Origin of the sequence: Rhizobium sp. YJ-22, from assembly GCF_029601685.1 — a bacterium.
In the GTDB taxonomy this organism is placed as follows: domain Bacteria; phylum Pseudomonadota; class Alphaproteobacteria; order Rhizobiales; family Rhizobiaceae; genus Metarhizobium.
Genome location: NZ_JARRIR010000011.1, coordinates 1 through 114,483 on the forward strand (window position 1 = coordinate 1; position 114,483 = coordinate 114,483).

At 63.4% G+C, this 114,483-nt stretch carries 103 protein-coding genes (1 of these 103 only partly in view); 32 read left to right on the top strand and 71 right to left on the bottom strand.

Features of this window, described 5'->3' with window-relative positions; genetic code table 11:
- Positions 1–179: 179 nt before the first annotated feature.
- From P7F60_RS22570 to P7F60_RS22605, 8 genes are all read right to left on the bottom strand, one after another.
- Entirely contained in the window at positions 180–872 is a 693-nt protein-coding gene (locus P7F60_RS22570; protein ID WP_277919948.1) for a Crp/Fnr family transcriptional regulator, read from the bottom strand.
- 76 nt (positions 873–948) lie between these two features.
- Entirely contained in the window at positions 949–1,944 is a 996-nt protein-coding gene (locus P7F60_RS22575) for an FAD:protein FMN transferase (RefSeq protein WP_277919949.1), read from the bottom strand.
- A 120-nt stretch (positions 1,945–2,064) separates the two neighbouring features.
- Positions 2,065–2,586 (bottom strand): nitrous oxide reductase accessory protein NosL, encoded by a 522-nt coding sequence (locus P7F60_RS22580; protein WP_277919950.1) that lies wholly within the window; start codon positions 2,584–2,586, stop codon positions 2,065–2,067.
- Positions 2,583–3,413: an ABC transporter permease gene (locus tag P7F60_RS22585; protein ID WP_277919951.1), complete on the bottom strand. Its 831-nt coding sequence runs from the start codon at positions 3,411–3,413 to the stop codon at positions 2,583–2,585. Before P7F60_RS22585 ends, P7F60_RS22580 begins: the two co-directional genes overlap by 4 nt.
- On the bottom strand, positions 3,410–4,318 hold the full coding sequence (locus P7F60_RS22590) for an ABC transporter ATP-binding protein (protein WP_277919952.1): 909 nt from the start codon (positions 4,316–4,318) through the stop codon (positions 3,410–3,412). Before P7F60_RS22590 ends, P7F60_RS22585 begins: the two co-directional genes overlap by 4 nt.
- The gene (locus tag P7F60_RS22595) at positions 4,315–5,805 is read right to left on the bottom strand and encodes a nitrous oxide reductase family maturation protein NosD (protein ID WP_277919953.1); all 1,491 of its coding nucleotides are present in this window, start codon (positions 5,803–5,805) and stop codon (positions 4,315–4,317) included. Before P7F60_RS22595 ends, P7F60_RS22590 begins: the two co-directional genes overlap by 4 nt.
- Positions 5,721–7,637 (bottom strand): TAT-dependent nitrous-oxide reductase, encoded by a 1,917-nt coding sequence (gene nosZ / locus P7F60_RS22600; RefSeq protein WP_277919954.1) that lies wholly within the window; start codon positions 7,635–7,637, stop codon positions 5,721–5,723. Before nosZ ends, P7F60_RS22595 begins: the two co-directional genes overlap by 85 nt.
- Before the next feature lie 25 nt (positions 7,638–7,662).
- Positions 7,663–9,924: a regulatory protein NosR gene (locus P7F60_RS22605; protein WP_277920138.1), complete on the bottom strand. Its 2,262-nt coding sequence runs from the start codon at positions 9,922–9,924 to the stop codon at positions 7,663–7,665.
- A gap of 365 nt (positions 9,925–10,289) precedes the next feature.
- On the opposite strand from P7F60_RS22605, the gene P7F60_RS22610 reads away from it, so the two are divergent.
- Together P7F60_RS22610 and P7F60_RS22615 are read left to right on the top strand one after the other, a co-directional pair.
- On the top strand, positions 10,290–10,511 hold the full coding sequence (locus tag P7F60_RS22610) for a hypothetical protein (protein ID WP_277919955.1): 222 nt from the start codon (positions 10,290–10,292) through the stop codon (positions 10,509–10,511).
- Positions 10,512–10,665: 154 nt separating this feature from the next.
- Positions 10,666–11,007, top strand: a complete 342-nt coding sequence (locus P7F60_RS22615; protein WP_277919956.1) for a DUF6665 family protein — start codon at positions 10,666–10,668, stop codon at positions 11,005–11,007.
- A gap of 173 nt (positions 11,008–11,180) precedes the next feature.
- Here P7F60_RS22615 and P7F60_RS22620 read toward each other — a convergent pair whose 3' ends face one another.
- Complete coding sequence (locus tag P7F60_RS22620; protein ID WP_277919957.1) at positions 11,181–12,071, bottom strand: DUF4214 domain-containing protein; 891 nt, start codon at positions 12,069–12,071, stop codon at positions 11,181–11,183.
- Between the two features lie 359 nt (positions 12,072–12,430).
- Between P7F60_RS22620 and P7F60_RS22625 the strand changes: the two genes are divergently transcribed.
- The 4 genes from P7F60_RS22625 (at position 12,431) to P7F60_RS22640 (ending at position 17,487) form a co-directional block, all read left to right on the top strand.
- On the top strand, positions 12,431–14,662 hold the full coding sequence (locus P7F60_RS22625) for a hypothetical protein (RefSeq protein WP_277919958.1): 2,232 nt from the start codon (positions 12,431–12,433) through the stop codon (positions 14,660–14,662).
- Between the two features lie 2 nt (positions 14,663–14,664).
- Positions 14,665–15,345 (top strand): response regulator transcription factor, encoded by a 681-nt coding sequence (locus tag P7F60_RS22630; RefSeq protein ID WP_277919959.1) that lies wholly within the window; start codon positions 14,665–14,667, stop codon positions 15,343–15,345.
- A gap of 145 nt (positions 15,346–15,490) precedes the next feature.
- Entirely contained in the window at positions 15,491–16,270 is a 780-nt protein-coding gene (locus tag P7F60_RS22635; protein ID WP_277919960.1) for a pyrroline-5-carboxylate reductase, read from the top strand.
- Between the two features lie 122 nt (positions 16,271–16,392).
- Complete coding sequence (locus tag P7F60_RS22640) at positions 16,393–17,487, top strand: acyltransferase (RefSeq protein ID WP_277919962.1); 1,095 nt, start codon at positions 16,393–16,395, stop codon at positions 17,485–17,487.
- An 82-nt stretch (positions 17,488–17,569) separates the two neighbouring features.
- On the opposite strand, the gene P7F60_RS22645 is transcribed toward P7F60_RS22640, so the two are convergent.
- The 14 genes from P7F60_RS22645 to P7F60_RS22710 all read right to left on the bottom strand — a co-directional run bounded on the left by P7F60_RS22645 (position 17,570) and on the right by P7F60_RS22710 (position 31,027).
- Positions 17,570–18,676, bottom strand: coding sequence for an ABC transporter permease (locus P7F60_RS22645; protein ID WP_277919963.1), 1,107 nt, complete (start codon positions 18,674–18,676; stop codon positions 17,570–17,572).
- Positions 18,673–19,590: an ABC transporter ATP-binding protein gene (locus tag P7F60_RS22650; RefSeq protein ID WP_277919964.1), complete on the bottom strand. Its 918-nt coding sequence runs from the start codon at positions 19,588–19,590 to the stop codon at positions 18,673–18,675. The genes P7F60_RS22645 and P7F60_RS22650 overlap by 4 nt, the downstream gene beginning before the upstream one ends.
- A complete protein-coding gene (locus tag P7F60_RS22655) occupies positions 19,587–20,528 on the bottom strand; it encodes an HlyD family efflux transporter periplasmic adaptor subunit (protein WP_277919966.1) in 942 nt (313 codons plus the stop codon). Before P7F60_RS22655 ends, P7F60_RS22650 begins: the two co-directional genes overlap by 4 nt.
- Positions 20,521–21,282: a CerR family C-terminal domain-containing protein gene (locus tag P7F60_RS22660; RefSeq protein WP_277919967.1), complete on the bottom strand. Its 762-nt coding sequence runs from the start codon at positions 21,280–21,282 to the stop codon at positions 20,521–20,523. Before P7F60_RS22660 ends, P7F60_RS22655 begins: the two co-directional genes overlap by 8 nt.
- A 60-nt stretch (positions 21,283–21,342) precedes the next feature.
- Entirely contained in the window at positions 21,343–21,633 is a 291-nt protein-coding gene (locus P7F60_RS22665; RefSeq protein ID WP_277919968.1) for a type II toxin-antitoxin system RelE/ParE family toxin, read from the bottom strand.
- Positions 21,621–21,899: a CopG family ribbon-helix-helix protein gene (locus P7F60_RS22670; protein WP_277919969.1), complete on the bottom strand. Its 279-nt coding sequence runs from the start codon at positions 21,897–21,899 to the stop codon at positions 21,621–21,623. The genes P7F60_RS22665 and P7F60_RS22670 overlap by 13 nt, the downstream gene beginning before the upstream one ends.
- A 78-nt stretch (positions 21,900–21,977) precedes the next feature.
- A complete protein-coding gene (locus P7F60_RS22675) occupies positions 21,978–23,486 on the bottom strand; it encodes an amidohydrolase (RefSeq protein ID WP_277919970.1) in 1,509 nt (502 codons plus the stop codon).
- Between the two features lie 22 nt (positions 23,487–23,508).
- Positions 23,509–24,402, bottom strand: coding sequence for an ABC transporter permease (locus P7F60_RS22680; RefSeq protein ID WP_277919971.1), 894 nt, complete (start codon positions 24,400–24,402; stop codon positions 23,509–23,511).
- Positions 24,399–25,436, bottom strand: a complete 1,038-nt coding sequence (locus tag P7F60_RS22685) for an ABC transporter permease (RefSeq protein WP_277919972.1) — start codon at positions 25,434–25,436, stop codon at positions 24,399–24,401. The genes P7F60_RS22680 and P7F60_RS22685 overlap by 4 nt, the downstream gene beginning before the upstream one ends.
- Entirely contained in the window at positions 25,433–27,013 is a 1,581-nt protein-coding gene (locus P7F60_RS22690; protein ID WP_277919973.1) for an ATP-binding cassette domain-containing protein, read from the bottom strand. The genes P7F60_RS22685 and P7F60_RS22690 overlap by 4 nt, the downstream gene beginning before the upstream one ends.
- Positions 27,014–27,131: 118 nt before the next feature.
- Positions 27,132–28,157, bottom strand: a complete 1,026-nt coding sequence (locus tag P7F60_RS22695) for a BMP family ABC transporter substrate-binding protein (protein WP_347276885.1) — start codon at positions 28,155–28,157, stop codon at positions 27,132–27,134.
- An 82-nt stretch (positions 28,158–28,239) separates the two neighbouring features.
- On the bottom strand, positions 28,240–28,560 hold the full coding sequence (locus P7F60_RS22700) for an NIPSNAP family protein (RefSeq protein WP_277919975.1): 321 nt from the start codon (positions 28,558–28,560) through the stop codon (positions 28,240–28,242).
- Positions 28,561–28,570: 10 nt separating this feature from the next.
- Entirely contained in the window at positions 28,571–30,196 is a 1,626-nt protein-coding gene (locus P7F60_RS22705) for a choline dehydrogenase (RefSeq protein ID WP_277919977.1), read from the bottom strand.
- 3 nt (positions 30,197–30,199) lie between these two features.
- Positions 30,200–31,027 carry a uracil-DNA glycosylase gene (locus P7F60_RS22710; RefSeq protein WP_347276886.1) on the bottom strand — a complete coding sequence of 276 codons (828 nt, stop codon included), beginning with the start codon at positions 31,025–31,027 and terminating at the stop codon, positions 30,200–30,202.
- Between the two features lie 259 nt (positions 31,028–31,286).
- On the opposite strand from P7F60_RS22710, the gene P7F60_RS22715 reads away from it, so the two are divergent.
- Positions 31,287–31,919, top strand: a complete 633-nt coding sequence (locus P7F60_RS22715; RefSeq protein ID WP_277919979.1) for a TetR family transcriptional regulator C-terminal domain-containing protein — start codon at positions 31,287–31,289, stop codon at positions 31,917–31,919.
- Positions 31,920–32,157: 238 nt separating this feature from the next.
- On the opposite strand, the gene P7F60_RS22720 is transcribed toward P7F60_RS22715, so the two are convergent.
- On the bottom strand, positions 32,158–32,688 hold the full coding sequence (locus P7F60_RS22720) for an ATP-binding cassette domain-containing protein (protein ID WP_277919980.1): 531 nt from the start codon (positions 32,686–32,688) through the stop codon (positions 32,158–32,160).
- Positions 32,689–33,403: 715 nt separating this feature from the next.
- On the opposite strand from P7F60_RS22720, the gene P7F60_RS22725 reads away from it, so the two are divergent.
- The gene (locus tag P7F60_RS22725) at positions 33,404–34,492 is read left to right on the top strand and encodes an acyltransferase (protein WP_277919981.1); all 1,089 of its coding nucleotides are present in this window, start codon (positions 33,404–33,406) and stop codon (positions 34,490–34,492) included.
- A 395-nt stretch (positions 34,493–34,887) separates the two neighbouring features.
- On the opposite strand, the gene P7F60_RS22730 is transcribed toward P7F60_RS22725, so the two are convergent.
- The 3 genes from P7F60_RS22730 to P7F60_RS22740 form a co-directional block, all read right to left on the bottom strand.
- Complete coding sequence (locus tag P7F60_RS22730; RefSeq protein WP_277919982.1) at positions 34,888–38,031, bottom strand: DEAD/DEAH box helicase; 3,144 nt, start codon at positions 38,029–38,031, stop codon at positions 34,888–34,890.
- 381 nt (positions 38,032–38,412) lie between these two features.
- On the bottom strand, positions 38,413–39,219 hold the full coding sequence (locus tag P7F60_RS22735) for a LuxR C-terminal-related transcriptional regulator (protein ID WP_277919983.1): 807 nt from the start codon (positions 39,217–39,219) through the stop codon (positions 38,413–38,415).
- Positions 39,220–39,360: 141 nt separating this feature from the next.
- The gene (locus P7F60_RS22740) at positions 39,361–40,587 is read right to left on the bottom strand and encodes an acyl-CoA dehydrogenase family protein (RefSeq protein ID WP_277919984.1); all 1,227 of its coding nucleotides are present in this window, start codon (positions 40,585–40,587) and stop codon (positions 39,361–39,363) included.
- A 225-nt stretch (positions 40,588–40,812) separates the two neighbouring features.
- Here P7F60_RS22740 and msuE point away from each other — a divergent pair, with 225 nt between their 5' ends.
- From msuE to P7F60_RS22760, 3 genes are all read left to right on the top strand, one after another.
- Positions 40,813–41,358, top strand: coding sequence for an FMN reductase (gene msuE / locus P7F60_RS22745; protein WP_277919985.1), 546 nt, complete (start codon positions 40,813–40,815; stop codon positions 41,356–41,358).
- A gap of 10 nt (positions 41,359–41,368) precedes the next feature.
- A complete protein-coding gene (locus P7F60_RS30850; protein WP_347276883.1) occupies positions 41,369–42,649 on the top strand; it encodes an alpha/beta fold hydrolase in 1,281 nt (426 codons plus the stop codon).
- Positions 42,650–42,832: 183 nt separating this feature from the next.
- Positions 42,833–44,056: an MFS transporter gene (locus P7F60_RS22760; protein WP_277919986.1), complete on the top strand. Its 1,224-nt coding sequence runs from the start codon at positions 42,833–42,835 to the stop codon at positions 44,054–44,056.
- Positions 44,057–44,149: 93 nt separating this feature from the next.
- On the opposite strand, the gene P7F60_RS22765 is transcribed toward P7F60_RS22760, so the two are convergent.
- The 5 genes from P7F60_RS22765 to P7F60_RS22790 all read right to left on the bottom strand — a co-directional run bounded on the left by P7F60_RS22765 (position 44,150) and on the right by P7F60_RS22790 (position 52,023).
- Entirely contained in the window at positions 44,150–44,458 is a 309-nt protein-coding gene (locus tag P7F60_RS22765; protein WP_277919987.1) for a DUF2834 domain-containing protein, read from the bottom strand.
- 360 nt (positions 44,459–44,818) lie between these two features.
- Positions 44,819–46,867: a hybrid sensor histidine kinase/response regulator gene (locus P7F60_RS22775; RefSeq protein ID WP_277920141.1), complete on the bottom strand. Its 2,049-nt coding sequence runs from the start codon at positions 46,865–46,867 to the stop codon at positions 44,819–44,821.
- Complete coding sequence (locus tag P7F60_RS22780; RefSeq protein WP_277920142.1) at positions 46,845–48,359, bottom strand: ATPase domain-containing protein; 1,515 nt, start codon at positions 48,357–48,359, stop codon at positions 46,845–46,847. The genes P7F60_RS22775 and P7F60_RS22780 overlap by 23 nt, the downstream gene beginning before the upstream one ends.
- A gap of 476 nt (positions 48,360–48,835) precedes the next feature.
- The gene (locus P7F60_RS22785; RefSeq protein WP_277919988.1) at positions 48,836–50,185 is read right to left on the bottom strand and encodes a sigma-54 dependent transcriptional regulator; all 1,350 of its coding nucleotides are present in this window, start codon (positions 50,183–50,185) and stop codon (positions 48,836–48,838) included.
- Positions 50,182–52,023, bottom strand: coding sequence for an ATP-binding protein (locus P7F60_RS22790; RefSeq protein ID WP_277919989.1), 1,842 nt, complete (start codon positions 52,021–52,023; stop codon positions 50,182–50,184). The genes P7F60_RS22785 and P7F60_RS22790 overlap by 4 nt, the downstream gene beginning before the upstream one ends.
- 223 nt (positions 52,024–52,246) lie before the next feature.
- Between P7F60_RS22790 and P7F60_RS22795 the strand changes: the two genes are divergently transcribed.
- The gene (locus P7F60_RS22795; RefSeq protein WP_277919990.1) at positions 52,247–53,581 is read left to right on the top strand and encodes a dicarboxylate/amino acid:cation symporter; all 1,335 of its coding nucleotides are present in this window, start codon (positions 52,247–52,249) and stop codon (positions 53,579–53,581) included.
- 306 nt (positions 53,582–53,887) lie between these two features.
- On the opposite strand, the gene P7F60_RS22800 is transcribed toward P7F60_RS22795, so the two are convergent.
- Positions 53,888–54,613 (bottom strand): TetR/AcrR family transcriptional regulator C-terminal domain-containing protein, encoded by a 726-nt coding sequence (locus P7F60_RS22800; RefSeq protein WP_277919991.1) that lies wholly within the window; start codon positions 54,611–54,613, stop codon positions 53,888–53,890.
- Between the two features lie 95 nt (positions 54,614–54,708).
- Between P7F60_RS22800 and P7F60_RS22805 the strand changes: the two genes are divergently transcribed.
- Positions 54,709–56,571 (top strand): FAD-dependent monooxygenase, encoded by a 1,863-nt coding sequence (locus P7F60_RS22805; protein WP_277919992.1) that lies wholly within the window; start codon positions 54,709–54,711, stop codon positions 56,569–56,571.
- A gap of 128 nt (positions 56,572–56,699) precedes the next feature.
- On the opposite strand, the gene P7F60_RS22810 is transcribed toward P7F60_RS22805, so the two are convergent.
- The 10 genes from P7F60_RS22810 to P7F60_RS22855 form a co-directional block, all read right to left on the bottom strand.
- Positions 56,700–56,912: a hypothetical protein gene (locus P7F60_RS22810; RefSeq protein ID WP_277919993.1), complete on the bottom strand. Its 213-nt coding sequence runs from the start codon at positions 56,910–56,912 to the stop codon at positions 56,700–56,702.
- A gap of 91 nt (positions 56,913–57,003) precedes the next feature.
- Positions 57,004–59,184, bottom strand: a complete 2,181-nt coding sequence (locus P7F60_RS22815) for an acetate--CoA ligase family protein (protein WP_277919994.1) — start codon at positions 59,182–59,184, stop codon at positions 57,004–57,006.
- A 99-nt stretch (positions 59,185–59,283) separates the two neighbouring features.
- Positions 59,284–59,943: a TetR family transcriptional regulator C-terminal domain-containing protein gene (locus P7F60_RS22820; RefSeq protein ID WP_277919995.1), complete on the bottom strand. Its 660-nt coding sequence runs from the start codon at positions 59,941–59,943 to the stop codon at positions 59,284–59,286.
- 27 nt (positions 59,944–59,970) lie between these two features.
- Entirely contained in the window at positions 59,971–61,128 is a 1,158-nt protein-coding gene (locus tag P7F60_RS22825) for an acyl-CoA dehydrogenase family protein (protein ID WP_277919996.1), read from the bottom strand.
- A gap of 11 nt (positions 61,129–61,139) precedes the next feature.
- Complete coding sequence (locus tag P7F60_RS22830) at positions 61,140–61,928, bottom strand: enoyl-CoA hydratase-related protein (protein WP_277919997.1); 789 nt, start codon at positions 61,926–61,928, stop codon at positions 61,140–61,142.
- A 36-nt stretch (positions 61,929–61,964) separates the two neighbouring features.
- Complete coding sequence (locus tag P7F60_RS22835) at positions 61,965–62,780, bottom strand: enoyl-CoA hydratase-related protein (protein WP_277919998.1); 816 nt, start codon at positions 62,778–62,780, stop codon at positions 61,965–61,967.
- Position 62,781: 1 nt separating this feature from the next.
- Entirely contained in the window at positions 62,782–63,579 is a 798-nt protein-coding gene (locus tag P7F60_RS22840) for an ABC transporter permease (protein WP_277919999.1), read from the bottom strand.
- 9 nt (positions 63,580–63,588) lie between these two features.
- Positions 63,589–64,515, bottom strand: a complete 927-nt coding sequence (locus tag P7F60_RS22845) for an ABC transporter permease (protein ID WP_277920000.1) — start codon at positions 64,513–64,515, stop codon at positions 63,589–63,591.
- A gap of 3 nt (positions 64,516–64,518) precedes the next feature.
- Complete coding sequence (locus tag P7F60_RS22850; protein ID WP_277920001.1) at positions 64,519–65,616, bottom strand: ABC transporter ATP-binding protein; 1,098 nt, start codon at positions 65,614–65,616, stop codon at positions 64,519–64,521.
- A 74-nt stretch (positions 65,617–65,690) separates the two neighbouring features.
- Positions 65,691–66,722 (bottom strand): ABC transporter substrate-binding protein, encoded by a 1,032-nt coding sequence (locus P7F60_RS22855; RefSeq protein WP_277920002.1) that lies wholly within the window; start codon positions 66,720–66,722, stop codon positions 65,691–65,693.
- Between the two features lie 200 nt (positions 66,723–66,922).
- Between P7F60_RS22855 and P7F60_RS22860 the strand changes: the two genes are divergently transcribed.
- Positions 66,923–68,473 carry an acetolactate synthase large subunit gene (locus tag P7F60_RS22860; protein ID WP_277920003.1) on the top strand — a complete coding sequence of 517 codons (1,551 nt, stop codon included), beginning with the start codon at positions 66,923–66,925 and terminating at the stop codon, positions 68,471–68,473.
- 65 nt (positions 68,474–68,538) lie between these two features.
- Here P7F60_RS22860 and pmtA read toward each other — a convergent pair whose 3' ends face one another.
- Complete coding sequence (pmtA, locus tag P7F60_RS22865; protein WP_277920004.1) at positions 68,539–69,132, bottom strand: phospholipid N-methyltransferase PmtA; 594 nt, start codon at positions 69,130–69,132, stop codon at positions 68,539–68,541.
- Positions 69,133–69,376: 244 nt separating this feature from the next.
- On the opposite strand from pmtA, the gene P7F60_RS22870 reads away from it, so the two are divergent.
- Complete coding sequence (locus P7F60_RS22870; protein ID WP_277920005.1) at positions 69,377–70,891, top strand: carboxypeptidase; 1,515 nt, start codon at positions 69,377–69,379, stop codon at positions 70,889–70,891.
- Positions 70,892–70,933: 42 nt separating this feature from the next.
- On the opposite strand, the gene P7F60_RS22875 is transcribed toward P7F60_RS22870, so the two are convergent.
- The 8 genes from P7F60_RS22875 to P7F60_RS22910 form a co-directional block, all read right to left on the bottom strand.
- Positions 70,934–72,178, bottom strand: a complete 1,245-nt coding sequence (locus P7F60_RS22875) for an FAD-binding oxidoreductase (protein ID WP_277920006.1) — start codon at positions 72,176–72,178, stop codon at positions 70,934–70,936.
- A gap of 67 nt (positions 72,179–72,245) precedes the next feature.
- The gene (locus P7F60_RS22880) at positions 72,246–73,037 is read right to left on the bottom strand and encodes a transporter substrate-binding domain-containing protein (protein ID WP_277920007.1); all 792 of its coding nucleotides are present in this window, start codon (positions 73,035–73,037) and stop codon (positions 72,246–72,248) included.
- A gap of 195 nt (positions 73,038–73,232) precedes the next feature.
- A complete protein-coding gene (locus tag P7F60_RS22885) occupies positions 73,233–74,099 on the bottom strand; it encodes a D-amino-acid transaminase (protein WP_277920008.1) in 867 nt (288 codons plus the stop codon).
- A 231-nt stretch (positions 74,100–74,330) separates the two neighbouring features.
- A complete protein-coding gene (locus P7F60_RS22890) occupies positions 74,331–75,395 on the bottom strand; it encodes a DUF2218 domain-containing protein (protein WP_277920009.1) in 1,065 nt (354 codons plus the stop codon).
- Positions 75,392–76,219 carry an ABC transporter ATP-binding protein gene (locus P7F60_RS22895; protein ID WP_277920010.1) on the bottom strand — a complete coding sequence of 276 codons (828 nt, stop codon included), beginning with the start codon at positions 76,217–76,219 and terminating at the stop codon, positions 75,392–75,394. Before P7F60_RS22895 ends, P7F60_RS22890 begins: the two co-directional genes overlap by 4 nt.
- Complete coding sequence (locus P7F60_RS22900) at positions 76,216–77,256, bottom strand: iron ABC transporter permease (protein WP_277920011.1); 1,041 nt, start codon at positions 77,254–77,256, stop codon at positions 76,216–76,218. The genes P7F60_RS22895 and P7F60_RS22900 overlap by 4 nt, the downstream gene beginning before the upstream one ends.
- Positions 77,253–78,296 carry an iron ABC transporter permease gene (locus P7F60_RS22905; RefSeq protein ID WP_277920012.1) on the bottom strand — a complete coding sequence of 348 codons (1,044 nt, stop codon included), beginning with the start codon at positions 78,294–78,296 and terminating at the stop codon, positions 77,253–77,255. Before P7F60_RS22905 ends, P7F60_RS22900 begins: the two co-directional genes overlap by 4 nt.
- Positions 78,293–79,291: an iron-siderophore ABC transporter substrate-binding protein gene (locus P7F60_RS22910; RefSeq protein ID WP_277920013.1), complete on the bottom strand. Its 999-nt coding sequence runs from the start codon at positions 79,289–79,291 to the stop codon at positions 78,293–78,295. Before P7F60_RS22910 ends, P7F60_RS22905 begins: the two co-directional genes overlap by 4 nt.
- A gap of 239 nt (positions 79,292–79,530) precedes the next feature.
- On the opposite strand from P7F60_RS22910, the gene P7F60_RS22915 reads away from it, so the two are divergent.
- Positions 79,531–81,660: a TonB-dependent siderophore receptor gene (locus P7F60_RS22915; RefSeq protein WP_277920014.1), complete on the top strand. Its 2,130-nt coding sequence runs from the start codon at positions 79,531–79,533 to the stop codon at positions 81,658–81,660.
- Between the two features lie 44 nt (positions 81,661–81,704).
- Here P7F60_RS22915 and P7F60_RS22920 read toward each other — a convergent pair whose 3' ends face one another.
- A complete protein-coding gene (locus P7F60_RS22920; protein ID WP_277920015.1) occupies positions 81,705–82,598 on the bottom strand; it encodes an AraC family transcriptional regulator in 894 nt (297 codons plus the stop codon).
- A 434-nt stretch (positions 82,599–83,032) separates the two neighbouring features.
- Here P7F60_RS22920 and P7F60_RS22925 point away from each other — a divergent pair, with 434 nt between their 5' ends.
- The 3 genes from P7F60_RS22925 to P7F60_RS22935 all read left to right on the top strand — a co-directional run bounded on the left by P7F60_RS22925 (position 83,033) and on the right by P7F60_RS22935 (position 85,169).
- Positions 83,033–83,296, top strand: coding sequence for a hypothetical protein (locus P7F60_RS22925; RefSeq protein ID WP_277920017.1), 264 nt, complete (start codon positions 83,033–83,035; stop codon positions 83,294–83,296).
- A gap of 198 nt (positions 83,297–83,494) precedes the next feature.
- Positions 83,495–84,214: an MgtC/SapB family protein gene (locus P7F60_RS22930; protein ID WP_277920018.1), complete on the top strand. Its 720-nt coding sequence runs from the start codon at positions 83,495–83,497 to the stop codon at positions 84,212–84,214.
- Positions 84,215–84,302: 88 nt separating this feature from the next.
- Entirely contained in the window at positions 84,303–85,169 is an 867-nt protein-coding gene (locus P7F60_RS22935; protein WP_277920019.1) for a LysR family transcriptional regulator, read from the top strand.
- 54 nt (positions 85,170–85,223) lie between these two features.
- Here P7F60_RS22935 and P7F60_RS22940 read toward each other — a convergent pair whose 3' ends face one another.
- Positions 85,224–85,901 carry a GntR family transcriptional regulator gene (locus P7F60_RS22940; protein ID WP_277920020.1) on the bottom strand — a complete coding sequence of 226 codons (678 nt, stop codon included), beginning with the start codon at positions 85,899–85,901 and terminating at the stop codon, positions 85,224–85,226.
- Between the two features lie 131 nt (positions 85,902–86,032).
- On the opposite strand from P7F60_RS22940, the gene P7F60_RS22945 reads away from it, so the two are divergent.
- Positions 86,033–86,749: an aspartate/glutamate racemase family protein gene (locus P7F60_RS22945; RefSeq protein WP_277920021.1), complete on the top strand. Its 717-nt coding sequence runs from the start codon at positions 86,033–86,035 to the stop codon at positions 86,747–86,749.
- 33 nt (positions 86,750–86,782) lie between these two features.
- On the opposite strand, the gene P7F60_RS22950 is transcribed toward P7F60_RS22945, so the two are convergent.
- A complete protein-coding gene (locus P7F60_RS22950) occupies positions 86,783–87,217 on the bottom strand; it encodes an Lrp/AsnC family transcriptional regulator (RefSeq protein WP_277920022.1) in 435 nt (144 codons plus the stop codon).
- Positions 87,218–87,344: 127 nt separating this feature from the next.
- Between P7F60_RS22950 and P7F60_RS22955 the strand changes: the two genes are divergently transcribed.
- A complete protein-coding gene (locus P7F60_RS22955) occupies positions 87,345–90,395 on the top strand; it encodes an aminotransferase class III-fold pyridoxal phosphate-dependent enzyme (protein ID WP_277920023.1) in 3,051 nt (1,016 codons plus the stop codon).
- A gap of 161 nt (positions 90,396–90,556) precedes the next feature.
- Here P7F60_RS22955 and P7F60_RS22960 read toward each other — a convergent pair whose 3' ends face one another.
- The 7 genes from P7F60_RS22960 to P7F60_RS22990 all read right to left on the bottom strand — a co-directional run bounded on the left by P7F60_RS22960 (position 90,557) and on the right by P7F60_RS22990 (position 98,291).
- Positions 90,557–91,252 (bottom strand): gamma-glutamyl-gamma-aminobutyrate hydrolase family protein, encoded by a 696-nt coding sequence (locus P7F60_RS22960; RefSeq protein WP_277920024.1) that lies wholly within the window; start codon positions 91,250–91,252, stop codon positions 90,557–90,559.
- Positions 91,253–91,280: 28 nt separating this feature from the next.
- A complete protein-coding gene (locus P7F60_RS22965; RefSeq protein ID WP_277920025.1) occupies positions 91,281–92,243 on the bottom strand; it encodes an ATP-binding cassette domain-containing protein in 963 nt (320 codons plus the stop codon).
- Positions 92,240–93,151 carry an ABC transporter ATP-binding protein gene (locus P7F60_RS22970; protein WP_277920026.1) on the bottom strand — a complete coding sequence of 304 codons (912 nt, stop codon included), beginning with the start codon at positions 93,149–93,151 and terminating at the stop codon, positions 92,240–92,242. Before P7F60_RS22970 ends, P7F60_RS22965 begins: the two co-directional genes overlap by 4 nt.
- Positions 93,148–93,969, bottom strand: a complete 822-nt coding sequence (locus P7F60_RS22975; RefSeq protein ID WP_277920027.1) for an ABC transporter permease — start codon at positions 93,967–93,969, stop codon at positions 93,148–93,150. The genes P7F60_RS22970 and P7F60_RS22975 overlap by 4 nt, the downstream gene beginning before the upstream one ends.
- Positions 93,970–93,974: 5 nt before the next feature.
- On the bottom strand, positions 93,975–94,910 hold the full coding sequence (locus P7F60_RS22980) for an ABC transporter permease (protein ID WP_277920028.1): 936 nt from the start codon (positions 94,908–94,910) through the stop codon (positions 93,975–93,977).
- A gap of 84 nt (positions 94,911–94,994) precedes the next feature.
- Positions 94,995–96,587 (bottom strand): ABC transporter substrate-binding protein, encoded by a 1,593-nt coding sequence (locus P7F60_RS22985; protein ID WP_277920029.1) that lies wholly within the window; start codon positions 96,585–96,587, stop codon positions 94,995–94,997.
- Between the two features lie 78 nt (positions 96,588–96,665).
- A complete protein-coding gene (locus P7F60_RS22990; RefSeq protein ID WP_277920030.1) occupies positions 96,666–98,291 on the bottom strand; it encodes an amidohydrolase in 1,626 nt (541 codons plus the stop codon).
- Positions 98,292–98,474: 183 nt separating this feature from the next.
- On the opposite strand from P7F60_RS22990, the gene P7F60_RS22995 reads away from it, so the two are divergent.
- Positions 98,475–99,416, top strand: coding sequence for a LysR family transcriptional regulator (locus P7F60_RS22995; protein WP_277920031.1), 942 nt, complete (start codon positions 98,475–98,477; stop codon positions 99,414–99,416).
- Here P7F60_RS22995 and P7F60_RS23000 read toward each other — a convergent pair whose 3' ends face one another.
- From P7F60_RS23000 to P7F60_RS23020, 5 genes are all read right to left on the bottom strand, one after another.
- Complete coding sequence (locus P7F60_RS23000) at positions 99,417–100,217, bottom strand: M55 family metallopeptidase (protein WP_277920032.1); 801 nt, start codon at positions 100,215–100,217, stop codon at positions 99,417–99,419.
- Complete coding sequence (locus P7F60_RS23005; protein ID WP_277920033.1) at positions 100,214–101,245, bottom strand: P1 family peptidase; 1,032 nt, start codon at positions 101,243–101,245, stop codon at positions 100,214–100,216. Before P7F60_RS23005 ends, P7F60_RS23000 begins: the two co-directional genes overlap by 4 nt.
- A 28-nt stretch (positions 101,246–101,273) precedes the next feature.
- Positions 101,274–102,125 (bottom strand): D-amino-acid transaminase, encoded by an 852-nt coding sequence (locus P7F60_RS23010; RefSeq protein WP_277920034.1) that lies wholly within the window; start codon positions 102,123–102,125, stop codon positions 101,274–101,276.
- 110 nt (positions 102,126–102,235) lie between these two features.
- Positions 102,236–102,853, bottom strand: coding sequence for a TerC family protein (locus tag P7F60_RS23015; RefSeq protein WP_277920035.1), 618 nt, complete (start codon positions 102,851–102,853; stop codon positions 102,236–102,238).
- A gap of 46 nt (positions 102,854–102,899) precedes the next feature.
- Positions 102,900–103,409: a hypothetical protein gene (locus P7F60_RS23020; protein ID WP_277920036.1), complete on the bottom strand. Its 510-nt coding sequence runs from the start codon at positions 103,407–103,409 to the stop codon at positions 102,900–102,902.
- A gap of 26 nt (positions 103,410–103,435) precedes the next feature.
- Between P7F60_RS23020 and P7F60_RS23025 the strand changes: the two genes are divergently transcribed.
- Both P7F60_RS23025 and P7F60_RS23030 read left to right on the top strand, forming a co-directional pair.
- Positions 103,436–103,699 (top strand): hypothetical protein, encoded by a 264-nt coding sequence (locus P7F60_RS23025; RefSeq protein WP_277920037.1) that lies wholly within the window; start codon positions 103,436–103,438, stop codon positions 103,697–103,699.
- Between the two features lie 16 nt (positions 103,700–103,715).
- On the top strand, positions 103,716–104,348 hold the full coding sequence (locus P7F60_RS23030) for a UdgX family uracil-DNA binding protein (RefSeq protein ID WP_277920038.1): 633 nt from the start codon (positions 103,716–103,718) through the stop codon (positions 104,346–104,348).
- 44 nt (positions 104,349–104,392) lie between these two features.
- Here the strand turns inward: P7F60_RS23030 and P7F60_RS23035 are convergent, their stop codons facing one another.
- A complete protein-coding gene (locus P7F60_RS23035; protein WP_277920039.1) occupies positions 104,393–104,833 on the bottom strand; it encodes a metal-dependent phosphohydrolase in 441 nt (146 codons plus the stop codon).
- Between the two features lie 182 nt (positions 104,834–105,015).
- On the opposite strand from P7F60_RS23035, the gene P7F60_RS23040 reads away from it, so the two are divergent.
- From P7F60_RS23040 to P7F60_RS23070, 7 genes are all read left to right on the top strand, one after another.
- Positions 105,016–105,342, top strand: a complete 327-nt coding sequence (locus tag P7F60_RS23040) for a hypothetical protein (protein WP_277920143.1) — start codon at positions 105,016–105,018, stop codon at positions 105,340–105,342.
- Between the two features lie 360 nt (positions 105,343–105,702).
- Positions 105,703–107,004 (top strand): extracellular solute-binding protein, encoded by a 1,302-nt coding sequence (locus P7F60_RS23045; RefSeq protein ID WP_277920040.1) that lies wholly within the window; start codon positions 105,703–105,705, stop codon positions 107,002–107,004.
- An 81-nt stretch (positions 107,005–107,085) separates the two neighbouring features.
- Complete coding sequence (locus P7F60_RS23050; RefSeq protein WP_277920041.1) at positions 107,086–107,967, top strand: ABC transporter permease subunit; 882 nt, start codon at positions 107,086–107,088, stop codon at positions 107,965–107,967.
- 7 nt (positions 107,968–107,974) lie between these two features.
- Positions 107,975–108,817: a sn-glycerol-3-phosphate ABC transporter permease UgpE gene (ugpE, locus tag P7F60_RS23055; RefSeq protein ID WP_277920042.1), complete on the top strand. Its 843-nt coding sequence runs from the start codon at positions 107,975–107,977 to the stop codon at positions 108,815–108,817.
- Positions 108,818–108,825: 8 nt separating this feature from the next.
- Positions 108,826–109,929, top strand: coding sequence for a sn-glycerol-3-phosphate import ATP-binding protein UgpC (locus tag P7F60_RS23060; protein WP_277920043.1), 1,104 nt, complete (start codon positions 108,826–108,828; stop codon positions 109,927–109,929).
- Complete coding sequence (locus P7F60_RS23065; protein WP_277920044.1) at positions 109,926–110,915, top strand: endonuclease/exonuclease/phosphatase family protein; 990 nt, start codon at positions 109,926–109,928, stop codon at positions 110,913–110,915. The genes P7F60_RS23060 and P7F60_RS23065 overlap by 4 nt, the downstream gene beginning before the upstream one ends.
- Before the next feature lie 95 nt (positions 110,916–111,010).
- Positions 111,011–111,334: an oxidoreductase gene (locus tag P7F60_RS23070; protein WP_277920045.1), complete on the top strand. Its 324-nt coding sequence runs from the start codon at positions 111,011–111,013 to the stop codon at positions 111,332–111,334.
- Between the two features lie 126 nt (positions 111,335–111,460).
- Here P7F60_RS23070 and P7F60_RS23075 read toward each other — a convergent pair whose 3' ends face one another.
- Both P7F60_RS23075 and greA read right to left on the bottom strand, forming a co-directional pair.
- On the bottom strand, positions 111,461–112,399 hold the full coding sequence (locus P7F60_RS23075) for an MYG1 family protein (protein WP_277920046.1): 939 nt from the start codon (positions 112,397–112,399) through the stop codon (positions 111,461–111,463).
- A 122-nt stretch (positions 112,400–112,521) separates the two neighbouring features.
- Positions 112,522–113,004 carry a transcription elongation factor GreA gene (greA, locus tag P7F60_RS23080; protein WP_277920047.1) on the bottom strand — a complete coding sequence of 161 codons (483 nt, stop codon included), beginning with the start codon at positions 113,002–113,004 and terminating at the stop codon, positions 112,522–112,524.
- 127 nt (positions 113,005–113,131) lie between these two features.
- Between greA and P7F60_RS23085 the strand changes: the two genes are divergently transcribed.
- On the top strand, positions 113,132–113,758 hold the full coding sequence (locus tag P7F60_RS23085; protein ID WP_277920048.1) for a LysE family translocator: 627 nt from the start codon (positions 113,132–113,134) through the stop codon (positions 113,756–113,758).
- A gap of 9 nt (positions 113,759–113,767) precedes the next feature.
- Here the strand turns inward: P7F60_RS23085 and P7F60_RS23090 are convergent, their stop codons facing one another.
- Positions 113,768–114,483, bottom strand: the 3' portion of a protein-coding gene (locus P7F60_RS23090; protein WP_277920049.1) for a cellulose synthase. Its footprint extends 1,462 nt past the window's final position; the window shows 716 of its 2,178 coding nt (coding positions 1,463–2,178); its start codon lies off the right edge, out of view; the stop codon is at positions 113,768–113,770.

Consider the following 114,483-nt stretch of genomic DNA (forward strand, 5'->3'; position numbering starts at 1 on the left):
CTTCGATCTCGGCGGAAAGCGCGGGGAAGGCCATCAGGGCCATGAAGCCGGCGGCTACGAGAGTACCGGTTGCGCGAGTAAGCATGTCAGTCTCCATTGGTTCAAGGACTGGCATGGGTGTACGCCCGGTGCGGCGCCCCCTCTTTGCGGGGGAACAAAGAGCGGGAAATATCCGGCGGTCAGTCGTTTTCCTCGCCCGCGAGACGGCGCAGCCCCGGCAGGTCGGTGATCACCAGAAGCTGGCGACCGCCCTTGACCAGCCCCTTCGTTTCCCAATGGCTGAGGATGCGCGAGACGGTATGTAGCGTCGTGCCGGTCATCTCGGCGATGTCCTGGCGCGAAACGGGAAAATCGATGCGGATTTCAGCGCCCGATATCACGCCCGCCTCCCGCGCCAGCCGGATGACGGCATGGGCGACGCGGCCCTCGACGTCATGCGTCGACATTTCCCGCAGTCGTTCGTGGGCGGCATCGAGACGCTGGCCGATCATCTGCATGGTGTTGATGGCGAGTGTCGGGCTGCGCTGCAGGATGTCGTGCATCATCGTCATCGGCCATGCCAGGGCGATGCTGTCCACGGCGGCGACCGGCGTGCCCGGATACTGGGTGCGGCCGATGGCCATCGCGACGCCGAACAGATCGCCCGGATTGACGACGCGCACGATGAATTGCTGGCCGTCGGCGGTGACCTGCAACACCTTCAACCGGCCCCGCAGCAGCAGGAAGAAATGCGTCGCATCCTCCCCTTGCTGGAAAACCGCCGCCCCTTTGGCGTAATTGCGCTGGACCGCATGGGTCAGCAATCTGTCCAGCGCCGGAGCGTCGAGCCCCTGGAAGATCGGCAGGACCTCGACGAGTTCACGATCAATCATGATGCGTCCCTGTTCCTCTCGCGTGAGCCGGGGTTTTAGGACGAGAATGCAGGCGATGCAAACGCTTGGTCGCGCTTCAGGCGGAAAGAACCAGCCTTTTCCCGTCGCGCTGGCGCAGATAGACGGTGATATTGTCCTGCGCCTTCACCACCCGGGCAATTTCGTCCGGCGGCATCAGGCTGAATGCCGTCGCCCAGGCATCGGCCCCAGCCGCATCCGGCGCGACGACGGTGAGATAGGCATAGAGCGAGGCGGAAAGGCCGGTTCTGGGATCGAGCAGATGATTGAAGCGTCCGCTGGCATCGAAACTGAAACCTTCGGCGCTCGATGTCGCCAGCGCCTTGCCGGCAAGATCGACGAATCGGTCGGGCGTTGCATCGCTTTCCAGCGTCGACAGGCCGACCCGCCAGGGGGTGCCGTCCGGCCGGGTGCCGAGCGCGCGATATTCGCCCATATCCACGAGGCTTTGCGTCAGGCCGTTCTCGGCCAGGAGAGCGGTGATGCGGTCGGTGATATAACCCTGAGCCACACCGTTAAGGGTCAACGCCATGCCCCGACGGGTGAAGGCGATGCGGTCGGCATTGGCGCGCAGCGCATCGAAACCCACCAGATCCAGCGCCTGCCGCATCTCCTCGGCAGCCGGCCCGGCCGGATCGGGGTCGCTGGCGGAAAAATGCCGGAAGAGGCATGTCCATAACGGCTGCACCGTCGGGTCGAACAGCCCGCCGCTTTCGCGGTGAATATCGCGGCAGCGGGCAAGCAGGTTCACCATTTCGGCGGACGGAGCGGCAAGGGCCCCGGTGCGGTTGAGCAAGGCGAGTTCGGAATCGGAACGAAACAGGCTGAAGATCGCCTCCAGCCGCTCGGTCTCGGCCTCGATGCGGCCGAAGAGCCGCCTAGCCTCCGCCTTGTCCGGATGGTTGAGGACGATCATTGCCGGCGCGCCCAGCGCAAAGCCGTGCCAGACTTGTGCGCCGTCTTCGGCGCGCACCGCGCGCGGCGGCAGCAGGCTCAGGCCAGCGAGCGCGGCGCTGATACCGATAAAGCGTCTGCGGGACATGCGGTCCACCATGATACATCTCCTTCAGAGCATTTTCAGCAAAACCACAAAACGCGGTCCCGCCTCCGCACATGCGGCAAAACAGGGGTGAGAGCGTTTTCGCCACTCAAGGAAAAGCGGGAACGCTCCAACTCAGGGCTGCTCTCCGGCGCTCGCCGTCTCGGCGCCGAGAATATAGTCCTGCGGCATCTCGCCGAAGGTGACGATGCGGCCGCCCTTCTCCGCCTGGAAGCTTTCCGCCGCCGAACGCTGCGAAAAGGGCACCGCCTCGCGCACGCCCATGCCGCCGACGGCGGCGCTTTCGATGACGTAGAAAGCCTTCCTGGCATCGATCCAGTTCTCGGCGCCGGGCTCTTCCCAGGTCGGGGCCTTGCCCATGTCGGAGACATAGATGGCGGCAATCGTCTTCGGCTCCTCCGGCAGCATGGTGAAGGCCAGCGTGTCGCGGGCGGACGAAAACCAGATCGCTTCGCGCACCGGATCGAGGATCACCTGCCCCTTGGGACCGGGATGCTCCAGCACGTTCATGCCGCAATAGCGGCCCATTGCCGTCTCGGTGAGCGCAAAGGGCGGCGGCACCGCCTTGTTTTCGGGAGAGCAGGCGGCGAGGCCAAGCGCGAAGGCCAGAACGGCAAGGGAAGCCAGGCGATTCATAGTTCCTTCCTCGAAAACAGCAGCATGGAGAGAATGAGCGGCAGCGCTGTCCACAGGACAAGCGCGCCGGCAAGCGTGCCGGGCCCAAGCGTGGCGTTGGCGGCGGCGCCACTCATGCCGGTCAGCGTTCCCGCCCCGCCGGCGCCGAAATTCAACAGGCGATAGGCATCGGTCGGATTGACGAGCAACAGCGCGTTCAGCGCGCCCGCGCCGATGGTGCGCCCCTGATCGACGACGAGAACGCCAAGCAGCGCCATGTCGTAGATCAACACGAACAGTAGCCAGACGCCGATGGCGACGCCCGCAGCTGTGGACCGTTCGCGCACCGTGACGCTGGCGAGAAAACCGATGGCGATGAACACCGCCCCGAGCAGCACCGAGGAGCCGATCAAGGACAGGAAGGCAAGCCAGCTAGCCGCATCGATGCTGGCCCCACTTGCCACCAGCGCCACGGCCGCCGCACCATATCCGGCGACGGTGGCGAAAGCGAGGATGACCAAGTGGCCGAGGAATTTGCCGAGCACCACCTGTCTGCGCCCGACCGGATAGCTCAAAAGCAGCAGCATGGTGCCGCGCTCCATCTCGCCGACGATGGCGTCATGGGAGATCAGCAGCGCGATGAGCGGAATGAGGAAAATCGTCAGGCTCGACAGGCTGACGATGACGACGTCGAGCCGCCCGCTGCCAATGCCAGAACCGGTCGGGGCATTGCCGAGGAAGGTGAGGCTGAGCGCCAAGGCCGCCAGCAGCAGCGTGGTCGCCAGCACCCAGCGATTGCGCAGGCCCTCCTGGATTTCCTTGAGCGCGATGACGCAGAGATTTTTCATTCCGCGGCCTCCTTGCGGGACAGGAAGTGGGCGTATAGCTCGTCCAGGGTCGGGACGATGACGTCGAGATCCGCGAGATTGCCGTTGGCGGCGACGATGCGGCGGATCAGTTCCATCTTGCCCTCCGGCGTCGTCTCGGTCTCGACGCTGCCGCCGCCAAGCGGCCGCCAGCGGATGCCGGCGATATCGGGCGGCGAACCGGCATCACGAAAACCGAGCCGCAGTCGCACCGGCAGCTTGGCGATGGCGCGCAGCGCCTCGATCGAACCGTCGGCGATGACGCGGCCGCGATCGGCGATGATGACGCGGTCCACCTGGCTCTCCAGTTCCGTCAAGGCATGGGAGGACATCAGGATCGTGGCGCCGGCGGCGCGCATGGCCTGCAACAGGTCGTAGAAATGCCGGCGCAGCGCCGGATCGAGACCGGTGGTCGGCTCGTCGAGCAGCAGCAGGGCCGGTTCTCCGAGCAGCGCCTGCGCGAGGCCCAGCCTTTGGCGCATGCCTTTGGAATAGGTGCCGACGCGGCGATGCGCGGCGTCCGCCAGGCCCACATGCTCCAGCAGGCGCGGAATGTCGCTCTTCGGCGCGCCCTTCAGACGGGCGTAGAAGGCGAGCGTTTCCGCCCCCGTCAGCGCCATGTTGAAGGAGACGTGCTCGGGCAGGTAGCCGAGTTTCCGGCGGGCGGCGAAGGCGCCGGCGGCGGGGTTCTCGCCGAGCACGCGCACGGAGCCGGCGGTCGGATGGATGAGGCCGAGCATCAGCTTGATCATCGTCGTCTTGCCGGCGCCGTTATGGCCGACCAGCGCAACGGTCTCGCCCGCCTTGAGGCTGTAGGACGCGTCGCGGATCGCCTCGACGCCGGCATAGGTCTTGGTGACCCCGGTGAGGCACACGGTTTCGCTCATGGTCGTTCCTTTCGCGGCGGCTGCATCAGGGGATGGCTGTCGACCACCCCGCCCGGCAGCAGCGCCGGAAACTGCGTCTGCGCCCAGCGGATGGTCTGGACGGCGGGACTGTTGACGAGGATTTTCGCCTGCGGCGCGGTCCACAACACCACGTCGACGAGATCGTTGGGACGATAGGGGCTGTCGGCGATGCCGTCGCCATCAAGGTCGAAGGCGGGGTTGTCGCTCCAGAAATTGCCGCGCCCGTCCACCGACCAGTCGAGATCGCGCGTGCCGACATATTTGACCTGGGTGCGATTGCCGATGAAGGCGTTGCCGCTCATCGCATTGCCTTCCGAGCCGGCGGTGAAATGAATGCCGATATTGCAGCCTTCGAACCGGTTGTCGGTGAAGCGGTTGCGGTTGGCATTGTAGATGAAGACGCATTTTTCCGGCCCGATCCGGTCGCTGCCGGGATCGGCTGTCTCGACCGTATCGACCGGCGCAGCCATGCCGGGCTCGGCCGCCTGCACGCCGGCATCCATCCAACGGCTGGCGGGCAGCAGGCGCCCGAGCACACGGTTGCCGCTGACGGTGGAATTGTTGGTATAGTTCATCAACAGACCGTGATCGCGGTCACCTTCCGAAAGATTGTCGAGCACCTTCAGGCGCTTGGTGTACATCAGCGCAAAACCGACGGAATTGTCGCGCGAGATGTTGCCGCTGACCTCGCTGTCGTCGGTATACATGTAATGCACGGCAAAGCGGACATGCTCCATCAGGTTGCCATGAAAGACATTGCGCTTGCTGGCATTGGTATAGATGCCGTCGCGACCGTAACGGATGACGTTGTCGAGCACCTTTGCGCCCGGCGCGTTCCAGATGGAAACGCCGCTGCCGGTCTCGGCCATGCGCACGCCACGCTTGCCGGTCACGGTATTGCCGCGCGCCACGGAATCGGCGGCCCCATGCAAGTAGATGCCGAAGAGATTGCCGGTCAGGACGTTGTTCTCGACGAGCGCCCCCGTCGCCGTCTGCGAAACGAAGATTCCGGAATTGAGATCGTAGAGATTGCCGCCGGAGCCGATGACTTCCAGGCCGCGCACCGTGCTGCCCGGTGCATTGACGGTAATCGTGTTTCCCCTGCCCTGGCCGTCGACGACCGCGCCCGGCGCCCCTTCCAGCGTCACACGCCGGTCGAGAACGAGCGGACCCGTGTACCGGCCGGGCGCGAGACTAATCGTATCGCCTTCAGCGGCGCTGGAGAGCGCCGCCTGCAGGTCGTCGCCCGGGCGGACGAGGGTTTCCCCGGCCAGAGCCGGGGAAACCGCGCCGCAGACACCGAGCCCGATGCGCAGGGCCAGCCGCATCCAGCCGCTGCGAAACGTCAGGCGCGATGTCGGGCGAAGACGCGGCATGGATGTCATGCCTCCTTCGGTTCCACGAGCATCCGGCCCTTCATCTCCATATGCATGGCATGGCAGAACCATGAGCAGTAATACCACCACACGCCGGGCTTCGACGCCTTGAAGGTGACCGATGCCGTCGCCTGCGGCGCCACTTCCATGTTGATGCCGTAGTTGATGATGGCGAAGCCGTGGGTCAGATCCTCGATCTCATCGATATTGGTGACGTAGACGGTCACTTCATCGCCCTGCTTGACGGTGAAATCGGTAAGGCCGAAGGCCGGCGCCGACGATGTCATGTAGACGCGCACCTTGTTGCCGTCGCGGACTACCTCGTTGGCTTCCATCAGGTCGAGGCCGTCCTTCTTGGCCTGTGCTACCGCATCGGCGAAGAATGGATCGTTGCGGTCCCAGAAATTCACCGGGTTGATCTTGGAACGGTGGACGATGGTCGCATCATGCGGCTCGGCAAAGCTCGGGCCGTCATGCACCACCACCATCTTGTCGCCGGAGATGTCGATGAGCTGATCGTTCTCCGGCTTCAGCGGCCCGACGTTGAGATAGCGGTCCTTGGAGAACTTGTTCAGCGAAATCAGCCATTTGCCGTCCGCTTCTTTGGTCTGGCCCATGGAGGTGTGGTTATGGCCCGGCTGATACTGCACGTCGAGCTTCTGGCGGATGGGGTTGACCTTCTCGCCCTTGAAGGCGCGCTTGGCGTCCTCGATGTTCCACTTGCAGACCTGGCTATCGATGAACAGGGTCGTATAGGCGTTGCCCTTGCCGTCATAGGCGGTATGCAGCGGCCCGAGTCCGAGTTCCGGCTCGGCGACGACGCAATCGCGCGGCTTGATCTTGTCGTCGAACAGGTCGTCGAACTTGCGCACGTCGAAGACGGTGACGGTCGGCGACAGCTTACCGTTGGCGACCACATGGATGCCGTCGGGCGCGGTGTTCATGCCGTGGGGGCTGTTGGCGACGGGGATGTAGCGGGTAAATTTCGAGCCGTGGCGACCGTCGACGACCGGCACGCCGTTCATCATCTTGATCTCGCCCTTGGCAACGGCCTCCTCGATCCGCTTCAGGTTGAAGATGACGATCCAGTCTTGCTCGCTGGACATCATCTCGGCCAGCGTCGTGCCTTCCTCGGAATTGTAGCAGGTGGCGAAGGCGTATTTGCCCTGATAGTCGGCATCGACATTGTCGAGATTGCCGTCGACCATAACCTGCCAGGCGATCTTCATGGTCTCGCCGTCAACGGCGGTGAAGATGGCGTGGTAGTTCTTGGTGTCGGTCAGGTTCTTGCCGTCATTGGGGATCGGCACGCGGTCCTCGCCGTTGCAGAAGACATAGCCGGTCTTCGGATATTTCTGCACGCGCAACCCGTGGACGGTGTGCTGGTTCGGAAGCTGGATGATCTTGTCGCATTTCATCACGTCGAGGCGAATACGGCAGACGCGGGTATTGGCCTTGTCGTTGGCGAAGAGATAGCGGCCGTCATAGGTACCGTCGGTAAATGACAGATGCGGATGGTGCAGGTCGCCGTTGTGGAAGGTGCCGCCGCGATCCGCCAGCAACTCCCGGTCTTCCGGCAGCAGGTTTTCGGTCAGCACCTTCAGGCTCTCGTTGGTCAGGCCCCAGCCGGTGGCGCTGTCGCGGTTGAATACCGGTATACGCATCAGCTCGCGCATTGACGGCAGGCCGACGATGCGGACCTCGCCGCTCTGCCCGCTGGAGAAGAAGGTGTAGTATTCGTCGAGTTCGCCGGGCTTCACCTCGGCGCTGTTGTGTTGATCCGCCGCCAGCGCCGGGGTCGCCGAGCCCGCCAGCATGGCGCCGCCGCCAATGCCGGTCGCACCGGCTGCGGCTGCCGCAAGCGCCGAGGTGCCGAGCAACTGGCGCCGGCTGAGGCGGTTCTTGGTGTCGTCTTCTGACATGGGTTTTCTCCTTGGTGTTGAATGTTCAGGAGGCCGGATCGGCTTGGCCGATGGGCTTTCCGTTGTGGGTGATGACGGGCATGGCCGGTCCGCGCGGGCTTGCGCCTTCCGGCTTCAGCGGTGCATTGCGGGCTTCGAATTTCTCGCGCTTGACACGCACCTGAATCATGTGCGGGCAGCGCTGGTCGTCGTGATAGAGTTCCTGGCAATGCATGCAGTAGATGCATTCGTTGACATTGATCTGGCCCTCGGGATGGATGGCCTCGACGGGACATTCCTTGGCGCAACGGTGGCAGGGCGAGCCGCATTCCGGCCAGCGCTTCAGCCATTCGAACATGCGGATGCGGCCGGGAATGGCCAGCGCCGCCCCGAGCGGGCAGAGATAGCGGCAATAGAAGCGCTCGATGAACAGCCCGGCCGCCAGCAGCGTCAATCCATAGATCACGAAGGGCCATTCGCGGGCGAATTTCAGGATGATGACCGTCTTGAACGGCTCGACTTCCGAAAACAGCTCCGCCAGCGCGACCGAATAGAGCGACAGGCCGAAAAGACCGAGGAAGATCATGTATTTGATCGGCCAAAGCCTCTCATGCAGGCCCCAGGGCAACTTCACCTGCGGCACCTTCAGCCACTGGGCGAGGTTGTTGCTCAGTTCCTGCAGGGCGCCGAACGGGCAGAGCCAGCCGCAGAATGGACCGCGCCCCCAGAACAGCAGGCCGGCGGCAACCGACCCCCAGAGAATGAAGGTCAATGGCGAGGTGAGGAAGAACTCCCAGTTGAAGCCGGTGATCAGCGAATTGATGAAGGTGAGGACGTTGACCACCGACAATTGCGTATTGGCATACAATCCGAGCCAGACGAGGACGAACAGCAGATAGCCGCGCCGCAGCCATTTGAAGAAACGTGGGCGCTTCACCAGGGTGTTCTGGAAAAAGAAGATGCCGACCAGGGTCACCGTGGCGGTGAGCGTCACCACGATATTGATCGTGTTCATCTGCCACATCTTCACCCAGAGCGGATTGTTCTCCCCCAGGAAATCCGGCAACGGGCCTTCGCCGACCGGCGGGATGGCGCGGGGCGCGTCGGGCAGCGGCGCGGCCGGTTTCGCGGCCGGCGGCGGCGCCACCTTTTCGGTCACGACAAAGCGATCGGGCAGGTTGTAGCCAAGATCATAGGTGACGTTCGCCTTTTCGCGCGCGCCAAAACCGCGCTGCACCAGCAATTGCAGGTCGAAAGGCTTGGTGACGTCGAAGGCAAAGCTGTCGGGGACGCGGAACAGGGCGATTTCGCGCAGTTTCGGCGCGCCGTCGGCCATGAGGTCGCCGATGCGGGTATGGTCCTTGTCGCGAAACCGCACGCCCTGGCCATCCTGCAGCAATTCGATGCGATCGAAGATGCCGCCGCGCACATAACCCGAGCCCTTGAAGGAATAGACGCCGTCGCCAGCCACCAGCAGCGCTTGTTGACCTGGCTTCAGGCGTTTGAGCATCTGGTCGTAAGCCGCCTGCCCCAGCAGGCTGCGGCCGATGGAGGGCACCGAGACGGGGGCAATATAGAGCTCGATGAATTCGTCCTGCGGATTGTCGCTCTCCGGCTGGCCGGCAGCTTCATTATGTCCGGCCGTGCGAAAGGCATCGGTGACCTCGCCGACATTGAGGCGAAGGCTGCGCACGGAACCATCGCCGGTCAGCGTCGCCCAGTCGGCGGTGTCGGTTTTGCTGAGATCGACCTTGCGGATTTCGGTCGGCAGGTTTTCCGCCGCCAGCGGCGTGCCCCCCAACCTGCCGCTGCGGATCAGCCCGACCGCCGAGCGCACGACGCTGTCGCCCATGACCAGCACGGTGACGGTGGCGCCGGAGACGATCTCCACCTGAGGCGGCTTGGTCGTGCCGGCGGCAACCGCTTGGAAATCGCTATTGATCAGCGAATTCAGCGCCGCGACCACCTTGGCCTGCGGGATGCCGATCAGCACGATCGGCTCCTTGTGGTCGAGCAGTTTGATGCCGCGGATGACGCCCTTGGGATCGATGCCGACGGCGATATGGATCGGCTTGCCGGAATAACCGACGGCGCTGGTGAAATCGGTGTTCAGGTAGACATAGCCGAGCCGCTCGCTGCCCTTGAAGACCGGCGCGATCGGCGGCTCACCCTCGGCCGGGCCGATACGGTCTGCACCCTGGAAGAACTCCTGCGGGGTCAGGGACGGCAGGTATTTTTCGAGCTGCGCGGCCCCCGCAGGCAGGTTCCCGCACCACAGCGCCGCGACCAGCACCAGAAACCGCGCCAGGGACCGGATCGTCCGGCCGGCATCGGAAGATTTCTGGCGCGGGGCGGCAATCGAAGATTTCACACATCACCTGCATCGGCCCCGATGGAATCGCGGAGCGCGTCTTTCGACCGGGAAAGTAGATGTTTGCCGGCCCAACTCTTTGCGCTAGCGCAAAGAACTGCCGGCAGAGTGTGGAAGCAAGATGCAAGCCACTGAAAAGAAATATAAATCGCCGATAGAATCCCGCACTCTGCCGGTCACAGGCTCATGAGCGAACAGCGGCCCTTCCGACGTCGGCCGGTTCGATGCGTGGACGGAAGCGGTTCGAATGGGCTACACCAGTCCGATCTTCTGTTTACACTCCAGCTCGAAAGACCACGAAAATGGATGAATCGACCGAGACGATGACGATTTCGAACCGCAGCGATTTTGCCCAATGGGCCATCGAGCGCGCCCGGGCGATCGTGGCCAATCAGGGCGGCGACTTTGCAGTGGCGGCGCGCGATCCCAGCGACGAACGCATCGCCGAGACCGCAAATGCGCTCGGCCAGGCAATCGTGGATGCCCTGCTCGAAGTGTTCGACGGCTTGATTTCGGGCGACTGAAAGTTTGTGCCATCCAAGCGCGACCTGCCGTGAAAATCAGCCGTTGGTCTCGATTTCACATTGAAATTGCCGCGCCTGCGACACACCTTACCGGCAGGAAACGCCGGATCGTTTGAAGAAAACGACGGTCGAGGCAGCCATGCGGAGAACGAGAATGACGGTTCGCCCACCGCGGAATTTTACTTCGTTCAACCTTACTGAAACCGGCCTCGGCATCCTGGAATATGAATTGATGTCCGAGCGGGCCAGCACGCTCGGGCGGCACGGGGTTTCGGTCGAGGCCGCGCTCGCGGCGCTTGCCGCAGGCGAGGCAAAGGAACTGGAAACCATCGAACAGGAGCGGCTCGTCGACAAGGCGGCGCAAGCCGTCTGGGCTTTTTTCATCCACCGGGAGGTATGCGGCCTGCGCAACGGCCGCGATGTCATCCAGCGCTACGGCATTCCGGGCAAGGTGCTGGCGCGCCTCGGCGCCAGCCCGCGCCACGGCAGCGATTAGGGTATCTTGTCTGACGCCGCAGCCGTCCTGCTTCGGCTGGACATGTTCGCTAGCCGGATCTGCCGATACCCGCCAGCGCCTTCCTGCGGCTCGTCTTTCCTAAAAAAAGGATCAGATCAGGATCAATGCCCCGCGGCGCCCGGAGCGCAGAACGCTCCGGGATACTTCCAGTGTCAGACGTACCAGATGCCGTCCTTGACGTCCGCGGAGACGAGGGACTGGATCTCGGCGCTTTCGGTGAAGGCCACGAAAACCTGGTCGCGCTGGGCACCGCTCGCCAGCGCATTGATCCAGTAATTCAGGCCTGGCGCATCCGGGGCGCGGTCGAAGATCTTGGTGTAGAGCGCGGACACGAAATCCGAATTCGAGAGCGTCTGGGCATTGCCGAAAATCGAGGTGAATTCATTCGAGGCAATGAAGTGCTTGGCAATGGTCGGCAGATCCGTCTGGCTGGAATCGAGCGCCTTGATCCAGTAGCCGAGGCCCTGCGCCTCGCCGGCGCGGCCGAAGGCTTCGTAGAGCCGGTAGACTTGTCCGGCATGGCCATCGGTGTCGAAGGCCAGGAAACCGTCCTTGAATTCGAGACGTTCGACGCCGACGCGCTCGAATTCATAGCCGGCGCCGACAACCGTCACCTTATGCGTCACCGGATCGTATTTGACGCTGACATCCGCAAACAGCTTTTCCAGCTTGGCGAAATCGATGTCGCCCGGCGCACCCGTGCCGGTACCGGTGCCCGGACCTGTCGGCGGCGCGGTCGTGCCGCCGTGGAATTCGGGAATATCGGCCAACGGCGTGCTTGCCGGATATTTGGCGAGCAGCGCATCGACGGAGTTCACGAATTCCGCCTTGCCGATGGAGAAAAGTTCCGGATTGGCCTTCAGCTCCTGCCGGGCCAGGTCGAGATTGGCTTCGAGTTCAGGCGTGAGCTGGTTGAAGGCGCGCATCAGCTCCTTGATCTTGTCGAAAAGCGCGTCGAAATCCGTGATGTTCAAGCCGGCCACGCCGGATTTTGCAAGTTGAATGAGTCCCGAGAGATCGCCGATCGTCAGTCCAGTCGTCATGTATTAGCCTCCTGTTTCGGCCGAATAGAAATGGCAGAGCCAGACCTGTCAATTTGGCGGTTAATAGTTTGATAGATAAACAACATTTCCTCACCCGTTCAGGTGAGGGAAATCCCTGCCCGAATGCAATACGCCGCGTTGGCACAGGCGCTGAACACAATTTCGGCACGCGACGATTGCCAAGGGGAAACAGGTCGTTAAACTGTTTCGGGCATGCGGCCGCCAGTGCGGAAAGCGGTTTCGCCGAGTGGGGATTTTGAACTTGACTTGCATCGAACCATGGCATGGCCGACGAACGGCGCCGGGCGCGGACCGGCGACGCAATGTCCTGCCCGTGACCGGGCGATGGCGCTAGCGCCATGGCGGGCTGGTCGCTGTCTCCGGCCTCGCGGCTGTTTCTCTGGCTCGTGTCGATCGCGTTGTCGATCTTTCTCGTCTTCGTCCTGGCCGTGCAGCAGAAGCGGACGGGACTCGACATCCCCATCGGCGCCCGCGCCGGCATCGATGGCGGCTACGTCGGCCGGATCGACGGCACTCCCGCATCGATCTTAGGCCTCTACGGCGTCGGAACGGACGTCGCGGCAATGTCCACGGCCGACGATTTCAGGGCTTTCGCGAGGCAGCGGCCGGATCGCGCCATCGCCTTCGAGGACGAGGATTTCATTGAAGAGCCGGACATGCTTCCCTCTTATACGGCCAGCAACCGGTTCTTCAACCGCCAAGGCTTGATGACGGCGCTGCTAAGCGAGGGTGGTTTCGGCGTCGTCTACGCTCGGCCCGGCGAGGCTGATACTGTCTCGAAGACGATTCTGACCGTCGAGCCCCGGACGCCGGCGGACCTCGATCCCGATTTCTGGCTGCAGATTGGTGCGGCCTTCTGCATTCTGCTCGTCGCTGCCTTTCTGGTGACGTTGCGATCCGGAAACGGGCCCGCCGCCGCCTTTGCGGTTTCGGGACTGGGCGCGGCCGGCGCGGCATTGGCGGCGGCGGTCTACAGCACCCGCGATCTCGCCCTCCCGCCGGATCTGTTTCACATTTTGTCACTGCTGAACCAGAGCAGCACTTTTCTATTCGGCATCGGGGCGATCTATCTGTTCGCTGTCTATCCGGTGCGGCTGCTCGGCTGGAAATATCTCTGGCCCGTTCCGTTGTTCTGCTACCTGCACATGGCGGCCTATCGGCTGGAGCTACTGCCACATGCGCTCGCCACGCCGCATAATAGCGTCGTCATTCTGCTGGTCGGTATCGTCGTGCTGGTCGCATGGCAGTATTGCGCCACACGCGCCAATCCCGCCGACCGGGCGGTGATGCTTTGGCTCGGTGTCTCGGTGCTGCTTGGCGCAGGATCCTTCGTGCTGTTCGTGACCGTGCCGGTCGTGCTCGGCATCGAAGTGGTGATCTCGCAGAGCGCCGCCTTCGTTCCGCTGGCGGCCATCTATGCGGCGACGGCAATCGGCATCATGCGGTATCGGCTGTTCGATCTCGGGCGCTGGGCCTATCGACTGATGTTCTATGTGGCGGTGATCGTCGCCGTTCTGACGGCCGATCTGGCCATCGCCTACCTGCTCAGCCTGTCGCCGACGCATTCGCTGGGACTGGCGGTGCTGGCGGCCGGCATTCTCTATATCGCCGGGCGCGATCTGGCGCTGCGCCGTGTGCTGCAGGAGCGGCCGCCGGAACTGGCGAAACTCTACCACCAGACCAATGCCGTCGCCTTTCAGGCGACCGCCGCAGCCAAGCAGGAAAGCTGGATCGCGGTCATCGAGGACCACTTCGAGCCTTCCCACCGCGAAACGATCGCCAGTACCGAAGGCTCCGCCCCACGACTTCTCGACGAAGGCCTGGGGCTTGAAATCCCGCCCTACTCCTGGTCGACCGGGCTGCGCCTGCGGCTTGCCGGCGGCGGCGGGCGGCTGTTCGACAATCGCGACCTGGCGCTGGTGATGCAGCTCGCTAGCCTGGTTGAATCGGCCGAGCGGGATCGCCTGTCCTATGAGCAGGGCGTGATCGAGGAGCGACGGCGCATCGCCATGGATCTGCATGACGATGTCGGCGCGCATCTGCTTTCAGGCCTGCATGCGCGCAACGAGACGCATCGGCAGGAGGCGATCATCGATGCGCTTTCCGATATCCGCCAGATCGCCAGCGGACTCTCGGGCCGACAGGTCGTGCTGTCAGAATTCATCGGCCATCTGCGTCACGAGACGCGCAACCGGGTGGAGCAGCACGGCTTCACGCTCACCTGGCCGCTGGGAAATGCCGACGATTCCGAACGCATCCTGCCCTATCATACCCATCGCAATTTCAATGCCGTGCATCGTGAGGCGCTGTCGAACGCATTGAAGCATGGGAGTCCCGGCGAAATCCGCATCAGCACGCAGGAGCGTCTCGGCGAGTTGGTCCACGAGATCGTCAATCCCGCCGGCAGACCGGACGAGGCCGATCCGCATCGCGCCGGCACTCGCCTCGGCTCCGGCAATATCCGCCAGCGCATGACACAACTGGACGGCGACTTGGCCGTGCGCTGGGCGGACGGTTTCTACACGTTGCGGGTCACGCTGCCGCTCGAACCGCAAAAGGTGGGAGGCTGATCATGGATGCCACGCCGATGCACACCGTTCTCGTGCTGGAGGACAACCGCGAAACGCGGCAATGGATTTGCGAAACCCTGCGCCTGCATTTCCAGGGAGCCAGGGCGCTTGCTGCCGCCACCTGCGCTGAGGCGGAGGCGCTGCTGGCGAAGGCGCAGGCCAGCGGCCAGTCCATCGATCTCGCCCTGATCGACATCAACCTGCCCGATGGCAACGGCATCGACGTCATCCAGACCATCGCCCGCAATTTCCCGGGCACGATGCCGGTGGTGGTCACCATCTTCGACGACGACCAGACGCTGTTCAACGCGCTGGCGGCGGGGGCGCGCGGCTATGTGCTGAAAGGCGTTCGCACCGAAAACCTCATCGAACAGTTGCGCCGCATCCAGCGCGACGAACCGCCGATCTCGCCGCAGATCGCCCACCGTATCCTCGCCTATTTCCGCGGCAAGCTGCCGAACACGCCGGTCACCGATGAGGAGGAGCGCGCCGACCGCCTGACCAGGCGCGAGGTGGAAATTCTGCGCCTGCTCGGCAAGGGCCTGACGGCTGCGGATATCGGCGTGGCCCTCGGCATCACCCGCAATACCTGTTCCACCCATATCCGGGCGATCTATCGCAAGCTCGGCATCTCGACACGGGCTGAGGCAGCACTCGAGGCGAACCGGCGCGGCCTGGTCTAAAAGGCCTCGCGATCTTTCAGGACAGCCGCTTGCGCTGTAGAGCCTTGATTTTTCGCATGTCGTTGTCGAAAAGCGCTGCATACTTTTGCGCGACATGTTTTAGCATGTCTATTTTTGGCTTCTCGCACAACAAGGCGGATTTCTCATGCTTGCAACTGGACCCATCGGCTTCATCGGCACCGGTGCGATCACGGAGGCGATGGTGCGCGGCCTGCTGGCGCCGATGCCGGTCGTCGAAACCGTGATCGTCTCGCCCCGCAATGCCGCGATCGCCGCACGGCTGGCGGCGGATTTTCCGGGCGTGCGCATCGCCGGCGACAACCAGGCGATTGTCGAAGCCTGCCAGACGCTGGTGCTGGCGGTACGGCCGCAGATCGCCGAGGAAGTAATCCGGCCATTGCAATTCCGGGACGGGCAAAGTGTCATCAGCGTTATCGCCGCCACGGACCGCGACCGGCTGTTGTCATGGATCGGCGCCGATGTGAGGCTGACGCAGGCCATTCCGTTGCCCTTCGTCGCCCGCCGCGCCGGCGTCACCGCCATTTATCCGCCCGATGCGCTGACGGCAGCGCTGTTTACGGCCATGGGGACGACCGTGGAATGCGAAACCCGGCAGGAATACGATCTGCTGGCGGCGGCAAGCGCGGTGATGGCCAGCTATTTCGGCATCATGCACCGCACCAACGAGTGGCTGGCCGACCATGGCCTTGCCGAGCAGAAAGGCCGTGCCTATGTCGCGCCGCTGTTTGCCGAACTCTCCCGCTCCGCCGTCGCCGCCGTCGATACGCCTTTCATCGATCTCAGCCGCGAATACGCCACCAAGGGCGGCCTCAACGAGCAGGTTTTCAACGATTTCGAAACCCATGGCGGCACCGCTGCGCTGCGCACGGCGCTCGACCGGGTGCTGGCGCGCATCACCGGATGAATATCGCGATGCCGATGTCCGAAATCAGGAAGATTTGCATTGCCAGCCGCCCGGCCTGCCGCCCATGATGCGTCAGGTCGGGGCGCTGCTTCGGCCTGTTCCGGTTCGCGTCAGGAAGGGTCATGCAGAGATTCGATGGTTTGGAAGGCGCCCGCGGCTGGCTCGCTTGGACGGTCGTCGTCACGCATATCCTGCAATTGACCCAGATCACCAACGAATATCCGATCCTGCTGCCGTTGCGCGATCTTGGCGATACCGCCGTGCAGGTGTTCATCATCCTCAGCGGTTTCGTGATCTGCCACCTGATCCTCGAAAAGCGCGAACCCTACCGCGCGTATCTGATCCGGCGCTTCATGCGCATCTATCCCGTCTACTTCGTTTGCCTGGCGCTTGGCATCGTCTCCACCTTCTGGTTCTTCGAGGTGCTGACCGCCTCGCCATGGGGGACATCGCTGGCGGCCGGGCCGCATATGCATGCGCAGATCGCCAGCATGAAGGATGGCGGGCTCTACGCACATCTGCTGGCGCATGTCACCCTGCTGCATGGCGCAATCCCGACCAATATCCTCTACGAATCGCAATTCTTCTTCCTGTCGCCGGCCTGGAGCCTGTCGCTGGAGTGGCAGTTCTATCTGGTGGCGCCGCTGGTCATGGCGATGATCGCCAGGCCCGGCTCGCGCCTGCTTCTGGTTGCCATCGCGATTGCAGCGCAGGTCGCCTACGACCAGCGAATGTTCGGCGAATTCCAGTTGCCGAGTTTCCTGCCCGGAGCCGTGACGCTGTTCGCCACCGGCATCGTCAGCCGGCTGGCCACACCTTATCTGTTCGGAAAGGTTCCGTTTCCGGGGGCTGCCCTGCTGCTCTTCGGCGGGTTGCTGCTGGTCGCCGATGTCACGCAGATCCACTACGTGCTGTGGGCGGTGGTGATCGCCTCGGTCTGGGCGGGCGGACCGGAAGGAAAGCCGGCCGGGCTCGGCCGGCTGCTGGATGGCAAGGTGGCGCTGTGGTTCGGAGCACGCTCCTACAGCACCTATCTGGTGCATGTGCCGATCATCCAGGGTCTCATCTGTCTTTGCGCCGTCATCGGCTTTGACTATGCCTTGACCGTCGCCTTCACGGCGATCCTGACGCCGCCTGCGGTTTTGCTCGCTTCCGACCTGCTGCATCGGCTGGTCGAAAAACCGGGCATCGCGCTGGGGCGGCGCCTGGCGCGCTGAAGGCTCTCTCTTTTTGTTTTTACCGCATTGTCCGACGCCGAAGCGATCACACTTCGGCTGGAAATGCTCTGGCATCCGCCGATCAATCAAGGGTGCGGCGGAAGCGCAGCAGCGCCAGAGCGCCGAGCACCGCGACCATCACCAGCAGGGCGGCGAAATCCGCGGCAATATCGGCGGAACCGGCACCTTTCAGCATCACGGCGCGCACCATGCGCAGGAAATGAGTCACCGGCAGCACCTCGCCCAGCGCCTGCGCCCAATCCGGCATGCCGCGAAACGGGAACATGAAGCCGGAGAGCAGGATGGAAGGCAGGAAAATGAAGATAGAAAGCTGCATCGCCTGCATCTGCGTGCGCGCCACCGTCGAGATCAGATAGCCGAGCAAGACCAGCGCCAGCACGAACAGCAGCATGCAGACGAACAGCAGGCCGGCCGACCCCATGAACGGCACATCGAAGATCGCCTTCGCGGCCGCAAGGATGACCAGCGCCTGCACGGCGCCCACACCGATGAAGGGCGTGATCTTTCCGATCATGATCTCCATCGGCGTCGCCGGCATGGCCAGCAGGTTCTCCATGGTGCCGCGCTCGATCTCGCGCGTCAGCGCCATCGCCGCCATCATCACCAGCGTCATCTGCAGAATGACGCCGAGCAGCGCCGGCACGATGTTGTATTGCATGATGGCTTCGGGATTGTAGCGCCGGTGGACGACGATATCCGGGCCGGCGGTCGCGGCCGCTCCCATCTCCCGCTGCGCGAAACTGGCGGCAACGGTCGACAGCGCCGAGACCGCGCCGGAGGAGGCCGCCGGATCGGTCGCATCCGCCTCGACCAGGATCTGCGGCCGGCCGCCGGCCAGCGCCTTGCGCTCGAAATCCGGCGGGATGGTGATGATGAAGGAGACCGCGCCGCTGGTGATCAACCGTTCGGCCTCCTCCCCGGTCGCATTCGGGTGGGTGATGTCGAAATAGCCGGTATTTTTCAGGGCCACCGCCATGCCTTGCGTGAACCGCCCCTGCACCGGCGCGACCAGCGCCGCCGGCAGGTGGCGCGGATCGTCATTGATGGCAAAGCCGAACAGCAGGAGCTGCATGATCGGCACGACCAGCATCATCGCGAAGGTGACACGGTCGCGGCGCATCTGGATAAATTCCTTGCGCAACAACGCATAGAGGCGGGAGGGACTCATCGCATATTGTCCTCGGCCTGGTCCATGAGGCGGATGAACACGTCTTCGAGGCTGGTTTCGGCCGGCCGGGCGGTGACGTTTTCGGCCTCCAGCGCCGCCATCAGTGCCGCTTTGTCGCTGCCGGTGACATGCAGGGTGGCGCCGAAGGGTTCGACCTGCTCGACGCCCGGCCGTTCGCGCAGGCGGGCGGCGAGCGCCCCCGGCCTGTCGGTCTCGACCACAAGCGTCACCAGATGCGCGCCGGCGATCACCTCGGCCACCGTTCCCGAGGCCACCAGCCGGCCATAGGCGATGTAGTTGATGCGGTGGCAGCGCTCGGCCTCGTCCATGTAATGGGTGGAGACCAGCACGGTCATGCCATCGGCGGCGCGGGCATGGATCTCGTCCCAGAACTGGCGGCGCGCCTTGGGATCGACGCCGGCGGTGGGCTCGTCGAGCAGCAGCAGGCGCGGCTTGTGCATGATGCAGGCGGCGAGCGCCAGCCGCTGCTTCCATCCGCCGGACAGGCTGGCGGCAAGCTGCTTCTTGCGTGAGGTCAGGCCGAGATCGGAGAGCGTATCGGCCACAGCCTGCCGCGGCAGACCATAGAGTCCGGCGACGAAGGCGAGGTTTTCCTCGATACTCAGATCCTCGTAGAAGGAAAAGCGCTGCGTCATGTAGCCGACCTCGCGTCGGATGCGGCGCTGATCGCGGCGCACGTCAAGGCCGAGCACCTGTCCCTCCCCAGCATCCGGGGTCAGCAAGCCGCAGATCATGCGGATACAGGTGGTCTTGCCCGAGCCGTTCGGCCCGAGAAAGCCGGCGATTTCGCCCTCCCCCACCGTCAGCGCCACATCGTCCACGACCTTGCGTCCGCTGAAGGATTTGGTGAGCCCGCGCACCGCGATTGCCGGGTTTGCCGCCGGTTCGTTCATGGCAAGGCCCTGATCTCGACGATCTGGCCGGGTTTCAGCGCATCCGCCGGCTCGGGCGCGGCCTCGATGCGATAGACGAGTTTTTGCCGGGCATCGCGGGAATAGATGACGGGCGGCGTGAATTCCGCTTGATCGGCGATGCGGGTAATAGTGGCCGACATCGCCGGGCAACCGTCGCATTCGACCTTGACACGGGCACCGAGCTTCATCGCCGCCAGATCTGCCTCGGCCACGTAGAAGCGCAGATGCAGCCCGTCATCCGGCAGGAAGGAAAGGACCGGCACGGAAGGGCCGGCCATGTCGCCGGGGTGACGGACGAGTTCGGAGACGGTTCCAGATTTCGGCGCGCCGAGACGGCGTTGGTCGAGCCGCCATTGCGCGGCATCGCGATTGGCTTCGGCCTGGGCAACAGCCGCCCGCGCCGCCGCGACCTCTTCCGATCGCGCCGGCAGGCGGGCGACGGCAAGACGCGCCTCCGCCTCCGCCACGGCGGAGGCCGCGACGGTTGCGGCGGCGCGGGCGGCATCCAGCTCGGCCTGGGAGGAAATATGCTGGCGCACCAGTTTTTCCTGGCGATCTTCTTCGGTTGCGGTGCGCTGTGCATTGGCGCGGGCCGAAGCCACATTCGCCTCGATGACCGCAAGTTCCTCGGGCCGGCTGCCCTTGAGCAGATTGGCAAGCTGGCTTTCGGCCTGCCGCAATCCCGCCTCGGCCGCCGCCAGTGCCATCCGGGCGTCCCGGTCCTCGACTGTCGCCAGCAATGCACCGGCCGCCACATGCTCGCCCTCGCGCACCGGGACGGTTGCGATACGGGCGGAAACGACCGGGGCGACGAGCACATAATCGCCCTCGGCGTAACCGGTCGCCAACGGCGCCGGCGGTGCGCAGGCGGAAAACAGGCCGGCGACAAGAGGCAAAGCGCAGAGAAAATCAGCCATGCTCGGCCTCCAGAATCGCATCGAGATTGAAGACCAGCCGCCGTGCAATGGCGCGCGCCGCCTTGGGCGGATAGCCTTGCCAGCCGAGGCGACGCTGCACCACCGGCGCGGCCAGCCGGAAATAGGCGGCCTGGCCGACAATGGAAAACACCGCCAGCCGCACGTCGTCGGACTCCGCCGGCCTGCCGGTCGCTGCCTCCCAGATGCGGCAGAGCGCCCGATGACGACTTTCGATCAACGTGTGAAACAGGCGTTCGGTGACAGGACTGGCAGGCTCGGCCACCTCGCGCAGCAGGAAGGAAACGAACAACTCCGATGCCGGACTGGTGACGAACAGCACGATGCGCCGCAACAGCCGCCGCAACACCGCCCGCGCGGCCTCTGGATCGAGCCGCGCCGGATCGCCCGGCGCCACACGCGCGGCCCTCCCAACCCGCGCCGCGACAAAATCGGCACAGGCCAGCCGCAGGCCTTCCTTGCCGCCGAAATGATAGGCGATGGACGAAATATTCGTCTCCGCCTCCGCCGCAATCGCCCGCGTCGACGCCGCTTCGAAGCCCTCGCGGCCGAATTGGCGCAACGCGGCTTGGATCAAGGCGGTGCGCGTGGGATGGTCATTGTCCTGCATGATAAGCCTGTATAAATCAATCGATTGATTTATACTTCGCCTCGGGGACGGTGTCGAGTCATCCTTCCGGCGCAGCGAAAGCTGCAGATGCGGCGGTCCCGGTCGTCCGGCCAGGACGATCTCCATTGCGCGCTGCGGCAAGGACATGGTGGTGAGCGACGGACCTGATCGAGCCTTCACCTTACCTCACAGACCCGCCTCCTTCTGGTGACGCAGGGCGAGGATGGTCAAGCTTTCCGCATCGATCCGATAACGCACCACATATCCGCTGTCGCCGAAATCGATCAGCCATTCCCGGTAGTGCTCGGGGAGTTCCTCGATCAGGCGCCCCATATGCGGATGTGCGCCCAGCGCACGCACACCTCTGAGAATAGCGTCGCCAGCCCGCCTTGCTGCGGCCGGGCTTTTCGGGCGCAGGAATTCACGCAGCCGTTCGAGGTCTCGAAGGGCGGCCGGGGCAAAGATTATTTGTGGCATTCAGGGACGTCGCGCTCGTCATCGGTTCCCCAGCTCGAGAGCCATGTCTCGACCTCGTCTCCCGTAACATGCATCCCGGTCGCCTGAAATTCATCCCAGGCCGCCACCGTCTCGCGCCGCAGCGCTTCCCGTTTCTCTTCACGCTCGACATATTGCGCGATCGCTTCCCGCATGATCCAGTGGGACGAGCGGCGGCGGATTTCGGCCAGATGCTGGATTCGGCCTTTCAACTCGTCATCGAGCTTCAGCGAAGTCGGGGATGCCATGGCAGCTTCCTGTATAAAGGTAATACCGGACGCTAATATAGGCTCTACCTGCTCGCTTGTCCATCAGCGCCGGTCGGATCAGGCGGCGTCGCCCTGATAACGGTTGAGACCGATATTCATCCGTGTCGCGCGGCGATGGATTTCGGCCATGACGGGTTCGAAAACCGCGTTGCGGCGTTCGAGTTCGGCGTGTTCGGCGAGATAGGCGGGCACGAGGGCGGCGATTTCGTCGAAGATCGCCTGTTCGTCCACGCTCGTCAGGCGGCGGTCCTGCATGACGATGCGTCCGGCGACCATCACCATTTCGATCGAGGAGCCGTTTTCCGAATAGACGAGATGTCTGACGACGTCGTTCAGCGGCATGAAGGAATAGTTGTTCAGGCCGAGGACGAGCAGATCGGCCGCCTTGCCCGGCTCCAGGGAGCCGGTGAGATGCTCCAGCATCGCCGTCCGGGCCCCGCCGATCGTGGCCATTGCGAGGACGTCGTTTGCGCTCAACCATGCCTTGTATTCAGGCCCGGCGGCGCTGTGGACGAGGCCGGCGACGCGCATGACATCGAAGATGCGCCCGGTATCGTTGGAGGAAACGCCATCGGTGCCGAGGCCAATCGTCACGCCGGCATCGAGCAGGCGGCGGACGGGCGCAATACCAGCGCCGAGCTTCAGGTTCGAGATGGCATTGTGGGCGACGGAGACACCTGCCTCACCCATCAGCCGGATATCCTCGTCGCTGACCCAGACGGAATGGGCGATGGTGGTGTTGCGTTTCAGCAGGCCGAGATCGTGCAGATAGGCGATCAGTGATTTGCCGTAGAGCGCCGGGCCGGTCACGCCTTGCGTTTTGGTTTCGAGCACATGGGTATGGAACGGCACCTGTTTTTCGACCGCCAGATCCATGCAGGCCGCCATGAGGTCGGGCGTGCAGCGTTGCGGCGCGGAGGGGGCGAGCATGAAGTTCACGCGGCCCGATGTTCCATGCAGGTGATCAAAGGCCGAGCGGCAGTAGTCTATATAGGCCTGCGCCGTCATCGGCGGACCGAAATCGAGCAGCGCCTGCAAATCTTCGGGCATGACCTCGCGTGCGAAAGGCAAGGCATCCAACGTATGCACGTTCATCACGGCGCTGGAGACGTTGGCGCGGATGCCGGCGTCGTCATAGGCGCGGAAGACGGCCGCCAGCCGGTCGAGATCGTGCCGTGGCGGATCAAAGAAATCGTCGCAAAGCGTGGTGACGCCGTTGCGCAGGGATTCCATCGCCAGGAGCAGGCTTCGCAGGTAAAGAAGGCGCTCGCCGATGGGATCGTTCATCAGCAGCGGATAGGCATAAAGCAACCAGATCTCCAGCGGCATGCACTCATAACGCCCGCGCAAAAAGGTCTCGCTGGAATGGGTGTGGGCGTTGACCAGCCCGGGCATGACCAGCTTGCCGTGCCCGTCGATAACCTGCGCATCGGGCGTGGCGGCGAGGCCCGTGCCGATGGCTTTGATGAGGCCGTCGCCGATCAGGATATCGCCGGTAAATGGCGTCGCGCCATGAGCGGCGTCCATCGCCACGATCGTCGCATTGCGGATGAGGATTTCACGCATGAACAGTGTCCCGGAAATAGGATTATTGATCCCTGAGTTCGGCAAACGAGCTTGCGGCCTTGGCGCCGCCGCGCAGCTTGCCGGACAGCCAGACCCCGAAGATGGTGGCGAGATACGGCAAAGCCTGCAACAGGTCGTGCGGGATTCTGTCGCCGAACATCAGCTGCGCCCGGATGCCGATGGCCCCGACGACAGCGAAGAACAGGGCCGCGAAGGTGGCACCAACCGGATGCGAGGCGCCAAAGATGACGGCGGCGAAAGCCATGAAGCCGCGCCCGGCAGTCATGCCTTGCGCGAAAAATTGCAGGCTGCCGGCCGCCAGTTCCGCCCCGCCGATGGCGCAGAGCACGCCGCCGATGCACAACGCCACCAGCCGCATCCTCGACGGATTGGCGCCGACGCCGCGCGCGGCGAAGGGATGCTCGCCGCAAGCCGCGAGCCGCAAGCCGAAGCGCGTGCGCCGGAGAAGCAGCCATAGGGCGAAGACGACGAAGGGCATCGCCGCGACCGCAACCGACAGCACGCCATAGGCGCCGAAGGCCGGCCCAAGCTTGGGAAGACCGAAGGGCGCGGTAACGGTCGCCTGGCTGCCGAAGATCGATTGCACCGCCAGCGCCGTGCCGCCGACGCCAAGCCCGGTGAGACCGAGGCCGGCGATGATCGGATTGGCCTTCAGCCTGTCGATGACGAACCAGAGAAGGATCGAAGCCAGCACGCAGAGCGCCATCGCGATGAGAAGCGCGGCGGCCACGGATTGCGTGACCATGATGCCGATGATCGTGGCGCAGGCGCCGATGATCATCAGGCCTTCGAGCCCGAGATTCCACACCCCTGCCCGCTGGGCGATGACGCCGGCAAGCGTGACGTAGATCAGCGGCGTTCCCGAGCGCAGGATGGCGATGATGATCTCGTTCATTGCGCAGGCCCTCCCAGACGCAGCACCTTGTCGATGAGCTTCGAGCGTGCGGTGATGAACAGCGCGATCGCCGCATTGATGATGTCGATCGCCGCCGCCGGCAGGCCGGCCATGATCGGCAGGTAAAGTGCCGCAGATGCAAGGCCGCCGAAGAAGACGGATGCGACCGCCGTTCCCACCACCGAGAGATTAGCGACGAGCGCGATCAGGATCGCGGTGAAGCCATGCGCCGGCAGGAAACCGGAGGCGATGCGCCCGTTCGGCCCCATGAATTCGATGGTGCCGGCCAGACCCGCCAGCGCCCCCGAAATCAGGAAACTCGACAGGCCGAGTTTCCACAGACGCGCGCCCTGCCATTCCACCATCGTGCCGTTGCACCCGGCCAGGCTCGCCAACACGCCGAAGGCGGTGCGGTTGACCAGAAGCCACATCGCAATGCCGACGATAACGGCGATGGCGATGATCGTCGGAGAAAGCCCGAGCGAATTCGACAGGCGATAGGCGGCATCGAGCGGGCGGCTGGAGGCTTGCTGGCCGGAACCGGAGGGATCTTTCAACGGCCCGGAGGTGACATAGACCAGCAGCAGCCCGGCAAGAAAATTGCCCATCAGCGTGGTGATCACCTCGTCGGTGCCGGAGCGCAGGCGCAGCAGGCCCGGCCACAGCGCCCAGAGTGCGCCGCCGGCCATGCCGGAGATCAACAGCGCCGGAATGACGAGCAGGGCCGGACCGCCCTTGAAGACCTCGGCGGCGAAGGCCGCGCAAATCGCACCGACATAGAACTGGCCCTGTGCGCCAATGTTGAAAAAGCCGGCGCGGAAGGAAATGCTGACGCCGACGGCGGTGATGAACAGCGGCAGTGCCCAGCGCAGGCTCTGCTCGATTGCGCCGCTGCGCAGGAAAGCGCCATCCAACACGGCCCAGAGCATGACGGGTGCATTATAGCCGGCGAACTGGAACACCACCGCGCAGAGCATCAGCGCGAGGACGACGAAAATCAGGCTGCGGACAACGGTGTTGAGACTGTCTTTCATGCGTGTGCCCTCGCAGCAGCGCCGGTCATGGCCGCGCCCACCGAGGCAATGTCGAAGGGCGCGCGGAACTCCCCGTTGATGCGCCCGGACAGCATCACCACGACGCGGTCGGAGATGTCGAAAAGTTCGTCGAGATCGGAGGAGATCAGCAGGATCGCAGCACCCCGGTCGCGCGCTTGCCTGAGCGCCTGCCAGACGAAAGCCGTGGCGCCGATATCGAGGCCGCGCGTCGGCTGGGCGGCGATGATCAGCTTCGCCTCCGCATCGACCTCGCGCGCGAATATCACCTTCTGGGCATTGCCGCCTGACAGCGAGCCGGCGCGCTGGCCGCAGCTGTGATAGTGGACGCTCCATTGCTTCAGCGAACGGTCGCAGGCCTCGCGGATCGCGGCGGGGCGGATCACCTTGAGCAGGCTGCCTTGCAGCAATTCGCGCGCGCTCCAGTTCTGCCACAGCGAACTTGTCAGGCTCAGGCCCTCGACATTGCGCTCGAAGGGAATGATGCGCAGGCCGACGGCGCGGCGATTGGCGAGCGGTTGCACGGTCACGTCATGACCGGCAAGGCCGATCGTGCCGTCGGAGAGATCGGCAAGCGCCGAAATCGCTCGCACCAGCGTTTTCTGGCCGTTGCCCTCGACACCGGCGATACCGACGATTTCGCCGGGGCGGATCTCCAGGTCGATGCCGTCGAGTGCGATCCCCTCGCCGTCAGGGCGGGTGGAAACGGAACGCATCGACAGGACGGCGGGGCCACCAGCCCTGTCCGGCCGGGCCGCTTCCTCACCGGATGCGGTGCTGGTCCCGACAAGGGCACCGCGATCCTGTGGCCCAAGTGTCTTGGCGACGGCGTCGCCGACGATCAGATTGGCGAGACGCTCGGCGGAGACCTCGGCGATATCAAGCGGCCCCTCGACCTTGCGGCCACCGCGCAGTACCGTCACGCTATCAGCAATGCCGAGAACTTCGCGGATCTTGTGCAGGATGAGGATCACGGTGACACCGCGTTCCTTGAGGCGGCGGACACGCGCAAACAGCATCTCGATCCCGGTGGGCGAGAGCACGGCGGTCGGTTCGTCGAGGATGAGCACGCGCGCATCGGTGACCAGGGCACGTGCGATCTCGATGCCTTGCTGGGTTTCGATCGGCAGGTCGCGGATGCGCCTGTTGAGATCGACCTGCACATCGAGCCCGGCCAGATGCGCCCGCCATTTGGCGGCCAGGCCCTTGCGGCTGTAGATGCCGCCCTTGCCGGTCGCGCCGAATTCCATAGCCTCGGCTACGGTGAAGGAGGGCGGCAGCGCAAAGCTCTGATGCACCAGCTCGACACCCGCCGCCCGGCTTTCGCCGACATGGCCGGTGCGGATTTCCCGGCCCATCACGTCGACTGCGCCCGTCGTCGGCGAGACCAGCCCCGCCGTCACGCGGGCAAAGGTGGTCTTGCCGGCGCCGTTCTGGCCGACGACCGCATGGATCCGACCGGCGGCAAAGGCAACGGAAACACCCGACAGCGCGGTGACGTCGCCGAACTTGACGGTGACATCCCGGCATTCCAGCGCGGATTTCGGAGGGTTGGACATGCTATCGATCCCATCAGAGAGCAGGGGCCGCGACCGTCGACAGCATGACGTTCGCGAACCCGCCGACTTCGTCGCCAAGGCCTGGCACGCCGGTCCCGACGGACCGGCTTGTGAAAGCTCAGAGCGTGGTGTTGAACGGAATCTTGATCGATCCGTCCAGAATGCCGGCGCGCACCTTGTCGACTTCGGCAAGAGCCTCCTTCGCTTTGGCGGTCAGCGCAGGCGGCCCCTGTTCGGCAAAGATCGGCGATGGAATGAAGTCGATGACGCCGGTGCCGAGGCCGGTATGCTCATGCACGCCACCCTTCCATGCTGAACCGACTGCATTGGTAACCTCATTGTAGAGCGAGACGCCGAAATCGAGGCTGACGATCGAGATAACGGATTTCGGGCCGAGCTGGAACTGCGCCGGCGCCAGGCAGCTTACCATGCGACCTTCATGTTCGCTCGCCGCAGCGATGATGCCGCCATCGGTGGCGGCCGCGTCCGTCTGGATGTAGTCGATGCCGCTATTGTACATTTGGGTGGCGATTTCCTGACCCTTCGCCGGATCCTGGAAGGAACCGGCAAAGGCGGCGGTCACCGTCGCATCGGGCTTGACCGACTGCACGCCGGCCTTGAAGGCGTTGAAATCGGCATTGATCGGCGGAATGGAAATGCCGCCGATGAAGCCCATCTTGCCGGTCGTCGACATCCGCGCGGCAAAGACGCCGGAGAGATAGCAGCCGAGATAATAGTCGTAGGAAACAGTCACGACATTGGGGATGGCGGGCTCGAAGGCATCGCCGAACAGCTGGATCCACTTGGTATCCGGATAGGACGGCGCCAGCGCCTTGAACGGCTCTGCCACTTCGTTGAAGGTCGAGACGATGATGGACGCGCCGGCATCGCCGAGCGTGCGGAAGACGGTCTCGTAGGTTGCCGGATCCTGCGCATAGATAGCGCGGTATTCGAAGCCTTTTTCCTCCGAAAGCTGCTTCAGCTTGGCGATCATCTGGTCGACCGGGCCATTGTCGCCGGCGGCCTGGGTGTGAACCAGCGCGACCAGCCCGCCAGCGGCTTTGGCGAAATCCGGAAGGATGGTGGCGGCGAAGCCGAGCGCTGCCGCGCCGGCGCTCGCCTGCAGAAATGCACGGCGGTTCATGGAATGGTGCATCGGCGTCCCAGTCTTGTCTGTCATGTCGGTTCCCTTTTCTTTCTTGAGGTTTATCGTTGGTCAGGCGTTTTCACAGCGGTGGCGAATACGAAGCCGGATTCATGATCATCACCTCCTGCTTCTGGATCGCATCCAGCGCCCAGACCTCGGAGATGAATTTCTGCCAGTCCGGATCGGCATACATGGCCGAACGGCGCGCCTCGCGATCGGCCAGACTGTCATAGGCCCACATCAGAACGGTGGTGTGCAGCGTTCCGATTTCGGAAGCGTAAAGGCCGACGAACTTGTTGAGGTGGCGCTTCTGCACCGGCAGGCCGTCGGCCTCGTATTTCTTCATCCATTTGTCGACCGTGCCGGGCTTGAAGGTATAGGTGCGGTGTTCGAGGATCATCGATCCCTCCTTATGCATTCAGGATGAATTCGGCGCATTTCTCGCCGATCATGATGGCGGGCGCATTGGTGTTGCCGCTGGAAATGACCGGCATGATCGAGGCATCGGCGACACGCAGGCCCGCGATGCCATGGACTTTCAGCCGCGCATCGACCACCGCCATGGGATCGTTGCCCATCTTGGCGGTTCCGACCGGATGGAAGGTGGTCATCGCCGTCGCCCGCAGCCAGCGCGTCAGCGCCGCAGCGTCGAGAGCGGCGGGGCCGGGCGCCAGCTCGTTGCCGCGATAGCGGTCGAAGGCCTGCTGCCCGACGATCTCGCGCGTCAGCCGGATGGCATCGATCATCGTGCGGACGTCGAACTCGTCCTTGAGGTAGTTGGCGAGAATCTTCGGTTTGTCGGTCGGGTTTGCCGAACGCAGCGTGATTTCGCCGCGGCTGACCGGATTGACCGGGCCGACCCGGATCGTGAAGCCGTGATTGGCCTCCACCGCCTGCTTCTTGGCGAAGGGATTGGGGAAATGCAGGTTGGCGGTCTTCTCCAGCGCCGGCATGAAATGCAGCTGGATATCCGGCGCGACCAGATCATCGCGCGAGCGGATGAAGGCGCCGGCCTCATACGGGAAGGTGGTGGTGATACCTTCTCCGAACAACATGCCCTGCGCGACCGCCGGAATAAGCTTGTCGGCGCGCAGATCGCCGAACAGCGTGATCGGCTCGCGGCATTCCCAACTCATCACGCAATCGACGTGATCCTGCAGGTTCTTGCCGACGCCGGGCAGGTCATGCACCGGCGTGATGCCGAGCGCCCTCAACTCGTCGGCCGGTCCGATGCCGGAGAGGAGCAGGGCCTTGGGCGAATTGACGACGCCCGAGGAAAGGATGACTTCGCCGCGTGTAAAAACCTTCTCAAGCTTGCCGTCCCGGAGATATTCGACGCCGCGCGCCCGGCCGTTTTCAATGATGAGGCGCGTGGTTTCCGCACCCGTCAGCACGGTCAGGTTCGGGCGGCCGAGAGCGGGGCGCAGGAAAGCCCATGAGGTCGACCAGCGCTTGCCCTTGCGGATGGTGAAATCGTAGCGGCCAAAGCCTTCCTGGTTTGCGCCGTTGAAGTCGTCATTGGCGGGATAGCCGGCCTGCTGGCCCGCTGCGCAGAACACGTCCATCAGCGGATTGTGTCCCCGCGCCCGGCAGACGGTCAGTTCGCCCTCGGCGCCGTGGAATTCGCCGTTGCGCTGAACATGCGCCTCCGAGCGTCGAAACGCCGGCAGCACCTCGTCATAGGACCAGCCGGGCAGACCGGACTGCGCCCAGCGGTCGTAATCGTGGCGATTGCCGCGCACATAGATCATGCCGTTGATCGTCGAGGTTCCGCCGAGAACCTTGCCACGCGGCCAGTAGAGCGAGCGGCCGTCGAGATAGGGCTCCGGCTCGGTGTGATAATGCCAGTTGTAGATGCCGGAATGGAAGAGTTTGCCCATCAGCATCGGCAGACGAAAAAGTGGATTGCGATCCTTGCCGCCGGCTTCGAGAAGCAGCACGCGATTACCAGGGTCTTTCGACAGGCGGTTTGCGACGACGCAGCCCGCAGAGCCCGCGCCGACGACAATGAAATCATATTCAACAGAAGCGGACATGGTTCACCAAGCGACGGGCTGAGCGCCCATCGTCTCCAGATAGGAATTGCAAAGAAGGAACGGGTTCTCGTGGCCAAGCACCCGATCGGCAAAGGCCGGATGGGCGCGCTGGACATAACCGATCGAACCGGCCAGCCCTTCACGGATGCCCGCCTCCGCCAGAATATCCGCAGCCGCATCGCCAAACCCGAGAAAGACGATCGGCGTTCCCCGCGCCATCTGCCTTTCGACCACGCGCAACATCAGAGGGCGCCAGAAGGGAAGATGCCCGCGCGACTGATGCGGATCGATATCGACGCGGAAACGCGACAGCGTCAGCGAAGCATTCAGGAGCAGCACGCCCTCGCCGACCCAGCGGTCGGCAATCGCGCTTGGTGACTCGAAACCGGCCGTGGGATCGCAGAGCAGATGGCGCACATCGGGCCAGCGGGCGAAATCGCGCGACAGGCTTTCGTCGCCAAGGCGCGCCGCCGCAATGAGCTGCATATAGGCGCGGATGCTTTTGGAAAACATCTTGTCGAGTTCGGCCCAGCCGGCAAGATTGCCCGCCTCGAAGGCGCGCCCCGTGGCGAAGCCGGGCTCGGGATAGGGATCCTGCCCGAGGATCATGCAGCGTACCCCTTCAGGCGCTATCCCGTCGAAGGCGGCGAGAATATGCGCGCCCTTCGGCTGGCCGGGAAAGGTCTTGCCGCGCCGCGCGGGGAAGATCGGCTCCCAGGCTTCGAAATCGAGGCCCGCGTCGATGCGGTCGAAATCGTCGCCGATTGGACCGAGTGCATCGCGCCAGTTCTGCGGCAGGTCCGCTTCCCAGCCGGCGAGCGTCTGCGCCATCGCCTTTTTCAGTCTTGCCGGCACTGCGCTACCTCCTCGCTCTTCCGATGGCTGGAGACTAGTCAAAAGCTGACCAAAGTGTCAACTTTCAAAACAGAAAAAATGATACTCCGGTCAGATTTTTTTGACCAAAGCGTCAGCTTTATGCAATAGAGGCATTGCTCGCATTACCCTCGAAAAGGCGGGAATTGCGAAAGATTCAAGTCGCCACCACGCAGAATTGCTGGCAGAAACGACGGCGGAACGGAGGCAAAGACGCATGGCAAGGGCAGCACGCGATCCGGAAGAGCGCATCCGCGAGCGCAACATCAGGCTGATCATCAAGGCTGGGATCGAGATTTTCGCGCGCAAGGGTTTCGACGGCACGCGCATTGCCGAGATCGCCGAGGCCTCGGGACTGCCCAAAGCCAACGTCTATTATTATTTCTCCTCCAAGGAAGAGATCTATACCGCCATCATCGCCCATCTCCTGGCAAGCTGGGACAATGCGCTGAAATATATCTCGCCCGAGCGCGAGCCTGCGGACGCCTTCCGGCTGTATATCAAGGCGAAGCTGGACTACACACGCAAGAACATGGCCGAGTCCCGGCTTTTCGCCAGCGAGATCATCCAGGGCGCCCGCTTCCTGACGAAGAAGGACCGCGAGCATATCCGCCAGGTGACGGATAGACATGTCACCGTCATCGAAGGCTGGATCGCCGCCGGCAAAATGCTGCCGGTCGATCCCCGCCACCTGTTCATCATGCTCTGGGCCTCGACACAGTTCTATTCCGACTTCGAACCCGTCGCCATCGACGCCCTCAAGACGTCACGCCTAAAAGCCGGCGACTACGACAAGGCCGCCGCCACCATCGCCGAAACGATCCTGAGGGGTATCCTGCCCTGTTCCTGAACAGAGTATTTCAGGCTTGTCGCAAATTCTTGGTCAATGGTTTGCTGATTGCCCCATCTGGGGCTCGTGTTTTTCCAGAGAACATCATCTGGAATGAAAATCGTCGCAATCGACCTCGTAATCAGGTTTAGGCGCAAGCAGAAATAATCAGAACGTGTGATCGCGTGAGTCAAAAAAGCGCTGGTTTCTCATCCAGATGCGGACATCCTGTCGTATTGATTGACTGCGGCTGTATTGTTTAACGATGGTCGTCAGCAATTTGCCACTGCCGCATTTCCACTGACCGTTTCCAGAGGCGCCGATAGGTGGGCGACGATTCAAGCAAGGTTTCGTGGGTGCCGCTAGCTTCAATCTTGCCGTCGTTCAGGAGAACGATCTGGTTCGCCAAAACGATGGACGGCAGGTCATGCGCAATGACAAGGAGGGTGCGGCCGGCGGCGAGCGCCGATATCGCCCGCTGAATCTCCTCCTCCTGTTCCGGATCGAGCGCCGACGTCGCCTCGTCGAGAATAACGATCGGCGTGTCCTTCAGGATCGCCCGGGCGATGCAAATCCGCTGGCGCTCCCCACCGGAAAGCCGAGATCCGAGCGAGCCGATCCTGGTCTGATAGCCATGCTCGAAACCCATGATCGCGTCGTGGATGGCGGCGGCCCTGGCCGCTGCCGCATCTGCGCCCGAGGCGTCGCCAGTGGTGAGAACCGACAAGAAGATCGCGCATGCGGCCGACAAATCGATTGACATGCGAAACAGGACCGCGAATGGCGTCATCCGGCGCACACCGCGCCAGGCGCCATCCCGCAGGCGTAGCAGGCAATCAAAGCTGGTCGCGGGTTTCAGCGTTTCACGTCCTCCAGCCGCGAGATAGCTGCGGTCAGTCGGGCGAAGCGATCCTGTCCGACCTGGAAGGCCCGCACCGTAACGTCAGTGATGGATCGGTTCCGATGAAGCCTATCGTCGACGGCTGGGCATGACTATTTCGCCGCAGCGAGCGGACCGAAAGAGACGAGAGTCGTATAATTCTCGCGCAGGAAGGCGATGAAATTGTCTTGGAATTGGTGGCCTGGGCGTGGGCCAGTTTGTCGGCTTACAAGACATTCTTCTCCCGGATCGCAGGCCACCGCTGAACCATCGGCTAGAAAGCATGCGTTGAAACCGCCGTCTCGATGTCCTTGTTCACCGCCTTCGGCAGACATCGTGATCACCTCGATATGCCGAGTGGTTGGATATGAGCTAGTGTTTCAGCCCGTCTGCGAATGCTGACCGTCCAATCGAAGGGGGCAATTCACATCGTAGATCGGCGTAAATGAGCGCATCGGCGAGCGTGTGTTTTATGCAACATTTCGCTTTAGTAACTCGTGTATCATTGCAACCTAGCCGTTTGCAAGCTATCGAATCGTGTCGGTGATCAGTGGAGTTACGAGCAACTAATAAGCAAGACTTATTATCGTCCACGCCTAGCGAGAAGCTGAAAATCATTCAGGTGATGCGAGCGGTTGCTGCCTTGGGAGTGCTTCTTTGGCACGCGGCCATATTCCTCGGGCCGGCGGGGCAGAGCTTGGGAACGAAGCTTTTCCATGCTCCCTCCGTGATCGGCGTCGATCTGTTCTTCCTGATCTGCGGCTTCGTCATCTTTCTGTCGTCGACGAAAAAGGTTGGCGGCAACACAACCATCGTTTCGCCGATCACATTCCTTGTCAAAAGGTTGGCGCGCATCTGTCCGCTGTACATGCTTTGCACGATCGTGATTTTCGTGATTGAACGAAGCGCGGAAAGGCAAACCGGGCTGCTTCTCCTGCGCAGTCTGTCCTTCCTGCCTGTTCAGAACGCCGATTATCCCAACATCTTCTCACCGACGATGACAGTGGGGTGGTCGATAAATTATGAAGTGTATTTCTACTTGCTTTTCTCCGTGGCGCTGTTTTGCGGATTGAAGTTCTGGAAGCTGCTTTCGATATGGGCTGCGGCAGCGATCCTGCTGCCGCCCTTGCTCGCGCCGGAACTGCTGTCCTCTTTGACGCTGCGATCGGCGATAGCGGCGATCGTCACAAGTCCGCTCAATCTTCTGTTTCTTGCGGGAATAGCGATAGGAATGCTTTATCGCTGCCCTGCCATACGATTTCCGAGCCCGAGGCTGGCTCTCCTGGCCGTTTTCATTGCGCCTCTGCCTGTCCTCTATCAATATCTGGCAAATGCAGGCATTGCGCACGGCCTGTCCGGCGTCGGAACGTCGTTGGCTTTTCTGCTCACGATCGTGGTCATCGCCGATAAGACATTACATATACGCTGCGGCCGCATTTTAGGTTATCTTGGTGATATCTCGTATTCGATCTACCTCACGCATCCCATCGTCATGTGGGGGGTAATGTGGGCAAATGAGCGTTATGCTTGGGGCAGCCCGCTTCAGGGATGGTTTTGCGTTGGCGTTACCGTTCTTGCGACCGTAGCGGTGTCCTCGCTGACGTACCGCTTTATCGAAATGGGCTTGAGCGTTCAAATCAGGGATTGGGCGCTGGCTTACCGGACGCGGCAACCACAAGACGTCCCTCTTCTCATTCCGCGAAAGGCGAGCTAATTCTTCGCCTAAACCGGCAGGCACCGCCCCGATCGCATGGAGCGCTGCCCGAACGGATTGAAGCAGATCGGCGCTTAAAACTCTTCTATCAGAGGCATAGCGGCAAATCGCGCATGCTTCGCTTCAGGCGTGCCGTAGGCCTCCCCCGGCAAAATCCACCAGTCCGGTCCCGGATTTTTAGGTTGCTTCTCGTCGACGAGATCAATCGTGCGCCTTCCAAAACATGCAGCGCGTCCGTCACCGAGGAGTGCCGGACAGCGACCATGATCGAAAGTGGTCGTGGGTCAAATCGAGGGAGACACCCGGTATGCGACCATGCACCATGAACAGCCATCGAGGCAGCCGCAGACGCACATCGAAGGCTCCGTTCGCCAAAAGCTGACGCATAAGGTCGTTTAACACCCGAGAAGCGTTTCAAGGAAAGCAAGCCTTTCAAGCCCATCCTTGCTTGGAAATTCATAGAGCAGGCGGCCACCACGCGACACCGGCGCGTGTGGCTTCGACAACATGGCCACGATCTTGCGCGACGGCGCCCTGGCAAAGCCGATGGCTATCGCGCGCGGACCGCCATCCAGACTGGAGATGCCGTAGGCGGCGGCTTGCATTTTCAGCCGCGCCAACCGCAGCAGAATTTCGACACCTTGCGGACTCTCTCCGAAGCGATCCTCGAACTCATCGGCCAAGTCGTCGATTGCCTTGCGCGTGGTGGCGCGCATCAGCCTGGCGTAAAGGTTCAGCCGCATCGTGACATCGTTGACGTAGTCCGCCGGAATCGAGCCGGCGAGGCCGAGGTTGAGGGATATGGCTTCGCCGACGTCAACCGGTTCCTTGCGAAGAGCCGAAACCGCGCGTGCAAGCAGTCTCTGATAGAGACTGATACCCATGACCTTCATATGGCCGGCCTGGCTTTCGCCGACGATCTCGCCTCCGCCCCTGAGATCGAGATCCTCGAGGCTGATATCGAGGCCGGAACCAAGCCGGTCATATTCTATGAGCGTCGAAAGGCGCATCCGTGTCTGCTCGCAAACATCCTTTCCGGGTTCGAGAAGCAGATAGACACTGCCCTGCGCCTTGCCTCGCCCGACGCGCCCGCGCAACTGGTGAAGCTGTGTCAGGCCGAAACGATCGGCGCGCCATACGAACATTGTGTTGGCGCGAGGCACGTCGAGCCCGCTTTCGATGATGTTCGTCGAGAGAAGAATATCTCCATGCCCTTCGGCAAACCCCACCATGATCTCGTCCATCTCCGCAGCCGGCATTTGACCATGGGCGACTCTCACGGATAGTTCCGGCACGATCTCTGTAATGACCGCCTCAAGTGCGGCGAGATCGTCGATTTGCGGCGCGATGAAGAAGCTTTGTCCGCCGCGACGGTGTTCCCGCAGCAGGGCGACCCGGGCGGAGCCTCGATCGAATGCGGTCAACGAGGTGCGCACTGGGCGCCGCAATGCCGGCGCCGTTGTCAACAGGCTGATCTCGCGCATGCCGACCATCGCCGTCTGCAACGTGCGAGGTATAGGCGTCGCGGACATGATCAATGTATGAAGCGACGGCGCCAAAGCCTGTAGCCTTGTCTTGTCGCGCGCCCCAAATCGTTGCTCCTCGTCAACGATCAGCAATTGGAGCTTCGCGAAGGAAACATCCTTTGCGAGAACGGCTTGCGTGGCCACCACGATGCTGACTTCCCCAGCGGCAAGCGCCGCCTTGACCTGCTTTGCCTCGGCAGCAGGCACGACGCGGGAGAGCATCGCAACCTCAACCCCCGTGCCGGCAAATCGCCGTTGAAAGGTCGAGAAATGCTGGCGGGCCAGCACCGTCGTCGGCGCAACGACAATCACCTGACCGCCGGAGAGAGCAACCGCCGCAGCGGCGCGAAGCGCGACTTCCGTCTTGCCGAAACCGACATCGCCGCAGACGAGCCGGTTCATGACCCGCCCCGAGGCCAGATCGGCCAGCACAGCCTCGATGGCAGCCATCTGATCGGTGGTTTCACTATAGGGAAAATGGGAAACGAAGCGGGCATAGTCTGCGCTCGGCGGAACGACAACCGCTGCTTTCGTCTGCTGCCGCTCCCGCGCCACGCGCATCATATGCCGCGCGACCGCCCGGATATCCTTGGCGACCGTCGCCCTTTTCTTCTGCCACGCTTCGGTATGCAAACGATCGAGGCCCACGACTCCTGCCTGTGAACCGTAACGCCAGAGCTTGCCGAATTCGTGCATCGGTACCATCAGCATGGTGCCGCCATGATATTCGAGCTGTGCGACATCGCATTCGACGCCGTCGGTAACGACGGTCTCGATCCCTCTCAGCACCGCCACGCCGTGATCTTCATGCACGACGACATTCCCGGGGCGAAGCTCCGGCTCGCAAAGCACGGTGCTGTCCACGGCGGTCGTCGCTTCTCTGACCACGTGGGCGGCCGGGATGACTGCCAGGTTCAGAGTGTGGTCGGCAAAGCCGTCGTCAAGATCGCAGCATCGGGCCAGCAGGCTGCCGGGCTCCGCCCCCTCGAGCTCACGCCAGCTTTCGACCAGCCGCATCTTGCGCCCGACGGCGCTTTCCAGACGGCGGCAAAGCCCGCGGAAGCGCGCGCCCTGCCCGGTGATCAGAATGCGCCGTCCCGCAGCAAGCTGCGCCTTGACATAGTCAAGAAAAGCCTCACGCGGATTGGCCTCCCTCCAGAAACGTCCCGGCGCCTCCTGACCACCCTGCGCAAGATGGAAGGCTGACGCAGCGTGCAGCTTTTCTTCCCATTCGGCACGCCCCAGATAGAGGGAACGAGCAATCGCTGCGCCGCCAAATTCCTCACGCGCTTCTCGCGCTTCGTCAATGATGTCGAGATACGTCGTGAGGCGTTCGTCAGCGCCCTGCGCGAGCCCGATGGCGGCGGTGCCGATCGCGTCGAACACGGTGTCGAGCGTGTCGAAAAGCTGAAGGAGCTGGCAATCGACCTTTTCGAGCTCCGGTGCGCGATCCGGAGCCGGTTCGGCAAGCACGGCCTCCGAGGCCGGACCGAAAATCATTTCATCGACCGTAGACTCCGTCCGCTGCGTGCCTGGATTATAGGATCGAAGTTCGGCGACGGAACCGTGATCGTCGAGCACGATGCGCATCGGCACGTCAGCGCCGGCGGGATAGATATCGATCAGGTCTTCGCGGTTCGCCAATTCTCCGGGATCGTCGACGATGCCCTCTTCGATATAGCCGGTGCGCATCGTAAAGGCGCGGAAAGCGGCGTGATCGAACCGGTCTCCGACCGTGAGCCGGTACCAGCTTTCGCGGATGACGGAAACGGGCGGTATCCGCTGCAACACGGCGTCGAGCGAAGTGATGAGCATCCTGGGGCCGCTGGAACGCGCCATCCACACCCGCAAGGCGTCCATTCGTCGGCCCATGCAATGTCTGGACGGAGGAACCCGATCATAGGGCAAACAATCCCAAGGCGGTAGCAGGAGCGGATCTATATCGGGATGAAGGGCGCGCACCGCCTGCGCGATACGGACCGCCGAGGCTTCGCTCAACGCGATGTAGACCATATCGCTTTTCAGGACCATGAAATGCGAAATCAGACGGGCTGCTACGAGCGCAGGGCCGGGTCTTGTAGCCGGAATTGGAAGCGGCGTGGAGTGTTGCCGGATTTCCTCAGGCATGACGTGATGCAATGGATCCCCCTTGGTGCGCCTGCGTCCCGATCGAGCGTGTGGCGGCATGTGCAAGCAGGAACCGCTGACACCGTGTTCGGTTCCAAGGGGCGAAAGAGACTATGCTGGAATTTTTACAATCCTGCCGATGGCAGGTTCGTCCTGCCATGAACACTGGATCTGCCGATGAAATCCCGGCAAAGCCGCCGGCCAGAAGCAACTGCCAGGGATAGCCGCCCCGGACCTGCTAAAGCCCCAAAACAGCCGAGGCCCGCTTCAATGCGCGCGCAGGATACGTTGAACGAGTTCGGTGCGGTTATGCGCTTCGTGGCGCTTGCAAAGCCTGTCGATATGATCCTTGACCGTGTAGGGCGATATGCCGAGCGAACGGGCGATCTCCTTGTTGGAAAGGCCGTCGCACAGCAGTAGCGCCACTTCGCGAGAGCGCAGCGGCAATTGCCTGATCATTTCGTTTTCGCACAACTGACGGCCGGGCCGACCGAGCGCCTGAAAGGTGTTTTTCCCTGTCGATGCGATCGGCAGGTTCGATAGCCGGCCGGTCTCGATCATGTGGGTCAAGGCCAGGGAGCCGGCGCGGCAGAGAAGCTCCATGCCGTTGCGCGCCTCTTGCGGATAGGTTTCCGCCATGCCGCCGGTCGCGGTATAGACGACGCCGACGATGCGGTCTTCGACATGCAGCGGGCCGGCCATGCAATTGGTAAACCCCCAACGCTTGAGCAGCTTGAAATTGCCGCATGCAAGCCAGCCGGAGGCACCCAGGAGTTCAGCCCCATCGATAGGTCGACCCGTATCGACGACATGTTCGAGGATCGGGTCGTTGCGATAGGAGGTATCGCCGTATTCCTCGATGAACCCTCGCGGCGCCTGCTTGCTGTAGAAGAGACAGGGCTTGTGGTCGTCGAGGAAATAGAGCCCGATGGCGCCGGAGGCGATAAAACGGTGGAGGCCTCGCTCGCAGGCGTCGCCAAGCGCCTGCAGCGAACGGCTGGCGGCGATGCTCAAAATCGCATCGCCGATGCCGTGCTTCGGTGGGATGGGCGTCACGTCAGCAGCCGAGGTCATCCGTTTATCCCTCCTGTCGCGGTGAGTGCTTCTTCAAGGGACATTCTTGTCCCTCCCCTCCTGTACTTTTCACCGCAAGCTGGGAGTTTGCGGCAAATTTAACCAAAAGCAAGCACCTCATGACGGAAATGTGAACGGGCCTCAGCCGTTTACGCCGAAGACCTCCCATTTCGCATTCGGGCCGTAGGCGCCGAGATAGACGCGGCCGCATTCCTGGACGATTTCGTCGGCCATCAGGATATGCTGCGTGCCCGAATGGATGTCACGGTAGAACCGCTGCATCACCCCGTCATGCAGCGACGCGCCGCGCGCGGCACGGTGCGCGAAAGTGCTGACCTCGGAAATAACGTCGTGGATATGTCGCAGCGCAAGCTTGATGTCGGCGATCTGTTCGACGGAGGCTTCGCCGCCATGCGCAAACGTATCGGCCAGACCGCCCCAGGACTGATAGATGAAGGCGCGGGCCGAGCGATACTTGGCCTCGGCGCGGGCGAATTCGAACTTGAAGACGCCGCCCTCGTTCATCTTGCCGAAGGCATCGACGCGCTTGGATGCGAGTTTCGCAAGTTCGTCCAGCATGCGGCGCCCGACGCCCAGCGCCCAGCTCGTATGACCCCAGGCCGTATAGCCGACAAGGCCGAGCGTCGATTGCTTGCCGCCGCGCTGTGCTTCGGCAACTGCGAAATCGTAACAGCAGCGATCCGGCACGAACAGTTCCGCACCGTCCTTCAGCGTATAGTCGAAGCTCCCGGTGGCGCGCAGGCCGAGCACGTCCCAGTTGCCCTTGAGCACGATCGTATCGCGTGGATGGTGGGTAACGACAATGCGCGGCGCTCCGTTCGCCAACTTCAGCATATTGCCGTCGTCATCGGTGAGAAAGCAGCCGGAATGGATCCACTTTGCGTGGTGAATGCCGCTGCCATAAGCCCAATGACCCTTGATCAAGTAACCGCCTTCAACCTTGCGGGCGAAGCCGCGCGGCACACCGTTGCCCGCCACCATCGTATCCGGCCCGCCGGCGAAGACCTCGCGTGCCCCGTCATCGGGAAGCAACACGGAAAGGACGCCGCCGACCGCATTGTTGACCACGACGCACCAGCCGGCCGACCCATGTGCCCATGCCACGCGCTCGGCAAGCCGCATCGCATCGACATGCGGCAGTTCCGCGCCACCCAGCTCCTTGGGCATCAACATGCTGTACAAGCCGTTCGCCTTCAGCAGCTCGAAGGTGGTATCCGAGAGACGATTGAGCGCTTCACTCTCTTCGGCCGCTGCTTCGATCGCCGGCAGAATGCTTTCCACCTTGGCCTGCATGGTTTCGAAGTTTGCGGCACGGGCTTCCTTCAACATCGTGACGGAACTGCTCATGGGTTCACCCTCTTCATATTGTTTTCATTGAAGTTGCGGCACGGGCTGCCTGAAGGCGGCAGTGCCAATTCGCCGTCAGTCTTCCCGTCCTGCTCCAGGGGTACAACGCCCCCATTTGGGGGGAATTGCTATTGGTCAAGTCGGACCGAATACTCCCAGCCCAGGGAATTTCACGGGTAGCGGACAGCCAACCAGCGACGCGGACCGACTGGGAGTACGATGACGATGACGGGACCAAAGGTCATAGGCTTCTGCGGCAACACGCAGAGGCCTTCGAAGACGCGCGCGCTCGTGGAGGCGGTAGCCACTCGCCTTGCCGATCACCATGACATCGAGACCGAGATATTCGACCTGGCGGGCCTTGAGCTCGATGCCTTGCAGTACGGGCGGCTGTCGCCTCAGGCGGCGGAGCTGATCGCCGCGATCGAGGCCGCAGACGCCCTGATCGTCGGCACACCGGTCTACAAGGGTTCCTATAGCGGTCTGTTCAAGCATGTGTTCGATCTGGTGCAGCCGGGGGCGCTGACCAACCGCCCGGTGCTGATGACCGCTACAGGCGGCGGCACCCGCCATTGCCTGATGGTCGAGCACCAGCTTCGGCCGCTCTTCGGGTTTTTCGAAGCCTGTAGCGTGCCGACCGCCATCTATGCCAGCGAGGCGGATTTCAGGGATGGCCATCCGGCCAGTCCACTGGTGCTGCAACGGATCGCCGCAGCCAGTGGCCAGCTCGCACGCCTCATCCATCACCATTGCCTTGAAGCTGCAGAATAGGAGAGCCGTCATGCTCCAACCCGCCTTCTTCTTTCCCGCCATGGACGGTTTCGATCGCCACGAAATCGACGTGAACGGCATCCGCACCGTCGTTTACGGCATCGGCCAGGGAAGACCGATCGTCTTTCTGCACGGCGCCGGCACGTTTCCGGGTTTCGAGTTCGCCAGGCGGCTCGCCGCCAATCGTCGTGTTCTCATTCCCTATCACCCAGGTTTCGGCGAATCCGCCGATGACGACGGTGCCACGACGATCGACGATTACGTGCTGCATTACGCGACGCTGTTCGAACAACTCGGCCTTTGCGACATCGATCTTGCCGGTTTTTCGCTCGGTGGCTGGATCGCGGCCGAATATGCGGCACGGTTCGACGGGAAGATTCGCCGCCTGGTCCTTGTCGCCCCGGCCGGACTGGTCGTCGCGGAGCATCCCGTGCCGGATCTCTCCGTGGTCGCGCCGCAGGACCTGCCGGGATACCTGACCCACGATCCGACGGTAGCCGTCCGCTATTTCCCGAAGGTGCCGGACCCGGCTTTCGACCAGGCGCTGGGACGGGAAATGATGGGGCTTGGCCGCCTTCTCGCGCAGGATCCGCAAGGCAATCCGAAGCTGGAACGCTGGCTGCCGCGCATCAGCGCGCCCACCCTGCTGCTCTGGGGCAGCGCCGACCGCATGCGCCCGGCAGGCGCCGCCGATGCCTGGCTGAAGCTCATCTCCAATTCCAGCGCCGAGTTTTTTCCGGAGACCGGCCACCTGCTCTTCGAGGAACGTCCGGAAGCCGCCGACAGCCTGCTCGCCTTCTTTAACGCAGACACCATTTCCAGACATCAGAAAGGACAGACCATGGTTTTCATGCCGGCCGGCGTGACCAAAAGCACGGAGAGTTGCGAGGGTATCGTCTGGAGCATTCTCGGCCAGACCTATACGCTGAAGCAGCATTCGGATGCCTCCATGGCGTGGCATGCGGTGCTGCCGCCCGGCACCTTCGTTCCGCCGCACATCCACCCGACACAGGACGAGTTCATCTATCTTCTGGAAGGCGAACTCGACCTGCTCCTCGACGGAGAAAAGGTCTCCGCCAAGCCCGGCGACACCATCCGCCTGCCGATGGGCCAGTCTCACGGCATCTTCAACAATTCCGCCGATGCCACGGTGAAATGCGTGTTCTGGGTTGCCCCGACCGGCAAGCTGCGTGGCCTGTTCGAACGCATCCACAATGTCGGCGACCCGGCCGAAGTTGTCCGCATCGCCGCCGAGCACGACGTGGATTTTCTACCGCCGCCTGGCGCTTGAGCCTTTTCGGAATGCGGCCGGCGGAAGGGAAACCGCCTTGCCGCTGCATCGACACCGGAAGAACCGCCGCAACAAAAAAGGCAGCTGCGGATGCAGTCGTTTCAAACAAGGGGAACCCGACAAATGAAATGGGAAATGTTATCGGATTTCGACAAATCCAGAATAAAGCGCTGGCAAATCGGCATGCTTACGCTGGCGCTGCTGTGCGAGATGTTCCTGGCGGCGGACTGGTACGCCTTCGCCGCCGTCATTCCGTTCATCTCGGAAACGCTGCAGCTCGATCCGGCGCAGGCCGGCCTTGCCCAAGGCATCTTCGCACTCACCTACGGCCTTGGCATGATCGTCTGGTCTCAGGTAAGCAAGCGCATGACGGCACGCGGCATGCTGCTCGTCGGTCTTGCGGGCACCGGCCTTGGCATGATTGCGCAGGTCTATGTGCAGAGCTACGGGCAGTTGCTCGCCCTTCGTCTTTTCGTCGGGTTTTTCGATGCGGCAATCTTCCTCGGCAACATGAAGCTGATTATCGGCTGGTTTCCGCAGGCCCGCCGCGGTAGCGTCATAGGCCTCATTCTTGCTGCCTACAGCTTGGCGATCACGCTGGATTTTGCCGTTGGCATTCCGCTGACGATCGCATTCGGCTGGCGCACTTTCTTTGGCATCCTGGCTGCAGGCACGCTGATCGTCGCTGTCTGCGTCGTCTTGTTCACCCGCAACGGTCCGGCCCATATCGGCATTTCGGGCTTCCTCTGGGAGCCGGAAAAGGATCGCGCCTCCAATGTATCGCTGGCCAGCATCTTCAAGTCGCGCTGGATCATTGTCGGCGGTCTCGGCATTTCGGCCTGCACCATGGCGATTGCCGGCACGGCGACCTGGGTTATCCCGGCCTACATCACCATTCATGCCATGCCCGTGGAAGATGCGGCGCTGATCGGTACGCTGATGGGCCTTTCGCAGGTCTTCTTCCTGGTTATCGGCGGCTATGTCTCCGACCGCATGGGCAAGGCGGCGATGATAAAGTTCGGGACCGTGCTGGCGCTGCTGGTGGCGGTGATGTTCACCATAGGCACGATGTCGGCGCTGCCGTTTGTCTGGCTGGTCGTCATGGCGCTGCTCAGCGGTATCGCGCTCTTCGGCGGCGGCGCGATCTTTGCGCTGCTCAGCGAGAAATATCCCGACGAACTGGCAACGGCTGCCGTGGGATATGCCGAGATCTTCGGCATTCTCTCGACCTTCATCTCGCCTTGGATGATGGGCGTGGTCATCAAGGTCTCCGGCGGCTCGTTTGCCGGCGCTTTCCTGGCCTTCGCCATTGCCGAAGCCGTGATGCTGGCGATCATCGTGGCGCTTGCCCGTGAAACCGGCCGCGTCCACAATGGTCAAGTCGTCGGATCGACTTCGCGCGGCTGATCTTCGACCCTACAGTGTCCATCCTCGACTGCGGGCGGCGCGGCAGAAGAACGCGTTATCTCACTGCCGCGACCCTGCAGGCGGCGCGGGCACTCACTCCGGCTCGCGCAAATAGAAATACAACGGCAATGCCAGAGACAGGCCAACGAAGAAACTTGCCGGAAGAACCAGCCACCAGCGCTCGACCCTATGCCTCGCAGCATCCCGCCATGACCACACCCAGAAGACCAGGATGGAAATCAGCACATCGGCGGAAAACCCGCCGGCCGCACCGTTCACGAACAGGGATCTTAGAAAGAGCGGAATATCCGGGCCATGCTGCATGAAGAAAGACCCGAACAGCATCCAGGGGACGACAGTTCCGAACACCGCGACTGCCAGATAGAAATTCCTTATCGTCATGCGTTCCTACTGTGTCACAGGCCTCTGAATCAATTCGGTATTTTCGACGTTATCCAAGGGCTACGGTCGACACAAGGCAGGTCGCGGGAACGAACTTGCTCTAAATCCAGCGATCACCGGCAGCCCGGGCTACTATCCGATCGGCTTGGCCGAGGGTGCCGTTCATATGCCCGCGGCCGTGCTGTGTCAGCCGCGCGACTTGCGCGCGAAGTGCGGATCGACGGCGTTCCAGGTACGGCCATCGGCCTTCAGCGAGGAGCCGATAGCGCAGCCGTCGGCGACCATTGCATGCTTGACGCCGGTATTGACGAGAACCGGCGTCGCCGCGCCGCTTGTGATCTCTCTCAGATCGCGCCCGATCTAAACCTTCAAGATGCGATCGATCTCCGTCGCGAGTTGCTGCTGCGTGTAGGGCTTTCCAAGCCTTGCAATGTCGAAGTCGATGCCTGGCTGCAGCTCAGCATATCCCGATGCGATAAGGATCGGCAGCCCGGGGAACAGCGTGCGCGCCGCCTTTGCCAATTCTCCACCCGTCATCTCCGGCATGGAATAGTCCGTAATCATCAGATCGAACCGGCCACTCCCCTTGAGATGCGCAAGCGCCTCCTTTCCGGAATGCGCCATGACCACCTCATGACCGAGATCGGCCAGCATATCGACAGAACTCATCGCGATCAGGAAGTCATCATCGACGAGAAGAACGCGGAGCGATTGCGCCCGTTGTTCCTGCCGGGGCGTGTCCTCTTGCTCCACCGTGGCCAGCCGCTCATGTGAAACGGGAATCCAGAGTTCGGCAGCGGTGCCTTGTCCTGGCGCACTACGAAGTCGCAATGCCCCGTGCAACTGCAGCGCCAAGCCGTGGATCATCGACAGGCCGAGCCCCGTGCCTTTGCCGAGCTCCTTCTTGGAAAAGAACGGTTCGACTGCCTTTTGCAGCGTGTGCTCGTCCATCCCGTAGCCGTCATCGATGACGGAAAGCACACCGTATCGCCCGGGGGCGAGATCCCCCTCTTGCGTGGCAAGCGTCATCTCGGACAGGACGATGCGGATCGTTCCGCCGTCCGGCATGGCATCGCGCGCGTTCACCACGAGATTGAGAAGGGCCAACTCCAACTGGTTGGGGTCGGCGAGCACCGGATCAAAGCTTTCGGAAATCGATGTTTCTATGGCGATACCCGCACCGACCGAGCGCTTCAGAAGCTCGACCATCTCACTCACCAGTCTGCCGAGATCGACCGTGTCGACGCGCAGATCCTGCCGGCGTGCGAAAGCCAGAAGCCGCTGTGTCAGCGACGCGCCGCGTCTGGCGCCCTGAAATGCGCCATCGATCAGCCGCGTCGCCTTTGCATCGCCGTCCGTATGCTTGCGCAAAAGCTCAAGGTTTCCCAGCACCGCCATCAGCAGGTTGTTGAAATCATGGGCGACGCCGCCGGTCAGTTGGCCGATCGCCTCCATTTTCTGGGCCTGCAGAAGTTGTGATTCGGCCCGCTCACGCTGTGCCACCTCCGCCATGACGGCCGCATGGGCCTTGTGGAGTTCTTCCGTGCGCTCTGCGACACGTTCCTCCAGGATTTCGTTCAATTGCCGCTGCTCGACCTCCCATGATATCCGTGCGGTGGCATCGGAGGAAACACCGATCAGCTTGATCGCCTTTCCACTGCGATCCCTATAAAGCTGCGCGCGGACCTCGGCCCAATGAAGCGAGCCATCGGGCCAGATCGTCCGATACTCAATTGCGTAGTCGGCGCCGGACTCGATCGTTGCCCGCACAGCCGCTTGCATCTCCTCCAGATCGTCGGGATGAATGGCGGCGACAAGATCGTCATAAGTGAACGCATCGACGGAACTTCTCCCGAATATGCTCCGGCAGGTGGCCGACGTGACGAGTTCGAGGGTCGAGAGATCGAGTTCCCATGCGCCGAGATGGCCAGCGTCCAAGGCTGTCTGCAGCCGCCGTTCGCCTTCGTCCAGCGCCTCGATGCGTATGCGCGCCTCGTATTGTCGACGCCTGCCCCGCAGCGCCGAGCGCGCTACGCTGAGAAATGTCGTGGCATGAAACGGCCGCTCGATGAAGCTGACATTTCCCAGAATGTCGGACAGACGCCCGGCGGAAGGGTTTTGCTCCGGTCCCCCTCCGCGGTGAGTGAGAATGATGAAAGGAAAATCGGACCAGCTTGGCTGCGACTGGATCCACGCCGATAGAGGGCGCAAATCCGCCGAGCGCACCGCCTCCTCCGTGAGGACCGCGAAGGCGATGTTTTCTTCCATGCAACCGCAGAAAGCGACAAAATCCTTCACGGTCTTCGACGGAATGCCGGCTTCTGATAGCAGCGAACCGGCGATCTGCGCATCCCGTCCCAATGGGGCAAGGATCAGGGCTTTGGCCTCACTGTTTGGAATGGTCCTGATCCTCACTGGAAAGGTTCATAAGGGGCTGCTTCTCCCCAACGAAGGTCGGAACTCCAAGCAGGATGCCCTGGAAATCGGAAAGCGGTTCGCCGAGCGAAAGGCCACCACGGCCGATCGTAAACTCCCGGATCGTGTCTTCGTGCCTGCCTGTTCTTTTCTTGATGACCGAAATGGCGCGACGGACCTTGCCGAGGGCCTCGAAGTAGCGCAAAAGCACGACCGTGTCGGCAAGGTAAGTCATGTCCACAGGCGATTTCATGTCTCCAACCAAGCCCTGCTGCGTCAATGTCACGAAGGTGTTCGCGCCCTGGCGATTCAAATATTGCAGCAGTTCGTGCATGTGGAGTATGAGCGCACTTTCCTCGGGCATCGATGCCTGGTAGCCATTGATGCTGTCGATCAAGACGGTTTTTGCGTCGAAACTGGCGACACGGTCGCACACACGCTGAGCGAACTCACCAGGCGAGAGCTCCGCGGCATCCAGCTGCTCGATGTGGATAAGACCGTCCCGTTGATAGCTTTCCAGATCGAAATCCAAGGCTTTCGTGCGTTCCAAAAGCAAGCCCAATTCTTCATCGAAGATGAAGAAGGCCGCTTTCTCGCCGCGCTTGACGGCGGCATCGAGGAACTGCAGCGCAAACAAGCTCTTGCCTGTGCCGGCCGGGCCAATCAGAAGAGTGCTCGACCCCCGCTCTATGCCGCCGCCGAGCAACGCATCGAGTTCCGCTATGCCGCTCGACAGCGTCGTGCGATCAAACGCGGTGCGGTGCTCGAGCGCCCGCAGGCGCGGGAAAACCGCGACACCGCCCGTCTTGATGATGAAGTCATGGTATCCGCCACGAAAGGCCTGACCGCGGTACTTGGTGACCCGCAGGCGGCGGCGTTCCGCGCCGTAGCTTGGCGCCAGCTGCTCAAGATGAATGACCCCGTGCACGACGCTGTGGACCGTCTTGTCCAGGTTGTCAGAGGTCATGTCATCAAGGAGAAGCACCGTCGCACCAGTCCTCGAGAAGAAGTGCTTCAGCGCAAGGATTTGGCGGCGGTATCGCAGGGAGCTTTGGGCGAGAAGCCTGATTTCCGAAAGGCTGTCGAGCACCACGCGACCCGGTTTCAATCTCTCGAACGCCTCGAAGATCATCTTCGTGGTTTCGCCGAGTTCAAGATCCGATGAATAGAGCAGACTCTGCTGTTGATCCGCATTCAACAGGCTCTCGGGAGGAACGAGTTCGAAGATTTCAATATTGCTGTCGATTTCCATACCGTGGGACTGGGCACAGTCGCGCAGTTCCTCCTCGGTTTCGGAAAGCGTGATGTAGAGGCACTTTTCGCCAAGCGCCGCACCTTCCAGAAGAAACTGCAGGGCAACTGTCGTTTTTCCCGTACCCGGCGAGCCTTCGAGAAGAAAGACATGACGACGCGACAATCCACCTGACAGGATATCGTCGAGACCATCGACGCCTGTTTTTGCCCTCCGCGAAACGCGTCCTTCCATCTGATTCCTCCGTTTGATCACGTGGTAACTAGGGCCCGGTGCAGCGATAGCAACTGGCGCGAAAGCGCGTCCGATGGTGAATTCGGGATCAATTGCGATCATATTGGTCGCCGAGGACGAAGCACGCTTGGCTTGCCATTATCGTGCGGCCGGAACGTCTTCGGATGGGACTGCTCACCATTTCGCCGGACAGAACGGCTAGAGCATTTCCGCTTTTCTCGAAGCGCAAGAATGCTCTATCTCTTTGTTTTTACATGTCCTCGGACGTCGTGTCCGTGATCGGCGCTCAAGACGCTGCACGTGATGCTCGCCTGCACCCGGCATTGTCTCCTGGAGGTTTTCGACAGGCCGAGCGCATGGCCGCCCGAGATAGGGGTCGTAGCCGGGGTCTCTGCCTGGGCGGGAGGCAAGATGATAGAGCAGCATCCCGAACGGACATGGAAGGTCCGGCGCTCGTTCGAATGAGATAGGCGTGCTCACCTGGAACCGCCGATGAACTCACGGCGCACGATGCCGTGGCGCTGGAGCTTGTCGTAAAATGTCTTGCGCGGGATTTGAAGTGCGGCGATCGTTTCCTGCACATTGCCTCCATGGGCCGTGAGCGTCTCGCGGATGATTTCCGCTTCGAGCCGCTCCAGCCGTTCCGGCAACGATCCGGGTTGCGTATCCGTCGCGGACGAGCCCCCAGCTACCGTGCCGGGCGTCATCCCGAGCACGACACGTTCGGTGAAATGCGAGAGTTCGCGAACATTGCCCGGCCAGTCATGCGCACGCAGATGATGAAGGATATCGGCGGAAAGAGGCGGCGCCGGCCGCTGGAAACGCCGCGCTGCCCGCTCGGCGAAATAGCGGAACAGGAGTGGAATATCATCCCGCCGCTCGCGCAGCGGCGGGATGGTCAGCGAGATGACGTTGAGACGGTAGTAGAGGTCTTCCCGGAAGGCCTTGCGCTGTTCGGGATCGGCGAGATCGACTTTTGCCGCGGCCACGATGCGGATATCGACGGGCCGCACCTCGTTGGTTCCCAGTGGCGTCACCTCGCGCAACTCCAGCACGCGCAACATCTGGATCTGTGTCGAGAGCGGCATGCTTTCCAACTCATCGAGAAACAGCGTGCCCCCGCTGGAATGCTCAATGCGGCCGATGCGCTTTTTCTGCGCGCCGGTGAATGCGCCCGGTTCGTGGCCGAACAACTCGCTTTCGATCACCTGCTCCGGCAGGGCGCCGCAGTTAAGCGCCACGAAATTGCCCTTTGCACGTCGGCTCCAGTTATGCAGCAGGCGCGCGACGACTTCCTTGCCGCTGCCCGTTTCGCCGGTTACCAGCACGTCGACATCCGTATCGGCGATCTGGCGCAGTGTCTGGCGCAGCCTATCCATGACGGGAGTCTGGCCGATCAGCGGGAAATCGTCTTCCGCCTGCCGCGCGACGTCGCGAAGACGACGGTTTTCGAGGACAAGGCCGCGTTTTTCTGCTGCGCGATGCACGCATTGAATCAGCCGTTCGGATTGAAACGGCTTGGCGATGAAATCATATACGCCGTCCTGGATGGCTTTGACGGCCATTGCAATATCCCCGTGGCCGGTCACGAGGATGACGGGAATTTCCGGATCAAGCCCAAGGATGCGCTCAAAGAGCTGAAGCCCGTCCATGCCGGGCATGCGGATGTCGGAGACGACGACGCCGGCGAAATCGCGGTCCAACTGCGACAGCGCCTCGGCGGCAGACGCGAACGGCGTGACGGCGAAATCCGCAAGTTCCAGCGTTTGCGCCATCGCGCGCAGCAATTGCCGGTCGTCGTCGACCAGGAAAACGGGTGTGCTCATTCCTCCGCCTTTCTGAGATGGATGTTGAACGTTGCCCCGCTTGCGCCGGTCTCGACCTCCAGGCTGCCGCCATAGTCGGAGACGATGTCCTTCGCGATGACGAGACCAAGGCCAAGTCCTTTGTCCTTGGATGTATTGAAGGGTTGGAAGAGCTGGGCGAGGACCGCTTCCGACAGTCCGGGACCGTTGTCGGCAACGATGACGGTGACTATGGCGCCGTCAACGGATACCCTCACGTCGACCTGTCCCTTGCTGTGCGTCTCCACGGCTTCCAGCGCGTTCTGAAAGAGGTTGATCAATACCTGTTCCAGCCGCAAACGGTTGCCCAGAACCCGGAGATCGGCCGGGAAGGGGGCGACCGCCAGACGGTTCAGCCGGCCGGTAAAACGGCTGCGCAGGAGCATCAGGGCACCGTCGATGACGTCGTGCAGGGCGACCGGCTCCTCCGCCGCGCGCCCCTTGCGCGCAAGCGCCTTGAGATCTTCGGTAATCGTCGCGATGCGATCCGTGAGGTCGGTAATATGGTCGAGGTTTTCGCGCGCGGGCTCCGGTCTGTTGCGGCTTAGAAACACCTTCGCATTGTCGGCATAGGCGCGAATGGTGGCCAGGGGCTGGTTGATCTCATGCGCAACACCGGCGGCGACCTGACCGAGAATGGCAAGGCGGTTCGCCTGCACGAGATCCTGTTGCACCGCCTGCAGTCTGGTCTCGGTTTCCCGGTGATCGGCGATCTCGGCTTCGAGATGGTCGCGTGCACGGCTCAGATCGGAGGTTCGCTCGATCACGCGGCGTTCCAGTTCCTCGCGCGCGGCCTGTTCGCGGGCGGCATTGGCAAGGGCCGCATGGCGCCGGCGAAGCCAGATCGCGGCTGCAATCGCAATCGCGACCAGAAGAAGCAGGGCGAGGAGTCGCGCCTCCCGCATCGCCGCGGCGACCGCGTCGTCTGTCGGCACGAGATATTCAAATTGCCAGGGCGTCGAGGCGACGGGTGTGATGATGCGCAGATAGGATTGCGCACCGCCGCCCGGCAACAACACACGAACGAGATTGCTGTCCACCTTCCGCTCGAAGGGGAGCGGCGCGAGTGGTGCCTCCCCGAATTGCAGGCTCTCACGGATAGCGGAGAGACTGTCGCTGGGCAGCGGCTCCGTCGTCATGAAGCGCCAGGATGGAATGCTGGTGATCAGCACGACATGATCGGCATCGACGACATAGGAGGGGCGCTGGCTCTCGCGCCAATTCGTCTCAAGCTGGTCGAATTCCATCTTGACCACGACGACTCCGAGCGCAGAGTCTGCCGGACCGATGCGATGTGAAATGTAGAGGCCTGGCCGCTTGCTGACCGAACCGAGCGCGAAGTGCTCAGCCGTACCCTCCTTCATGGCGCGCGAGAAATAAGCGCGGAACGAATAATCGTTGCCGACAAAGCTCGTCGGCTCGCGCCAGTTGCTGGCGGAAACCGCGACACCGCTGGCGTTGATGACATAGATCACCGCAGCGCTCGTTTCTTTGACGAGTTCCGCCAATTTCAGATCGAGCAATTGCTGTTTTCCGGTTGCCATATCCGTCAACGCATCCGCGACGTCCCGATCGCGGGACAGCAGGAAGGGCAAAGCGCGCGGACGCTCCAGCACGGCTTGAAGGAGCGCGACTTTAAGGTTTGCGTCGGTCCGCCCCTGTTCCTCGATCGCCGACAGGGCGGCAGCGCTGCCATAGTGCCCGGCCACGGAGAGCCCGCCCAGCGACAGGGCGAGGAAAAGCAAGAAGAAGCCAAGCCATTGCCTCCGTATCAAGCGGGCAAGGTCGGCAGACATGGGATTGACGGACGTTTCATTCATCGGCGAACTTGAGCATGAAGTCGCACTTTACTCAATATGATTTGTGTGAAAAGCCGCACAAATAGAGCCCTACCGGTTTCCACATTATTGAATAGGCAATATAATACAGGCGCTTATCCTCCTGCGCCCGACTTGGCACATCCTTTGCTCAGTTTGTTGGCAGTTACAGCAAGTCACCTCGGGAAGAGCCGGTTTTCCGGTTGGGGTGCATAAGGAGGAAGTCATGCACATTTCGTCTGCCACCGTGGAAACGCGCGAGCCGAAACCATTTTACACCCATCTCTATTTCCAGGTGATCGTCGCTATCTGCGCCGGCATGCTTGTCGGTCATTTCTATCCGGATTTCGCTGCCGGATTGAAGCCGCTCGGCGATGCCTTCATCAAACTGGTCAAGATGATCATTGCTCCCGTAATCTTCCTGACGGTCGCGACCGGCATTGCCGGCATGTCGGACCTGAAGAAGGTCGGCCGCGTCGCCGGCAAGGCGATGCTCTATTTCCTGACATTCTCGACGCTGGCGCTTGCTCTCGGCATGGTCATTGCCAATCTCGTGCAACCGGGCGCCGGTCTGCATATCGACCCGGCATCGCTCGATGCCAATGCGGTGGCGACCTATGCCACCAAGGCGCATGAATCGACCATCACAGGCTTTCTGATGAACATCATCCCGCAGACCATCGTCGGCGCCTTCGCCGAAGGGGATATCCTGCAGGTGCTGTTCTTCTCGGTTCTGTTCGGGATTGCGCTCGGCATGGTTGGCGAACAGGGCAAGCCGGTCGTCGACTTCCTGCAGTCGTTGACCTCGCCGATCTTCCGGCTGGTCGCCATCCTCATGAAGGCCGCTCCTATCGGCGCCTTCGGCGCCATGGCCTTCACGATCGGCAAATACGGCATCGGTTCAGTTGCCAATCTCGCCTTTCTGATCGCGACCTTCTACGTTACATCATTGCTTTTCGTCTTTGTGGTGCTCGGCGCGGTCGCCAGGTACAATGGTTTTTCCATCCTGGCGCTCATCCGCTACATCAAGGAAGAGCTGCTGCTCGTTCTTGGCACATCGTCGTCGGAAGCCGCTTTGCCCGGCCTGATGCAGAAGATGGAAGAGGCGGGCTGCAAACGCTCCGTCGTCGGCCTCGTCATCCCGACGGGATACTCGTTCAATCTCGACGGCACGAACATCTACATGACGCTCGCCGCCCTGTTCATCGCGCAGGCCATGGATATCCCGCTGTCGATCGGCGACCAGATCCTGCTGCTCCTTGTGGCCATGCTGAGCTCAAAGGGTGCAGCCGGCATCACCGGTGCAGGCTTCATCACCCTTGCTGCGACGCTTTCGGTGGTGCCTTCCGTACCCGTGGCCGGGATGGCGCTCATTCTCGGCATAGATCGCTTCATGTCGGAATGCCGCGCGTTGACCAATTTCATCGGCAACGCCGTCGCGACGATCGTCGTCGCCCGGTGGGAAAACGAGCTTGACGTCAGAAAACTCAATGCAGCACTAAGCGGCGATGGCGCTACCGAAACGTTTGGCGATGCGGCAGTGTTGCAGCCTGGCGAATGACGAATTGACGATCGCGGTTAAACGCGTGCAGGAACGAGATAGGCCTGCGGGTTTCGTAAACCGTGAATAAGGTGCGCACCGCTGTTAACGTCCGTACTCAGTTATTTCTGTGCTTGGATTTGGCCTGTGGTTCTCTTTCGATAAAGAAGAGGATCACATGCCCATGCTGAGCGACACCTAAAACGCCGACGGGCTGAGCGGCTGGCTCCGGTCCTTCTGCGATGGCTGAAGGAAGACGTGCCGGCTATGGCCTTCCTTCCGGGGAACTACCGACTTTCGACGGACCACCTGCGCTGATTGGCGACCTCAACGTGAAGTCGAGGTCGTTCCGGCAATGCCGTCAAGGACGCGGTCCAACCCTCGGCCAAAGAGCGTCCCGGGAGCGGGATGCGTCATCTGATGGGCGACCTTGGAGAGCATCGGGAAACGGCCGGTGGCGATCATCCGCTGAATGTAAGGCCAATTTGCATCCTGCCATTGCGCCTTCGTCTGGCCGCTCTCCTGCGTTGCCGCCGCGTCGGCGGCCTCGTCACACACCGCGCCGACCACATAGGCGCCTATGACCTTCGTGGCCAGAAAGACAGTGTCTATGTCGTCGATGCCCGGCGCCTCGGCGACGGCCGACAACATGGCTTCGGTGAAGGCCAGGGCATTGGGACCTTGCTGTGGCCTGCCGCCCAACAACGCGGCGAACCAGGGATGGCGCAGCGCAGCGCTCCGCAGGTGGCCGGCCAGCCGTGCGATTCGCGCGCGCCAGGCGCCTGTCGCATCCTCGCCTTCGAGCATTTCCGCGTAGATCGCATCGACCATGAGCGCGAGCAGCTCTTCCTTCGTGGCGATATAGCCATAAAGCCGCATCGGCCCCGCCCCGAGCACGCCGGCGACCTTGCGCAGCGTCACCGATGAAAGCCCTTCGGCATCGGCAAGGGCGATGGCCGCCTGAACGACGACCTCCCGGCTGAGAGGCACCGGAACAGGTCGTGGCTGGCGCTCGGGACGCTCCCATATCGGGCTTGAGTCATTCTTCAGCATGAGCCCACCCTAGCATCGCCCTCTTGACGGTACAACGCGGATGATCGATACATTGTATCGACCAATACATTGTATCTGCCTTGGAGATGACATGCATGGAAAAGACATCGGTTCTGATGGTTGGCGGCGGGCTGGTCGGACTTTCGGCGGCGGTGTTTCTCGCCACGCGCGGGGTTCCGGCCGTGCTCGTCGAGCGCCACCCTGCGAGTTCGCCGCTGCCGCGCGCAATGGGGTTTACAACGCGGACGATGGAGCTCTATCGCGCCGCGGGCCTCGGTGACGCGATACCGCAGGTGCCGCCCGGCCTGGGACGCCCGCGTCGCATCAAGGTCGAAAGCCTCGCCGGAAAATGGTCGAGCGAGGACGTCGCCTGGACGCCGGGCGAGGCGCCGGACCAGCAGGTGAAGGACGACACGCATTTTTCGATCTGCACCGGCGCGGCGATCGCGCAGGATCGTCTTGAGCCGATCCTGCGCGCTCATGCGATCAAGCTCGGTGTCGACGTGCGGCTTTCCACCGAATTGACCGCCTTCGAGCAGGACCATCGCGGCGTCACCGCCATGCTTCGGGATTCGCAGAGGCGGGAGGACTCGCTGCGCGCGGACTACCTGATCGCCGCGGACGGACATGCCAGCCCTGTCCGCGAGGAGCTGGGCATCGGCCGCTCCGGCCGGGGCATGACGCGGACCGTCCGCAGCATCCTGTTCCGCGCCGCCGCGCTGGATGGCTATCTCAAGCCGGGCATCAGCCAGTTCGAGATCGACCAGCCGGATTTCGAGGCGATGCTGACCGTCTATCGCGATGCCAGCCCGGGCCAGGAGCGCTGGCTGCTGATCGTAGCCGATGACGGGGACCATGATGAAGCCGGGCTGCGCGCAATGGTGCAGCGGGCCGTCGGGCGGCCGGAGATGGATTTCGAGATCATCGCGACGGGCCTTTGGCAACTGAGTGCGCTCATCGCCGACCGCTTCGCCGGCGGCAGGATATTCCTGGCCGGCGACGCGGCGCATACACTACCGCCCGCGCGCGGCGGCTATGGCGCCAATACGGGCATCGAGGATGCGCACAATCTCGCATGGAAGCTTGCTGCCGTCCTGGCTGGCCGGTCGCGCCCCGAACTGCTGGATAGCTATGACGCCGAGCGCCGCCCCATCGCCTGGCTGCGCCACGACCAGATCTTCGCCCGGCCCGATTATGCCCGTTACGCAAGACCTGGTGACAAGGACGTGCCGATCATCGACGACGTGGCGATGGAGTTGGGCCAGATCTACCGCTCGGCCGCAGTCATCGACGCCGGCCCTGACCTGCCGCCGGCGCTGCGCCCCGATCTGTGGACCGGCCAGCCTGGCACCCGCGCACCGCATGTCTGGGTCGGCCGGGACGGTGTTCGGTGTTCGACGCTCGACCTCTTGCAACGCGACTGGGTGCTGCTGACGAAAAATGCGCGTTGGCGGGAGCCTGCGGCGGCTGTGGGGGCGCGGCTTGCGCTGAAGCTGGACTGCGTGCTCATCGACGGCGGCGGCAAGGCTGCCCTGCCCCCGCCCGTCACTTCGCCATTGGACGTGCCGATCGAGCGCATCGCGGGCCATCCGGCGGGCAAGGCGGTGCTGGATATTCGACTGCCGCAGGTCATGACCCATTCGGGCTACGAAACCTTCAAATCCCTGAGCCTGCGGCAGCTTCTTCCCCTGTCGCAGGGGCAGCTTAGCGAGGATGCGCTCGCCTGGGTGGCCCGCGACCTCGCGGGAACGGATTTCGCCCTGACCTCGGCCGGGCCGGTCGACGCCCAAGCATTTGGCGACGCTTTCGGAATCGGTTCATCCGGGGCCTCTCTCGTCCGTCCTGACGGTTACATCGCCTGGCGCGTCAAGGAATTCCCGGCGGAGCCGGAAGAGGCGCTTGCCCAGGCGCTTCATACGGTCGCGTTTTGCTCCGCCGAAATCCAAGCTGTCCGATAAGCACGCCGCTCTGCTGAGCACCGATGAGCGCGAACCGCGCCTCGACGGAAGGCCGCTGCTGCGCCGCCTCCGGCAGAAGCGGCAGTTGAGAGCGGTCCGGTCCGGAACGACGAAGATGTTTATCCGGGTCAGTCGGTGCGGTCGATCCGCTTCTTGTGGTCCATGGCGATGATGACTTCCTGATTTCCCGCCGCCAGGCTTTCGAGCTGGCCGAGCAGGTTGAAGGTGCGCGCCTGCTGAACTTGCCTTACGCCACGCATGCCGTGTTGAAAGACAGCCCCGAAGACGTTTTGGCAGCGTTCAAGGCGTTCGTTTCGAGCTTGCCCCCGAAAGAACAGCATGAACTGCCCGAAGCCGCTGTCGTCGGCTTCGTGGCAAAGCGCACGCCGGAGATCGGAGGCGTCCGATCCTTCGAAACGGGTCCGTGAATGATCAACGGCTTTGAATACACGCTGCGGCTGCGGGGCCGGACGCGATTTCCACGATGAGCGCATCCACCGCGACCGCCGCGTTATCGTAGACCATGAGCGGATTCACATCGAGTTCCAGCAGCGTTTCGCGTGCTTCGCCGGCATAGGCGGCGATGGCCAAGATGGCGTCGATCACCGGTTCGAGGGCGGCGCGGGACCTGCCGCGGAAACCGTCCAGCAGCGGGAAGGTCTTGAGGCTGCGTAGCGCCGTTTCGACTTCACCGCGGGAGGTCGGCAGCAGCAGCGGCCGGGCATCCTTGAGCAGCTCGACGAAGATGCCGCCGGCGCCGATGACCAGCACCATGCCGAACAGCGGATCGCGCTTGACGCCGACGATCAGTTCGGCCAGCGGCGCGGCCTGCATCGGCTCCATCAGGTAACGCTCCAGCACGATGCCGGGCGCATGATGGCGGACCGTCTCGGCCATGCGATCCGCCGCCGCCTGCAAATCGGCGCGGCGGCGCAGATCGAGGGCGACGCCGCCGACCTCCGTCTTGTGCGGCAGCTCCTCATGCAGGACCTTGAGCACGACCGACGCTTCCAGGGTTTCGGGCAGGGCGTCGAGATCGGCGCGGGTCAGCACGCGGCCCTCCGGCACGGCGAGGCCGCAGGCCGACAGCCGGCGCTTGGATTCGGCCTCGTCGACCGTGCGGCCTTGCCCCTGCGCCGCAACCGTCGGATAGGGGACGAGATCCGTAAGCGGGCGGCCGAGCGCGCGGTCCTGCCGCAGGATCGCGCAATATCCGGCCCAGAGCGCGATCACCGTCGCGGCGTCATGCAACCCTTGCAGCGGCACGACGCCGAGGTCGAGCATCCAGACGCGCACGCTCTCAGGAATCGATTCCGGATTGACCGAGCCCATGAACACCGGCTTGCCCGTGGCCCTGCCGGCCGCCGCCAATGCCCGGATCATCGCCAGGATCGGCTCGCCGGCATCTTCTGCCACCTTTGGCGAGGGATGGTCCATGACCATCAGGCCGCTGTCGTAGTCACCCTCCAGCATGGTGGTGAACATAGGCGTCAGCAATTCCTCGTTGCCCCAATAGCCGGCGGTGAAATCCAGCGGGTTCGAGACATGGCCGAAATCCGGCAGCAGCGGCTTGATCGCATCGACCTGACGTTTCGAGGGTTGCGGCAGCGCGAGGCCGGCGAAGGAGCAATAATCCGCAGCCAGACCATTGTCGCCGCCCGAGCTTGAAAACACCGCGATGCGCGGCCCCGTAAGCGGTGACGTGACCGAGGCGATCTTCAGCATCTCCAGGAATTGCGGCACTGTATCGGTGGCGATAACGCCGAGGCGGGCGAAAAGCGCGTCATAATATTCGTTCTGGCCGGCAAGCGAGCTGGTATGGCTCGCCGCCATCGTCGCGCCGAGTTCGGAGCGGCCGGAGCGGCAGACGATGATCGGCATGCCCTTTTCGCGCGCCCGCAGGCAGGCCTGCGAAAAGGCCGGCACGTCGCGAATGCCTTCCATGAAAAGGCCGATGCAGGTGACGTTCGGATCGTCGGTCAGGTAGTCGATGTAATCCTCGAAGCCGAGGACCGCCTGGTTGCCGGCGCTGATGAGATAGCTGAACGGCACCGAGCGCTGGTTCGAGGTCAGGTGGATGCAGACATTACCGCTCTGGCCGACGACGGCGGCGCCGCGTCGGGTGGTGAGCGGCTGATAGCCCGAAGGCCACATGCTCGCGTGATTGACATAATTGACGAGGCCGTAGCAGTTCGGCCCGACGACCGCCATGTCGCCGGCCGCCGCGATCAGCCTTCGGTTGCGTTCCGCCCCGGCCTCACCGATTTCCGAAAAGCCGGATGCATAACAGATCACGCCGCCGGCCTTCAGACGGTTCAGTTCCTCGAGGGCGCCGATCGTTACATCCGCATTGACGCCGAGATAGGTGGCGTCCGGCGAGACCGGAAGGTCGGACAGGCTGCGATAGCATCTATAGCCGCCGATCTCGTCGCGCCTGGCGTTGACGACATAGACCTCCCCGGCAAAGCCATGGCGGCGGATGTTGCGCAGGGTGGATTCGGCATAGGCGCCGCCCATGAAGGCGATGTGGCGCGGGGCCAGCAGGCGGCTGAAATTTTCCCGCAGGGCTGGCGACAGGCGTGAAGAAAGGGTGAAACAAGAAGAATTCGACATGGCCTCTGCCTCGTTAAACACATGGGAATGCGAACCGGGACCGCAGCGGACCCGACGGTAGAAGCCGGGCACACGCGCGCCCGGGCCATATTCATGGGTTCAGAGGGACAATTCCTCGCGCAGCGCCGCGACATCGAAGGGCGGCACGATGGAGTGCTTCTCGCGGTCTTCCCCGAAGACGTCGCACAGCCAGTCGCGCATCACCTGGCGGCAGGTCGCCTCGTCATAGGCTTCCTCCACCACCATTCCGAGCCACAGACCGTCGATCAGCTGCGTGTACATCAGGGTCACGGTCGGTATGTCGATCTTGATGCCCCGTTCCTCGGCAGCCGCCGTGATCCGCCGCTGGACGGACGCCCGAAACCGGCCCCACAGAGCGCGATGCATCTGCGCCACTTCCGGCTGCAGGCGCGAGGCGCTGTAGAAATGCAGCCAGACTTCGCGATAGGGCTGGCTGGGCAGGAAGGTCACCATGGCGCCGGCCAGCAGCTTGTCGAAATGGCTGGTTCCCCAGGATCGCACGACCTGCCGGTGAATGGCCTCCAGAAGCTCCGTGAGATGGCGGAAGGCAAACAGGATGAGATCGTCCTTGTTCTTGAAATAATGACTGATCAAGCCGCGCGACAGGCCGGATTCCTCGCTGATCGTACTGATCGTCGAATTCATGTAGCCGTGCTTGCGGATCGATTCCAAGGTGGCGATCGTCAGTTCGCGCCGCCGTGTTTCAAGCGTCAGGATCTTCTTTTCTGCCCGCCTCATCCGGTCCCCCTTTTCTTGCCCGCTACCCTACTGGCGATAGCCGCGCAAGATGTCCTTCGCAATGATGTCGCGATGGATTTCGGAGGTGCCCTCCCAAATCCGCTCGATACGCGCATCGCGCCAGAAACGCTGGATCGGGAAATCCTCCATCATGCCCATCCCGCCGAAGACCTGAACGGCGTTGTCGGCGACACGATACACCATTTCCGAGCAATAGAGATTGACCATCGAGGATTGTGCGCGGTCCATCAGCCCCTGGTCGATCTTCCAGGCCGCCTCCTTGACCATCAGATCGCCCAGTCGGATGTCGAGCGCCATATCGGAGATCTTGAAGCCGGTGCCCTGAAACTCGCCGATCGTGCGGCCGAATGCCTTGCGGTTGGCCGCCCAGTCGCAGGCCATCTCGAAGATGCGCTCCGCCCGCCCGACGCAATGCGCCGAAAGATTGACCCGGCCGGCATGGAGCCAGTCATTGGCCATCACGAAACCCTCGCCCTCCTTGCCGAGGATCTTGCTGTCTGAAACGCGCACGTTTTCAAGATAGATCATGTTGGGGTTGTAGCCGCGCGTGCAGATCGATTTCATCGGCTCGATGCGGATGCCCGGCAGGTCGACATCGAGCAGGAAAGCGGTGAAGCGCTTCTGCGGCCCCTTCGGCGTCTCGTCGACGCCGGTCACGGCGATGAGGATGATATAGTCGGAATCGTCGGCATGGGAGATGAACTGCTTGACGCCGTTGATCACCCATTCACCGCCCTGGCGCTCCGCCCGGGTGACGATGCCGCGCGCATCGGAGCCGGCGCCGGGCTCGGTCAGGGCGAAGCAATCGGTCTTGTCGCCGCGGATCGTCGGCATCAGGTAGTCGTCGATCTGCTCGCCCTGGCATTTCAGCAGGATCTGCGTCGGCCGCTTGATCAGCAGCGACAAGGCCGCCGACGGCTTTCCGAACACCCGCTCCGCCTGGGCGATGGTCTGGTGGTCGAGGCCGGGCCCACCGAATTCCTCCGGCATGTTCATGGCGGTGAAGCCTGCAGCATCCGCCTTGCGTCTGATCTCCTGGGCGATGTCCTCGGGAACCGTACGCAGTTCCTCGACGATGTTTTCATGCGGGTACAGTTCCTTCTCGACGAAATCGGTGAGCGACTGAATCAGGGTTTCCTGTTCGAAACTCAGGCTGAAATCCACTTTTTTCCTCCTTATGCGCCGATAAAGCTCGGGGCGCGGCGTTCGTTCGCCGCGGCGAGGCCTTCGGCGTGATCCTTCGTCGCCGCGCAGATATGGCCGGCGGCGACTTCCTCGATCTGCTGTTCGGCAAGCGAGCGCGCAAACGAGGCGTTCATCAGTTTCTTCGCCAGGCCGATGGCGACCGTGGGGCCGGCGGCCAGTTGCCGCGCGAAGGCCAGCGTTTCGGAAAGAAGCTCCGCCTGCGGGCTGACATGCGAGACGAGGCGGTTTTCGAGCGCGGTCTGCGCGTTCCACAACGCGCCGGTGAAGGCGAAGCGCTTGGCCGCCTCCAGCCCCATGACCCGCGGCATCAGCCAGGTGCCGCCGCAATCGGGCGAATAGCCGACATTGGTATAGGAGCAGATGAATTTCGAGCGGTCTGAGGCGTAGCGGAAATCGCAGGCCAGCGCCATGTCGAGGCCGGCGCCGACAGCGGCGCCGTCGATCATCGCGAGCGTCGGCTTGGGGAAGGCATGGACCTCCTGGATGAGTTTCAGCGATTCCTCGACCCAGTTCCTATCCGGCCAGGGATCGACGCCCTCGACCTTGCCGGCCCATTCCTTGATATCGGCGCCGGCCGAAAACGCGCCGCCGCGCCCCGTCAGGATCAGGGCGCGAAGACCGGCATCGGCAGCGGCTTCCTTGATGGCACGACGCAGCTCCAGCGTCAGGCCCATGCCAAGGGCATTGCGTGCTTCAGGGCGATTGAGGGCGATCACCCCGACTGCGCCGTGGCGTTCTGTCTCTATATAGGTATACATGGTCGTTCCCTTGATTGGTTTTGGTATCGTTTGGTCCTACCGGCCGCGCCATTGCGGCGGGCGACGTTCCAGGAATGCCTTCTGTCCCTCCAGCATGTCTTCCGAGGCGAGCATGCGTGCATAGGTGGCGTATTGCGGGCCGCTGTCGGCGCGGATCTCCATCGCCTCGCGATCCGACAGGCCATCGATATTGCGCAGCACCTCCTTGAAGGCCTGCTGGGCCAGCGGCGCGTCGCGCGTCATCTTATGGGCGATATCCATGGCCGCCTGCCGCAACTCGGCCGCCGGCACGGCGCGGTGGACGAGCCCCCAGGACACCGCCTCGGCGGCGGTCATCCTGTGCCCGGTCCAGATCATCGCGGTGGCGACATTGTAGGGAATGCGGCGCGGCAGGCGCTGCAATCCGCCGCCATCCGGTAGCAGGCCACGCTGCAGTTCCGGCAGCTCGAAATAGGCGGTTTCAGCCATGACGATCAGGTCGCAGGCCAGCGCCAGTTCCATGCCGCCGCCGATCGCAGGCGCGTTTATGGCGGCGATCAGCGGTTTCTTCAGCGCCCACAGGCGGGTGATGCCGCCGAAACCGCCGTCGACCGCCCCCTCGGTATCGTTTCCCGGCCCCTCCGCCTCGTTGAAATCGAGGCCGGCGGAAAAGGCCCTGTCCTGGCCGCTGGTCAGCACGCCGACCTGCAGGTCGTCACTCTCCTGCAGGAAAAGCGCGGCGCGCTCCATTGCCCGGCTCAGCCGCCGGCAGATGGCGTTGACCTTGGGCTTGACCATGCGGATCTCGAGGACACGGCCCTCGCGGTGCAATTCGACGAAACCGGCGAGCGCGCTGTTCAGGTCTTCGATCATGTCAGGACTCCCGCTTGCGATTGGCCGCGAGCTGCAGGACGAGCGGCGGCACGGTGGCGATGACCAGCATCAGCGTCGAGACCGCCGCAATGGTTGGATCGATGTCGTCGCGCAGCGTCTGGAACATCACCTTGGTGAGGGTCGAGACATCCCCGCCGGAAACGAAGACCGAGACGACCACCTCGTCGAACGAGACGATGAAGGCGAGCAGCGCGGCCGAAATCAGCGAGAACTTCACCTGCGGCAGGGTGACGGTCAGGAAGGCGGTCAGCCGGTTGGCGCCGAGGCTGCGGGCGACCATTTCCTGGCTCATGTCGTAGGACTTGAAGCCCGCCGTCATGGTGATCAGCACGAAGGGGATCGCCACCAGCGTATGGGCGATGATCAGGCCGGCGGTTGTATTGAGAAGGCCGGCCGAGGCATAGACGAAGAACAGTCCGATCGCCAGCAGGATGGCGGGAATGGCCAGCGGCGCGGCGAGCGTCGCATAGATCGTGCCGCGCAGCGCGAACTTGCCGACATGCAGGCTGTAGGCGGCGGCGGTTCCGACCGTGGTCGCGACGATCATCGTGCCGAAAGCGGTGCGCAGCGAAACCAGCGCCGCCGTCAGCCATTTGTCCTGCTCGAAAAAGTTCTGATACCAGCGCAGCGACCAGCCGGGCGGCGGAAAGGCCAGCGAATTGGCCGAGCTGAACGACATCGGCACGACGATCAGCGTCGGCACCACCAGGAACAGCAGGATCAGGGCCGTCAGGATATAAAGCCAGAGGCGCTGCTTGTGGGTGACATGCGATTCCATCGATCCTCCTCACTCGCCGCGCGAAAACCGGCGAACGATCAGCCAGCTCAGGAGCAGGAAACCGCCGGTCAGCACCAGAAGCACCACCGCCAGCGCCGCGGCCGGCCCCCAGGTCGGGAACAGCGACACGGATTGCTCGATGCGCTGCGCGATCATCTGCACCTTGCCGCCGCCGAGCAGCGCCGGGGTGATGTAGAAACCCAGGCACATGACGAAGACCATAACCGCGCCGGCGATCAGGCCGGGCAAAGACAGCGGCAGGAAGACGCGGAAGAAGGCATGGACCGGCGACGAACCGAGATTGGCCGCCGCCCGCATCAGGTTGCCGTCGATCGCCTTCATCGAGGCATAGAGCGGCATGATCAGGAACGGCAGCATGATATGCACCATGCCGATGGTGACGCCGGCCATGTTATGCACCAGCGGGAGAGGCCGCTCGATCAATCCGAGCATGGAAAGTGTGTCGTTGACGACACCGCGCCGTTGCAGCAGCACCAGCCAGGCATAGGTGCGCACCAGAAGCGACGTCCAGAACGGCACCAGAACCGCCAGCATCAACGCCTGCGCGAAGCGATCCGGCAGGATGGTCAGCACATAGGCGACCGGATAGCCCAGCAGCAGGCAGAGAACCGTCACCACCGCCGCAACCTGGAAGGTGGTCGCGAAGATCGAGACATAGGCGCCATCGGTAACGATGCGCGTATAGTTTTCGAAACTGAAGCCGCCATCGGCGCCGACGAAGGACAGTGAGAACAGCCAGCCGATCGGTGCGACCATCAGGATGACGACGATCGCCAACGCCGGCAGCGACAGGCGCAAAAGCTGGCCGTTCTCGCGCTGTCGATCCCGGTCGAGCGCCTGCGCATTCTCCCTCAGCGCCGCCGCCGTTGCGGCCGGTTGACGATAATCCGAGGCGGCGGTCTGGAGCAGCGACATGGCTCAACCCTCCGCGCTGACGATGCGCGCATCGGGCCGGTCGAGCACGAGATCGACGCGCTCGCCGGCGCCCGGCCGGTTGGCGGCCTCGCCCGCGCGGTTCGACTGGCGCACCAGCACCACGTCGCCGGGATCGAGCCGGACCTCGATCAGCAGGCTTTCGCCCTGGAACACGACGCTCTGCGCCAGCCCACTGAAGACATTGCGCTTTTCGTCGCACGCCACCTGGCCCGGGCGGACGATGCTCAGGCGCTCGGGGCGCAGCATCAACAACGGATCGGCCTGCGCCCCGTCTCCGGCATCGGCCAGGCGCAGCAACTGGTCGCCATAGACCAGTCCCTCCGGCGTCCGGCGCACGGGAATGAAGCTCGATTCGCCGATGAAATCGGCAATGAAGCGGTTTGCCGGCTTTTCATAGAGATCGCTCGGCGTCGCCACCTGCGCCAGCCGACCGCGCGAAAACACCGCGATGCGATCCGACATCGTCAGCGCCTCGCGCTGGTCATGCGTCACCGAAATGGTGGTCATGCCCAGGCGGTCGTGCAGACGGCGGATTTCGATCTGCATCGTCTCGCGCAACTGCTTGTCGAGCGCCGAAAGCGGTTCGTCCATCAACAGGATGCGCGGTTCGAAGACGATCGCCCGGGCCAGCGCGATCCGCTGGCGCTGACCGCCGGAAAGCTCGGTGATACGCCGCGCCGCATAACCGGAAAGCTGGACGAGATCGAGTACGCGGCGCACCCGCTCCTCACGCTCCGCCCGGCCTACGGAGCGCAGCTTCAGCGGATAGGCGATGTTTTCGCCGACCGACATATGCGGAAACAACGCGTAATTCTGAAAGACCATGCCGATATCGCGTTTGTGCGGCGGCAGGTGGATGACTTCGCGGTCGCCGAGCCGGACGGAGCCGGCATTGGGCCGCGCAAACCCCGCCAGCATCATCAGAAGGGTGGTCTTGCCCGAGCCGGAAGGGCCGAGCAGCGTCAGGAATTCGCCGGCGGCGATCTCGAACGACACGTCGTCGACCGCCCGGAAGGCGCCGTAATATTTGCTCAGTGCGGAAATATAGACCGGCAGTGCCGTCGGTGCTGCAGACGTCATCCCAAGCATCCCAAAATTCTTGCGCTTGCCAGTCGGGCGCGGCCTCCCGCCGCGCCCGTCCGGACAGGGTCATGTCACTGCTTGAACTTGTCCCAGCGTTCCTGCAGCGCTGTGGCATGTTCCGCCCACCAGGCGGCGTTGACGAACACCTGCTTGGCGAGGTTGTCGGTGCTGGTGACGATCTTGGCGGCCTTTTCCGGCGAGATCAGACCTTTCTTGAACGCATCCTGGTTCATCGGGCCATAGGGGATGTAGTCCGGCAGGTTGGCCTGATAGGCGGGATCGAGCAGATGGTTGATCAGCCGCATCGCGCCTTCGCGGTTGGGCGAGCCCTTGGGCACCACCAGGCATTCGACATCCACCACGCCCTCGTTGAGCGTATAGGCGTAAGGCGCGCCCTCGCGGATGGCGGCTTCGATGCGCGCCGCCCAGATGGAGAGCATGTCGACTTCCTGGCTGGTCGCAAGCTGGGTCGCCTGGGCGCCGGAATCCCAGAAGACCGAAATGTCTGGCTTGAGTTGCTCCAGCTTGCCGAAAGCGCGATCCACATCGAGCGGATAGAGCTTGTCGCGGGCGACGCCGTCGGCCATCAGCGCCAGTTCCAGGTTGCTCTGGCCGCTATAGCCGGACACGGCGCGCGAGCCGGGAAACGTCTTGGTATCGAAGAAATCGGCCCAGTTCTTCGGCGGATTGTCCTTGTAGACATCCTTGTTGTAGGCCAGCACCGTCGAATAGGCGGTGAAGCCGATCGAATAGTCCGTGCGCAGATTTTCGGGAATGCCGGCGGCGTTGGGGATCTTGTCGTAGTCGAGCTTTTCCAGCAGCCCCTCGTCGGCGGCCTGCTTGCAATAGCCGCCATAGAGTTCGACGACGTCCATCTCGTTGGCGCCGCCCTTCACGCGGGTGCGGATATCGGTGATCCCGCTTTGCAGGGTATATTCCTTGACGTCCATGCCGTGGTCCTTCGGCAAATGGTCGAGGATCGCCTTGCGCACGCCTTCCTGATAAGCGCCGCCATAGGATGCGTAGCTGACCGTTTCATTGGCGGCGGCAGGCATCGCGACGAGAACGCATGCGCCGACGGCGCATGATGCAAAGATTTTCATGAGTCTCCTCCCTCAAGACAGCCACATCCGCGGCCGCAATTAGGGCTAACATAAATTTGCTGAACGTCCAACTTTTTATTCTGAAAAATTATATGGACGTCTAACTTATTTTTGATAGGCTTCTGTTTCGTTGCTCGCGACAGATGCCAACACACGGTATTATTATTTAAAATCAATATCTTATTTAGGAGAACGAGCCGATGAACGGAGCGGAGAGCCTGGTCCGGACCCTGCTGGCGAATGGCGTCGATACCTGCTTTGCCAATCCGGGCACCAGCGAAATGCATTTCGTCGCGGCCTTGGATCGCGTTGCCGGCGTGCGCTGCGTGCTTGGCCTTCAGGAGAACGTGGTCACCGGCATGGCCGACGGTTATTACCGGGTGCTGCGCCGGCCGGCGGCGACGCTGCTGCATTGCGGCCCCGGCCTGTCCAACGGGCTGGCCAATCTCCACAACGCGCGCCGCGCCGAAAGCGGCGTCGTCAACATCGTCGGCGACCATGCGACGGCGCATCGCCCGTTCGACTCGCCGCTTACCGCCGATGTCACCGCGCTGGCCGCAACCGTCTCGGCCTCCGTCTGCACGCCACGCGACACGCAACTGCTCGGCGCGAACGCTGCCCAGGCCGTCGCCATCGCCCGCCAGCATCCCGGCCAGATCGCCACGCTGATCCTGCCCGCCGACATCTCTTGGTCAGACGGCGGCCGCGAAGCCGGCCTTGCGGCCGTCAACGCGCCCGCGCCCCTCGACCCGCATGGCATCGAGGCCGCGCGCCGGTTGTTGACCTCCGGCCGCCGCAGCCTGATCCTCGTCGGCAACAGCGCCGCCACGCTCGATGGCATCCACTTGGCGCATGCCATCGCAGCGCGCACCGGCGCGGATGTGATGGGCAGTTCGCTGGTCGCCGCCATGCCGCGCGGACACGGCGTGCCGCCGCTGCCGCGCGTGCCCTATCCCGTCGATGTCGCCATCGCCGCTCTTTCCGGTTACGAGCAGGTGGTGCTGGTCAACTGCCCGCCGCCGGTCGGCTTCTTCGGCTATCCCGGCAAGCCGTCGCTGCTTTGCCATCCACAGGCGCTGCTGCACACGCTCTCGCGCGCCGGCCAGGACGGCACGAACGCGCTGCGCCTTCTCGCCGAAGCCGTGGGCGCAGACAGGGAGCCCGCGACACCCGCGCCGATTTCCCGGGAAGAGATTGCCTTGCCGCAGGGCGAGCCGACCCCCGAAAAGCTGGACATGGCGCTTGCCGCCCTGCTTCCCGAAAACGCCATCATCGTCGACGAAAGCCTGACCTTCAGCAACGGTTACACCGTGACGGGCGCGCAGGCGCCGGCCCATGACCACTTGATCATCACCGGCGGCGCCATCGGTGGCGGCCTGCCGGTGGCGACCGGCGCGGCGATTGCCAGCGGCGGCAAGCGGCGAGTCGTCAACCTGCAGGCCGACGGCTCCGCCGCCTATACGCTGCAATCGCTATGGACTCAGGCCCGTGAAAAACTTCCCTGCACCACCATCCTGCTCAACAACCGGCGCTATAACATCCTGCTCGGCGAATACCGCAATGTCGGCGCCGTTCCCGGCCCGACTGCGATGAGCATGCTCGATCTCGGCAATCCCGATATCCAGTGGGCCGCCCTCGCCCGCGCCTTCGGGGTCGAGGCGACACGGGTCACCACGATGGAAGACTGCAGCAAGGCACTGGCCGCCAGCTTCGCCACCGACCTACCCCACCTGATCGAACTGGTGATCTAGAGCATTTCCCACGCCGAAGCGATCACGTTTTCGGCTGGAAATGCTCTCGGCGGCAGATGCCGCCATCACTCCGTTCGCCGATACGTCCAGAGCTGCGCCGGCGGAATGTTGCGCACGACGAAATCGTAATGGGAAACCTCGTAACGGCCGGGCAGTTTGGTCACCGGCGACAGCGGGCCGTAGGTGATCTGGATGACGGGCCGCCCCGGCGGAATGCGCGCCAGCAAATCCTCGAGCAGCGCGACGCGACGCGCCATCGGAAAGCTCAGCATCGGCACGGCGCTGATCACGCAGTCGAACTGTTCCAGGCGGCGTTCGCCCAGCACCTCGTCGAGCGCAAAGGCATCGCCGAGACGGAAATCGACACCGGGAAAGCACCGGATCAGCCTTTCGTAGAAATCCCTGGAATATTCGACGGAGGTCAGGCGGTCCGGCCGGATGCCTCTTTCGAGAATGGCCTTGGTGATGACACCGGTCCCCGCGCCAAGCTCCAGCACCGGCAAGCCCGACTGCGGCTCGATGATGCTCGCCATGCGCCGCGCGGTATGGATCGAGGTCGGAATCAGTGCGCCGACACCCTTCTTGTCCTTCTGCCATCCCTTGAAGAACTGCACCTCTTCCTCGAACTTCTTCCCGAGCCTCTCCTTTAGCCGAAACATCGTCTCTCCTCTCCTTTTTGCGTTGTGACGCCGGTTTGTAGGATTATTACGACATAAACAAGCCCATATACGACGTTATCACCGTTTCGAGCACTTTGCGCGAGACAGGAATGAACGCGGCGATGGAAAAATTGCGGTTGTCGTCCACACTTCAAGAGCAATGTCGCGCGCGTCGCGGCTGTGATGCCTTCGGATTTCCACATGACGGCCCCATACTTCGCATCCGCGCACAGAGGAGACGCCATTGACCCGCATCCGTTTCGCCATAAGCCTTTTCCTCGGCCTTGCCTTGCTCGTCCCACCCGCCCTTGCCGGGCAGGAGGAAAACGACAAGCCGCAGCAGAGCACGACGGAAACCGGCGTCTTCGGCCTGCTTCCAGGTGATTCCGTCACGGAACATCGCCTGCAGACGCCCGAGATTTCGCTCGCCTACACCGCGACCGCGGGCACGCTCGATCTCTATGGCCAGGACGGCAATCGCACGGCGAAGGTGTTCTACACCGCCTATGTCGCCGACAAGCGCGACCCTGCCCGGCCGATCACCTTCGTGTTCAACGGCGGGCCGGGCGCGGCCTCGGCCTATTTGCATCTCGGCCTCGTCGGCCCCAGGATGCTGGAATTCGGCAAGGACGGGCGTGACGGGACGCAACCTGCCCTGAAGGACAATCCGGACAGTTGGCTCGCCTTCACCGATCTCGTGCTGATCGATCCGGTCGGAACCGGCTGGAGCCGCGCTGTCAGCGACGAAGCCGCCGGCCGTTTCTACGGCGTGCGGCAGGATGCCGAAAGCCTTGCGAAAGTCATCGCGCTCTACATCCAGAAGAATGGACGCCTCGCCTCTCCCGCCTACCTGCTCGGCGAAAGCTATGGCGGATTTCGCGCCGGCAAGGTCGCTTCGGCCTTGAAGGAAACGCAAGGGGTGCTGGTCTCCGGCGTGCTGATGGTTTCGCCGCTCATCGATGGCCGATTCCTGTTCGGCGCGGACAACGATCCGCTCGCGGCCGCCTTGCAGCTTCCGTCGCTCGCGGCCGGTGAGATGGAACGCAACGGCGCTTTCGATGCGGCCAAGCTGCGGGAGACGGAGCGTTTCGCCATGACCGATTATCTTGTCGCCCTCTCGGGGCCGCCGCCGTCAGGATCGCAGGCGGATGCCTTCTATACGCGCATCGCCGATCTTACAGGTTTCGGGAAGGCGGATATCGCGCGGGGACGCGGCTTCCTGGACGACCTCTATGCCAAACGCTCCCAAGCCGACCGCGTCGTCAGCGCCTACGATGCCGCCTATTCGGCGCCGGACGCCTATCCGGAATCGATCATGAATCGCAACGACGACCCGATCCTCGACGGCTTCACCCGCGCCTACGGCCCCGCCTTCGCCGCCTATGCCCGTGACGAACTCGGTTTTCGCACCGACGTGACCTATTCCCTGCTCAATACCGACGTCAACCGCCGTTGGGAATGGAACGATGGCCGCGGCGGTGACGGCCGCGCCAATGCCAGCGCCGCCGGCAATCTGCGCGACCTGCTTTCGACCATTCCCCGTTTCCGTCTCGCGGTCTATCACGGCTACAGCGACGCGCTGACCCCTTACGGTACGAGCCGCTTCGTGCTGGACCATCTTCCGCCGGCGCTGGCCGAAGGGCGGACGGAACTGCGTACCTATCGCGGCGGCCACATGTTCTACATCGACCCCGCCTCCAGAAGGCGCATGACAGACGACGCCCGCGCCTTCATGACCCGCCCCAACCCTGGGGATTGAGGCGCGGTTACGCCGCCGACGCGTTTCCGGATGGAAAAATCGCTACATCAACCGCCGGATGTCGAAGGGCGTGGGATCGGCGAAGGGTTTTTCGCCGGTCATCATTTCGGCCAGCAGACGGCCGGTGGCGGGACCGAGGGTCAGGCCATGATGGGCGTGGCCGAAGGCGAACCAGAGACCCCTGTGGTTGGGCGCCGGGCCAATGACCGGCTTCATGTCCGGGGTGGCCGGGCGCAGGCCGAGCCAGGGCTTTTCCTCGACCGGATTTCCCAGTGGGAATATCTCGTGGGCGCGGCGTTCGGCTCGGTCCATCTGGATGCGGTTGACGGGAGCGGTCGGCGCGGCCAGTTCGACGCCGGTGGTCAGGCGGATGCCGGCCGCCATCGGCGCGAGCACATAGCCGACCTCCTCGTCGAGAACCGCATGGTTCAGCATCGCCCCGGCCTCCGGCCGGAAATGCAGGTGATAGCCGCGCTTGCCGACCAGCGGCACGTTATATCCTTGCGCGGCGAGCAACGCGCCGGAATGGGCGCCAAGCGCCACGACGACATTCGCCGCCTCATGCTGGCCGCGATCGGTTGTGACGCGCCAGCCGTTGGCCTGCCGCGTCAGGCTCCGGATGGTCTCGCAGTAGATCGTGCCGCCCTTGCTCTCGAAATACGCCGCATAGCCCTTGGTCAGCGCCGAGGGGTCGGTGACCGTAAAGGGGTCGCGCCAGTGGATGCCGCCGATGGCGGCGGCCTTCAGCGAGGGTTCGAGCCGCGAAAGCGCAGCCCCGTCCAAAACGTCCGATGCCAGCCCGAAGTCGCGGCGCAGGTCTTGCGAGCGCTGTCCGGCCTCGGCCAGGCCAGCCTCGCTGCGAACGATCTCGACCCAGCCTTCACGGCGCACGAGATGGGAAAGGCCGGCGGCCTGCACCAGCCGGTCGTGTTCGTCCAGGCAGGCTTCGATGAGCGGCAGCAATTCCCGCGCGATCGTCCGCAGGCGGTCGGGATGCGAGGCCTTCCAGTAACCTATCAGCCACGGGGCGATGCGCGGCAGGAAGGCGGGATCGTAATGCACGGCGGCGGCGCGGTTGGTAGCGAAATTCAGGAGCGTGCGCAGATCCCGGGGGATAGCGTAGGGAATGACGCTGCTGCGTTCGAGCAGACCAGCATTGCCGAAGCTCGCGCCCTCGCCCGGCGCCGACCGGTCGATGATGGCGACCGACTGGCCGCGTTCCTGCAAGTGAAGGGCGGCGCTGACGCCCACGATGCCGGCGCCGAGGACGAGTGTGTCTGTTGTCATGGAAATCTTGTCAGGATGAGGGATAGAGCAGGGATCGCCCGGCACGAACCGGGCGATCCGCAAGACATCATTCGAGATGGAAGATGTCGAGCGAGAAATACTTGTCGTTGATCGTCTTGTAGACATTGTTGGCGACGATGGCGTCCAGCGCCGCGTTCAGCTTCTCACGAAGCGCATTGTCCTCCTGGCGCACGGCCATGCCCACGCCTTCCCCGACGAATTTCGGATCGGTGATCGGCTTGCCAACCAGTTCGCAGCATTCGCCGTCCTTGGTCTTCTGCGTCCATTCCAGCATCGGCACGAGATCGCCGATCTGCATGTCGAGGCGACCGCCTGCCAGATCGAGATTGACTTCGTCCTGCGACGGATATTGCTTGAGGTCGGCTTGCGGATGCATGGCCTCGGCAAAGGTCGCCTGCGTCGTGCCGGCCTGCACGCCGACCGATTTCCCGCCGAGGTCGGGCTTGTCGAGCACGGAGGCGTCGCCGCCCTTCTTCATCACATAGGTCATGGCCGCCTTGTAGTAGGGCTTGGTGAAGGCGACCTTCTGCTTGCGCTCCTCGGTGATGAACATCGAGGCGATGATGACGTCGTATTTCTTGGCGAGAAGGCCGGGAATGATGCCGTCCCAATCCTGGGCGACCAGTTCGCAATCGGCCTTCATCTCCTCGCAGAGGGCTTTGGCGATATCGACGTCGAATCCGACCAGTTGTCCGGCGGTATCGACGGCGTTGAAGGGCGGGTAGGCGCCCTCGGTCGCGATGCGCAGCTTCAGCTTTTCCTCGGCCTGGGCAGGCGCCATGGCCAGGATTGCGCCGAGAAGGATGCTGGATGCGGCAAGTGCGATCTTCATTTTCATAGGGTTCCCCTGTGGTCATTGCCCGATCGGCCGGGCCGGGGCGCAGCATTTCGGGTTTGAGCCTTTTCCGGCATTTGCAATCGATGCATGGCGTGGACGCTGTCCACGCTCCACGACAAGGTCTCCATATTCCCGGCGAATGCAACCCTGCGACAGGCCGGGACCGCAACTGTCCCAGATTTTTATGTCATTCGCTCAGACCGCGCCCTTGCGCGCTTCCTGGATGTAAAGCTCGCGCAGACGGCGGGCGACGGGACCGGGCGCCCCGCCGCCGATCTTGCCACCGTCGATCTCGACGACCGGCATGACGAAGGTCGAGGCGCCGGTGATGAAGGCCTCGTCGGCGGCCTTCGCCTCCTCGACGGTGAAATTCCGCTCGACCACCTTGATCTGCGCCTCGCGGGCATAAAGCAGCAAGGCGGCGCGGGTGATGCCGTGCAGAATGTCGTTGGACAGGGCGCGGGTGATGATCTGGCCGTCCTTAACGATATAGGCATTGTTGGCCGTGCCCTCGGTCACGAAACCGTCCTGCACGAACCAGCCGTCATCGGCGCCGGCCTGCCTGGCCATCATCTTTGCCATGGAGGGATAAAGCAGTTGCACCGTCTTGATGTCGCGGCGCGCCCAGCGCAGGTCCGGGATCGAGATGACCTTGATGCCGGTCAACGCCTTCGGCGCTTCCACCAGATTAGACACCGACTGGGTGAAGAGCACGACGGTCGGCGGCACGTCCTCGGCTGGAAAGAGGAAATCGCGGTCGCCCGGATTACCGCGCGAGATCTGCAGGTAGACCAGGCCTTCGGCGATCTCGTTGCGCGCTACCAGTTCGCGGTGGATATCGAGTAAAGCTTCACGCGTGAGCGGGTTGCGGATGGCGAGTTCCCCAAGTGACCGCTCCAACCGTGCGACATGGCCGTCGAAATCCAGGAGCTTGCCGTCCACGACCGAGGTGACCTCGTAGACCGCGTCGGCGAAGACGAAGCCGCGGTCGAAGATCGAGGCCTTGGCCTCGGCTTCCGGCAGGTATTCGCCGTTGAGATAGACAATCCGGTTCTTATGCATCGCAACCACCCTACGCATTTGAGGATCGAAGACTGATCCATCACGCCGGTCAACCTAGCAGCACGTCGCAGAAAAGTGTCCCCATTTCCCGTAGAATTTTGGGATGCTCCTCGCAAATCCTCCCCTCGCCTCATCAGGCGGAGAATGATCGGATGCGCCCCCGGCGTCGGACAATGCGATAAAAACAAAGAGCATTTCCGGCAAATCCATATTCGCCGGAAATGCGCCCGATCAGGCCGAAATCCGCTCCCAATACCAGGCGACATACATCCTGTCGCGATCATGCCTGCGGCTTTTCAGCAGGGCGCGGATCGGGCGGGCGTCGTCCTTTTCGCCGGCGAACCAGACGAAGGTATCGGCATCCATGGTGGCGATTGCTGCTTTCGTCGCCTCGGCGAGAATGCCTTTCGCCCCGGCGGGATAGGTTTCCCGATGCAGCCAGCGGATGTCCAGCGTACCGGCGGAGGGCAGCGCCTGTTCCTCGGCCGCGTCCTGCACTTCGACGATGGCCTGGATGCGGGTGCCGGCCGGCACTTCGGCGGCGATGCGGGCGATGGCGGGCAGCGCGCTTTCGTCACCGGTCAGCAAGATGGAGCCGGCGACCGGAAGGCTACCGCCGCCGGGGCCGAGCAGAGCGGCGATATCGCCTGGTTGCGCATCCCGGGCGAAATCCGCGCCGGGGGTTTTGACGCCGGGGGTCGGATGCTGCAGGAAATCCACCCACAGCTCGCCGCGCTGCGCATCGACGGCGCGGATCGTATAGACTCGCACCAAAAGCTCGTCCTCGCCCTGTGGCCAGTCGACACGGCCATCGGCGCGCAGGCCCGGCCAGACCGGCGCCCTGCCCTTTGGCGGCACGACAAGGCGCACATGCATGTCGCCGCCGACGAAGGGTGAGACATCGCCGCAGGCGAATTTCACCCGCCGCATATGCGGCGTGATGTCCTCCGCCGAGACGACCGTCACCGGATGCAGGTTCGGCAGGACCGGGCGAAGGGCCGATTCGGACCAGGTCAATTCGAGCGGATCATCGCCGGCGAAATAGAACATATGCTCGGCAATGCTGGTGCGGCTCATATCGAGCGCCTTTTCGGAACCGGCCTCCAGCTCGATCCGCAGCGCCTGGTCCTCGATGCGGATGCTTGCCGTTCCGATCCTGCCCGTCAGCAGTGCAAGATTACCCTCGCGCCGGACCTCTGCGTGCTCGACGAAATGCTCGCAGATCTCATCGAGCATTTTTGCCGCATCGCTGGCCAGCGCCACGCCCGACAGTTTGAACGATTGCGTTGCGTTCATGGCTGCATCTCCTTGATTTGCGAATTGTCTGCCATCCGGTGCCGGCCGATGGGCAGCATGATCGGCCGGCCCGAGGTGGGGTCGATGACGATACGGCTTTCGAGGCCGAAAACCTGGCGCACGGTCTCCTGCGTCAACACCTCTTCCGGCCGGCCGGACACATGGATACGGCCTTGCGTCATCGCCACGAGATGATCGGCGTAGCGCGCCGCGAGATTGAGGTCGTGCAGCACCATGACGACGGTGGTGCCGCGCGCATGGTTGAGGTCGGTGAGAAGATCGAGAACCTCGACCTGATGGCTGATGTCGAGAAAGGTCGTCGGCTCGTCCAGCAACAGGATATCGGTCTGCTGGGCGAGCGCCATGGCAATCCACACCCGCTGGCGCTGGCCGCCGGACAGCTCGTCCACAGGCCGTTCGGCGAGATCCACGATCCGCGTCGCCATCAGAGCATCGGCCACCGCCTCGTCGTCTTGGCTGGTCCAGCGCGAAAACAGCCCCTGGTGCGGGTGCCGTCCGCGGCCGACGAGATCGGCGACGGTGATGCCTTCCGGCGCGATGGGCGATTGCGGCAGCAGGCCAAGCGTGCGCGCCAATTCTTTTGGGGCCATGCGATGGATCGACTTGCCGTCGAGCAGAACCTCTCCCTTATGCGGCGACAGCAGCCGCGACATGGCCCGCAGCAACGTGGACTTGCCGCAGGCATTGGCGCCGACGATGACTGTGATGCGGCCAGGCGGCACGGCGAGGTCGAGCCCCTGCAGGATATCGGCATCGCTGTAGCCGGCCGAAAGCCGGCTTACGCTCAAGGAATGGGCGGTCATAACGAGCCTCCACTGCGGTTGACGCGTATGATCAGGAAAATCAGGTAGGGCGCGCCCAGCGCGCCGGTGACGACGCCGACCGGATAGCGGCTCGGCAGCAGGAACTGGCCGGCATAATCGCCCGCCAGCACCAGCACCGCCCCGACCAGCGCCGAGGGAAGGAGCAGCGATCCGCTGTTGCCGACAATGCGGGCGGCGATCGGGCCGGAGAGGAAGGCGACGAAGGCGATCGGCCCGGTCGCCGCCGTCGCCGATGCGATCATCCCGACCGCCGCGATCATGACAACGACGCGGGTCTGCCCGACGCGAACCCCGAGCGCCGCCGCCATGTCGTCGCCGAGCCGCAGCGCGTCGAGATCGCGCGCTTTATGCAGAAGCAGCCCGCCGAACAGGGCAAGCGCCACGAGCAGCGGCAGGGATTGACCAAGCTGGGCGCCGTTGAGGCTGCCGGTCAGCCAGCGCATCGCCTCCTGCAGGTTCCAGGCCGGCGCCTGCGAGAGGATATAGGCGATGAAGCTTTCCAGCATCGCCGAAACGCCGATTCCGACGAGGATGAGCCGCGTTCCGGCAACGCCGTTGCGGAAGGACAGGCCGTAGACCATCAGCGCGACGCCGAGGCCGGCAACCACCGCAACCACGGAGACCGCAGGGCCCTTCATCGACAAGACGACGATGGCGAAGACGGCGGCCACGCTCGCACCGGAGCTGATGCCGATGATATCGGGGCTGGCGAGCGGATTGCGCAGCATGATCTGGAAGGCGACGCCGCCCATGCCGAAGCTGAGGCCCGCCAGCACCGCCAGCACTGCCCGCGGCAGGCGAAGCTGGCCGACGGTGAAGCTCGTTCCCGGCACGGTTTCGCCGAGCAGCATCCGCAGGATGTCTCCCGGCGGCGTGAAGGACTGGCCGAGCACCAGCGTCAGGGCGAAGATCGCGGCGGCGAGAACCAGCAGCACGGCGATGACGAATAGCCATCGGCTCTTGCGCCGCTGCCGGCCGTCGACAATCCGGTCGAGGGTAGAAGACGCCGTCGTCATAATTCGCGCACCCGCTGGTGGCGGACGATCCAGATGAAGAACGGCGCACCGATAAAGGCGGTGACAATGCCGACATCGAGTTCGGCCGGCCGGGCGACGATGCGCCCGACGATATCGGCTGCCAGCAACAGGCAGGCGCCGCCGATGGCCGAAAACGGCAGCAGCCAGCGATGATCGACGCCGACCAGCAGGCGGCTCAGATGCGGCACGACCAGCCCGAGAAAACCGATCGGCCCACAGACCGCCGTCGTCGCCCCGCACAGCAGGATCGCGCCGAGGGACGCAACGGCACGGGCGAGCGCCACACGCTCGCCGAGCCCGGCCGCCAGCTCATCGCCAAGCGCCAGGGAGTTCAGCTTGCGCGCGGAAAGAAGGCCGATGGCGAAGCCTGCCGCCAGGAAAGGCAGCACCGGCAGGATGCGCTCGAAGGTGGCGCCGCCGACGCCGCCGATCTGCCAGGAGCGGATGCCGCCGGCGATGTCGTTGCGCGGCAGCACCACGGCGATCACCATCGAGGAAAAGGCGACGGAGGTCGCAGCCCCAGCCAGCGCCAGCTTCAGCGGCGTCGCCCCGCCGCGTCCCAGCGAGCCGATGACGTAGACGAAGACGGCTGCACCGCCCGCCCCGAGGATCGCCGTCCAGATATAGGCCTGCGCCGAGGCGATATCGAACCAGGCCACCCCGACGACGACGGCGAGCGACGCGCCCATGTTGACGCCGAGAATGCCGGGATCGGCCAGCGGATTGCGCGTCACGCCCTGCATGATCGCGCCGGCCAGCCCGAGTGCGGCGCCGGCCAGCAATGCCAGCGCCGTGCGCGGAATGCGCACCGCCACGGCCGCCTGGCCGATGCTGTCCAGCCGCCCGCCAAGCCCGGCGACCACATCCGCCAGCGCGACGTCGCGCGTGCCGACCCCGACCGAAAGCGCCGAGAGCAGGCCAAGAACGAGGAGCAGGCCTGCCAGGAACAGGCCGCGATTGCGGTTCGAGCGCCCGGCGGCCGACCAGCGCCGGGGCGTCGGCAGGCTGTCGGCCATCATCTGGATTTCCCGGCCGCTCCGGCAAGCAGAGCCACGTAATCCTTGAGCACCCACGAGATCGAAAGCGGCGTCGGATTGGCCGCCGTCCCGACGGGGTTGCGGCCGAGCGTCACCAGCGCGCCCCGGGCAACGGCCGGCATCCGGGCAGTCAGCGGATTGGCGGCCAGGGCATCCAACAGCTTGCGGTCGCCATAGGTGACGAGAATATCGACATCGTCGAAGTCATCGACGCGCTCGGCGCTGATCGAGCCGGAGAATTTCCCCGGCAAGGAAGCGGCGACGACGCTTTTCGGCGAGGTCAGTCCAAGGTCGGCGAAGAATTTCACCCGTGTGTCGTTGGTCGTGTAGAAATTGACGACGCTCAGATCCGTAGCGTTGAGATGGGTGATGAACATCGCCGTCTTGCCGTGAAGCTCGGGATGGCCGGCGACGGTTTCGGCGATCTCAGCCTCGATCTGGCGGATGAGCGCCTCGCCCTCGGCGGCCATGCCGAGGCCGGCGCTGTCGAGGCGGATCGTCTCGCGCCAGTCGGTCGCCCAGGGCGCCTGCGGATAGGCGATGACCGGTGCGATCTGGCTCAGTGTATCGTAGTCGGCCTGGCTGAGGCCGGAATAGGCGGCCAGGATGACATCCGGCTGCGTGGCCGCAACCGCCTCGAAATCGATGCCGTCGCCCTCGTCGAACAGCACCGGTTTTTCGGCGTGCAGCTCGTTCAGCCTGTCGGCGACCCAGGGCAGCAGCCCGTCGCCGTCGTCATCGCCAAAATTGGCGGCGGCGAAACCGACCGGCACGACGCCGAGCGCCAGGGGCACCTCGTGATTGGCCCAGGCGACCGTGGCGACGCGCTCAGGCTTTTTCGGAATCACCGTCGTGCCCAGCGCATGCTTGATGACGATGGGATAGGTCGTGCCCTCGTCGGCCATCGCACTGCCGGATGCCACGATCCAGATACATGCCGCCGCCAGCCGCAAGACAGAAAGAAACAACCGCAGCATCACGCAAACTCCGCCGGTTCGTTTTTAAGTGGACCTCCAGTCTCAGGTTCAGTAAGCGGCGTCAACCGCCCTGCCGGCACAGACGGCAGGCGATACCGAGATTTCCGTTGGATCCTACAAAACCCCGGAAAGTTACAATACTGGATAGGACAGCTCAAGTTATGAGCCGTCAAGGGAATGAACGGCCCCCGGCCTCCGTCAAAGCCGGCAATGACGATATCAACTTCTGGAATGTGAACATGGACAACGAAAGAACGCGCGGTCATTCGAGGCAGGCCCTTATCCGCTATCGCAATGCGCTCCTGCTCGGCTGCACGGCACTCGCTGCGCTTTCGCCGGCCCTGGCGTTCGGCCAGGAGACCGATACCGCGAATGGCGGCACCGCCCTCAAGCCGATCATCCTTCAGGGCAGCGCGTCCGAAGCCGAAAACGATTCGAAGTCCATCGTCGCTACCAAGACGAAGAGCGGCAGCAAGATGGCGACGGATATCCTCGATACCCCGGCTTCCGTCTCGGTGATCACCTCCAAGGAAATCCAGCAGCGCGGCGCACAGGATGTCGAGCAGGTGCTGCAATACACCTCGGGCGTGGCGACCGATTTCTACGGTTCGGACGACCGCTTCGACTATTTCAAGATCCGCGGTTTCGACGCCTACCAGTATCGCGACGGCCTGACGCTCGGCAAACCCTTCGGCGCGCTGCGGGAGGAACCCTATGCCTTCGAACGCGTCGAAGTGCTCAAGGGCGCGAATTCGACCATCTTCGGCGTCTCCGATCCGGGCGGCTCGGTCAATTACGTCACCAAGCTGCCCAAGAGCGAGCGCTTCGGTGAGGCCTATGCCACGGGCGGCTCCTTCAACCGCCGCGAGGCCGGCTTCGATTTCGGCGACAACATCACCGCCGACGATACGCTTTCCTATCGCCTGACCGGAAAGCTCAAGAAGAGTGACGAGGAATACGACTATTCGCGCGACGACGAGAAATTCCTGATGGGCGGCATCACCTGGCGCCCCACGGACATGACCACGCTCAGCGTCGTCTACGATCATCTCGACCGCGACGGCGTTCCCGGCGGCGGCGGCCATCCCGTGGGGTCGGATTTCGATCGCAGCCGCTTCTTCGGCGAGCCCGATTACAATTACCGCGACGTCGACCGCGATACGCTCACCGTCATGCTCGACCATGACTTCGGCTCGGGCCTGACCTTCAGCTCGAACGCCCGCTACAGCGACGCCAAGAGCAATTTCGGCTATGCCTATATCGCGGCGACGCCGACCAACGGCTCGACCATCGCAAAGCGGGATTTCTTCGGCAATGACGGCGCCAGCCGCCAGTTCATCATCGACGCGCGCCTGCAATACGATGCAAGCTTCGATTCGGTCGACAGCCGCACCCTGGTCGGGGTCGAATATAACGACCTGTCCTCGCGCAGCGACAATTTCTACGGGCCGGCGCCCAGCATCGACTGGATGAACCCGGTCTACACCGGCGCGCCCGCCTCGGTGCCGCTGTATCAGAGCCTGAAGAACGACCAGAAGACCAAGGGCCTCTATATCCAGCAGGACCTGACCTTCTTCAACAAGCTGATCGCCAGCATCGGCCTGCGTAACGACTGGATGGATCTACATCAGCGCAACAATCTCAAGGGAACGACGACCGACGCCGATCTCAGCGAATTCACCAAGCGAGCCGGCCTGACCTATCGCATCACCGACGAGCTCGCCGCCTATGTGAGCTACGCCGAATCGGCTGTGCCGGCCTCGTTGACGGTCGACCCCGAGCGTGGCGAACAATGGGAAGCCGGTGTGAAATATCGGCCGGACGCGTTCCCGGCCCTGCTCACCGCCGCCGTCTACGACCTGACCAAGAACAACATTACCCGCACCAACCCGGCGACAGGTTTCCAGGAAACCATCGGCAAGGTGCGTGTGCGCGGTCTCGACCTCGAAGCCAAGGCTGAGCTGACCGACAAACTCAGCCTCACCGCCGCCTATTCCTACATGATGTCCGATATCGTCGAAAACGGTACGGGCGGAAACGTCGGAAACGAATTGTCCTTCGTGCCGAACCAGCTGGCATCGCTGTGGGTCAACTACACGCTACCCGGCGACGGAAAACGCGGCGACATGAATTTCGGCCTCGGCGCGCGCTATTCCGGCTCTTATTTCTTCAACGACGCAAACACGCAATCGACTGGCGGCAGCATCGTCTTCGACGCCGCATTCGCCTACAAGATTCGTGAGAACACCGCGTTCGAAGTCAATGTCAGCAACCTGTTCGACGAGAAGCATGTCGACTACGGCGGCTTCGGCGCCGACTGGTACAATCCCGGCCGCGCCGTCTACGCGACGATCCGCCAGACCTGGTGACGATTCAGCCCCGTCCGCAGCCTGCGGGCGGGCGCTCGTTTGTGTTACCGCAATTGCCGTATCCGCCGCCAGGCGGCGGGCGTATCGCCGGCGATCTGGCGAAATGTCTTGGTCAGGTGCGCCTGATCGGAAAAGCCGAGCTGCACGGCGATGTCGGCCACCGACAGCTCGCTTTCCAGCAGGAGTTGCTTTGCCCGGTCGACGCGTTTTCCGAGCTGCCATTGCAGCGGCGTCCTGCCGGTCGTCTGCTTGAAGACATTGGCGAACCAGCTTTCGGAGAGACCGACTGTCGCGGCCATCTCGGCAATCGTCAGGCGGCAGTCGCCCTCGGCTTCGACGCGCGCCGTCAGCCTGTTCATCTGCGCCTGGGTCAGCCGGCCGTTTCCGTTCCTGCCGTCGTCCTCGGGAATGTCCAGCAGGCCGGTGACAATGCTGCCGACGAGGCTTTCGGCGTAGACGACATGTTTCGACGGCGCGGCGATTTCATCGACCAGCAGGCCGGCCAGCGTCTCGATGGCGCCGAGATCCTGGATTTCCACCGGCTGGCGCAGCGCCGACAGCGCCGCCGAGGCCCCGACCGAGGGCGACAGGAAGCGCATCAGCCGGTCGCGATGCAGATGCAGGTTGAGGTGTGAGAAACGGTGGGTGGATTTGCTGGTGGTCCACATCGGAACCCCCGCCGGCACATAGACCGCGCGGGTCATCGGCCGCGAATGCTGCGCCAGTTCCCCGTCGCGATTCGACATGCGGATGCGCGAGGAGACGTCGCTGAAGAAAACCATGATGCGCGGGTCGTCGGCGAGATAATAGCCCTTGGCCCCCGCCTGGCTCTCCGCCTCCCAGAAAACGCCGACAAGCCCGTCGAAGCGCCGCCACTTGACCGGCGCCACGACGCGAATGCCCTCGGTATGCCAAACCATCGAGTGCCAAAAACTCAATTTTCCCATCACTCCAGCTTGGCATGGCCCGTCGCGTCGGCCAGCGGCAGCATTTCGAAGTCGAACGCCCTTTGGCGACGCTATCAAAGATGAATCTTCCCTGCGCCGCCCGGAACAGTTTTATAACATGAGTAAATTTATCATGTTAATCCGCGGACGGCAAGTATCTCAATATGTGCCAACGCGAGCGCTCACAACCCGGAACCCGGTGGTGAATGTCGCTCAGCCGGCATTCCAAACCGCCTTCTCCGGTTTTCCCCTGAGAAATCCTCATCGGCCTGCTCGCCTCCTTGGCCGAAGACACCCATCTGATAAGGATATCTGACGCCGAGGCTGGAATGGAGACCGCCTGACAGCACGCGCCCGCAGCGATGGTGCGATCATCGCCTCCCAGCGCCGACGTGGCCCAGCCATCATAACCCGAAGAGGATGCCATGCCCAAAAAACCCAAGCTCGAGCATTCGGAACTGTCCGGTGAATTCACTCAGGATGGCGTCACCCTGTTGATCGACATCTACCGGCCGGCCGGAACCCAGCAGGACTGGAAACTTGAGGTCGTCACCCAGAACGAAGATCTCTTCGAATGGGAGGAGCCGTTCGCCACCGATCGCGAGGCATTCGATGAATTCCTGGCCACCGTCGAGCGGGATGGAATTCACTCGTTTCTGGAAGAGGACGACGTCCCATCGGTACATTAGCCCATGCCCACCCTGACGTCTTGCTCTCCCGCATTTCCTGAGGCCATCCGTGCCTGACTTGCGCCCCATCGGGAACATTCGGCCAGGCCAGATGTTGTTTGCCTCGGTTACGAGCATAAGGCATATTCGCCAGGTCGCCGTGAAGGCGCGTGCCGAGCTCGGCGAATATGCGGCATTGTCTTTTCCGGGTGGTCGAACATGAGCGCTTCCTTGGACTGGATGCCGGTTTATCCATCGATGGCGGACATCCTGCTTCGCATCATCCTTTCGGTCGTCGCCGGCGCCGTGATCGGCTTCAATCGCCAGCGCGGCGGCCACGCCGCCGGATTCCGGACGACGATCCTGATCACCCTGGCCGCCTGCCTTGCGATGATCCAGGCCAACATGCTGCTGGGCGTGGCAGGGAAGACGCCGGATTCCTTCGCCGTAATGGATACGCTTCGCTTTCCGCTGGGCGTCCTGACGGGCGTCGGCTTTATCGGCGGCGGCGCGATCCTGCGGCGGGGCGATGCCGTTACCGGCGTGACGACGGCGGCGACGATCTGGGTGATGACCGCCATCGGCCTTTGCATCGGCGGCGGCCAGATCTTTCTCGGCATCGGTGCGACCCTGGTCGCCCTGATCGTCCTCGCGCCGCTCAAATTCATCGATCAATGGCTGGAACGCAAGACGGGCGCGCGTATGACCCTTCGCCTCGCTGCCGGCGCGGATCCATTCGCGCCGGTGACGATGCTGGAGAATCTCGGTTATGCCGTACAGCCTTTGCGGGTGCGACGGATCGACGATGGCGGCCTGGAAGCGACATTCGAGTTGAAATGGCATTCGCGAGACACCGCCGGCGCTGCGGAAAAGCTCTATGCCGACGTCAACGCCAATTTCATGATCAAGGATTGCACCTTCATCCGGACGGCAACGTGACGCGCGGTCGCCGCCAGCATGTCTATCCGCTTGCCGGCCAGGATGTTTCGCACTGGCGTACTGATCCGGAATTCCCTATTGCAGATCGATGGATGGCAAGACTTTCACACAACTTGACTGGGACGACCTGCGCCATTTCCTTGCGCTCGCCACGGCCGGCACATTCCTCGGCGCCGCAAAACGGCTGGGCGTCGAACATGCGACGATCAGCCGGCGGGTCTTAGCACTCGAAATGCGTCTTGGACGAAAGCTCGTCGACCGGCGCGGCCGCCGGTTCGTTCTGACCTCCGATGGGGAAAAGGTCGCCGAACTCGCCGCGACGATCGCCTTGCAGGCTGCGGCGATCGAACAATTGGGCCGAACCGGGACGACCGACCTTCGGGGCCATGTCCGTATCAGTGCGCCGCCGGCGCTTTCCAGCATGCTCCTCGCCAGACCGCTCGTCGATCTTCGCCGTCGCCATCCCGGAATCCAGATCACGCTTGTCGGCGAAAAACGCTTCGCGTCGCTCAACCGGAGGGAGGCGGATATCGCCGTGCGCCTGTCGCGTCCCGAGGAAGGTGATTACGTCATCATGAAAGTCGGCGAGATCGGATTCCATCTCTATGCGGCGGAAGACTATCTCAGCTCGATCCCGCCGGAGGAATGGACGTTCATCGGCTATGACGACTCGATGAACGCGGCCGCGCAGCAGATACGCCTCCTGGAAATCGCCGCCGGCCGGCCCGTGGCGCTTCGGTCTTCCGTCTTGGAATTCCAGGCCGCTGCCGCCCGGGCCGGCGGGGGCGTCGTCATGCTGCCCGACTTTGCCGCGGAACAAAGCCCTGGCCTCCGCCGCGTCGAGGAGGAGGAGGCATTGACCAGGGATGTCTGGCTCGTCGTCCATTCACAGATCAAGGACGTCCCTGCGATCCGGCCTGTCGTCGATGCCCTCAAGTCGGCGTTTCGCCGCTAGGTTGCCGCCCCGGCAGCGGCTTGCGCTCCAACAGAGGGTGCGTTCGCGACAACATCAGGTCAGCGCGGCGCGCAAATCATGGGAGAGGTCGCGGATATCGCTCAAATCCAGCGCGGCCTCCACATGCTCGAGATGATGTGCCATCAGTTGCGTGGCCCTCGTGCTGTCCCCGGCCGAGACCGCATCGACGATTTCCGCATGCTCGTCCGGGCCGCAATTGAAACGGGTGGTGTTGCGGTAAACGGCGGTAATCAGCGAGCTGCGGGCGATGAGATCGCGCATGGTCGTGAACAGGAAATCCGAGCCGACCAGTTCTGCCAGCAGCAGGTGAAACCCGCCTGACAGCTTGATGATATCGGTGGTGACGTCCTGCGCGTTCGCCTCGCGCTCCCGGGCGACATGATCGCGCAGGCGTTTGACATCGGCCTTCGATACCGCAGCGCAAAGCCGCTCGACGACGCAGCGCTCGACAGTGCGGCGCACGAAGAAGACGTCACGCGCCTCTTCGACCGAGGGCTTGCAGACGAAGGCGCCGCGGTTGGGGATGATTGTCACCAATCCGTCGCGCTCGAGAAGGGTCAAGGCACGACGCACCCGCGCCCGGCTGACGTGAAAGACGGCCGCGATCTGCTCTTCCTTCAATTGCACGCCTGGACGCAGGCGCCGCTCCGCTATCGAAAGCCAAACCTTTTCGACAATCTGCTCGACCGAACTCGACGCAGGCTCGCTCATCCGTCTCCTCCATGCCGGTTCAGACAAGCTCGTTCGGGGCAAAAAAGTCAACATCCGCATGTGCCCGCGATAATATTGTAGACAATAATGATTATTATTGTACACTGAATTCACCTTCCGAGAATTTCATCATGCACATCCACCTCATCAATCCCAATTCCACCGCCTCCATGACCGCACAGGCGCTCGAAAGCGCTCTTCTGGTCAAGAATGCCGGTACGACGCTTTCGGCCTCGAACCCGGCCGATTCGCCTGTCAGCATCGAGGGCGGCGCCGACGAGGCGATGGCTGTGCCGGCCATGCTGGCGGAAATCCGCAAGGGGGAGGCCCGGGGTATCGATGCCTATGTGCTTGCCTGTTTCGACGATCCCGGCCTCCATGCCGCGCGCGAGGTCGCCCGCGGCCCGGTCATCGGCATCTGCCAGGCGGCGGTGCAGGTGGCGATGACCATCAGCCGCCGCTTCAGCATCATCACCACGCTATCCCGTTCGGTGCCGATCATCGAGGATCTCGTCGATGGCTATGGTGCGGGGCGCCATTGCCGAAACGTTCGAGCGATCGACTTACCTGTGCTCCACCTCGAGGAGGATCCAGCCGAAGCCGAACGATTGCTACGTGCGGAAATCGAGATTGCCAGACGGGAAGACCGTGCCGAAGCCATCGTCCTCGGTTGCGCCGGTATGTCGTCGCTCTGCGACCGTCTCAGGCAAGCGACCGGCATCCCGGTCATCGACGGCGTCACCGCCGCCGTCAAGCTGGCGGAAGCGCTGGTCGGCGCCGGTTACGCCACCTCCAAGGTGAACGCCTATGCCTATCCACGGGTAAAGCACGCGGCATGCGCCGTCTAAAGCACGAGGCCGAAGCGGCGTGGCACGATGTGCCTAACTTCGCTCGATATCCCGCCGCAGCACGATGGATGTGGTGAGATCCTCGACATGGTCGAGGGTGGCGACCTCGTTGCGCAATTCGTTGAGCGCATTGATTGAAGCAACCTCGACCTCGACCACCAGATCGAGATGGCCGCTGACCGAGGACACTTTGCGCACCGCCGGAAAGCCGGCGAGCCGATCCAGCACCCCGAGCGACGGCGTGCGTTTCAGCGTGACCAGCAGGAAAGCCCGGATCTGCCCCTCGTCGAGCGAGCCGATATCGGCGCGGTAGCCCCGGATGATGCCGGCCTTTTCCAGCCGGCCGACGCGCTCGGTGGTGGCGCTGCGCGACAGGCCGATGCGGCCCGCGAGTGTCTTCATCGCGATCCGCGCCTCCCGGCTGAGGATGCTGAGGATGGTGCGGTCGATGGCGTCGATGTCCTGCATGGCTCCTCCCCCGTCCGCGCCGACAAGATGACGGTTAGTCCAAACAAAGTGCCGGCGCAACCGGCATCATGCCGGATGCGGCCAAGCGTCGTCCATGCGATTTTCCCTCCAGCAAAGAGGATGCCCCATGAACGACATGCTGAAGACGACCCCGGATTTCTCTATCGACGCCGCCGCCACGTTGCTCGCTGAGCATTACGGTCTTTCGGGCGCGCTTTCGCCGCTCGCCAGCGAGCGCGACCAGAATTTCAAGGTGGAGACGGCCGAGGGCACCTTCATCCTCAAGATCGTCAATGCCGCCGAGCCGCAGGTGGAGAGCGATTTCCAGACGGCGATGCTCGCCCATCTCGGCGCCCATGCCGGCGATCTCCCGGTGCCGCATATCCGCCCGACGCTTTCGGACGAAAGCCTTGCCAGCGTGACGGGGTCTCAGGGGCTCGATCACCGCATCCGGCTGGTCAGCTGGATCGAGGGCCTGCCGCTGGCCGAGACGGCGCGCAGCGATGCGGCGCTGAATTCCCTCGGCCATATGCTTGGCCGTTTCGATGCGGCGCTGAAGGGTTTCATGCATCCGGGCGCCCTGCGCGATCTCGATTGGGATATCCGCAAGGCCGGCCGCTCCACCGGGCGCCTGCACCACATCGCCGCCGCCGGGGACCGGGCGCTGCTGGAGCGTTTCCTCCAGCGTTTCGAAGCCCTTGCCCCCCGCCTTGCGACGCTGCGGGCCGCCGTCATCCACAATGACGCCAATGACTGGAACGTGCTGGTCGACGCGCAGGATGCCGACCGCATCTGCGGCCTCATCGATCTCGGCGATGCGCTGCATGCGCCCGTCATCGCCGAAGTCGCCATCGCCGCCGCCTATGCCGGCCTCGACCATGCCGATCCCATCGGCGCGGCGGCGGAAATCGCCCGGGGTTTCCATGCGGAATATCCGCTGCTGGAAGAAGAAATCGACCTTCTCTACGATCTCATCGCCATCCGCCTCGTCACCTCGGTCACCATGTCCGCCTCGCGGCGCAGCCATACCGATGACAATCCCTATCTGGCGATCAGCGAACGGCCCGCCTGGGAATTGCTGCGCAAGCTCGACCGCATGAACCCGCGTTTCGCCACCGCCATCCTGCGGCAGGCTTGCGGTTTCGAGGCCGCCCCCGGCGCCCGCGCCGTCATCGACTGGATCGACCGGAACCGTAAATCGCTGAAACCCCTGCTGGAACGCCCGGCCGCGACCTATCCGGCGGCACTGGTGCCCTATGGCGACCCCACCCATCCGATGACCGTTCTCTCCGCCGCCGAGCGGCCGGACGAGGCGCAGGCGATCTGGGAGGCCTATGCCCGCGAAAACGGCGTGGAACTCGGCATCGGCCCCTTCGCCGAGGAACGCACCGTCTATGCCGGCGAGATGTTCGTCTCGCGCTTCATCGACGGCGCGCGCCGCACCCGCCATCTCGGCTTCGACCTGTTCATGGCCGCCGGCACGAAAGTCTTCTCGCCGCTGGCCGCCACCGTCGTCAGCGTCGAGATCGAAAAGGATCCGCTGGGTTACGGCTGCCTGATCGCGCTGCGCCACGAGCCCGAGGGCTGCCCGCCCTTCATCTCGCTCTGGGGCCATCTCGCGCATGAAGCGATGCAGCGCCTGAGGGCAGGGGATCGGCTGGAGGCCGGCGCACTGGTCGGCCACATGGGGGCATCGACGGAAAACGGCGGCTGGGCGCCGCATCTGCACCTGCAGCTTTCCACCGATACGCATCTGACCGCCACCGAGATCCTCGGCGTCGGCGAGCCGCGTTACCTCGATGTCTGGGCCGAACTGTTCCCGGATGCCCGCACCTTTGCCGGCATCGCCAGGGAGTTCTTCGAACGGCAGGGACGTTCGCATGAGGAGATCGTCAAACTGCGGCGCGAACTGCTGCTGCCGAACCTCTCGATTTCCTATGAAAAGCCGATCAAGTTCGTGCGCGGCGAAGGCGTCTGGCTGATCGACGACAGCGGCCGCGCCTATCTCGATTGCTTCAACAATGTCTGCCATATCGGCCACGCCCATCCGGTGGTCGTGGAGGCAATGGCGAAGCAGGCGGCGACGCTGAACACCAACACCCGCTACCTGCACGACAATATCGTCGCCTATGCCGAGCGGCTGACGGCGACGCTGCCGAAGGAATTGACGGTCGCCGGTTTCGTCAACAGCGGCTCGGAAGCCAACGGGCTGGCGCTGCGCATGATGCGCGCCCATACCGGCCGCGAAAACGCCATCACGCTCGACTGGTCTTATCACGGCACCTCGCAGGAGCTGATCGACATCAGCCCCTATAAATTCCGCCGCAAGGGCGGCAAGGGCCAGAAGCCGCATATCCATGTCGCCGCCGTCCCGGACAGCTATCATGCGCCCTCCGATTGGCCCATCGAGGAGCATGGCAAGCGCTTCGCCGAAAGCGTTGCCGAACAAATCGCCGTCATGAAGGCCAGGGGTGAAGGCCCGGGCTTCTTCATCGCCGAATCCATCCCCAGCGTCGCCGGCCAGGTTTTCCTGCCGGAAGGCTATCTCAGGGAGGTTTACCGTCTGGTGCGCGAGGCGGGCGGTGTCTGCATCGCCGATGAGGTGCAGGTCGGCTTCGGCCGCGTCGGCAGCCATTGGTGGGCCTTCGAAACGCAAGGGGTGGTGCCGGATATCGTCACCATGGGCAAGCCGATTGGCGACGGCCATCCGCTGGCGGCGGTGGTCACCACCCGCGAGATCACCGACAGTTTTGATAACGGCATGGAATATTTCAACACGTTCGGCGGCAATCCGGTCTCCTGCGCCGTCGGCCTTGCCGTGCTCGATGTCATCGAAAGCCAAGATCTGCGCGGCAATGCGCTGGCGACCGGCAATTACCTGATGGACGCTTTCCGCGATATGCAGAAACGCTACGAGGCCATCGGCGACGTGCGCGGCCTCGGCCTGTTCCTCGGCATCGAGCTGGTGACCGACCGCAAGACCAGACTGCCCGCCACCGAATTCGCCCGCGCCGTCTCCAACGGCGCCCGCCGCCGTGGCGTGCTGATGGGCACCGAGGGACCGCATGACAACGTGCTGAAGATGCGCCCGCCGATGATCTTTTCGAAACGCGACGCCGACCACCTGATCGCCATTCTCGAAGAGACGTTTGCGGACGTTCAAAAGACGCTGGGCTGAGACCGTTTTGGGATATTGACCGGGAGGTGACCTGCCGGTCGGTCAAGGCAGCAACTTATGCAACAGACGCTGCTCAAAGTCCCTTCTCCCCTCGTGGAGAAGGAGCTTGGTATCGGCGTGCCCCATCTGCAATTGTCCCGCTTGGTCGGCAAGCGGATGCCCTATTTGCCCGCTGCTTTCACAAAAGCATCGAATATCCGCGCGCCGGGGTGGCTGGCGAAGTCAAGCCTTTCGGGATGCCATTGCAGGCCCATGGCGAAGGATTTCGACGGCAGTTCGATTGCCTCGATGACGCCGTCCGTACCCCGCGCCGTCACGACCACGGCGTTGGAGGTTTCGACAAGCGCCTCGCGGTGAAACGTGTTGACGCTGAAGCTTTCAGTGCCAAAAATCGCCGCCATTCTGGTGCCGCCGATCATCTGCACGTCGTGACGCATATCCCCGCGGTCATGGTCGAGCGACCCCGGCCACGAGGCACGGACATCCGACACCATGCGGCAGCCATGCAGGCAGCCGAGCATCTGCATTCCGTTGCAAATTCCGAGAACCGGCTTGTCGCGCGCCAGGAATCCTCGCATCAACGCAATCTCGACGGCGAGGCGATCGGATGGCGGATATTGCGACTGGTCGCCGTCGGCATACCATTCCGCCGGGAATCGTATCCGCCCGCCGACACTGAGAAAGCCGTCGAATTCCTCGACGAGGTCGTCGGCCATATCAGGCGCGTAGGGAATGCCGAAGGCGAAGGCCCCGGCCCGGTCGAGCGCGGAGAAGTAACCTTTCGACGTATCATAGCGGTCGCCACCGGAACTGGTGTTCTCGTCCATGATCACCGCGATCTTCGGCTTGCGGTTCATTGCTTTTCCACCTGTTTGTATGTGTGATTTACGCCATCGCCAGCCGGACTTTGTGGTTCGCGCCAATCTCCACCAACTCCGACGGCGCGGGCGGTGTGAAGACATCCGGCGAGGCGCTGCCATCCGAGACGAAGCGGCGGTCGGCAAGCAACGGCATTTCCGCCCTCTCATCCTGCCTTCCAACTGGCTTCAGCGCCACATCCGGGTCGGGAATGGCGGCGATCAGCCGACGGGTATAGGGATGGGTCGGCGCTTCGAAGATCTGCCGCCAGCCGCCTTCCTCCACCACTTCGCCGAAGAACATCACCAGCACCCGGTCGCTCATATGCTCGACCACGCTCAAGTCGTGGCTGATCATGATGTAGGACAGCCCCAGCTTTTCCTGCAGATCGAGCAGCAGGTTGATGATCTGGGCGCGGATCGAGACGTCGAGAGCCGAGACCGGCTCGTCGAGCACGACGATCTCCGGTTCGAGGATCAGGGCGCGGGCAATGCCGATGCGCTGGCGTTGGCCGCCGGAAAATTCATGCGGATAACGCTTCGCCTGCTCCGGCGTCAGCCCGACATTTTTCAGCATCGCCTCGATGCGGCCTTCGATTTCCGAAGCGGCGGTGATGCCGTGCAGACGCAGCGGCGCGGCGAGCGAGGTGCGCACCGACTGGCGCGGGTTGAGCGAGGCATAGGGGTCTTGAAAGACCATCTGCACCGCCTTGGCGCGCTGCATCCGCCCCGGCGCGCCGGGACCGTTGAGCGGCTGGCCGCGATAGCGGATCGCCCCTTCGGTCGGCTCCTGCAGACCGAGGATGGAAAGCGCCGTCGTCGATTTGCCGCAGCCGGATTCGCCGACGATGGACAGGCATTCGCCCTTGGCCAGCGAAAAGCTGATGCCGTTGACGGCGTGCAGCATGCGCTTTCCCGTACCCAGCAAGCCGCCGCCCGCAATCGGGAAGCGGACATGGAGATCATCCACCTGCAACAAAGGCTGTGTCACAGCTGGCCTCCTTCCGCCACGCGGGGCGCGATGAAGCGCGTTTCGGTCAGCTTCGAGCGATCGGCGATGATGCTATCGATATCGACGAGGCGCTGGCGGCCATGTTCGCTGCGGCTTCCAAGGCGCGGCAGGGCGCCGAGCAATCCGCGCGTATAATCATGGCGCGGATTGTCGAACAGCGCCCGCGTCTCGTTTTCCTCGACGAGGCAGCCGCCATACATGACGCCGACGCGCTGGCAGATGCTGGCGATGACGCCGAGATCGTGGCTGATGAACAGCACCGCCGTGCCGCGCGCCGCGCAAAGCTCCTTGATCAGCCTGAGCACCTCGGCCTGCACGGTGACGTCGAGCGCCGTGGTCGGCTCGTCGGCGATCAGCAGGTCGGGATTGCAGGCCAGCGCCATGGCGATCATCACCCGCTGCCGCAAGCCGCCGGACATCTGGTGCGGAAAGTTTTTCGCCCGCCGGTCGGGATTGGGCACGCGGACATTGGCCAGCGCCTCGATGGCGAGCTTGTGGGCCTCGTCCCAACTCTTGCCCTGATGCAGCACGAACATTTCGGCGATCTGCCGTCCCACAGTCGACAGCGGGTTGAGCGCCGTCATCGGTTCCTGGAAGATCATGGTGATACGGTTGCCGCGCAGGCCGCGCATCTCGCGTTTGGGCAGCGAAAGCAGGTTCTGGCCCTTGAACAGGATCTCGCCGCCGGAAACGGCGAGCGGCTTTTTCAGCAACCCCATGACGGCCAGCGAGGTCACCGACTTGCCGGAACCGGATTCGCCGACCAGCCCATAGGCCTCGCCCGGCATGATCTGGAAAGACACGCCCTTCAGCAGCGGATGGGTGACGGTGCGGCCGGCGGCGACGCCGAGGCGCAGATCCCTGATGTCGAGAAGCGGCGCGGTCATGGCTTGCGCGTCCTCATATGCGGGTCGAGGCTGTCGCGCAGCCCGTCGCCGAGAAGGTTGAAGCCGAGCACCGACAGGAAGATGGCAAGGCCGGGGAAGATCGCAACCCAGGGCGCAAGCTGGATGAGCTGGCGCGCATCGGTCAGCATCGAGCCCCAGCTCGGAAACGGCGGCTGGATGCCGAGGCCGAGAAAGGAGAGCGCTGCTTCCGACAGCACCGCCGAGCCCATGCCCAGCGTCGCCATGACCAGGATCGGCCCCATCATGTTCGGCAGGATCTGCGTGAACATGATGCGCAGATCGCCGTACCCCAGCGTCTGCGCCGCCTGCACATAGCCCTGCGATTTCAGCGAGAGCGTCGAGGAGCGGGCGATGCGGCAGGTCCAGCTCCAGTTGGTAAGGCCGAGTGCGATCAGCAGCGACGGCAGACCGGGGCCGAGCACGGCCATGACGGCGAGCGCGAAGATCAGCGAGGGAATGGCGAGCATGACATTGGTCAGCCCGTTCACCAGATCGTCCCACCAGCCGCCCCAATAGCCGGCGGTCATGCCGAGGGTGATGCCGATCAGCGAGTTGATCACCTGCGAGACGATGCCGACCGTCAGCGAGATCTGCGCGCCATAGAGGATGCGGGTATAGACGTCACGCCCCTGCGCATCCGTGCCGAACCAGAAGGTGGCGTCGGGCGGCAGTTCGGAATTCATCAGATCCGCATCGAGCACGGGGTCGAAGGGCGCGATCCAGTGGGCGAGAACACCGGCGAGGATGACCAGCGCCGTCAGGCTTGCGCCGAGCCAGAAGTTGAAGCCGAGGCGCATTGCCGTCACTCCTGCTTGATGCGCGGATCGATCGCGGCATAGACCAGATCGACGGCCGTGTTGATGACCAGGAACCACAGCACGATGACCAGGATCGTGCCCTGCACCACGGGAATGTCGCGGATGGCGACGCTATCGACCAGCAGCGAGCCGATGCCCGGCCAGGCGAACAGCTTTTCGATGACCACCGCCTGGCCGATCAGCGAACCGAATTGCAGCCCGACCGTGGTGACGATCAGCACCAGCGCATTGCGCGCCACATGCCAGCGCACCACCTTGATCTCGCTCATGCCCTTGGAATGGGCGGTGCGGATGAAATCGGCGTTCAGCACATCGAGCACGCCGGCTCGCGTGGTGCGCGCCAGAAGCGCCAGCGGCGTCACGCCGAGCGTTATGGCGGGCAGGATGAGGTTGTTGAACGAGCCGTCGCCATAGCCAAAACTCGGCAGCCAGTTCAGTTGCAGGGCGAAGAGATACATCATCAAGAGCCCCAGCCAGAATTGCGGCATGGAGAGGCCCGAGACCGCGCCGACCATCGTCACCGTATCGAGGATCGAGCCGGGCCGGAGCGCCGCCAGAAACCCGAGCGGCACGCCGACGAGAATGGCGAAGACCATAGCGGCGATCGCCAGTTTCAGCGAGGCTCCCATGCGGTCGTTGATGAGGTCGATGACCGGCTGACGGGTGCGGAAACTGGTGCCGAGATCGAAATGCGCAAGGTCGGTGACATAGCTCACGAAGCGCTCCGTCACCGGCTTGTTGAGCCCGAATTCCTCGTTGAGGCGGGCGATCATCTGCGGGTCGGCGGCGCGCTTGCCATCGGAAAACAGGCTCGAGGCGAAGGTGCCGGGCACGACCGAGAAGATGACGAAGATCAGCAGCGCCACCACGACGACAGTCGGAATGATCTGCAGGATGCGGCGCAGGGTGAAACGAAGCATTGACGGTTCCGTGTTGGCCGCCCTTCGCGGGCGCGACAATCGATTGAGGGGCGACGCAAACGCCGCCCCCGAACCATTCAAGGCTTATTTGCGCGATGCCGGCGCGGTATCGTCAATCCAGATATCGTCATAGGGCTGGACCGCCAGTTCGTTTGCGTTCGGCACCAGGCCGTGGATCCACGGCTGGTAGGCCATGACCGCCTTGTTGTAGTTGAAGAACCAGACCGGGGCATCGTCCTGCACGATGTTGTTGGCCTGGCGCAGCAGATCGTTCTGCTTGGCGGGATCCCGTTCCTGCTGGGCCGCCTCATAGAGCTTGTCGAAATCCGGGCTCGAATAGCTCGTGTAGTTGCAGGCCGATTGCGCCGTCTTGGAATAGTAGCAGCGCAGCGCGTTCAGCGGATCGGGACCGGAGAGGTTCGACCAGATGAAGGCCTGGAAGTTGTTGGTCGTCACCGCCTCGCCGAGCGCGGAGCTTTCCACCGGCTTCGGCTTCACGGTGATGCCGACCTTCTTCAGCATCGGCAGGATGGCCTCGACGATCGGCACGCCCCAGCTTTCGTTCGGGCTCGCCGTCACCTCGAATTCGAAGCCGTCGGCAAAGCCGGCTTCCTTCAGCAGCGCCTTGGCCTTTTCCGGATCGTAGGCATAGGGCGCCTTGTCCTTGTCGTAAGCCGGCGAGGAGATCGGCAGCCAACCGGAGGCCGGATAGGCCTTGTTCTTGACGAGGCGCTCGATGATCAGCGGCGCATTGATGGCGTAGTTGATCGCCTGGCGCACGCGCTTGTCCTTGAAGGGACCGTAGGCCGGGTTAAAGCCGATATTGCGGGTATAGACCTCGGCGACTTCCAGCAGGTGGTCCTTCAGGCCTTCCTCGCCCTGATAGGCCTGGTATTGCGTCGGCCCAAGAACCGAAACGTCGATTTCCTTGTTGCGGAAGGCGACGTCGCGGGCGGCATCCTCGGCCATCAGCACGATGTTGATGCGGTCGAGATAGGGTTTTCCTTCCTCGTAATACTTGTCGAATTTTTCGACGACGACCTGCGAGCCCGGCACATGCTCCTTGAAGACGAAGGCGCCGAGGCCGACCGGGGTCTTGCCGAAGCTCGATTCGTCGGAGACATTCGAAGGATAGATGACCACCGTGTTCTGCATCAGCTGGAAGCCGGGATTGAAGGGGCCGGTAAAGGTGATCTCCAGCGTGTTGTCGTCGATCTTCTTGAGGCCGGAAATCTCCTCGGCCTTGCCGGCGATGTAATCATCGGCGCCCTTGATGATGGCGATGAAGCTGGCGCCGGGGAAGGCGTTCTTGGGATTGGCGATGCGTTTGTAGCTGTAGATGATGTCGTCCGCCGTCAGCGGCTTGCCGTTGTGGAACACGGCGTTCTTGCGCAGGTGATAGGTGTGGACCGTGCCATCGGCGGAAACGTCTTCCGAGGTCGCCAGTTCCAGCACCGGCTTGTTGTCGTGCGAATCCCAGCTATAGAGCGCCCGATGGATGGCCTGGGTGATGAACTCTTCCTGCGTGTTCGGGCTGGCCTGCACGTCGAGCGTGGCGAAGCTCGACCCGTAGGGCGCGGTAAAGAACAGCGTTCCTCCATGGCGCTCGCCGGCAGCCAATGCGCCGGTTGCCACGCCAAGGCTGAGCATCGCGGCCAGTGTCATTCTTTTCAGCATGTCGTTCTCCCTCTCGTGCCGTTTTCGGCCTCGTTTCGATTGGTGTGAGTATTTCCGGTGGAAATACTCAGGCAGGCCTTACCGCGCGTCGTGCACGACGCGGCCCGCAAGCAAGGTCAGCAGGCAGCGCGTGCCTGAGAGAATGGTCTGCGGATCGGCGGTCAACAGATCGTTGTCGAAGACCGCGATATCGGCCCATTGGCCCGGCACCAGCCGGCCCTTCACCGCCTCTGCCTTCTGCGAATAGGCGCCGTATTCGGTATAGGCCTGCAGCGCCTCTTCCCGGCTCAGCCGCTCGGTCTCATCCATGACCGTGCCCTTGCCGGTCTTTCGAGTGATCATCGCGTAAAGATCCGGGAAGGGATTGGGTGAGCAGACCGGAGAATCCGAGCCGGTCGAGGGCTTCAGGCCCATGCGCATCCAGGTGCCGATCGGGTAGGAGGCCATACCACGTTCTTCGCCCAGCACGGAAATATAGCTGTCGCCGAAATCGTGGATGAAGGCCATCTGCGGCGCCGGCAGGATGCCCGCCGCCTGCATGCGCGCATTTTGCGCCGGGGTCGCATAGCCGCAGTGCTCGACGCGGTGGCGGCGGTCGGGATCGGGATTGGCGGCCAGCGCCTTCTCGTAGGCAGTGATCAATTGCTCGATCGCCCCGTCGCCGATGGCGTGGCAGGCCATCTGATAGCCGCGATCATGGCAATCCCGAACGATGGACTCGACCGTCTCGTCCGGCAGCATCTGCACGCCGATATTGTCCGGTTCGCCCTCGTAAGGCCTGGTCATCCAGGCGGTGCGCCCACCGGCCGAACCGTCGAGAAAAATTTTCACGCCGCCGACGCGCAGCATGTCGTCGCCGACGCCGGAGATCAGCCCCGCCCGCCAGCAATCCTCGACGATGGAAACGCCGGGGTCGCCGAGCAGCGTCAGCCAGACGCGCACCGGCAGGCGGCCGGAAAGCTTGGCCATTTCATAGGCCTGGATTTCGGCGAAGCCGGCGACATGGCCGACCGCGGCGTCCATGCAGCTGGTGATGCCGAAGGAAAGCAAATGCTTGCCGCCGCGCTCGATGCCGTCGATCACCTCCTCAAGGGTCGCCTCAGGCATGGCGGCCTTGACGAGGTTCTGGGCGTTTTCAGCCAGGAAACCGTTCAGTCGTCCCGCGGTCAGGCCGATAACGCCGCCATCCGGCACCGGCGTTTCCTCGGTGATGCCGGAAAGCGCCAGCGCCATCGAATTGGCGATGGAGACATGGCCGCAGGCCCGCGTCAAAAGCACGGGATGATCAGGCGCGGCGGCGTCCAGTTCCTCGCGGGTCGGGTGGCGGCCGATGTCGAGCTTGACCTGGTCGTAACCCCGGGCGCGCACCCAGCCGCCCTTCGGCGTCGTCGCGGCGCGATCGGAAATTTGTTTCGTCAGCGCGGCCAGTGTCGGCGCGGTCGCGGGCGTGGCATCCACCCAGCCCATGGCGATACCGGTCGAGACCAGATGCAGGTGGTTGTCGATCAGGCCGGGGCAGGCAAAGCGGCCTTGAAGATCGATGACCTCGGTCTGCGGCCCCTTAAGTCCGAGGATATCGGCATTGTCGCCGGTAGCGAGAACCTTGCCCTGCCAGACGGCGACAGCCTCGACGCTGCCTTCCGCCCGGCCGCACCAGATGCGGCCGCCATGCAGGATAAGATCGGCATGAATTCCGATTGCCATTCACAACTCCCCTCTCGGCGCCGGTTGGCTGGCGGTGCCGCCTTTATTCGCACACAACCTGAAAGCTCGCGCGTCGCTTGGCCAATTCGCTTTTCGCAACATGCCATGCGAAATCGGCATACCCATTTCGATTGAAAGACTTATGATGCCGACACTGGGCACGAAACGGGGAAGGCGGGGAAAATGGAAATCAAATGGCTGGAGGATTTCGTGACACTTGCCGACACCTCCAGTTTTTCACGCGCCGCCGAGATGCGCAATGTCACGCAGCCAGCCTTCAGCCGCCGAATCAAACAACTGGAAGGCTGGATGGGCGCGACGCTGATCAGCCGCGCCACCATGCCAGCCGAGCTGACCCCGGCGGGGCGAAACTTCCTGCCCGTGGCGCAGGAGGCGATCCGCACGTTGTATGCGGCGCGCGAGACGTTGCGGCCCTCGCATGAGGTGGGCCTCCTGCGTTTCGCGGCGCTGCACACCCTGACCGTCACCTTCTTCCCGCACTGGCTGAAGGCGCTTGAAAAGGCAGGCGGGGCCTTCAGCACCTCGCTGATGCCGGACCGCGGCGGTATCGAGGCCAATCTGGAGTCGCTGGTCGGCGACGAGGCGGATTTCTTCCTCACCTATGCGCATCCGGAAGTGCCCTTCCATCTCGATCGCGGGAAATTCGCCGCGCTGACAGTCGCCCATGACCGGCTGGTGCCGCTGGTCGCTCCCACGGTCGTGATGTCGGGTGCGCCGCAACCGGGGCGCAACCTTCTGGACCGTGCCGTTGCCGAGCCACGGCTCGCGGTCCCCTATCTCAGCTACGGCTTCAATTCCTTCTTCGGCGTGGCGCTGTCGCGCCTGCTGCTGCGCCGTCCGCCGTTTCGCCGCCGCACCACGCATGAAAATACCATCAGCGCCGGACTGATGAACATGGCGATGACGGGCGCCGGCATCTGCTGGCTGCCGGAAAGCCTGGCGCGCGACGAGATCGAGACCGGCCGCCTCGTCCGCGCCTCGGCGGACGAGGGCTGGAACCTCGATCTCGACATCCGCCTCTATCGCCACGCCGCCAGCCGCAACCGCAAGGTCGACGACCTCTGGCGCATCGCGAAGAATTTGGTCGAACGCGAGCCGGCCTGACTACACCTTGAGGAACAGCAGGGCGCGCAAAATCTCCGCAAAATCCTTGTGCTCGAAGGCGACGGCGCGGGGACCGTGGGCTTTCGCGCCCGGATACCAGCCGGCCCGATAGGCGCAGGTCGGATCGCTGAACTCGATCACCACCTCATAGTGATCCGCCATTGCAGGCAGCGCGCGGGTGAAATCGCCCGACAACACCTCCGCCACGCCTTCGCGGATCAGGCGGCGCGACCAGGCGGGCGAGATCGAGATGGTCGCCTTGCCCTTCCCTTCCAGCGTCTCCACCGCCGCCAGCCCCGGCACCATGGCGCGGGCTTCGGCACAAATGCCGGCATCGCCGGCAAGGAACACCGAGGGCACGCCGTAACGGGCGGCGCAAAGCGTGTTGAAGGTGAATTCGGAGGCAACCTCGCCATTCAGCAGCAGCCGCGAGATGCGCATGTTCGAGGTATGGGCGAGCGGATTGGCCTCCGTGCCGGCCTTGGAGTGATAGCCGGTATAGATCGCGGCGGCAAAGCCCGCATCGATGCCGAACATCATCTCGTCGGGATGGCCGGACCAGCCGCGCACGATGCGCACATAATCCGGCAACCGGTCGAGAAGCAGGTTGCGGCCGCTGTCATGCGCGTCCTTGATCACCACTTCGGTGGCCCCGGCCGCACGCGCGCCCTCGCAGGCGGCGATCACCTCGCCGGTCATCAGGGCGCGGAATTCGGCCCCGTCGGAATGGGAGCGGTCGGCCTCGTTCCATTGGGCGATGCCTGCGGTTCCTTCGATATCGGCGGAGATGAAGACTTTCATGAGTTCTCCTTGAGCCAGTCGGCGAGGGCGGGATAGAGACGGCCGTTGCGCGCCGGGGTCGCCGGGGCAAGGCACAATGCGTTGAGCACCGCTTCCTGGGTCGCTTCGGTCGCGGCGCGGAAGGCGAGATCGATATGGGTGTCGGACAGCCGCTCCTGGGTGGAAATCGGCTTGGCGGGCTCGTGCTCGACCGCACCGGCCGTGGTGAAACAGAGCACGACATCGCCGCTGCCATGGCCCCAGAAGGCGCCGAGCCTGGCGATACCGGCTGCGCCACGCCGGGCGACGCGCTGCAATTGCCGGTCGCCGAGCGGCAGATCGGTCGCGATGACGACGATGATCGAGCCGCGCTCCGGGCTGGAAGGTGCGCGCGGATCGGGACGGCGCCCATCCGGCAGGACGAGATCGCCGGCCGCGCCGAAATTGGCGAGCACCAGCGCGCCGAGCATGAAATCGTGTCTGGCGATGCGGATGACCCGCGAGGCCGTGCCGATGCCGGCCTTGAAGCCGAAGGCGGTCATGCCCGATCCGGCCCCCACCGCCCCCTGCTCCACCGGCCCGAAGCTGGCGGCATCCAGCGCCGCCTCCGCATCCTCTGGCGTCACGGCCATCGCCTGGATGTCGTTGATAGCCCCGTCATTGCACTCGCAGACCAGCGCATTGACCGTCGAGGTCTTGCGCCCGATCTGCGGATTGGCGGCGATGGCGCGGGCGATCAATGCTTGCGTGCAGGCGGCGACGCCAAATGTGTTGGTGAGCAGGATCGGCGTCTCGATGGTGCCGAGTTCGGCCACCTGCATCAGCCCCGCCGACTTGCCGAAGCCGTTGATGACTTCGACCGCCGCGCGCGGCTTCAGGCGGAACGGATCGTCCTCATGCGGCAGGATGGCCGTGACGCCGGTGAAAATCCCCTCGCCGCGCAGCGAGCGGTGGCCGACCGCGACACCCGGCACATCCGTGATCGCATTGTGCGGGCCCGGCTCCAGCCTGCCCGGCGCAATCAATCCCCAGTCCCGCGCCGTTCTCATCCCCATATCTCCCAAAGCGTCCGCCGTTCTAGGCCGAAATCCCGGCCGCTTCCAGATAGAGCGCCTGCAGGCGCCGGGTCATCGGCCCCGGCCTGCCGTCGCCGATGACCCGGTCGCCGATGCGCACCACTGGCATGACCAGGCTGGAGGCGGAGGTCTGGAAGGCTTCCGCCGCACTTTGCGCCTCCTCCGGCGTGAACGCCCGCGCCTCGATGCTCAGGCCTTCGGCCTGACACAGGCGGGCCAGCGCCCGCTGGGTGCAGCCGGGCAGCGTCGCCTGAGAGGCGGCGCGGGTGAGGATGCGGCCATCGGCGGTGATGACATGCGCAGTCGACGAGGCGCCCTCGGTCACCCGGCCATCTTCCACCAGCCAGACGTCGTCGAAGCCGCCGGCCCGTGCCGTCTTCTTGGCCATGACCTGGCCGAGCAGCATGGTGGTCTTGATGTCGCGCCGCTGCCAGCGCGGATCGGCGATCAGGTCGACGGCGATGCCCTCGCGCTGCGCTTTGGTGCCGGTCAGGGTCTTTGCCTGGGTAAAACCGATCAGCTTCGGCACCAGTGTCTCCGCATGGAGGAAATCGCGATCCGCCTCACCGCGCGACACCTGCAGGTAGACGATACCGTCCCGCAGGCCGTTACGGGCGATCAACTCCGACTGGACGGCGACGATCGCGTCGACGGACAGGCCGAGCGGAATATCCAACTCCCGGAGCGAGCGTTCGAGGCGGGCAAGATGCAGATCGTTGTCGATCATCCGCCCGGCCATCACCGCCGTCACCTCGTAGACGGCGTCGCCGAACAGAAAGCCGCGATCGAAAAGGCCGATCCGGGCTTTCTCTTCCGGAACGAACGCGCCGTGGACATAGACGATCCTGCCCATGATTTCCTCATTGCACCTGTTGTCATCGGCGCAAAGCATTGCTGCGACTCGACGTGGCTGGCCAATTCAATTTGCGCAACGGGTCATGCAAGATCGGCCTGGGATGATGTTCAGCCGGCGGCCGCCGCGACATACGGCATGACTTCCTGGGCGCCGCGATAGATCATGTCGAGCGCGACATAGAGAATGATGGCCAAGCCGATATAGGCGATCCAGCGATGCCTGTTGAGCAAATGGGCGATGAAGTTCGCGGCAATGCCCATCAGCGCGATCGACAAAGCGAGGCCGACGATCAGGACGCTCGGATGTTCGCGCGCCGCGCCGGCGACCGCAAGCACGTTGTCGAGCGACATGGAGACGTCGGCGACGACGATCTGTATGACCGCCTGGGCGAAGGACTTCTTCGGGGCGGCCGCATTCTCCGCCTCCGTTTCGTCACTCTGGCCGGACCGCAGCTCGCGCCACATCTTCCAGCACACCCATAGCAGCAGCAGGCCGCCGGCCAGCAGCAGCCCGATGATCGCCAGCAGATGAACGGCGATGGTGGCGAAGAGAATGCGCAGCACCGTCGCGACCAGAATACCGACGAGGATCGCCTTGCGACGCTGGGTAGCTTCGAGGCCCGCCGCCGCGAGACCGATCACCACGGCATTGTCACCGGCCAGAACGAGATCGATTGCGATGACTTGCAGAAGCGCCGTCAGGCCGGCGGCCGTGAAGATATCCATGTCAGCTTGCTTTCTTCCAGTTGCGGCCGTAGCCCTGCCATCGCCTTTAACAACCCGCGGCGGCGAATCCCAGCCTGTTATGCCTATGCTTGCCGAAATTCTCCTGTGGTGACGGCAAGAATCCCGGTCGCCGCCTCGATCCGCGCGATGTCCCATAGTCAGCGATCTTTCTGCGGCGCGATCCGGTAAAATCGCGGCGGCAGCCTATTTTGTTCCCTGCGTTTTCCAGCTTGTCGTGTTCCAGCTTGACATGAATGCTTCGGCGCGGTGCCATGAAAACACCCGTACCGGGCCGGGGCAGGATGGTCGAAAAGGACGCCGCCGCTCCGTCCGTGGCGCGCATTGCAACGTTGGTCATTTTCGACAATGGCTGCGGCTTCGATGTCGCCGCCGTTCCGCGCGGCATGGGAAGCCGGTGATCGCCGGCGTCATGCGGCAATTGAACGGCACCTGCCGCTACGAGATCGACCTCCAGGCGGTGGACAAGGCCGTCCTGGCTGAGCCTTCGGGAACCATCGGCGGACATCGATGGTTTGACCGGGAAAGGCGCGGACAATCCGCGTCACCCGAAAGGACATCGCCATGACCTATCATGTGTTTCGCCCGCAGGACCGTGCACCCGGTGCGATGGTCGTCCGGCTTTATCCGACCGGCGGCCGTATCAGGGGTTTCGTGCGCCAGCTCGGCAGCGGCGACGAGGACGACACGATCTTTCCCGGCGAGGAAATGGAACCGGACGCCGCCTTCACACTGGCCCGCAGCCATAACGACGCAGACGCGCCGATCCTCGTGGAACTGATGCCCGGCGCCCACTGGGATCCCGCCTGGGGCAGGCTGGAAACATGACCGGAGGAGCGGGACGATGCTGACGCCGCGGCAAGGTCCGGCTTTCGCAACCCCCGGCCCGGAGGCCGAGACGCTGAGCAGTGCGCGTGCGGCGGCCCAGGACTGTCGCCGCTGCGATCTCTATCGCAACGCCACCCATCTGGTCTTCGGCGAAGGCCCGCCCAGGGCGCGGGTGCTGCTGGTCGGCGAGCAACCGGGCGACAAGGAAGATCTGGCCGGCGCGCCTTTTGTCGGTCCGTCCGGGCAGTTGCTGGACCGGTGCCTGGAGAAGGCCGGCATCGACCGCGACCTCTGCTACGTCACCAATGCCGTCAAGCATTTCAAATTCGAGCCGCGCGGCAAGCGTCGCATCCATTCCAAGCCGAATGTCGGGGAAGTCCAGGCCTGCGCCTGGTGGCTGGCGGCGGAGCTGCGCTTCGTCAAGCCGCAGCTTGTCGTGGCGCTCGGCGCCACCGCGCTCTATTCCCTGCTCGGGCGCGGCGCCAAGGTGACGCGCGATCGCGGCGCGGTCCTGAAGACGCCGGACACGCCGCCTGTGCTGGTCACCATCCACCCCTCGGCGCTGCTGAGAACCCTCAACCGTCCCGAGGCGGCAGTGAACCAGGAGCGCTTCATCGCCGACCTCGCCAAGATCGCCGACTTCCTCTGAGGTCAAATTTCCTGCCGCCGGATCGCAAGGATAGCGGTTCTGGCTCAATTTCCATCGACCGCCCCAAGAATTTCCAGCCCCCGGCGATATTTCCCGGGATCCAACCCGGCCCGTCGCGCCTGACGGAGATTGTCCTCGAGATCGGCGCGCTTGACGGGGCGGGCCAGCGGATCGGAAGCCGCACGGCGGGCAAACTCGTCCGAGGTCTCCTCGGGCCGACGCGTCAGCGACTCCACGGCACTGACGATGGCCTCGGGAAAACCTGCCTGCCGCAGGCGTTCCAGCGACCAGCCCTCCCCCTTTTCGACGACGTCGTGGAGATAGGCGATCGTCTTCGCGCCGGTCCCCTCCACTGCGGCCGCCACGCGCTCGACATGCGCGATGAACGGCTCGCCGGCCTTGTCCTTCTGGGTCGCATGCGCCGCGCAGGCAATCCGGATGGCGCGATCGAGAATTTCCGCGGAGACCGTGTGTCTCTCTGCCATGAGTGCCTCCCGAACACGTTTCCGCCGAATGTAGGAGAGCGCCGGGCGGCGTCGAGAGCAGTACCTCGCATTTTGGGCGGGATTCCGCCGCCGTGCACAAATCGTATCGGAACAGCGCGTCGGCGAGGAACTTCGCGGAAGAGACCGCGTTACACACCAGCTATTCTCGGAGATGACAGATGATCAACAATCCCCAGGAATCCCCCGCCGTCCGGTCCATGGAAATGGAACAGGCGCGGCAACGCCGGCGAGATGCCAAGGGCGCGCTCGATACGGCGCTCGAAGATACGTTTCCGGCGTCCGACCCGGTGTCGCACACGGTCACGTCGATCCCCGCGGGACGAGCGGATACAGACGAGGCCGAGCGTGTCCGCATCGCTGATCCCGGCGTCGATCCCGCTCGGGCCGGCGACCTCGGTGGCGCCCTTCGCCGCTGGGCAAGCGCGCGGCCTCTGACGGCCATGGCGCTGGTGGCCGCCGTCGCATGGGTTTATGGCGCGACACGCTAAAGCAATCCAGCGGAGCCTTGTCGCTTCGCATCGGTCAATGCGGAAACAAAAACATAGAGCATTTCCAGTGAACCCAAGCTCGCCGGAAATGCGTCAGACATCCTAGGTAACCCCTCGCACGTAAAAGCGGCCGGAAAGTCAAGCTTTCCGGCCGCATCCATATCGTCCGTCAGCCTGGACCACCCCGTCGGCACATCGGAAGGTCACCGGTTTCATACTGCTACTGATGTTGACCGCCTGCCACTCGATCCGCGCCATGCGGGATTTCAAAAACCTGTCATCGCCCTGTTATCGAAGGGTCACATGGCGGGACTAATCGCTCTTCCCAACCGACGACCGGCGCTAAAAAAGGAAGAGCCCATGTTGAAGAAAATTTCCCTGGCCGTGACGGCCATCGCATTTTCGGCCACGACTTCGTTTGCCGCCACCACCAACATTACCTGGTGGCACGGCATGAGCGGCAAGAACGGCGAGGTCATCAACGAAGTCGCCAAGAAATTCAACGCCGCCCAAACCGCTTGCGCGATCACCCCGGTTTCCAAGGGCACCTATGAAGAGGCGCTCGCCGCCGGCATCGCCGCCTTCCGTTCGGGCGGGCAGCCGAACATCCTGCAGGTCTTCGATGCGGGTGCGGCCACCATCATCAACGCCAAGGGCGCCGTCATCCCGGCCGAGGATCTGATCCTCAAGGCCGGCCATAAATTCGAGCGCGACGCCTTCCTCGACGGCATCCGCTATTTCTATGCCGACCAGTCCGGCAAGTTCGTCGGCATGCCGTTCAATTCCTCGGCGCCGATCATGTACATCAACACCGATGCCCTGAAGAAGGCCGGTGTCGAGGCTCCCAAGACCTGGGAAGACTTCGAAGCCATCGCGCCGAAGCTGAAGGAAGCCGGCTTCGTGCCGCTCGTCCAGTCGCAGCTGACCTGGGAATTCACGGAAAACTTCTTCTCGCGCAACAACGTCCAGTTCGCCTCCAACAACAACGGCTACGAAACGACCGAAGGCACGACGCTGAACGTCACCGATCCCAAGCTGGAAATGATGTTCACCAAGCTCAAGGACTGGGCCGACAAGGGCTGGTTCGGCTATTACGGCGCCGGCTGGTCCGACAACCAGAAGGTTTTCGAGGAAAACAAGGCCGCCCTGTGGATCGGCTCCTCCGGCTCCTTCGGCGGCCTGCAGAAGACCGCCAAGATGCCGTTCTCGGCCGATTTCCTGCCCTATTGGGGCTCGATCCAGGGTGCCGGCACCAATTCCTTCATCGGTGGCGCGGCTCTGTTCGCCATGGCCGGCAAGCCGGATGCGGAAAACAATTGCGTCGCCGATTTCTTCCAGTTCCTGACCTCCCCGGAAATCCAGGCCTATTACCACAAGGAAACCGGCTACGTGACCGTCACCAAGGCGGCCTACGAACTGGCCAAGAAGGAAGGCTGGTATAACGAGAAGCCGGTCGCCGAAGTCGGCATCAAGCAGCTCATGCTGCCCTCGGGCGAATGGTCCAAGGGCTATCGCCTCGGCTTCTACCCGCAGATTCGCGAGATCATGGAACGCGAATACAACCGCATCTTCGCCAACGAAACCTCGGTCAAGGACGGTCTCGAAACCATCAAGAAGGAAGGTGACGCCCTGCTCGCCCGCTTCGCCAAGACCGCCGGCTGATCGCGCCGCCGCGAAACTCTTCAAGCGAAACCGAGGGATCGCCGGCCTCTGGCGGTCCTTCTCGTTGCAGAAAGGTCGTCGATGAAGCGCGCCCAGTTTTCGTCCAGCCTACTTCCCTATCTTCTCCTGGCGCCGCAGCTCGCGGTGATCTTCATTTTCTTCTACTGGCCCTCGGCCGAGGCGATCCGCTCCTCCTTCTTCCTGGAGGATCCCTTCGGCTTCGGCTCGACCTTCGTCGGCTTCCAGAACTATATCGATACGCTCACCTCGCCCGAATATCTCGGCATTGCCGGCTTCACGGCGTTGTTCACGGTGCTCGTCACCTTCTTTTCGCTCTCGGCCGGCCTGCTGCTGGCCGTCAAGGCCGACAAGGTCATTCGCGGCAGTTCTGCTTACAAGACGCTGCTGATCTCGGTCTATGCCATCGCTCCCCCGGTCGCAGGCCTGATCGGCATGATGTTCTTCGACCAGCATATCGGCCCCTTCGTCCGCCTCGCCGCTTTGTTCGGCTGGGAAATGAAGGTGGGCCTGAATTACTCGGATACGGCGTTTGCCATGGTTTTCGTCGCCGTGTGGAAGCAGATCCCCTATAACTTCATCTTCTTCCTCTCCGGCCTGCAAAGCATCCCGGCCTCGGTGCTGGAAGCGGCGGTCATCGATTGCCGCAACGGTTTGCGCCGCTTCTGGACGGTGCTGGCGCCGGTCCTGACGCCGACCGCCTTCTTCCTGCTGATCATCAATTTTACCTATGCCCTGTTCGATACCTTCGGCGTCATCGACGTGATGGTGAAGGACAAGGCCGCCAACAATCCGATCACCTTGACCTACAAGGTCTACATGGACGGTTTTCGCGGCAACGATCTCGGCGGCTCCTCGGCGCAATCGGTCATTCTGATGGTCGTCGTGCTGGTGCTGACCGTCTTCCAGTTCCGCTTCCTGGAACGCCGCGTGCATTACGGGTGAGACGCACATGTACCGCACGAATTTCCGCGACCACCTGGTGCTGATCATCGGCTCGCTCCTGATGCTGCTGCCCGTCGTCGTCGCCTTCACGACCTCGACGCACGAGGCCGCCGACATCCACATGAACGGCCTGACGCTGGTGCCGGGCGATCATTTCGCCGAGACTTACGAGACGGTGCTGACCCGTCAGGGCGGCTTCACCGGCAAGGTGACTGGGCTGACCATGCTCGGCAATTCACTGATTCTCGGGCTCGGCTTCGCCATCGGCAAGATCGTCCTGTCGATGCTGGCCGCCTATGCGATCGTCTATTTCCGCTTCCGGGCGGCGACGGCGATGTTCTGGATCATCTTCACCACGCTGCTTCTGCCGCTGGAGGTGCGCATCCTGCCCTCCTACGAGGTGATGCACAAACTCGGGCTGATCAACACCTATACCGGCCTCATCGTGCCGCTCCTGGCGTCGGCAACCGGCACGTTTTTCTTCCGCCAGTTCTTCAAGTCGGTGCCGGACGAACTGCTGGAGGCGGCGCGCATCGACGGCGCGGGTCCCTTCAAGTTCTTCATCGATATCCTCGTGCCGCTGTCGCGCACCATGATCGCGGCGATGTTCATCATCATGTTCGTCTATGGCTGGAACCAGTATCTCTGGCCGATGCTGATGACCAACGACGAGAGTTTTTACACGCTGGTGCGCGGCATCAAGCAGATCCTCATCGTCTGGGTCGGCTCCCAGATCCCCGATTACAACGAAGCCTTCGCGATGGCCGTGCTGGCGATGCTGCCGCCGGTCGCACTGGTAGTCATCTTCCAGAGCTGGTTTATCAAGGGCCTGACCGAAAGCGACAAGTGAGTTTTGCCATGGCAAAGATCGATATCGACCATGTGTTCAAGACCTATGCCGGCGGCGCCCAGGCCGTCCGGGATGTGTCGATCACCATCCGCGACGGCGAGTTCATCGTGCTCGTCGGCCCCTCCGGCTGTGGCAAGTCCACGCTGCTGCGCATGGTCGCGGGGCTGGAGGAGATTTCCGCCGGCGAGGTGCGCATCGGCGGCCGGCTGGTCAATACCGTCGAGCCGGCCGAACGCGACATCGCCATGGTTTTCCAGAATTACGCGCTCTACCCACACATGAGCGTGCGGCAGAACCTCGCTTATGGCCTGAAGAACCGCGGCACGCCGAAACCCGAGATCGAGGCGCGCGTGGCGGAAGCCGCCCGTATGCTCGAACTCGAACCCTATCTCGACCGCAAACCGCGCGCGCTTTCCGGCGGCCAGCGCCAGCGCGTCGCCATGGGCCGCGCCATCGTGCGCCATCCCGCCGCCTTCCTGTTCGACGAGCCGCTGTCGAACCTCGACGCCAAGCTGCGCGTCACCATGCGCGGCGAAATCAAGCGCCTGCAGCGCCGCCTCGGCATCACCTCGCTCTACGTCACTCACGACCAACTGGAAGCCATGACGCTCGCCGACCGCCTCGTGGTGCTCAACAAGGGCGAGATCGAGCAGATCGGCACACCACTGGAAATCTATCACGAGCCGGCCTCGACTTTCGTCGCCAGCTTCATCGGCTCGCCGGCCATGAACCTCTTACAGGGAACGTCGACCGAAAACGGATTCGCCATAGGCCCCGATCTCTGGCGGCTGGCGACCGGCCCGCTCGACGATGCCGCCGTTACCATCGGCTTCCGCCCGGAAGACGTGACCTTCACCCAGGACATGCGCGCCGGCCCGGAATTCCTGCTGGATTACGTCGAGGAACTCGGCGCCCAGAAACTCGTGCATGGAACGGTCGGCGGCCAGGCGGTTTCGGCGACGGCGACGGCCGAATTCCAGCCGCAGGAGAGCATGCGCCTGACCGTTCCCGAACACCGGATCTTCCTGTTCTCGACCGCGACCGGCAAGCGCCTGCGCACCCCTATCACGCCGATGCAGCCGGCCGGCGATTTCTCCCCGGTGAAGGCATGATCGAGCAAACCACCGACACCCTCGCCGTCGTGGCGCTCGCCGAGCGCGGCGCGCTGATCGAACGCGGCCGCGACCGCGCTGAGCATGACCGCATCCTGACCACTCTGGCCGCCTTCAACGCCATCGAGACCGGTGGCGCCGCCGACAGCACCGGCCCTCCCGCCTTCCCGCTCAAAGTCGCGGCCTGGAACCTGGAGCGCTGCCTGTTCGTCGAAGCCTCCGCCCGTCATCTGAAAACCCTCGATCCGGCGCTGATCCTGCTCTCCGAGATGGATGACGGCATGGCCCGCACGGGCCAGCGCCACACCACCCGCGATATCGCCGGCGAACTTGGCATGGCCTATGCCTACGGCCTCGAATTCCTCGAACTCGGCCTCGGCTCCGACACCGAACGGGATTTCTGCACCGATGGCGAAAACCGCAAGGGATTTCACGGAAACGCCCTGCTCTCGCGCCATCCGCTGGGCCGGCCCTTCCTCGTCCGACTCGAAGGCGAACGCATCTGGCGCAACGATCCCGACCAGCCGCGCATCGGCGAACGCGTCGCCGTCGGCGCTGTCATTGAGACCACCTCCGGCCCCTTCGTCGCCGTCTCCACTCATCTCGAGAGCGCGACTGCCGCCGCCTACCGCGAACGGCAGACGGTCGATCTCATCGACCGGCTGGACGCCGCCTTTCCCGGCCTGCCGATCCTGATCGGCGGCGATCTCAACACCGGCAACCATGCCGGCGGCGATTTTGAGGCCGAGGGCCTGTTTGCCCGCGCGCGCGAGCGCGGTTTCGAGCGCCATGGCGGCCCGCTGGAGGCGATGACCACGCGCCCCAGCCTGATCACCCGCTGGCCGGAACGGGCAATGAAGCTCGACTGGTTCCTGTCCCGCGGGCTGCGCATGGTGGATTGCGCCATCCTGCCTTCGGTGGATGCGGAGGGACGGACCTTGTCCGACCACGACGTCATCCATGCACGTATCGAAGGCTTTATTTGACGATAAAGCTTCGCATCGGCGAGATTATCTTCGGAACAACTTCCGCGTTGACTTGTTCAACTCTTGCACATTGAGCAAAACACGAGGAGAAACCAATGCTTAAGACACTCGCAGCAGCCACGCTTTGCCTCGGCCTCGCCACGTCCGCATTCGCACAAACCGGACCCGGCGTCGGCGGCACGGGCAGCAACAGCGATACCGGTTCCCAGGGCTCCGATGCCGGCGTCGGTGTTGGCAGCGACGGCAATACGGGTGACAATGCCGGCACGGATTCGAACAGCACCGGCAGCGTCAACAAGGGCGGCGCCAACGGCCCGATGAACGGCAAGGATTGCCAGAACATCGTCCGCCCGGATGCCGGCACACCCGGCAACAGCGAGATGACCGAGCAGCAGAAGGCCGAAGCCGGCTGCCCCTGAGTATTTTTCAAGGCGAAACCAACCCTCCCCGGAAGCGGCGTCCGGGGAGGGTTTTTTGTGCAGATGACATCCATTGCGCGGTCGCGCCGGGCAACGGAATGCATGCAGGCCGCCTGCCTGGTTCGTTTAGCTTTTGTCAGAAATGACCGGCGCAGCCTCGCGCACCGCCAGTTCGGCCATCGCCAGCGCGGCGTCGCGGGTTCTGGCGGCGGCGATGAACCGTCCGCGATGACAGAAGGTCGCGCCTTCGATCCCGCAGGCCATTTCCAGTTCGCCATTGCTGAGCCCCGCCCAGGCCGCTGGCAGATCGGCGCGCAGTTCGAAACCATCCTCGGCGCGGCGAATGCCGGTCAGGCACCAGTCCTTGTCGCGTGGATGGACGACGAACAGCAGGTGATCGGCACCGGCCTTGACGATGGCGGCGCGGAAGGGCATGCCCATCGGCAATTCGAGGATGCGTGACGGGCCAGCGAGTTCGATCGCTTGCATGACCAGTGCCTCGGCCCGCAATTTGGCCGCGCTCTGGGCAATGCGCGCCTCGACGAAGCTGCGCGCGATGGCGAGGGCCGACTGGAAAGCGCGGTCGTCGGCGCCGGGTTCGGTCTCGTCGAAAACCGGCTTCAGGGTCTCGATCAGCACCGGCAGCGTCAGGTCGGCCAACGGCCCGGCGACAGAGGGATCGACGGCACCATTGTCCATCAGGTCGACCGGCAGCACGAATGTCTCGTCGAAGGCGGCCTGGATCGCTTCGAGATGGGCCTCGGGAATTCCGAGAGACAGGAGATAATCGCGGCCATAATGTTTCCAGATCAGGCCGAAGGAGCTGTAGGGCTGGCCGCTGTCGCGCATCGGCGCGCCGCGCTGGTGGTGGTCGAAAATCCGCGCCTGCGGGTCATAGAAGCCGCCGACATCGTAGATGACGCGGTTGGCAGCGGGCGTGATCCATTCCGGCGCGCGGCTGCGCACCTGCTTCGCCTGCGGAAACAGGCGGGTGAGGACGACGCTGGACAGCACTTCGTCGGCATGGAAGCCACCGGAATGGGTGACGAGGAATTCTGGTGTCATGCCGCAACGCGCCTCTATGTCTGCCGGGAGATGATCGTTGCGCAGCAGATAGCCTGTGTCGGACGCCGCCTCAACCCGTCATCGCAGACGAGCACGAATGAATTCCGGGATTTCCGGTGCCCTCAGGCGATGGCGGTGATTTCCAGTTCCTGGCCGCCCATGCTGACGACATCGCCGACCCCCTTGCCCACCAGCAGCCGCGCCACCGGCGACACATAGGAGATCGAGCCCGCCTTGGGATCGGCCTCGTCCTCGCCGACGATGCGATAGGTCTGCACCCGCCCGTCGTCGCGGCTGAAGGTGACCGTGCTGCCGAAGGCGACGGTTTCGGTCGAGGCCGGCGCCGGTATCAGTTGCGCGCTGCGCACCCGCTCGGAGAAATAGCGCAGGTCGCGCAGAGGCGTGGCCGTCTGCCGGCGACGCTCGTTGACGTCCTCGATGCCGCTTGCCGCGTCATAGGCGGCGCGCGCCTCCAGCACCTGCCGTTCCAGCGCCTTCAATCCCGCCTCGGTCACCAGGTTGGGATGCGGCGAGATCGGCCGGTCGGGCAGCAGGGTTTCCGATGCGGCTTCGGCGCTTTCTTCCTTGACGAAGGCAACACTCAAGTTTCGAACTCCGTTTGGACCCGAGCGGCCATTGCATCGGCCGCGAAAGCCTCTATCCTGCACCGCCTGTCCGTCCGATGCAAACCTTTCCGGCCCTCGGGGGCCGCCACCAACCCGCGAGAGCGCGATGATCAGCCATGATGTCCTGACGACCTATCTCATCGTCGTCCTCGGCCTGATGATCATTCCCGGCCCCGCGACGCTGCTGACGCTTGCCCGCTCGGTCAGCGGCGGGCGCCGCGCCGGCATGGCGACAGGGCTCGGCATCGCCGCTGGCGATTTCGTCCATGCGACCATGGCGACCTTCGGGCTTTCGGCGCTGCTGGCGACCTCCGCCCTGGCCTTCCAGGCAGTCAAATATGCCGGCGTCGCCTATCTGGTCTATCTGGGGATCAAGGCCTTCCTCGAAAAGAGCGGAAGCCTCGACCTGCCGGCGGCGCAGATGGTGTCGCCGATGCAGGCCTTCCGGCAGGGTCTGTTCACCGAGATCCTCAATCCGAAGACGGCGCTGTTCTTTCTGGCCTTCCTGCCGCAGTTTATCCATCCCGAAAGCGGCTCGGTGATCGCGCAGTTCTCGCTGCTCGGCATCATTTTTGTCGGGCTCAGCATCTGCGTGACCTCGGTTCTGGCGATCGCCGCCGGCTCGGTGCGCGGCTGGCTCGGCCGCAACCGCAGCATCGGTCGCTGGCAGGGCAAGGTGATCGGCTCGATCTACATGGCGCTCGGCGTTCGCCTCGCCTTCCAGCAGCAGTAATTTCTCGCCTCAGGTCGGCTTGTCGTAGAGCGCCTTGATCGCGTCGCTGTTGCCGATATCGGCCAGCGGCTGCAGGATGCGGCGCGCTTCGGAATCATAGCCGAGCTGCCGGTAGGCGGAGGCGCGCAGCATCATCAGATCCTGCGGTTCGCGCGTCAGACGGCTGCGCTGGTCGAGAGCGATGATGGTTTCGTGGAAACGCCCGAGGCGGAAGGCGCCGACGGCCCGGTCGGCGAGGATCGCCACCTGCAGCTGTTTCGCCCGGACCGGCGTCTGCTGTTCCTGCACGGCGGCGACGGCGGCCTTGTCGGTGAGGTTGAGCCGGAGATAGGCGAGGCTCTTGCCATAGGCGGCCTCCTGCCGGGTCGCGGCGATGGGGGCCGACAACGCGCGGTCGAAAGCCTCCGCTGCCTCCAGGGGCCGTTTCAGATCCATCAGGCACCAGCCGCGCTTCACCGCCTCGATGGGCGCGATGCGGGAAAGGTCGATGCCGGCGCTGCATCCGCGCGGACGCACCCGCTTTTCCGCCTGCGGATTGCCGGAGGCGGTACGAACCGGCGCGGGCGCCGCTTCGGCGAGCACGAAGCCGCCCGGCGAAATATGCGGCGTCGCCCGTTCGGCATAGGCCGGGGCAGTTCCCGGGACCGGTGTCAGGGTGGAGGCGCGCCTTGGATCGCGCAAATGGGCGATACGCTCGGATCGCTGCGCCCAGATGGCCTGGATGC

What these genes read in the sequence shown, in the direction of transcription:
- P7F60_RS22590 (WP_277919952.1), bottom strand. Translation starts at nt 4,318, where the DNA reads ATGAGCGAAACCGTGTGCCTCACCGGGGTCACCAAGACCTATGCCGGC.
- P7F60_RS22620 (WP_277919957.1), bottom strand. Translation starts at nt 12,071, where the DNA reads ATGACGACTGGACTGACGATCGGCGATCTCTCGGGACTCATTCAACTT.
- nosZ (WP_277919954.1), bottom strand. Translation starts at nt 7,637, where the DNA reads ATGTCAGAAGACGACACCAAGAACCGCCTCAGCCGGCGCCAGTTGCTC.
- P7F60_RS23065 (WP_277920044.1), top strand. Translation starts at nt 109,926, where the DNA reads ATGATCGAGCAAACCACCGACACCCTCGCCGTCGTGGCGCTCGCCGAG.
- P7F60_RS23045 (WP_277920040.1), top strand. Translation starts at nt 105,703, where the DNA reads ATGTTGAAGAAAATTTCCCTGGCCGTGACGGCCATCGCATTTTCGGCC.
- P7F60_RS23050 (WP_277920041.1), top strand. Translation starts at nt 107,086, where the DNA reads ATGAAGCGCGCCCAGTTTTCGTCCAGCCTACTTCCCTATCTTCTCCTG.
- P7F60_RS22645 (WP_277919963.1), bottom strand. Translation starts at nt 18,676, where the DNA reads ATGAGTCCCTCCCGCCTCTATGCGTTGTTGCGCAAGGAATTTATCCAG.
- P7F60_RS22950 (WP_277920022.1), bottom strand. Translation starts at nt 87,217, where the DNA reads ATGCAGGACATCGACGCCATCGACCGCACCATCCTCAGCATCCTCAGC.
- P7F60_RS22830 (WP_277919997.1), bottom strand. Translation starts at nt 61,928, where the DNA reads ATGTATACCTATATAGAGACAGAACGCCACGGCGCAGTCGGGGTGATC.
- P7F60_RS22660 (WP_277919967.1), bottom strand. Translation starts at nt 21,282, where the DNA reads ATGGAGATCGTCCTGGCCGGACGACCGGGACCGCCGCATCTGCAGCTT.
- P7F60_RS22780 (WP_277920142.1), bottom strand. Translation starts at nt 48,359, where the DNA reads ATGGAAGGACGCGTTTCGCGGAGGGCAAAAACAGGCGTCGATGGTCTC.
- P7F60_RS22760 (WP_277919986.1), top strand. Translation starts at nt 42,833, where the DNA reads ATGCTTACGCTGGCGCTGCTGTGCGAGATGTTCCTGGCGGCGGACTGG.
- P7F60_RS22880 (WP_277920007.1), bottom strand. Translation starts at nt 73,037, where the DNA reads ATGAAAATGAAGATCGCACTTGCCGCATCCAGCATCCTTCTCGGCGCA.
- P7F60_RS30850 (WP_347276883.1), top strand. Translation starts at nt 41,369, where the DNA reads ATGCTCCAACCCGCCTTCTTCTTTCCCGCCATGGACGGTTTCGATCGC.
- P7F60_RS22935 (WP_277920019.1), top strand. Translation starts at nt 84,303, where the DNA reads ATGGATGGCAAGACTTTCACACAACTTGACTGGGACGACCTGCGCCAT.
- P7F60_RS23000 (WP_277920032.1), bottom strand. Translation starts at nt 100,217, where the DNA reads ATGAAAGTCTTCATCTCCGCCGATATCGAAGGAACCGCAGGCATCGCC.
- P7F60_RS22740 (WP_277919984.1), bottom strand. Translation starts at nt 40,587, where the DNA reads ATGAGCAGTTCCGTCACGATGTTGAAGGAAGCCCGTGCCGCAAACTTC.
- P7F60_RS22800 (WP_277919991.1), bottom strand. Translation starts at nt 54,613, where the DNA reads ATGCTGAAGAATGACTCAAGCCCGATATGGGAGCGTCCCGAGCGCCAG.
- P7F60_RS22705 (WP_277919977.1), bottom strand. Translation starts at nt 30,196, where the DNA reads ATGTCCGCTTCTGTTGAATATGATTTCATTGTCGTCGGCGCGGGCTCT.
- P7F60_RS22585 (WP_277919951.1), bottom strand. Translation starts at nt 3,413, where the DNA reads ATGAAAAATCTCTGCGTCATCGCGCTCAAGGAAATCCAGGAGGGCCTG.
- P7F60_RS23070 (WP_277920045.1), top strand. Translation starts at nt 111,011, where the DNA reads ATGCTTAAGACACTCGCAGCAGCCACGCTTTGCCTCGGCCTCGCCACG.
- P7F60_RS22930 (WP_277920018.1), top strand. Translation starts at nt 83,495, where the DNA reads ATGAGCGCTTCCTTGGACTGGATGCCGGTTTATCCATCGATGGCGGAC.
- P7F60_RS22610 (WP_277919955.1), top strand. Translation starts at nt 10,290, where the DNA reads ATGGATGAATCGACCGAGACGATGACGATTTCGAACCGCAGCGATTTT.
- P7F60_RS22815 (WP_277919994.1), bottom strand. Translation starts at nt 59,184, where the DNA reads ATGTCGAATTCTTCTTGTTTCACCCTTTCTTCACGCCTGTCGCCAGCC.
- P7F60_RS22895 (WP_277920010.1), bottom strand. Translation starts at nt 76,219, where the DNA reads ATGACCGCCCATTCCTTGAGCGTAAGCCGGCTTTCGGCCGGCTACAGC.
- P7F60_RS22790 (WP_277919989.1), bottom strand. Translation starts at nt 52,023, where the DNA reads ATGAATGAAACGTCCGTCAATCCCATGTCTGCCGACCTTGCCCGCTTG.
- P7F60_RS23060 (WP_277920043.1), top strand. Translation starts at nt 108,826, where the DNA reads ATGGCAAAGATCGATATCGACCATGTGTTCAAGACCTATGCCGGCGGC.
- P7F60_RS22820 (WP_277919995.1), bottom strand. Translation starts at nt 59,943, where the DNA reads ATGAGGCGGGCAGAAAAGAAGATCCTGACGCTTGAAACACGGCGGCGC.
- P7F60_RS22925 (WP_277920017.1), top strand. Translation starts at nt 83,033, where the DNA reads ATGCCCAAAAAACCCAAGCTCGAGCATTCGGAACTGTCCGGTGAATTC.
- P7F60_RS22955 (WP_277920023.1), top strand. Translation starts at nt 87,345, where the DNA reads ATGAACGACATGCTGAAGACGACCCCGGATTTCTCTATCGACGCCGCC.
- P7F60_RS22850 (WP_277920001.1), bottom strand. Translation starts at nt 65,616, where the DNA reads ATGACGTCTGCAGCACCGACGGCACTGCCGGTCTATATTTCCGCACTG.
- P7F60_RS22995 (WP_277920031.1), top strand. Translation starts at nt 98,475, where the DNA reads ATGGAAATCAAATGGCTGGAGGATTTCGTGACACTTGCCGACACCTCC.
- P7F60_RS22735 (WP_277919983.1), bottom strand. Translation starts at nt 39,219, where the DNA reads ATGACCTCGGCTGCTGACGTGACGCCCATCCCACCGAAGCACGGCATC.
- P7F60_RS22980 (WP_277920028.1), bottom strand. Translation starts at nt 94,910, where the DNA reads ATGCTTCGTTTCACCCTGCGCCGCATCCTGCAGATCATTCCGACTGTC.
- P7F60_RS22675 (WP_277919970.1), bottom strand. Translation starts at nt 23,486, where the DNA reads ATGCGTGAAATCCTCATCCGCAATGCGACGATCGTGGCGATGGACGCC.
- msuE (WP_277919985.1), top strand. Translation starts at nt 40,813, where the DNA reads ATGACGGGACCAAAGGTCATAGGCTTCTGCGGCAACACGCAGAGGCCT.
- P7F60_RS23075 (WP_277920046.1), bottom strand. Translation starts at nt 112,399, where the DNA reads ATGACACCAGAATTCCTCGTCACCCATTCCGGTGGCTTCCATGCCGAC.
- P7F60_RS22575 (WP_277919949.1), bottom strand. Translation starts at nt 1,944, where the DNA reads ATGGTGGACCGCATGTCCCGCAGACGCTTTATCGGTATCAGCGCCGCG.
- P7F60_RS23010 (WP_277920034.1), bottom strand. Translation starts at nt 102,125, where the DNA reads ATGGGCAGGATCGTCTATGTCCACGGCGCGTTCGTTCCGGAAGAGAAA.
- P7F60_RS23025 (WP_277920037.1), top strand. Translation starts at nt 103,436, where the DNA reads ATGACCTATCATGTGTTTCGCCCGCAGGACCGTGCACCCGGTGCGATG.
- P7F60_RS22785 (WP_277919988.1), bottom strand. Translation starts at nt 50,185, where the DNA reads ATGAGCACACCCGTTTTCCTGGTCGACGACGACCGGCAATTGCTGCGC.
- P7F60_RS22670 (WP_277919969.1), bottom strand. Translation starts at nt 21,899, where the DNA reads ATGGCATCCCCGACTTCGCTGAAGCTCGATGACGAGTTGAAAGGCCGA.
- P7F60_RS22690 (WP_277919973.1), bottom strand. Translation starts at nt 27,013, where the DNA reads ATGTCCAACCCTCCGAAATCCGCGCTGGAATGCCGGGATGTCACCGTC.
- P7F60_RS23035 (WP_277920039.1), bottom strand. Translation starts at nt 104,833, where the DNA reads ATGGCAGAGAGACACACGGTCTCCGCGGAAATTCTCGATCGCGCCATC.
- pmtA (WP_277920004.1), bottom strand. Translation starts at nt 69,132, where the DNA reads ATGTTTCGGCTAAAGGAGAGGCTCGGGAAGAAGTTCGAGGAAGAGGTG.
- P7F60_RS22845 (WP_277920000.1), bottom strand. Translation starts at nt 64,515, where the DNA reads ATGTCGCTGCTCCAGACCGCCGCCTCGGATTATCGTCAACCGGCCGCA.
- P7F60_RS22885 (WP_277920008.1), bottom strand. Translation starts at nt 74,099, where the DNA reads ATGCATAAGAACCGGATTGTCTATCTCAACGGCGAATACCTGCCGGAA.
- P7F60_RS22910 (WP_277920013.1), bottom strand. Translation starts at nt 79,291, where the DNA reads ATGCTGCGGTTGTTTCTTTCTGTCTTGCGGCTGGCGGCGGCATGTATC.
- P7F60_RS22875 (WP_277920006.1), bottom strand. Translation starts at nt 72,178, where the DNA reads ATGACAACAGACACACTCGTCCTCGGCGCCGGCATCGTGGGCGTCAGC.
- P7F60_RS22890 (WP_277920009.1), bottom strand. Translation starts at nt 75,395, where the DNA reads ATGAACGCAACGCAATCGTTCAAACTGTCGGGCGTGGCGCTGGCCAGC.
- P7F60_RS22860 (WP_277920003.1), top strand. Translation starts at nt 66,923, where the DNA reads ATGAACGGAGCGGAGAGCCTGGTCCGGACCCTGCTGGCGAATGGCGTC.
- P7F60_RS22685 (WP_277919972.1), bottom strand. Translation starts at nt 25,436, where the DNA reads ATGAAAGACAGTCTCAACACCGTTGTCCGCAGCCTGATTTTCGTCGTC.
- P7F60_RS22700 (WP_277919975.1), bottom strand. Translation starts at nt 28,560, where the DNA reads ATGATCCTCGAACACCGCACCTATACCTTCAAGCCCGGCACGGTCGAC.
- P7F60_RS22630 (WP_277919959.1), top strand. Translation starts at nt 14,665, where the DNA reads ATGGATGCCACGCCGATGCACACCGTTCTCGTGCTGGAGGACAACCGC.
- P7F60_RS22680 (WP_277919971.1), bottom strand. Translation starts at nt 24,402, where the DNA reads ATGAACGAGATCATCATCGCCATCCTGCGCTCGGGAACGCCGCTGATC.
- P7F60_RS23015 (WP_277920035.1), bottom strand. Translation starts at nt 102,853, where the DNA reads ATGGATATCTTCACGGCCGCCGGCCTGACGGCGCTTCTGCAAGTCATC.
- P7F60_RS22905 (WP_277920012.1), bottom strand. Translation starts at nt 78,296, where the DNA reads ATGATGGCCGACAGCCTGCCGACGCCCCGGCGCTGGTCGGCCGCCGGG.
- P7F60_RS22960 (WP_277920024.1), bottom strand. Translation starts at nt 91,252, where the DNA reads ATGAACCGCAAGCCGAAGATCGCGGTGATCATGGACGAGAACACCAGT.
- P7F60_RS22945 (WP_277920021.1), top strand. Translation starts at nt 86,033, where the DNA reads ATGCACATCCACCTCATCAATCCCAATTCCACCGCCTCCATGACCGCA.
- P7F60_RS22570 (WP_277919948.1), bottom strand. Translation starts at nt 872, where the DNA reads ATGATTGATCGTGAACTCGTCGAGGTCCTGCCGATCTTCCAGGGGCTC.
- P7F60_RS22650 (WP_277919964.1), bottom strand. Translation starts at nt 19,590, where the DNA reads ATGAACGAACCGGCGGCAAACCCGGCAATCGCGGTGCGCGGGCTCACC.
- P7F60_RS22715 (WP_277919979.1), top strand. Translation starts at nt 31,287, where the DNA reads ATGGCAAGGGCAGCACGCGATCCGGAAGAGCGCATCCGCGAGCGCAAC.
- P7F60_RS22990 (WP_277920030.1), bottom strand. Translation starts at nt 98,291, where the DNA reads ATGGCAATCGGAATTCATGCCGATCTTATCCTGCATGGCGGCCGCATC.
- P7F60_RS22985 (WP_277920029.1), bottom strand. Translation starts at nt 96,587, where the DNA reads ATGCTGAAAAGAATGACACTGGCCGCGATGCTCAGCCTTGGCGTGGCA.
- P7F60_RS22625 (WP_277919958.1), top strand. Translation starts at nt 12,431, where the DNA reads ATGGCGGGCTGGTCGCTGTCTCCGGCCTCGCGGCTGTTTCTCTGGCTC.
- P7F60_RS22975 (WP_277920027.1), bottom strand. Translation starts at nt 93,969, where the DNA reads ATGCGCCTCGGCTTCAACTTCTGGCTCGGCGCAAGCCTGACGGCGCTG.
- ugpE (WP_277920042.1), top strand. Translation starts at nt 107,975, where the DNA reads ATGTACCGCACGAATTTCCGCGACCACCTGGTGCTGATCATCGGCTCG.
- P7F60_RS22580 (WP_277919950.1), bottom strand. Translation starts at nt 2,586, where the DNA reads ATGAATCGCCTGGCTTCCCTTGCCGTTCTGGCCTTCGCGCTTGGCCTC.
- P7F60_RS23030 (WP_277920038.1), top strand. Translation starts at nt 103,716, where the DNA reads ATGCTGACGCCGCGGCAAGGTCCGGCTTTCGCAACCCCCGGCCCGGAG.
- P7F60_RS23085 (WP_277920048.1), top strand. Translation starts at nt 113,132, where the DNA reads ATGATCAGCCATGATGTCCTGACGACCTATCTCATCGTCGTCCTCGGC.
- P7F60_RS22720 (WP_277919980.1), bottom strand. Translation starts at nt 32,688, where the DNA reads ATGACGCCATTCGCGGTCCTGTTTCGCATGTCAATCGATTTGTCGGCC.
- P7F60_RS22840 (WP_277919999.1), bottom strand. Translation starts at nt 63,579, where the DNA reads ATGGAATCGCATGTCACCCACAAGCAGCGCCTCTGGCTTTATATCCTG.
- P7F60_RS22765 (WP_277919987.1), bottom strand. Translation starts at nt 44,458, where the DNA reads ATGACGATAAGGAATTTCTATCTGGCAGTCGCGGTGTTCGGAACTGTC.
- P7F60_RS22710 (WP_347276886.1), bottom strand. Translation starts at nt 31,027, where the DNA reads ATGGCGCAGACGCTCGCCGGCTGGGAAGCGGACCTGCCGCAGAACTGG.
- P7F60_RS22655 (WP_277919966.1), bottom strand. Translation starts at nt 20,528, where the DNA reads ATGGCTGATTTTCTCTGCGCTTTGCCTCTTGTCGCCGGCCTGTTTTCC.
- P7F60_RS23005 (WP_277920033.1), bottom strand. Translation starts at nt 101,245, where the DNA reads ATGAGAACGGCGCGGGACTGGGGATTGATTGCGCCGGGCAGGCTGGAG.
- P7F60_RS22665 (WP_277919968.1), bottom strand. Translation starts at nt 21,633, where the DNA reads ATGCCACAAATAATCTTTGCCCCGGCCGCCCTTCGAGACCTCGAACGG.
- P7F60_RS22970 (WP_277920026.1), bottom strand. Translation starts at nt 93,151, where the DNA reads ATGACCGCGCCGCTTCTCGACATCAGGGATCTGCGCCTCGGCGTCGCC.
- P7F60_RS22730 (WP_277919982.1), bottom strand. Translation starts at nt 38,031, where the DNA reads ATGGTCTACATCGCGTTGAGCGAAGCCTCGGCGGTCCGTATCGCGCAG.
- P7F60_RS22725 (WP_277919981.1), top strand. Translation starts at nt 33,404, where the DNA reads ATGCGAGCGGTTGCTGCCTTGGGAGTGCTTCTTTGGCACGCGGCCATA.
- P7F60_RS22855 (WP_277920002.1), bottom strand. Translation starts at nt 66,722, where the DNA reads ATGAAAATCTTTGCATCATGCGCCGTCGGCGCATGCGTTCTCGTCGCG.
- P7F60_RS22940 (WP_277920020.1), bottom strand. Translation starts at nt 85,901, where the DNA reads ATGAGCGAGCCTGCGTCGAGTTCGGTCGAGCAGATTGTCGAAAAGGTT.
- P7F60_RS22640 (WP_277919962.1), top strand. Translation starts at nt 16,393, where the DNA reads ATGCAGAGATTCGATGGTTTGGAAGGCGCCCGCGGCTGGCTCGCTTGG.
- P7F60_RS22635 (WP_277919960.1), top strand. Translation starts at nt 15,491, where the DNA reads ATGCTTGCAACTGGACCCATCGGCTTCATCGGCACCGGTGCGATCACG.
- P7F60_RS22805 (WP_277919992.1), top strand. Translation starts at nt 54,709, where the DNA reads ATGGAAAAGACATCGGTTCTGATGGTTGGCGGCGGGCTGGTCGGACTT.
- P7F60_RS22900 (WP_277920011.1), bottom strand. Translation starts at nt 77,256, where the DNA reads ATGACGACGGCGTCTTCTACCCTCGACCGGATTGTCGACGGCCGGCAG.
- P7F60_RS22810 (WP_277919993.1), bottom strand. Translation starts at nt 56,912, where the DNA reads ATGCTGTTCTTTCGGGGGCAAGCTCGAAACGAACGCCTTGAACGCTGC.
- P7F60_RS22915 (WP_277920014.1), top strand. Translation starts at nt 79,531, where the DNA reads ATGGACAACGAAAGAACGCGCGGTCATTCGAGGCAGGCCCTTATCCGC.
- P7F60_RS22835 (WP_277919998.1), bottom strand. Translation starts at nt 62,780, where the DNA reads ATGATCGAAGACCTGAACAGCGCGCTCGCCGGTTTCGTCGAATTGCAC.
- P7F60_RS22795 (WP_277919990.1), top strand. Translation starts at nt 52,247, where the DNA reads ATGCACATTTCGTCTGCCACCGTGGAAACGCGCGAGCCGAAACCATTT.
- P7F60_RS22615 (WP_277919956.1), top strand. Translation starts at nt 10,666, where the DNA reads ATGACGGTTCGCCCACCGCGGAATTTTACTTCGTTCAACCTTACTGAA.
- P7F60_RS22695 (WP_347276885.1), bottom strand. Translation starts at nt 28,157, where the DNA reads ATGAACCGCCGTGCATTTCTGCAGGCGAGCGCCGGCGCGGCAGCGCTC.